This window comes from Pseudomonas sp. SA233, assembly GCF_054792385.1.
In genome coordinates this window covers 2,519,663-2,632,959 of the sequence record NZ_CP096449.1, presented here as the reverse complement: position 1 = coordinate 2,632,959, position 113,297 = coordinate 2,519,663, and the positions used below count along the sequence as shown (strand labels likewise).

106 protein-coding genes and 6 pseudogenes (1 of these 112 cut by a window edge) are annotated in these 113,297 nt (G+C 59.6%); 48 read left to right on the top strand and 64 right to left on the bottom strand.

The genetic code is table 11. From position 1 onward, the window contains the following. On the bottom strand, positions 1–814 hold the 5' portion of the coding sequence (locus tag M1D87_RS12290) for a cation:proton antiporter (RefSeq protein ID WP_023662718.1). The gene continues 380 nt to the left of window position 1, outside the view; only the first 814 of its 1,194 coding nucleotides appear in the window; the start codon lies at positions 812–814; its stop codon lies beyond the left edge, outside the window. A 271-nt stretch (positions 815–1,085) separates the two neighbouring features. On the opposite strand from M1D87_RS12290, the gene M1D87_RS12285 reads away from it, so the two are divergent. Beyond that, complete coding sequence (locus M1D87_RS12285) at positions 1,086–1,661, top strand: phosphoribosyltransferase family protein (protein ID WP_061305129.1); 576 nt, start codon at positions 1,086–1,088, stop codon at positions 1,659–1,661. A 1-nt stretch (position 1,662) separates the two neighbouring features. On the opposite strand, the gene M1D87_RS12280 is transcribed toward M1D87_RS12285, so the two are convergent. Then, positions 1,663–2,553: a universal stress protein gene (locus M1D87_RS12280; protein ID WP_123084318.1), complete on the bottom strand. Its 891-nt coding sequence runs from the start codon at positions 2,551–2,553 to the stop codon at positions 1,663–1,665. Positions 2,554–2,622: 69 nt separating this feature from the next. Here M1D87_RS12280 and M1D87_RS12275 point away from each other — a divergent pair, with 69 nt between their 5' ends. After that, entirely contained in the window at positions 2,623–3,612 is a 990-nt protein-coding gene (locus M1D87_RS12275) for a universal stress protein (protein WP_123084423.1), read from the top strand. 218 nt (positions 3,613–3,830) lie between these two features. Then, complete coding sequence (locus M1D87_RS12270; protein ID WP_123084319.1) at positions 3,831–4,790, top strand: ribose-phosphate diphosphokinase; 960 nt, start codon at positions 3,831–3,833, stop codon at positions 4,788–4,790. 15 nt (positions 4,791–4,805) lie between these two features. Here the strand turns inward: M1D87_RS12270 and M1D87_RS12265 are convergent, their stop codons facing one another. The 3 genes from M1D87_RS12265 to M1D87_RS12255 form a co-directional block, all read right to left on the bottom strand. Continuing rightward, positions 4,806–5,696: a universal stress protein gene (locus M1D87_RS12265; protein ID WP_061305639.1), complete on the bottom strand. Its 891-nt coding sequence runs from the start codon at positions 5,694–5,696 to the stop codon at positions 4,806–4,808. A gap of 128 nt (positions 5,697–5,824) precedes the next feature. Further along, complete coding sequence (locus M1D87_RS12260) at positions 5,825–8,101, bottom strand: heavy metal translocating P-type ATPase (protein ID WP_123084424.1); 2,277 nt, start codon at positions 8,099–8,101, stop codon at positions 5,825–5,827. A gap of 5 nt (positions 8,102–8,106) precedes the next feature. Further along, positions 8,107–8,361, bottom strand: coding sequence for a hypothetical protein (locus tag M1D87_RS12255; protein WP_123084425.1), 255 nt, complete (start codon positions 8,359–8,361; stop codon positions 8,107–8,109). Positions 8,362–8,718: 357 nt separating this feature from the next. Here M1D87_RS12255 and ftsH point away from each other — a divergent pair, with 357 nt between their 5' ends. Both ftsH and M1D87_RS12245 read left to right on the top strand, forming a co-directional pair. Further along, the gene (gene ftsH / locus M1D87_RS12250) at positions 8,719–10,560 is read left to right on the top strand and encodes an ATP-dependent zinc metalloprotease FtsH (RefSeq protein ID WP_061552133.1); all 1,842 of its coding nucleotides are present in this window, start codon (positions 8,719–8,721) and stop codon (positions 10,558–10,560) included. Positions 10,561–10,587: 27 nt separating this feature from the next. Beyond that, positions 10,588–11,013, top strand: coding sequence for a potassium channel family protein (locus M1D87_RS12245; protein WP_003256841.1), 426 nt, complete (start codon positions 10,588–10,590; stop codon positions 11,011–11,013). Positions 11,014–11,153: 140 nt separating this feature from the next. Here M1D87_RS12245 and M1D87_RS12240 read toward each other — a convergent pair whose 3' ends face one another. After that, a complete protein-coding gene (locus M1D87_RS12240; RefSeq protein WP_061552132.1) occupies positions 11,154–11,708 on the bottom strand; it encodes an Hsp20/alpha crystallin family protein in 555 nt (184 codons plus the stop codon). A gap of 194 nt (positions 11,709–11,902) precedes the next feature. Between M1D87_RS12240 and M1D87_RS12235 the strand changes: the two genes are divergently transcribed. Further along, on the top strand, positions 11,903–12,628 hold the full coding sequence (locus tag M1D87_RS12235; RefSeq protein ID WP_123084321.1) for a ferredoxin reductase domain-containing protein: 726 nt from the start codon (positions 11,903–11,905) through the stop codon (positions 12,626–12,628). Here M1D87_RS12235 and M1D87_RS12230 read toward each other — a convergent pair. Further along, positions 12,603–13,334, bottom strand: coding sequence for a helix-turn-helix domain-containing protein (locus M1D87_RS12230; RefSeq protein WP_123084426.1), 732 nt, complete (start codon positions 13,332–13,334; stop codon positions 12,603–12,605). The two genes, M1D87_RS12235 and M1D87_RS12230, sit on opposite strands and share 26 nt — an antisense overlap. 234 nt (positions 13,335–13,568) lie before the next feature. Here M1D87_RS12230 and M1D87_RS12225 point away from each other — a divergent pair, with 234 nt between their 5' ends. The 3 genes from M1D87_RS12225 to M1D87_RS12215 all read left to right on the top strand — a co-directional run bounded on the left by M1D87_RS12225 (position 13,569) and on the right by M1D87_RS12215 (position 16,117). Further along, entirely contained in the window at positions 13,569–14,027 is a 459-nt protein-coding gene (locus M1D87_RS12225) for a hemerythrin domain-containing protein (RefSeq protein ID WP_015270128.1), read from the top strand. Between the two features lie 57 nt (positions 14,028–14,084). Then, complete coding sequence (locus M1D87_RS12220) at positions 14,085–14,654, top strand: GNAT family N-acetyltransferase (protein WP_015270127.1); 570 nt, start codon at positions 14,085–14,087, stop codon at positions 14,652–14,654. Between the two features lie 95 nt (positions 14,655–14,749). After that, positions 14,750–16,117, top strand: coding sequence for an erythromycin esterase family protein (locus tag M1D87_RS12215; protein WP_123084322.1), 1,368 nt, complete (start codon positions 14,750–14,752; stop codon positions 16,115–16,117). Positions 16,118–16,162: 45 nt separating this feature from the next. Here M1D87_RS12215 and M1D87_RS12210 read toward each other — a convergent pair whose 3' ends face one another. From M1D87_RS12210 to M1D87_RS12195, 4 genes are all read right to left on the bottom strand, one after another. Next, positions 16,163–16,876, bottom strand: coding sequence for a phosphoribosyltransferase (locus tag M1D87_RS12210; RefSeq protein WP_421091543.1), 714 nt, complete (start codon positions 16,874–16,876; stop codon positions 16,163–16,165). A gap of 62 nt (positions 16,877–16,938) precedes the next feature. Next, positions 16,939–17,547, bottom strand: coding sequence for a hypothetical protein (locus M1D87_RS12205; protein WP_023661505.1), 609 nt, complete (start codon positions 17,545–17,547; stop codon positions 16,939–16,941). Between the two features lie 55 nt (positions 17,548–17,602). After that, entirely contained in the window at positions 17,603–18,970 is a 1,368-nt protein-coding gene (locus M1D87_RS12200; RefSeq protein WP_123084323.1) for an MBL fold metallo-hydrolase RNA specificity domain-containing protein, read from the bottom strand. 2 nt (positions 18,971–18,972) lie between these two features. Beyond that, complete coding sequence (locus tag M1D87_RS12195) at positions 18,973–19,887, bottom strand: universal stress protein (RefSeq protein ID WP_123084324.1); 915 nt, start codon at positions 19,885–19,887, stop codon at positions 18,973–18,975. Between the two features lie 186 nt (positions 19,888–20,073). Between M1D87_RS12195 and M1D87_RS12190 the strand changes: the two genes are divergently transcribed. Continuing rightward, a complete protein-coding gene (locus tag M1D87_RS12190) occupies positions 20,074–20,622 on the top strand; it encodes a GNAT family N-acetyltransferase (RefSeq protein WP_023661503.1) in 549 nt (182 codons plus the stop codon). 27 nt (positions 20,623–20,649) lie between these two features. Here the strand turns inward: M1D87_RS12190 and M1D87_RS12185 are convergent, their stop codons facing one another. Further along, positions 20,650–21,576, bottom strand: coding sequence for a universal stress protein (locus M1D87_RS12185; protein ID WP_047932520.1), 927 nt, complete (start codon positions 21,574–21,576; stop codon positions 20,650–20,652). Positions 21,577–21,948: 372 nt separating this feature from the next. On the opposite strand from M1D87_RS12185, the gene M1D87_RS12180 reads away from it, so the two are divergent. From M1D87_RS12180 to M1D87_RS12170, 3 genes are read left to right on the top strand one after another with little or no spacing between them, the layout of a single operon-like run. Then, entirely contained in the window at positions 21,949–22,197 is a 249-nt protein-coding gene (locus M1D87_RS12180) for a hypothetical protein (protein WP_232880870.1), read from the top strand. Positions 22,198–22,199: 2 nt separating this feature from the next. After that, positions 22,200–23,021, top strand: coding sequence for a helix-turn-helix domain-containing protein (locus M1D87_RS12175; RefSeq protein ID WP_023661500.1), 822 nt, complete (start codon positions 22,200–22,202; stop codon positions 23,019–23,021). Next, entirely contained in the window at positions 23,006–24,244 is a 1,239-nt protein-coding gene (locus M1D87_RS12170; RefSeq protein ID WP_039612894.1) for an MgtC/SapB family protein, read from the top strand. Before M1D87_RS12175 ends, M1D87_RS12170 begins: the two co-directional genes overlap by 16 nt. A 125-nt stretch (positions 24,245–24,369) precedes the next feature. On the opposite strand, the pseudogene M1D87_RS12165 reads toward M1D87_RS12170, so the two are convergent. Together M1D87_RS12165 and M1D87_RS12160 are read right to left on the bottom strand one after the other, a co-directional pair. After that, positions 24,370–24,597: pseudogene (locus M1D87_RS12165) on the bottom strand (hypothetical protein); the annotation flags it as partial. Next, entirely contained in the window at positions 24,570–24,716 is a 147-nt protein-coding gene (locus M1D87_RS12160) for a hypothetical protein (protein ID WP_183596597.1), read from the bottom strand. The pseudogene M1D87_RS12165 and the gene M1D87_RS12160, both read right to left, overlap by 28 nt. Here M1D87_RS12160 and M1D87_RS12155 point away from each other — a divergent pair. Then, a pseudogene (locus tag M1D87_RS12155) lies at positions 24,663–24,845 on the top strand (hypothetical protein); the annotation flags it as partial. The gene M1D87_RS12160 and the pseudogene M1D87_RS12155 sit on opposite strands and share 54 nt — an antisense overlap. Here the strand turns inward: M1D87_RS12155 and M1D87_RS12150 are convergent. The 6 genes from M1D87_RS12150 to gcvA all read right to left on the bottom strand — a co-directional run bounded on the left by M1D87_RS12150 (position 24,817) and on the right by gcvA (position 34,870). Continuing rightward, complete coding sequence (locus tag M1D87_RS12150; protein ID WP_123084326.1) at positions 24,817–26,019, bottom strand: MFS transporter; 1,203 nt, start codon at positions 26,017–26,019, stop codon at positions 24,817–24,819. The pseudogene M1D87_RS12155 and the gene M1D87_RS12150 overlap by 29 nt on opposite strands. Before the next feature lie 436 nt (positions 26,020–26,455). After that, complete coding sequence (locus M1D87_RS12145; protein ID WP_123084327.1) at positions 26,456–28,093, bottom strand: BCCT family transporter; 1,638 nt, start codon at positions 28,091–28,093, stop codon at positions 26,456–26,458. A gap of 317 nt (positions 28,094–28,410) precedes the next feature. Further along, entirely contained in the window at positions 28,411–29,907 is a 1,497-nt protein-coding gene (locus M1D87_RS12140) for a CoA-acylating methylmalonate-semialdehyde dehydrogenase (protein ID WP_039612890.1), read from the bottom strand. Positions 29,908–29,952: 45 nt separating this feature from the next. Beyond that, positions 29,953–31,110, bottom strand: coding sequence for an iron-containing alcohol dehydrogenase (locus M1D87_RS12135; RefSeq protein ID WP_039612889.1), 1,158 nt, complete (start codon positions 31,108–31,110; stop codon positions 29,953–29,955). A gap of 124 nt (positions 31,111–31,234) precedes the next feature. Continuing rightward, the gene (locus M1D87_RS12130; protein WP_123084329.1) at positions 31,235–33,733 is read right to left on the bottom strand and encodes a CoA transferase; all 2,499 of its coding nucleotides are present in this window, start codon (positions 33,731–33,733) and stop codon (positions 31,235–31,237) included. Between the two features lie 213 nt (positions 33,734–33,946). Next, positions 33,947–34,870 carry a transcriptional regulator GcvA gene (gene gcvA / locus M1D87_RS12125; protein WP_061305262.1) on the bottom strand — a complete coding sequence of 308 codons (924 nt, stop codon included), beginning with the start codon at positions 34,868–34,870 and terminating at the stop codon, positions 33,947–33,949. An 80-nt stretch (positions 34,871–34,950) separates the two neighbouring features. Here gcvA and acuR point away from each other — a divergent pair, with 80 nt between their 5' ends. From acuR to M1D87_RS12105, 4 genes and pseudogenes are all read left to right on the top strand, one after another. Continuing rightward, on the top strand, positions 34,951–35,583 hold the full coding sequence (acuR, locus tag M1D87_RS12120; RefSeq protein WP_183596583.1) for an acrylate utilization transcriptional regulator AcuR: 633 nt from the start codon (positions 34,951–34,953) through the stop codon (positions 35,581–35,583). Between the two features lie 47 nt (positions 35,584–35,630). Next, positions 35,631–36,614, top strand: coding sequence for an acrylyl-CoA reductase (NADPH) (gene acuI / locus M1D87_RS12115; protein ID WP_061305267.1), 984 nt, complete (start codon positions 35,631–35,633; stop codon positions 36,612–36,614). Positions 36,615–37,195: 581 nt separating this feature from the next. Further along, a complete protein-coding gene (locus tag M1D87_RS12110; RefSeq protein ID WP_232880864.1) occupies positions 37,196–38,521 on the top strand; it encodes an SDR family oxidoreductase in 1,326 nt (441 codons plus the stop codon). Positions 38,522–38,745: 224 nt separating this feature from the next. Next, a pseudogene (locus M1D87_RS12105) lies at positions 38,746–38,940 on the top strand (con-10 family general stress protein); the annotation flags it as partial. A 196-nt stretch (positions 38,941–39,136) separates the two neighbouring features. On the opposite strand, the pseudogene M1D87_RS12100 reads toward M1D87_RS12105, so the two are convergent. After that, a pseudogene (locus M1D87_RS12100) lies at positions 39,137–39,403 on the bottom strand (cation:proton antiporter); the annotation flags it as partial. A gap of 197 nt (positions 39,404–39,600) precedes the next feature. Here M1D87_RS12100 and M1D87_RS12095 point away from each other — a divergent pair. After that, on the top strand, positions 39,601–40,458 hold the full coding sequence (locus tag M1D87_RS12095; RefSeq protein WP_061305549.1) for an SDR family oxidoreductase: 858 nt from the start codon (positions 39,601–39,603) through the stop codon (positions 40,456–40,458). A gap of 87 nt (positions 40,459–40,545) precedes the next feature. Here the strand turns inward: M1D87_RS12095 and hutH are convergent, their stop codons facing one another. From hutH to M1D87_RS12075, 4 genes are all read right to left on the bottom strand, one after another. Next, the gene (gene hutH / locus M1D87_RS12090; RefSeq protein WP_123084331.1) at positions 40,546–42,069 is read right to left on the bottom strand and encodes a histidine ammonia-lyase; all 1,524 of its coding nucleotides are present in this window, start codon (positions 42,067–42,069) and stop codon (positions 40,546–40,548) included. A 12-nt stretch (positions 42,070–42,081) separates the two neighbouring features. After that, complete coding sequence (locus M1D87_RS12085) at positions 42,082–42,915, bottom strand: quaternary amine ABC transporter ATP-binding protein (RefSeq protein ID WP_123084332.1); 834 nt, start codon at positions 42,913–42,915, stop codon at positions 42,082–42,084. Continuing rightward, a complete protein-coding gene (locus tag M1D87_RS12080) occupies positions 42,912–43,763 on the bottom strand; it encodes an ABC transporter permease (RefSeq protein WP_015270115.1) in 852 nt (283 codons plus the stop codon). Before M1D87_RS12080 ends, M1D87_RS12085 begins: the two co-directional genes overlap by 4 nt. 75 nt (positions 43,764–43,838) lie before the next feature. Continuing rightward, positions 43,839–44,807, bottom strand: coding sequence for an ABC transporter substrate-binding protein (locus tag M1D87_RS12075; RefSeq protein WP_015270114.1), 969 nt, complete (start codon positions 44,805–44,807; stop codon positions 43,839–43,841). A 199-nt stretch (positions 44,808–45,006) separates the two neighbouring features. Between M1D87_RS12075 and M1D87_RS12070 the strand changes: the two genes are divergently transcribed. Further along, a complete protein-coding gene (locus M1D87_RS12070; RefSeq protein ID WP_123084334.1) occupies positions 45,007–45,921 on the top strand; it encodes a LysR family transcriptional regulator in 915 nt (304 codons plus the stop codon). 22 nt (positions 45,922–45,943) lie between these two features. On the opposite strand, the gene M1D87_RS12065 is transcribed toward M1D87_RS12070, so the two are convergent. The 5 genes from M1D87_RS12065 to M1D87_RS12045 form a co-directional block, all read right to left on the bottom strand. Beyond that, a complete protein-coding gene (locus M1D87_RS12065) occupies positions 45,944–48,487 on the bottom strand; it encodes a bifunctional diguanylate cyclase/phosphodiesterase (RefSeq protein ID WP_123084335.1) in 2,544 nt (847 codons plus the stop codon). Between the two features lie 284 nt (positions 48,488–48,771). After that, the gene (locus M1D87_RS12060; protein WP_039612879.1) at positions 48,772–49,131 is read right to left on the bottom strand and encodes a cupin domain-containing protein; all 360 of its coding nucleotides are present in this window, start codon (positions 49,129–49,131) and stop codon (positions 48,772–48,774) included. Beyond that, positions 49,128–49,721 carry a GNAT family N-acetyltransferase gene (locus M1D87_RS12055; RefSeq protein WP_061305271.1) on the bottom strand — a complete coding sequence of 198 codons (594 nt, stop codon included), beginning with the start codon at positions 49,719–49,721 and terminating at the stop codon, positions 49,128–49,130. Before M1D87_RS12055 ends, M1D87_RS12060 begins: the two co-directional genes overlap by 4 nt. Before the next feature lie 566 nt (positions 49,722–50,287). Beyond that, the gene (locus tag M1D87_RS12050) at positions 50,288–50,668 is read right to left on the bottom strand and encodes a Rid family detoxifying hydrolase (RefSeq protein WP_123084336.1); all 381 of its coding nucleotides are present in this window, start codon (positions 50,666–50,668) and stop codon (positions 50,288–50,290) included. A gap of 25 nt (positions 50,669–50,693) precedes the next feature. Further along, positions 50,694–51,305 carry a trimeric intracellular cation channel family protein gene (locus M1D87_RS12045; protein ID WP_061305835.1) on the bottom strand — a complete coding sequence of 204 codons (612 nt, stop codon included), beginning with the start codon at positions 51,303–51,305 and terminating at the stop codon, positions 50,694–50,696. A gap of 162 nt (positions 51,306–51,467) precedes the next feature. Here M1D87_RS12045 and M1D87_RS12040 point away from each other — a divergent pair, with 162 nt between their 5' ends. Both M1D87_RS12040 and M1D87_RS12035 read left to right on the top strand, forming a co-directional pair. Beyond that, positions 51,468–52,586 carry a trans-sulfuration enzyme family protein gene (locus tag M1D87_RS12040; protein WP_123084337.1) on the top strand — a complete coding sequence of 373 codons (1,119 nt, stop codon included), beginning with the start codon at positions 51,468–51,470 and terminating at the stop codon, positions 52,584–52,586. A gap of 57 nt (positions 52,587–52,643) precedes the next feature. Next, entirely contained in the window at positions 52,644–53,945 is a 1,302-nt protein-coding gene (locus M1D87_RS12035) for an SLC5/6 family protein (protein WP_061552117.1), read from the top strand. Positions 53,946–53,973: 28 nt separating this feature from the next. Here M1D87_RS12035 and M1D87_RS12030 read toward each other — a convergent pair whose 3' ends face one another. Continuing rightward, positions 53,974–54,906 carry a LysR family transcriptional regulator gene (locus M1D87_RS12030; RefSeq protein WP_023662742.1) on the bottom strand — a complete coding sequence of 311 codons (933 nt, stop codon included), beginning with the start codon at positions 54,904–54,906 and terminating at the stop codon, positions 53,974–53,976. 443 nt (positions 54,907–55,349) lie between these two features. Here M1D87_RS12030 and pdxR point away from each other — a divergent pair, with 443 nt between their 5' ends. The 8 genes from pdxR (at position 55,350) to M1D87_RS11990 (ending at position 64,442) form a co-directional block, all read left to right on the top strand. Continuing rightward, positions 55,350–56,855, top strand: a complete 1,506-nt coding sequence (pdxR, locus tag M1D87_RS12025) for a MocR-like pyridoxine biosynthesis transcription factor PdxR (RefSeq protein WP_421091544.1) — start codon at positions 55,350–55,352, stop codon at positions 56,853–56,855. A 111-nt stretch (positions 56,856–56,966) separates the two neighbouring features. After that, positions 56,967–58,037, top strand: a complete 1,071-nt coding sequence (locus M1D87_RS12020; RefSeq protein WP_123084338.1) for a sugar phosphate isomerase/epimerase family protein — start codon at positions 56,967–56,969, stop codon at positions 58,035–58,037. A 33-nt stretch (positions 58,038–58,070) separates the two neighbouring features. Continuing rightward, complete coding sequence (locus M1D87_RS12015; protein WP_023660577.1) at positions 58,071–59,336, top strand: MFS transporter; 1,266 nt, start codon at positions 58,071–58,073, stop codon at positions 59,334–59,336. 271 nt (positions 59,337–59,607) lie between these two features. After that, positions 59,608–60,063 (top strand): GNAT family N-acetyltransferase, encoded by a 456-nt coding sequence (locus M1D87_RS12010; protein ID WP_232880962.1) that lies wholly within the window; start codon positions 59,608–59,610, stop codon positions 60,061–60,063. Between the two features lie 478 nt (positions 60,064–60,541). After that, complete coding sequence (locus tag M1D87_RS12005; RefSeq protein ID WP_015270106.1) at positions 60,542–61,951, top strand: circularly permuted type 2 ATP-grasp protein; 1,410 nt, start codon at positions 60,542–60,544, stop codon at positions 61,949–61,951. A gap of 3 nt (positions 61,952–61,954) precedes the next feature. After that, positions 61,955–62,905, top strand: a complete 951-nt coding sequence (locus M1D87_RS12000; RefSeq protein WP_015270105.1) for an alpha-E domain-containing protein — start codon at positions 61,955–61,957, stop codon at positions 62,903–62,905. Beyond that, a complete protein-coding gene (locus tag M1D87_RS11995; protein WP_023660575.1) occupies positions 62,902–63,681 on the top strand; it encodes a transglutaminase family protein in 780 nt (259 codons plus the stop codon). The genes M1D87_RS12000 and M1D87_RS11995 overlap by 4 nt, the downstream gene beginning before the upstream one ends. 41 nt (positions 63,682–63,722) lie before the next feature. Next, the gene (locus M1D87_RS11990) at positions 63,723–64,442 is read left to right on the top strand and encodes a proteasome-type protease (protein WP_015270103.1); all 720 of its coding nucleotides are present in this window, start codon (positions 63,723–63,725) and stop codon (positions 64,440–64,442) included. Positions 64,443–64,495: 53 nt separating this feature from the next. Here the strand turns inward: M1D87_RS11990 and aroE are convergent, their stop codons facing one another. Genes aroE through M1D87_RS11965 form a run of 5 tightly spaced genes read right to left on the bottom strand, consistent with a single transcriptional unit; the run spans position 64,496 to position 68,334 of the window. After that, on the bottom strand, positions 64,496–65,314 hold the full coding sequence (gene aroE / locus M1D87_RS11985) for a shikimate dehydrogenase (protein WP_054573807.1): 819 nt from the start codon (positions 65,312–65,314) through the stop codon (positions 64,496–64,498). Next, positions 65,311–66,543, bottom strand: coding sequence for a CaiB/BaiF CoA transferase family protein (locus M1D87_RS11980; protein WP_123084347.1), 1,233 nt, complete (start codon positions 66,541–66,543; stop codon positions 65,311–65,313). Before M1D87_RS11980 ends, aroE begins: the two co-directional genes overlap by 4 nt. After that, on the bottom strand, positions 66,540–66,995 hold the full coding sequence (locus M1D87_RS11975) for a MaoC family dehydratase (RefSeq protein WP_003256790.1): 456 nt from the start codon (positions 66,993–66,995) through the stop codon (positions 66,540–66,542). Before M1D87_RS11975 ends, M1D87_RS11980 begins: the two co-directional genes overlap by 4 nt. Beyond that, positions 66,992–67,390 (bottom strand): VOC family protein, encoded by a 399-nt coding sequence (locus M1D87_RS11970; protein WP_015270100.1) that lies wholly within the window; start codon positions 67,388–67,390, stop codon positions 66,992–66,994. The genes M1D87_RS11975 and M1D87_RS11970 overlap by 4 nt, the downstream gene beginning before the upstream one ends. Beyond that, the gene (locus tag M1D87_RS11965) at positions 67,387–68,334 is read right to left on the bottom strand and encodes a ketopantoate reductase family protein (protein ID WP_123084348.1); all 948 of its coding nucleotides are present in this window, start codon (positions 68,332–68,334) and stop codon (positions 67,387–67,389) included. Before M1D87_RS11965 ends, M1D87_RS11970 begins: the two co-directional genes overlap by 4 nt. Positions 68,335–68,427: 93 nt before the next feature. Here M1D87_RS11965 and M1D87_RS11960 point away from each other — a divergent pair, with 93 nt between their 5' ends. After that, positions 68,428–69,339, top strand: coding sequence for a LysR family transcriptional regulator (locus tag M1D87_RS11960; RefSeq protein ID WP_015270098.1), 912 nt, complete (start codon positions 68,428–68,430; stop codon positions 69,337–69,339). Between the two features lie 59 nt (positions 69,340–69,398). Here M1D87_RS11960 and M1D87_RS11955 read toward each other — a convergent pair. The 4 genes and pseudogenes from M1D87_RS11955 to M1D87_RS11940 all read right to left on the bottom strand — a co-directional run. Next, positions 69,399–69,653: pseudogene (locus M1D87_RS11955) on the bottom strand (aldehyde dehydrogenase); the annotation flags it as partial. A gap of 356 nt (positions 69,654–70,009) precedes the next feature. Next, positions 70,010–70,267 (bottom strand): DUF2790 domain-containing protein, encoded by a 258-nt coding sequence (locus M1D87_RS11950; protein WP_039612858.1) that lies wholly within the window; start codon positions 70,265–70,267, stop codon positions 70,010–70,012. Positions 70,268–70,377: 110 nt separating this feature from the next. Beyond that, positions 70,378–70,848 carry a cyanase gene (gene cynS, locus M1D87_RS11945; RefSeq protein ID WP_003256785.1) on the bottom strand — a complete coding sequence of 157 codons (471 nt, stop codon included), beginning with the start codon at positions 70,846–70,848 and terminating at the stop codon, positions 70,378–70,380. A 39-nt stretch (positions 70,849–70,887) separates the two neighbouring features. After that, the gene (locus M1D87_RS11940) at positions 70,888–71,547 is read right to left on the bottom strand and encodes a carbonic anhydrase (RefSeq protein WP_023660570.1); all 660 of its coding nucleotides are present in this window, start codon (positions 71,545–71,547) and stop codon (positions 70,888–70,890) included. Between the two features lie 110 nt (positions 71,548–71,657). Between M1D87_RS11940 and cynR the strand changes: the two genes are divergently transcribed. Then, entirely contained in the window at positions 71,658–72,545 is an 888-nt protein-coding gene (cynR, locus tag M1D87_RS11935; protein ID WP_031324220.1) for a transcriptional regulator CynR, read from the top strand. Between the two features lie 239 nt (positions 72,546–72,784). Here the strand turns inward: cynR and M1D87_RS11930 are convergent, their stop codons facing one another. The 3 genes from M1D87_RS11930 to M1D87_RS11920 form a co-directional block, all read right to left on the bottom strand. Then, positions 72,785–73,261, bottom strand: a complete 477-nt coding sequence (locus M1D87_RS11930; protein WP_039612856.1) for a nuclear transport factor 2 family protein — start codon at positions 73,259–73,261, stop codon at positions 72,785–72,787. A gap of 348 nt (positions 73,262–73,609) precedes the next feature. Then, a complete protein-coding gene (locus M1D87_RS11925) occupies positions 73,610–74,086 on the bottom strand; it encodes a nuclear transport factor 2 family protein (RefSeq protein WP_023660567.1) in 477 nt (158 codons plus the stop codon). A 60-nt stretch (positions 74,087–74,146) separates the two neighbouring features. After that, positions 74,147–74,716, bottom strand: coding sequence for a TetR/AcrR family transcriptional regulator (locus tag M1D87_RS11920; protein ID WP_061302403.1), 570 nt, complete (start codon positions 74,714–74,716; stop codon positions 74,147–74,149). Between the two features lie 309 nt (positions 74,717–75,025). Between M1D87_RS11920 and M1D87_RS11915 the strand changes: the two genes are divergently transcribed. Together M1D87_RS11915 and M1D87_RS11910 are read left to right on the top strand one after the other, a co-directional pair. Then, positions 75,026–75,271, top strand: coding sequence for a DUF2790 domain-containing protein (locus M1D87_RS11915; protein WP_061302404.1), 246 nt, complete (start codon positions 75,026–75,028; stop codon positions 75,269–75,271). A gap of 29 nt (positions 75,272–75,300) precedes the next feature. After that, positions 75,301–76,317, top strand: a complete 1,017-nt coding sequence (locus tag M1D87_RS11910; protein WP_139657660.1) for an alpha/beta hydrolase — start codon at positions 75,301–75,303, stop codon at positions 76,315–76,317. Between the two features lie 160 nt (positions 76,318–76,477). Here M1D87_RS11910 and M1D87_RS11905 read toward each other — a convergent pair whose 3' ends face one another. Then, positions 76,478–76,912: a rhodanese-like domain-containing protein gene (locus tag M1D87_RS11905; RefSeq protein WP_123084351.1), complete on the bottom strand. Its 435-nt coding sequence runs from the start codon at positions 76,910–76,912 to the stop codon at positions 76,478–76,480. Positions 76,913–77,007: 95 nt separating this feature from the next. Between M1D87_RS11905 and ftrA the strand changes: the two genes are divergently transcribed. Further along, positions 77,008–77,967 carry a transcriptional regulator FtrA gene (gene ftrA, locus M1D87_RS11900; protein ID WP_123084352.1) on the top strand — a complete coding sequence of 320 codons (960 nt, stop codon included), beginning with the start codon at positions 77,008–77,010 and terminating at the stop codon, positions 77,965–77,967. A 125-nt stretch (positions 77,968–78,092) separates the two neighbouring features. On the opposite strand, the gene M1D87_RS11895 is transcribed toward ftrA, so the two are convergent. From M1D87_RS11895 to M1D87_RS11865, 7 genes are all read right to left on the bottom strand, one after another. Beyond that, a complete protein-coding gene (locus tag M1D87_RS11895; RefSeq protein WP_123084353.1) occupies positions 78,093–78,809 on the bottom strand; it encodes an SDR family NAD(P)-dependent oxidoreductase in 717 nt (238 codons plus the stop codon). 298 nt (positions 78,810–79,107) lie between these two features. After that, positions 79,108–80,805 carry a 2-isopropylmalate synthase gene (leuA, locus tag M1D87_RS11890; protein ID WP_123084354.1) on the bottom strand — a complete coding sequence of 566 codons (1,698 nt, stop codon included), beginning with the start codon at positions 80,803–80,805 and terminating at the stop codon, positions 79,108–79,110. A gap of 240 nt (positions 80,806–81,045) precedes the next feature. Beyond that, the gene (locus M1D87_RS11885; RefSeq protein WP_123084355.1) at positions 81,046–81,555 is read right to left on the bottom strand and encodes a GNAT family N-acetyltransferase; all 510 of its coding nucleotides are present in this window, start codon (positions 81,553–81,555) and stop codon (positions 81,046–81,048) included. A gap of 91 nt (positions 81,556–81,646) precedes the next feature. Next, a complete protein-coding gene (locus M1D87_RS11880; RefSeq protein WP_123084356.1) occupies positions 81,647–84,085 on the bottom strand; it encodes a TonB-dependent receptor in 2,439 nt (812 codons plus the stop codon). Positions 84,086–84,162: 77 nt separating this feature from the next. Beyond that, entirely contained in the window at positions 84,163–84,999 is an 837-nt protein-coding gene (locus M1D87_RS11875; protein WP_123084357.1) for a FecR family protein, read from the bottom strand. Continuing rightward, positions 84,996–85,520, bottom strand: coding sequence for an RNA polymerase sigma factor (locus tag M1D87_RS11870; protein ID WP_054573815.1), 525 nt, complete (start codon positions 85,518–85,520; stop codon positions 84,996–84,998). Before M1D87_RS11870 ends, M1D87_RS11875 begins: the two co-directional genes overlap by 4 nt. Positions 85,521–85,610: 90 nt before the next feature. Then, the gene (locus M1D87_RS11865) at positions 85,611–85,997 is read right to left on the bottom strand and encodes a MerR family transcriptional regulator (RefSeq protein WP_023660557.1); all 387 of its coding nucleotides are present in this window, start codon (positions 85,995–85,997) and stop codon (positions 85,611–85,613) included. A 73-nt stretch (positions 85,998–86,070) separates the two neighbouring features. Between M1D87_RS11865 and M1D87_RS11860 the strand changes: the two genes are divergently transcribed. The 3 genes from M1D87_RS11860 to M1D87_RS11850 all read left to right on the top strand — a co-directional run bounded on the left by M1D87_RS11860 (position 86,071) and on the right by M1D87_RS11850 (position 89,767). After that, a complete protein-coding gene (locus M1D87_RS11860; RefSeq protein WP_123084358.1) occupies positions 86,071–87,171 on the top strand; it encodes an SDR family oxidoreductase in 1,101 nt (366 codons plus the stop codon). Positions 87,172–87,331: 160 nt separating this feature from the next. Then, positions 87,332–88,843, top strand: coding sequence for a sensor domain-containing diguanylate cyclase (locus M1D87_RS11855; RefSeq protein WP_080604863.1), 1,512 nt, complete (start codon positions 87,332–87,334; stop codon positions 88,841–88,843). 24 nt (positions 88,844–88,867) lie between these two features. After that, complete coding sequence (locus M1D87_RS11850; RefSeq protein ID WP_013972235.1) at positions 88,868–89,767, top strand: DMT family transporter; 900 nt, start codon at positions 88,868–88,870, stop codon at positions 89,765–89,767. Between the two features lie 48 nt (positions 89,768–89,815). Here the strand turns inward: M1D87_RS11850 and M1D87_RS11845 are convergent, their stop codons facing one another. The 4 genes from M1D87_RS11845 to M1D87_RS11830 all read right to left on the bottom strand — a co-directional run bounded on the left by M1D87_RS11845 (position 89,816) and on the right by M1D87_RS11830 (position 95,022). After that, positions 89,816–91,069 (bottom strand): OprD family porin, encoded by a 1,254-nt coding sequence (locus M1D87_RS11845; RefSeq protein ID WP_123084360.1) that lies wholly within the window; start codon positions 91,067–91,069, stop codon positions 89,816–89,818. 58 nt (positions 91,070–91,127) lie between these two features. After that, positions 91,128–92,432, bottom strand: a complete 1,305-nt coding sequence (locus M1D87_RS11840; protein WP_013972233.1) for a CitMHS family transporter — start codon at positions 92,430–92,432, stop codon at positions 91,128–91,130. 123 nt (positions 92,433–92,555) lie between these two features. Then, the gene (gene dctA, locus M1D87_RS11835) at positions 92,556–93,869 is read right to left on the bottom strand and encodes a C4-dicarboxylate transporter DctA (RefSeq protein WP_003256769.1); all 1,314 of its coding nucleotides are present in this window, start codon (positions 93,867–93,869) and stop codon (positions 92,556–92,558) included. A 73-nt stretch (positions 93,870–93,942) separates the two neighbouring features. Beyond that, on the bottom strand, positions 93,943–95,022 hold the full coding sequence (locus M1D87_RS11830) for a 4-oxalomesaconate tautomerase (RefSeq protein WP_015270082.1): 1,080 nt from the start codon (positions 95,020–95,022) through the stop codon (positions 93,943–93,945). 147 nt (positions 95,023–95,169) lie between these two features. Between M1D87_RS11830 and M1D87_RS11825 the strand changes: the two genes are divergently transcribed. Next, on the top strand, positions 95,170–96,063 hold the full coding sequence (locus M1D87_RS11825) for a LysR family transcriptional regulator (RefSeq protein ID WP_013972231.1): 894 nt from the start codon (positions 95,170–95,172) through the stop codon (positions 96,061–96,063). A gap of 60 nt (positions 96,064–96,123) precedes the next feature. Here the strand turns inward: M1D87_RS11825 and tcuB are convergent, their stop codons facing one another. The 3 genes from tcuB to M1D87_RS11810 all read right to left on the bottom strand — a co-directional run bounded on the left by tcuB (position 96,124) and on the right by M1D87_RS11810 (position 99,809). Next, the gene (tcuB, locus tag M1D87_RS11820) at positions 96,124–97,305 is read right to left on the bottom strand and encodes a tricarballylate utilization 4Fe-4S protein TcuB (RefSeq protein ID WP_123084362.1); all 1,182 of its coding nucleotides are present in this window, start codon (positions 97,303–97,305) and stop codon (positions 96,124–96,126) included. Next, positions 97,286–98,740 carry an FAD-dependent tricarballylate dehydrogenase TcuA gene (gene tcuA, locus M1D87_RS11815; RefSeq protein ID WP_015270080.1) on the bottom strand — a complete coding sequence of 485 codons (1,455 nt, stop codon included), beginning with the start codon at positions 98,738–98,740 and terminating at the stop codon, positions 97,286–97,288. The genes tcuB and tcuA overlap by 20 nt, the downstream gene beginning before the upstream one ends. Positions 98,741–98,888: 148 nt before the next feature. Next, entirely contained in the window at positions 98,889–99,809 is a 921-nt protein-coding gene (locus M1D87_RS11810) for a LysR family transcriptional regulator (RefSeq protein WP_054573823.1), read from the bottom strand. A 384-nt stretch (positions 99,810–100,193) separates the two neighbouring features. Here M1D87_RS11810 and M1D87_RS11805 point away from each other — a divergent pair, with 384 nt between their 5' ends. From M1D87_RS11805 to arsJ, 4 genes and pseudogenes are all read left to right on the top strand, one after another. Beyond that, on the top strand, positions 100,194–100,550 hold the full coding sequence (locus M1D87_RS11805) for a metalloregulator ArsR/SmtB family transcription factor (protein ID WP_085706107.1): 357 nt from the start codon (positions 100,194–100,196) through the stop codon (positions 100,548–100,550). 11 nt (positions 100,551–100,561) lie between these two features. Then, positions 100,562–100,657 (top strand): annotated as a pseudogene (locus M1D87_RS11800) (arsenical resistance protein ArsH); the annotation flags it as partial. A gap of 23 nt (positions 100,658–100,680) precedes the next feature. Beyond that, the gene (locus M1D87_RS11795; protein ID WP_123084363.1) at positions 100,681–101,685 is read left to right on the top strand and encodes an ArsJ-associated glyceraldehyde-3-phosphate dehydrogenase; all 1,005 of its coding nucleotides are present in this window, start codon (positions 100,681–100,683) and stop codon (positions 101,683–101,685) included. 9 nt (positions 101,686–101,694) lie between these two features. Continuing rightward, positions 101,695–102,918, top strand: coding sequence for an organoarsenical effux MFS transporter ArsJ (gene arsJ / locus M1D87_RS11790; RefSeq protein ID WP_123084364.1), 1,224 nt, complete (start codon positions 101,695–101,697; stop codon positions 102,916–102,918). Between the two features lie 123 nt (positions 102,919–103,041). Here arsJ and M1D87_RS11785 read toward each other — a convergent pair whose 3' ends face one another. Continuing rightward, positions 103,042–104,043 carry a zinc-dependent alcohol dehydrogenase family protein gene (locus tag M1D87_RS11785; protein ID WP_232880848.1) on the bottom strand — a complete coding sequence of 334 codons (1,002 nt, stop codon included), beginning with the start codon at positions 104,041–104,043 and terminating at the stop codon, positions 103,042–103,044. Positions 104,044–104,149: 106 nt separating this feature from the next. On the opposite strand from M1D87_RS11785, the gene M1D87_RS11780 reads away from it, so the two are divergent. Further along, positions 104,150–105,049 carry a LysR family transcriptional regulator gene (locus M1D87_RS11780; protein WP_123084366.1) on the top strand — a complete coding sequence of 300 codons (900 nt, stop codon included), beginning with the start codon at positions 104,150–104,152 and terminating at the stop codon, positions 105,047–105,049. A 100-nt stretch (positions 105,050–105,149) separates the two neighbouring features. Here M1D87_RS11780 and M1D87_RS11775 read toward each other — a convergent pair whose 3' ends face one another. Continuing rightward, positions 105,150–106,001 (bottom strand): LysR family transcriptional regulator, encoded by an 852-nt coding sequence (locus M1D87_RS11775; RefSeq protein ID WP_123084367.1) that lies wholly within the window; start codon positions 105,999–106,001, stop codon positions 105,150–105,152. A 110-nt stretch (positions 106,002–106,111) separates the two neighbouring features. On the opposite strand from M1D87_RS11775, the gene M1D87_RS11770 reads away from it, so the two are divergent. Then, positions 106,112–106,492, top strand: a complete 381-nt coding sequence (locus M1D87_RS11770) for a cupin domain-containing protein (protein WP_061302417.1) — start codon at positions 106,112–106,114, stop codon at positions 106,490–106,492. Positions 106,493–106,584: 92 nt separating this feature from the next. Here M1D87_RS11770 and M1D87_RS11765 read toward each other — a convergent pair whose 3' ends face one another. Together M1D87_RS11765 and M1D87_RS11760 are read right to left on the bottom strand one after the other, a co-directional pair. Next, positions 106,585–107,796, bottom strand: a complete 1,212-nt coding sequence (locus tag M1D87_RS11765) for a M24 family metallopeptidase (protein ID WP_013972218.1) — start codon at positions 107,794–107,796, stop codon at positions 106,585–106,587. Between the two features lie 199 nt (positions 107,797–107,995). Further along, positions 107,996–108,559, bottom strand: a complete 564-nt coding sequence (locus M1D87_RS11760) for a type 1 glutamine amidotransferase family protein (protein WP_123084368.1) — start codon at positions 108,557–108,559, stop codon at positions 107,996–107,998. A 331-nt stretch (positions 108,560–108,890) separates the two neighbouring features. Between M1D87_RS11760 and M1D87_RS11755 the strand changes: the two genes are divergently transcribed. From M1D87_RS11755 to M1D87_RS11745, 3 genes are all read left to right on the top strand, one after another. Next, positions 108,891–109,664 carry a creatininase gene (locus tag M1D87_RS11755; protein ID WP_013972216.1) on the top strand — a complete coding sequence of 258 codons (774 nt, stop codon included), beginning with the start codon at positions 108,891–108,893 and terminating at the stop codon, positions 109,662–109,664. An 83-nt stretch (positions 109,665–109,747) separates the two neighbouring features. Further along, a complete protein-coding gene (gene gabP / locus M1D87_RS11750) occupies positions 109,748–111,133 on the top strand; it encodes a GABA permease (protein WP_039612831.1) in 1,386 nt (461 codons plus the stop codon). 223 nt (positions 111,134–111,356) lie between these two features. Next, positions 111,357–112,373 (top strand): GlxA family transcriptional regulator, encoded by a 1,017-nt coding sequence (locus tag M1D87_RS11745; RefSeq protein ID WP_085719761.1) that lies wholly within the window; start codon positions 111,357–111,359, stop codon positions 112,371–112,373. Positions 112,374–112,493: 120 nt separating this feature from the next. Here the strand turns inward: M1D87_RS11745 and grxC are convergent, their stop codons facing one another. Together grxC and M1D87_RS11735 are read right to left on the bottom strand one after the other, a co-directional pair. Beyond that, the gene (gene grxC, locus M1D87_RS11740; protein ID WP_123084369.1) at positions 112,494–112,748 is read right to left on the bottom strand and encodes a glutaredoxin 3; all 255 of its coding nucleotides are present in this window, start codon (positions 112,746–112,748) and stop codon (positions 112,494–112,496) included. A gap of 13 nt (positions 112,749–112,761) precedes the next feature. Continuing rightward, positions 112,762–113,280, bottom strand: a complete 519-nt coding sequence (locus M1D87_RS11735; protein ID WP_003256746.1) for a carboxymuconolactone decarboxylase family protein — start codon at positions 113,278–113,280, stop codon at positions 112,762–112,764. Between the last annotated feature and the right edge of the window lie 17 nt (positions 113,281–113,297).

Genomic DNA, 113,297 nt, shown 5'->3' with positions numbered 1-113,297 from the left:
TCTTGAGCAGCAGTTGCGTTTCCCGATTGAACAGGTACCCCGTAAGCAATCCTGCGCAGAATGCCGCGATGAAACCGCTTCCGCCCATTGCCTGGGCACTGGCGAAACTCAGCAACGCCAGGGCGGGCATTACCAGTTGTTGCCAAGACTCCACCTGCAGGCAGCGGCGCTGCGAAAGACGCAACAACCCTCCCACCATCAGCGCCAGCACAGCCCCCGTCAGTGCGCCGATACCCAACTCCTCAAACAAGAAGTATCCCCCCAGGGCAAAGGGCATCGTCGAGCGGCTCTCCATCAACAATGCCAGCAACAAGAGCAGCACCGGCACGCAAATGCCATCGTTCAACCCGCTTTCGACATTCAGGCTTTCACGCACGCTGGCTGGCACGAGGGGGTTGGTCACCACTGCCTTGCCAAGGGCGGCATCGGTGGGGGCCAGGATTGTCGACAACAGGGCCATTTCCAGCCAGGGCATGCGTGGAAACATCAGCCACGCAGCTAACCAACCGGCGACCAGGGTCAGCGGCAAGCCGATCGCCAGCAGGCGCAGCGGCAGGCTCCGGTTGCGGCGTAACTGAGCCAGATCAGCATGGGCAGCATCGCTGAACAACACGATCGCCAGGGTAAGCTCGGCCAGTAGCCGAAGATCATGGCGGTCCAGGGAAAGGTTCAGTAACCCGAGCCCGGCCGGGCCGGCCACCAGGCCCGCCAGCAGGAACAAAAGGGGCCCGTTGACGGGCCTGGATTCGAGCGCGCCGGCCAGGTTGGCGTAAAGCACCAGCAAGGCAGCCAGGACAGCCAGATTCTGATACATGACAACCCACCGTGATCGACACGACTGTATAAAAACGCTACCACTGCGTCCGTGGCGCGGCGATCCCAAAGGCGGCAGAAGTTATCTTAGGTCAACAGTTGAAGTAATTGACCTGCAAGACCGCTGCGCATCGAGCGGTGCCAGCCCCAATGCCCTCGACATCGACCGCGAGCATTGTCATGGAACTGACCTGTGCTTGGCTTTTATCAAGTCCAATTGGCGGTGGCAGCGTAATTTGCCAATGACCATTGGCCGGCTACGGACAAGAATCATGAACCGCCCCGCTCCCTCACGCGTTCGCCTGTATGACGAACAAGATCTCGATAGCGTGCTGCGTACAATGGCGTATCAGGCCCTGGCGCTGATGCCGGCGCAGCCCCTGGTACTGGTGGGAATTCAACGCCGAGGTGAGCCTTTGGCGCGGCGCCTGCAACTGCACTTGCAGCAACTGACCGGAAGTGCCGCGCCACTGCCGCTCTACCCGATAAAGGTCAAGCGCTACGCCGACGACCTCAGCCTCCTGCATGCCCATACGCAGCTCACCGAGAACCCTGAGCTGGCCAACCTGAATCTGGCCGAAACCACCTTGCTGGTGGTCGATGACGTGCTGTACGAAGGGCACTCCCTGCTGCGCACCTGCGCTTACCTGGCTGAGATTGGGGCGCGACGGGTACTCAGCGCGGTGCTCGTTGACCGTCACGCCTGCCGCCAACCCGTGCATGCACACATCGTGGGCATACACCTGCAAGTCGCCGAGCAGGACATCGTCGAATGTCATGTGCCGCCTTTCGAAGCGGATTTCAGCGTGGAAGTGATTCGCCACGGCCGAGCCGGCGATACCGCCTGAATCAATCGGCTGACGGGGGCCTGACTGCCAGAACGCTGCACGGGGCATGATTGAGGAGCCGTTCGGTAGTATCGCCGATCAGCTTGGCCCAACGTCTGGGCTGCACCACGCCGACCACCACCACATCGATCTTCAGCGTGGGGACGAGAGACTGAATGACGCGCAGCGGCGCACCTTCGATAAAGTAGCGCTGCGCATAGGGAATGCCATGGATATCGGCCAGTTCATCGAATGGTAGCTGGAGTGACTCGCGCACTTGCTCCGCCCATGGCGCTGCCAGGTCGGGATTGGCCAGCATGGCCAACGGCAGATCGTAGACCGACAGCAGATGGACCTGGCCGTTGCATGGGCTCGCCAGTTGCCGGCCTGCCTCCACCAGCGCATGGTTCAGCGCTTGCTGCGCAAGGTCCGCCTTGGCCACATCCACGGCCACCAGTATGTTCGCGGGCATGGCGCTGGCCTCGGCAGGCACGAACAGCAATGGCACCTTACTGGTATGCAGCAACACATGGTCAACCGAAGATTTGTCGTTCAGGCCAGGTACCGGACTGGCGGGTAGCCCCTTGATCACCAAGTCAGGCGCAAAGCGTGCAATACATGCCGTTACGAGGTCACGCGCCATGGAGCTTTCCAGCGCTTCGAAAGTGGTGTGCAACCCTGCGGGCGCCTGCTCGTCGAGCAATGCCTTGAGCCCGGCACTGAAATGCGCGAACGCGCCTGAAGGTTGTGAAGCTTGCTGCCCTGGCTCGGGCAGGCCAGGCTCAGTGGTGGTGTGGATGCCCAGTACGTGCAACAAGGCACCTGACGCTCGAGCCAATGCCATGGCCCGATGCATCGCGGCATGGGCCTGGACCTTGGTCATGACCAGAAGAATCCGGCGGTACGGGCTCATCAGCCACCTCCTGGCGCGAATATGGGGTGCCGCACCGCTGTCATTATCGAAGCTGCCGCTCAGCCAATCTTGATAAATATCAAGGCCATCAAGCCCCAGTGCGTCACCCTTGGCCTGTACCGGTGGGCCTTCATCGAGGCTGCCATCGCCGTGGAGGCCATCATGAACGCTTACTCGCGACTGCTACTGATCTGCCATCCAGACCTGCACCCCTCGCCTGCCCTGACGCGTGCTCAGGCGCTGGCCAGTACGACAGGCGCCACCTTGCACCTGGTGGTGCTCAGTCAACTGCCCTCACGCCTGGCCACCCTGGACCAGGTGCTGCGCAGTACTGCCCGCAAGCAGGACGCCGAGCACCGCAAGGCTTGGCTCGCCGACCAGGTGAAGGCGCTGGGCGAACTGGGCATTACCGCCTACGCCGAGACACTGGACGATGAAGACCCGCTCAAGGACTTGATCCGGCTGGCCCAACTGCACCGGGTGGAGATGGTGATCAAGGACATCAGGCACGAAACCGCCTTGAGCCGTGCCCTGCTCACCCCCTTGGACTGGCAACTGCTGCGCCGTTGCCCGATCCCGATGCACCTGGTGGCCCAGGCTGAAACCAAGCTGCCAGCGCGCATCCTTGTCGCCGTGGATCTTGTCGAGCACGACCCGGTGATCGACAGGCTCAACGACCACATCCTGCAACGGGCACAGGCACTGGCACAGCGATGCAAGGCGCAACTGCACCTGCTGCAGGCCTATGAACCCAGCACCAGCTTCGTTGCCTATGCCGCCGCACCCGTGGCCTGGACTGACAAGCTGGTAGAGGAAATATCTGGTCGCGCGCGCGAGCGCATGGCGACGTTCGGCGGCCGCTACGGCATCAAGCCAGATCATCTGCACCTGGTGCGAGGCGCTGCCCGTAACGTGGTCAGCGACTACGCGAACAAGCATGGCTTCGATGTGGTGGTGATGGGTACGCTCTACCACGAGGGGGTAAGCAAGGTCGTTGGCAGTACTACAGAGCAAACCCTGTACAAGGTTCACTCCAGCATTCTGGCGATCCACGGTTGAACGATCACCTGCCTGGTTTCACAACCTCCAGTTTGTCACTGTGGCTTTTCTGGTATTTGTCCATTGGCGTACTCTCCGTGCAGGGTATAGGTGCGCAGGCCTTGGCATGCTCTGACCTGCCCAGTGTCCGCCTGCTGGCTATGCTCGACTTGATAAACGTCAAACCCCACAGTCCAACTCAGCTTATGTTGCTATGTACGACCAATGGAGCGCAGGGCATGAATGACACACCGCCGTTACTGTTCGCCCTGCGAGGCAGCCAGGCCTATGGGAATGCCGTGGCGCAACGCCTGGGCTGGACACTGTCAGCACATGAAGAGCGTGACTACGAGGACGGAGAACACAAATGCTGGCCTGGCGAATCGGTCGACGGTCGATCGGTCATCGTCTTTCACTCGCTCTATGGCGACGCGCACCACAGCGCACACGACAAGCTGTGCCGGTTGCTGTTCTTCTGTGGTGCGCTCAAGGACGCCGGTGCCAGCCAGGTGACAGCAGTCACGCCTTACCTGTGTTATGGCCGCAAGGACCGCAAGGTGGAGTTTCAGGATGCGACCATCACCCGCCATGTGGCTTGCCTGATGGAAAGCATCGGTGTCGACCGCGTGGTGGCGCTGGACGTACACAACCCCAGCGCCTTCGACAACGCCTACCGAATCCCGAGCTGGAACCTGCAATGCACCGAGCTGTTCGCCCAACACCTGGCCCCGCTGCTCGGTGAGCAGACAGTCACGGTCGTGTCGCCGGATATTGGCGGCATCAAACGCGCCGAGCAGTTTCGCCAGGTTCTGGCGGACCTGCTCGGGCGCCCGGTATCTGTGGCCATGATGGAAAAGCACCGCCAGCAGGCGGGCCTGAGCGGCGAACACCTGGTGGGTGACGTGGCAGGTAGCACTGTCATCGTGTTCGACGACCTGATCAGTACGGGGCAGACGCTGCTGCGCGCAGCCCAGGCCTGCCGACAGGCCGGAGCCAGCCGCATGCTGGCCGCTGCCACCCATGGCCTGTTCACCACTGGTGGCGAGCTATTCGACAGCGGGGTATTCGAACGGGTACTGGTGGCCGACAGCATCGCGCCCTTTCGCCTGCCCGTGCGATGCCTGCAGCAGCTGGATATCGTCGATACCAGCGCCCTGATCGCCGAGTTGCTTGCCAACCGCCATGCCTGGGGCGCATGAACCCCAGGCATGGCCCTACACCGCCAGGATATTGCAGGGTATCTGGTACAACACATGCTCCGTGGTGCTGCCGAACAGTCGGTCCAGCCCACGGGCAAGCGGCCTGCCCATGACGATCACGTCCACCGGGTGGGTCTCGACATATTCACTCAGCACCGCGACCGGGCGGCCCAGCAGGAAGTGCCTGCGTTCGGCCGGCGCACCGTAGCGGTCGGCCAGCGCCTTGAAATCGTCCTCCAGGGCGTGGCGCAAGGACTCGCCGACGTCGCCAATGGCCCAGGCGCCATATCCCATGTCGCCCATGTAGGCCATGGTCAGGTCACAGGCGAACAGCAGGTCCAGTTGCGCGCCGGTCTGCAAGGCCAGCGCATTGGCCTGCTGGACGATGCTGTTATTGCGCGCCTGGCCCTCGGGCGATTGATCGGCCACGTCCACCGCCGCGACGATCTGGCGAGGCAAGGCCGGTCTGGCGGCGCCCAACAGGTAGACCGGGATCGGGCAATGGCGCAGCAACTGCCAGTCCAACGGGGTAAAGAAGGCCCGCTTGAGCACCGGCTCGTGCTCGACCTGCTTGAGCAGTACATCCGGCTGCATCTCCAGGGCATGTTCGAGAATATCCGCCTGCAGATCGCTGCTCCAGGCGACTTCCGTCGTCACTTGCACACCCGAGGCTCGTAGCACCTTGGCCTGGGCCTCGAGCTGGTCTTGCTGGGATTGCAGGTAAGCCTGCCGCTCGCTCCGAGGGTCACCTGTCTCCAGGAACCTGAGCTTGTCCAGCGACTCCAGCAAACCCACTATGTGCAGGCTTGCCGAACTTGACCTGGCCAGGGCGGCAGCCTGTTCCAAGGCACAGCACTGGCACAATGCCGGGCGCAGGATCAGCAACAGGCGTTGATAGTGGCTCATGGTAGCCTCCAATGATCGGGATCGGGGGTTGCATCAAAGGTGCTGGCTTTTCCGGGATATCGGTCATGGTTGCCTCGGGGGGAGTTGAACGCTTGATTTTTATCAACCCTGTCAGGCGCTGAATGCTCTCAGCGGTGATCCAAATACCGGTAAAGGGCTTCTTCCTGGTCGAAATGCAACTTGGCCAAGGTGTCCAGGCGTATCAGCTGGTGCTGGATGTCATCAGGGCTCGCTGCCGCCCGGTTGAAATCCTGGCTCATGCGGGAAAGAAGATGGATGAGGCGGAAGATTTCCCGGTGGGTATGGCTCATCGCCGAGAGCGGATCTTCGCCCTGCATGAAGCGGCTCAGCAGCGGATACAAACGACGCTCGTCATCGCGCTCGTGGCGTTCCAGAAGGTCATGCAGGCCGGTGACCAGTTTGCCCAGGTCGTCCCGCGCCTGCTCGATGGGGCGTTTGGCGAAATCGCAGGCCATCTGGCTCAGCTCCGTCAGCAACCCGTCGAGTTGCCGATGCTCATCCTGCAACCGATCCAGGTCCTCGACGGCAAGCCCGCTGCGTCGCCCGGGCGTCAAGGGGCCCAGCGCACGCAAGGCGTTGACGATGATCAACAGGTCGATACCTTCCTGCAACACCGCCCCCAGCAGCGCGGGCAGGTAGCCGGCGGCGGCAACCAGCATGGCCAGCAACGACAGGCTCATGCCCACCCATACCCCCTGACGGGCGATGTACACGGCGTACCGGGCGATATCCAAGGCATCGACCAATCGATCGAGACGATCGACCAGCAACACCACACCGGCCGCCTGGGCAGAGGCCGTGACGCCAGAAGCGCCCATGGCAACCCCGACATCGGCCGCCGCCAATGCTGGCGCATCGTTGATGCCATCGCCGACCATCAGCGAGGGCGCGATGCGGCAGCCCTCCTGCACCAGGCGAATCTTGTCGACTGGCGAGAGCCCCGAGCGAAGCTCATCGATACCCGCCGCCAGCGCAACCATTTCCGCCGTTTCCGGGCGGTCACCGGTGAGCATGACGACCTTTTCGATCCCGCGCGCCCGCAGGCGGCGCAGTGTCTGGGGGGTTTCCCGGCGCAAGTCATCGGCCAGCCGCAGTACCGCTTTCAACTCACCGTCAACCGCCACGAAACTGCCGCTGTTGGCCAGGTAGTCCAGTTGCTGCAAACGTGCCTGTGCCCACTGGCCATCGTCCTTCTCGCTCTGCACATAGGCCAGGGCGCCCAAGCGTACAGCCTTGCCTTGAACGATCCCGGCAAGCCCCTGGCCGGGGCTTTCCTGCACCTGCTCGGGCGCGGTCAGCGTCAGGTTGCGCAGGCGGGCAGCATGAACGATGGCCTGGGCAATCGGATGGGTCGATGACTGGGCCAACGAAGCGGCCAACTGCAGCATCTGCAACGGCGCGCCTTGCCCCTTCAGTTCGATCGACTGCAACTGGGCATGACCACTGGTCAAGGTACCGGTCTTGTCGAGGAACACCTGGCGGATGCCGGCCAGGGCTTCAAGCACCTCGCCGTCACGCACGAGTATGTTGCGCCGTGCAGCCCTCGAAATACCCGAGATGATGGCAATTGGCACCGCCAGTATCAGCGGGCAAGGCGTGGCGACCACCAGCACGGCAAGCACTCGCTGCACATCGCCACTGGCCCACCACGCCAGCGCAGCAATGAGCAATGTCAGCGGGATCAACGCCAGCGCATAGCGGTCGGCCAGGCGCATGAAAGGTGCCCGTGACTGACGTGCCGCTTCGGCCAGTTTCACGATGCCAGCGTAGGTGCTTTGCGCCGCGGTATGCGTGGCCAGCAACAGCAGCGGCGCACCGGAGTTGGTCACCCCACTGGCCACCGGCTCACCGGCATGGCGGGTAACCGGTAACGATTCGCCAGTCAGCGCAGCTTCGTCCAGGGTCGCCTGCTCGGATTGCAACCACCCATCCACCGGCACGATCTCACCCAGGCGCACCAGTACACTCTGCCCAGCGCGGACTTCGTCCACCGGTACCTCACGCAAACCATCCTGCTCTTGAATCCAGGCCCGCTGAGGGGCCCGGTCGATCAGTGCCCGCAACTCGCGCTCGGCGTGACGCAAGCTGAGAGTCTCCAATGTACGGCCCGAGGCAAGCATCAGCGCAACCACGGCGCCTACCAGCATCTGCTCAAGGGCCAGGGCCGCGCCAATCGACATCAGCGCGATCAGGTCAATGCCCGCCTCACGCCTGGCCAGGCGCCGGGCCATTTCCACCGCCAGCACCGCTGCCATGATCGCGCTGCCGGCGGCCCAGATCAGCGCAGCCCAGGTCAGCTGTTGCGCCGCATAGGCCAGCCCTCCGAGCAGCAAGGCCAGGACGCAGACCAGCAACAGGCTTGGGTCCAGCCATCGACGTGACACGGCGGTCACTTGCGCTTGGCCTGCTGCAGCAACTGTTGGACCTGTTCCTGGGCCTGGGTCGCTCTGCGCAGTGCCTCGTTGGCGGTCTGCTCGACCAGGTCGATGCGGTAGCACACCTGGTCGGCCCGCAAACGGGCGGTAGCCGCGTTGTTCTCGGCCGACTCCAGGCGCGCGTCGTATTCTTCAGCGTGCCAAGGGGTACAGCCCGAAGCCCATGCCAACAGCAGACTGGACAATCCGGCAAGCAGATAGCGTTGCATGTTGGTGCCCTCGCGCATGCCCAAGACACCCTCAGTATCGGCATCGCCACTCAGCGCAGCCTGACATTTATCAATCTCGCCCAGCGTGCGATAGCGCGCCGGTTTTGACCTTTGTCAATCACGTAATACCGCTGGGGGGTAGAAACATGGGCTGAGGGCATCTCAGCACACCTTTACAACGGATAGCGAAGACCACCCGAACTACCTTGATTTGCGCGACACCGTCAACGGTGGGCTGGAAGCCAAGGTGAATTTGCTTCGCGAACGGAAATTGGTCGAGCGCGCTGCCTGGACGTGAGCAAGGTCGAAGACTACTTGTTGATCGCCTGACCCGGCTGCCCACCACGAGATATGGTCATGAACAAAGATCAGCCCTGGAAGCTGTACTTGCTGGCGATCGGGCTTTCCGTGCTCGCCGCCATTCAGTTCGGCCTATTCGACCGTGCGGCCGTGCAGACCATCTCCTATAGCCAGTTCATGCAATTGCTGGAGCAGCAAAAGGTCAGCGACCTTCGGGTCGAACACGACCGTATCCTGGGCAAGCTGCAGGAACCCATCGCAGGCCGCTCGATGTTCTCCACGGTGCGGATCGACCCGCAACTGAGCGAGCAACTGGGCCGCACGGGCGTGACCTTCACCGGAGTAGCCGAGGACAGCAACCTGGCTGCCATGGTGGGTTGGCTCATGCCGCTGATAATGATGCTGGCGCTGTGGTTTTTCCTGTTTCGTGGGGTAACCGATAAACAAGGCCTGGGCGGTCTGATGGGTGTGGGGAAGTCGCGCGCCCGGGTCTACGTCGAGCGTGACATCAAGGTCACCTTCGCCGATGTGGCGGGCATAGACGACGTCAAGGGCGAACTCACCGAAGTGGTGTCCTTCCTCAAGAACCAGGCGTTCTATGCCCGTCTGGGGGCGCATGTGCCCAAGGGCACATTGCTGGTCGGCCCCCCGGGCACCGGCAAGACCCTGGTGGCCAAGGCGATCGCCGGCGAAGCGGCGGTACCCTTTTTCTCGATCTCCGGGTCCGAGTTCGTCGAGATGTTCGTTGGCGTGGGCGCGGCGCGGGTGCGCGACCTGTTCGACCAGGCCCGACGCGCCGCGCCCTGCATCATTTTCATCGACGAACTGGACGCCCTGGGCAAGATGCGTGGCATCGGCAGCCTGGGTGGCAATGACGAGAAGGAACAGACGCTCAATCAACTGCTGGCCGAACTGGATGGCTTCGACCCACGCGAAGGCGTCGTGCTGCTGGCGGCGACCAACCGCCCTGAGATACTGGACCCCGCGCTGCTGCGAGCCGGACGGTTCGACCGGCAGATCCTGATCGACCGGCCTGACCGCAAGGGTCGCCTGGCGATCCTCAAGGTGCACCTGCACAAGATCGTCTACAAGAACGACCTGGACTGCGAACGCATCGCCGACATCACCCCCGGCCTGACCGGCGCCGACCTGGCCAACCTGGTGAACGAGGCCGCCATCGTCGCCACCCGACGTGCCAGCCAATGGGTCGAGCTGCAGGACTTCACCGCTGCCGTCGAGCGCCTGGTGGCAGGCGTGGAGCGCAAGGGCAACGTGCTGCGCGACGATGAACGCCAGGTCGTGGCGTACCATGAGATGGGCCACGCGCTGGCCGCAAGCAGCCTGCCGGCGATGGACCCGGTGCACAAGGTGTCGATCATCCCCAGGGCCGCTGGCTCGCTGGGGTTCACCCTGCAACGGCCGACCGATGACCGCTACCTGATCAGCGCGCAGATGCTCCGCGACCGGATCGTCGTGCTGATGGCCGGGCGAGCCGCCGAAAGCCTGGTATTCGGCCAGGTGTCCACCGGGGCTGCCGACGACCTGGGACGCGCCACCGACATCGCCCGCCAGTTGATCACCCGATTCGGCATGAGCACGGAACTGGGCCAGGCAGTGCTGGAGCGCCAACAGGCCAGTTACCTGGGCGAATCGTTGTTGCGCCAGGAGCGCAAGGACTACTCAGAGCAGACCGCGCGCGAAATCGACCTGGGTATTCGGGGCCTGCTGGAAGACGCTTACGCCCGTGCCCGGACCTTGCTCGAGCAACGACGCGCCGACCTGGACACTGGGGCACGCCTGTTGTTGGCCAGGGAAACCATCACCCCGGAAGAATTCCCGGCGCTGCTGCCGGTGGCCAAGGACCCTGCCACCTATAATCTGGTCGATGCGGCCAAATGACACTCCGATCCAGTCCGAGTACCGACCATGCTCACCGTCACATTGATCAACATGCTGGTGGTGATCCTGGTGGTGATCATCCACTACGAATGCCTGCTGCGCCTGAACGACTGGCTACCGCGGCTGAAACTGTGGAGCCGATTCCGGATCGTCGCAGGCGTATTCGGCGCGCTGCTGGCTCATGCGCTGGAGGTCTGGTGTTTCGCCCTGGTGTATTACCTGATGATTCACGCCGAAGGCTGGGGCACGCTCAGTGGCAACTTCGACGGCAGCTTCCTGGATTGCGTGTACTTTTCCTTCACCACCTACACCACGATAGGCTTTGGCGACATCGCGCCTAACGGCCATCTGAAGTACCTCACCGGCCTGCAAGCGTTGACAGGCCTGGTGCTGATCACCTGGACCGCGTCGTTCCTGTTCCTCGAAATGCAGAAATACTGGAAAGCCAAATAGCGCCTGTTCAGGCGTCTGGGTGTGGCGTCCAGTGCTACAAGTGGACGGCTTGCGAAGGTCACCTGGGGCAGTTGGTTGGAGCACCGTTGCGCTGTAACACGAGAAGGGAGCGTCCATGCTCCTGAACGCGGCCGGGTCGCTCATTTGGTGATGGGTATCACTTTCTCAGGGTGAATCGCTTCTGCACGCTTGGGCAGATGCACCAGCAGCACGCCCTTGGCGAACTGTGCATTGATCTTTTCCGCATCTACTTCACGGGGTAGCTGGAAAACCCGCTCGAAGCTGCCGTAGTGCCGCTCTGACAAGTGGTACTCCTTGCGTTTTTCGTCAACCTCTTCCTGCTTCTCGCCGCGGATCACAACGTTGCCATTGACCAGCTTGATCTCGATGTCCTTGTCGTCCACACCAGGCAGTTCGGCGCTGATGCGAAACTCATCGGCCAGTTCGCTGATATCCATCGCCGGCATGCCATGGCTGAACAGTTCACGGCGCCAGAATGGCTCGACATCGAACGGGGTATGGCTGAACGGCATGCGCAATGGCCGGCGACCGAAATCGTCGAACAGGCTGTCGATCTGACGCCGCAACTGCTGGAATGGGCGCCACAGGTCCGATGGCTCGGTACTTGGCGGCGTAGCCTTGGCAGGTTGGGTGGTTGCGGAAGTGACAGGTACTTTCTTCGCTGTTTCGGACATGGCGACCTCCTCTGATGAGTAATGCCTCCCTGGGAGACGCCTCGATATTGCGCTGGCAGGCAAGCCCCCGTTTGACCTTTATCAATCAGGATGCGGCCACCATCCTCTGTCGGTTTGATCCTGATCAAAGTGTTGCCATCGCAGGGGCTTAGCTTATATGGAACGTGGCCCGCCCAAACCTGTTCGAGGCGCATATGGACCAGGATGACAGTGAGTGTGTCCGTTTGCTGGAAACATTGCCGGGGCCCGGCATACAGTACCTTCGCCTGATGCTGTGCAACCCGCAACGCAGCGAGGCGATGCCAGGCCAGTATTGCCAACTGACGAATCAAACCCAGCGCTGGACCTGCAACTACATCAGCATGCCTGGCGCAGCAGGCCGGTTCATGGTCGCCACCCGCAGCGTCCTGGCATTGAAGGTCGGAGATCTGCTCGAGTACTCAGGCCCTCTGGGCAGCGCCTGGCCGGTGCCCTTGCAGAGTGTGCGACTGCTGGCTATCACTCACGGCGAGGGGGTTTTGGCGCTACTTTGCATACTGGATGAGGTTCGCTGTTGGCTACCTTGGGTAGAGGTGAGGCTGTTGCACGGAAGTTTTGAGCAGGAGCACCTGCCCGCTGAATGTAAGCCATGGATCTCAGCGTTTACCTCGGTGCCGCGCAACAGCAGAAGCGTTTGGAGTCAACTGACTGAACAGCTGGAGGATTTCAAGCCGGACACTGTCTACTGCTGCGCGCCATCCTTGGTGGCAAGGCATGCCGCGCGCATCTGTTGGCAAAAAGGTGTCCCGATACAGCGTATCTGGTTGCGGGCAGACCATGTGTCGCGTCCATCCTGGAATTGTCAATTTCCTCTGAATGGGCCTGTGCAACGTTATGACAGGATTCTCGAGGCCCTCAATTCGCCTCCTCCATCCGACTGAGCTTGAGCAGGCCCTGTTGATCGATGAGTCGGACTTCCCGGCCAACGCATTGCAGGAGCCCAGCCTGATTGAACCGGCTGAACAGCCGGGAGACAGTTTCCAGGGTAAGGTCCAGGTAGTTTGCGATATCTCCTCGCGACATGGGCAGATTAAGGACGTCTGCACGCAAACCTCTTTCTTGATAACGCGCCGCCATGCCCAACAGGAAAAGCGAAAGGCGCTGCTCGGCTCGCCCGTGGCAGCAGCGCAGGTGTTCGTCCTTGCCTTGAATACCCAGGCTGAGCATGTGCAACAGTTGATAGCGCAATCCGGGTATCTGCCCCGACAGATCAACCAACTGGTCCAGCCGGATCGAGCAGACCAGCGAAACGTCCAGCGCCAACGCATAGCTCCGATAATGACTTGCCCCGATAGCGTCCAGCCCCAAGATTTCGCCCGGCAGAACGAAGCCGGTGACCCGCTCGTTGCCCTCGGAATCAATCAGAAAATTCTTGATGACCCCTGAGCGCAGGGCAAACACATGCCCCATGGGCTCATCGGCCTTGAACAGATACTCGCCCTTCTTCAAAGGGCGGTTACGGCGAATGATACGCTCCAGCTTTTCCACTTCATCGACGCTTAGGCTGGCGGGCAGGCAAAGTCGGCTCAAAGAGCACGCAAGGCACTTTACCTGGGGCTTTATACCCATATCTTCAGGGCCTGACATGACGATGTCTCCGCTTTTTCTTGCGGGCTCTATAAACGCTAGCCGCTTCGCCCGAGGTTTCTGAGGCAACTGACCAAGGGTCATGGTGGTGCCCCACTAAAGCTTGATCAAGATCAAGTCAGGCCAATGCGCTGCCCTCATGCTCGACTTGGACAGCCTTCAACCCGTGTTCCTGTCTGAAGGCCCCTGGGCCTTATAAATCTGCATTGTCTGGTAACGTGAAGAGGATGTGTCATGAATACCTTACTGAACGAACTTCACGCCTATCATCATGACATGGCCAATAAGATAAGCCAGATCAGGAAGTTGCTGAAAAAGCTAAAGCATGAACCCGATGCCACTGATGACTGTAAGCTTTTGTTCGAAATGTTGGAGGCCTTGCACAGCAATGCAGAGCGGCACCACCATGAGAATGAAGAAATCATTCGGCGAGCCTTGCTGGCCACGGAGGCGCCGATCCACCCGCGGATCCTGGATATCGAGCGAGATCACCAGGCATTTGCGCGCATTGCTGGGCAATTGAAAACATTAGCGGCTACGACAAAAGACACGAAAGTAATCGCTGACACTGTCGATGACTATATCGAAAAATATTACGACCACATGGAGTCGGAGGAAAACATATTCTTTCCAGCTGCAGACAAATGGCTTTCAAACAGTCAATGGCTGGAAATAAAACATCAATGGCATTAACCGGAGTGCAAATTCAAGCGCCCAACCGCCCCATCTCAATCACACGAGGATACTGCCATGGCTTCTGCTGATACTTCCCGTCAACATACCGCGCCCTCGTTTCCCAAGCCTGCGGGCGAACATTGGATCGAAGCCCTCGACAATGGCACCCATGTACTGATCAGGCCGCTGCAAGCCAAGGACCGGGAGCGCGAGAGGGCCTTCATCGAACGGCTGTCACCGCAGTCGCGGCATTTTCGCTTCCTGTGCCAGATCAAAGAGCCCGGTGAGGCGATGCTCGACCAGTTGATGGCGGTCGACCAGGACCGACAAGCGGCTTATGTCGCCCTCGCCCATGTGGACGGCGAGCTGCAGGAGGTGGGCATATCGCGTTATGCCGCCATTGCCGGCAAGGATGAATGCGAATGCGCCGTGACAGTACTCGACAGCTGGCAGCACCATGGCCTGGGCCGCCTGTTGCTCAAGCACCTGACCGATCATGCCCGGGCAAAGGGCCTGCGGCAGATGTACTCGATCGACTCAGCCGCCAACCTGGCGATGCGCGACCTGGCCAAGGCGGCAGGATTCACCACCACTACCGATCCGGATGATCCGGCCCAGGTCATCCATCGCCTCAACCTGACCTGAAGCGCCGCTGCGCCAGCGCCTGGGGCAGCCACCGTGCTGCCCCGCCCGCTGCAAGCCCCACGACCTCCGGCCCTATCCGCACGAGGAGGGTATCCATGAACGGTAATTCGCGGAAACTGATGGAAAAGCTCTACGGCAAGCAATACCAGGTCGACAGCGCTGAGATCGCCCCCCTGCTGCATCAATTCGCCGAACCCTTGCCTGACCTGGACTCCCCCGCTTTCGCTGCGCTGTTCGACCGCTACGCCGACGCCCGTGTGGTGATGCTGGGCGAGGCAAGCCATGGCACCCGCGAGTTCTATCGCGCCCGCGCGGCAATTACCCGCCGGTTGATCGAACAGCACGGCTTCAACATCGTGGCCGTCGAAGCCGACTGGCCGGATGCCGGGCACGTCGACCAGTACGTGCGGGGCTTGGCCCATTCGGCATGGAAGCGCCATATTTTCAGCCGTTTCCCAACCTGGATGTGGCGCAACAGCGAGGTCAAGGCATTCGCCCACTGGCTGCATGGACACAATCGCCTGCTGGCCGTCGAGCGCCGCGTGGAGTTCAGAGGCCTGGACGTCTACAGCCTGCGCAACTCCATTCATGAAGTGCTGGCCTTTCTGGACCGGGCAGATCCGCACCTGGCCCGCGAAGCGCGCCACCGTTATGGTTGCCTGACGCCCTGGCAGGATGACCCGGCCCTGTACGGCCACTTCGTCGAGCGCGGTGGCGTCATGCCGTGCGAGCAGCCTGTGGTAGAACAACTGAATGTGATGCTGGCCGAACAGCTGTCGGGCCTGATCCGCAATGACGAAGCGTTCTTCAATGCCACCCAGAACGCACGGGTGATCATCGCTGCGGAGCAATATTACCGCGCGATCTACCGAGGCTCGACCGCCTCCTGGAATCTGCGCGACCGGCATATGTTCGATACCCTGCGCGCACTGCTGGAACATCGCGGGCCACACGCCAAAGCCGTGGTCTGGGCACACAATTCCCACATCGGCAGCGCAGATGCCACGGAAATGGGTTGGAAAGGCCAGTTCAACATCGGCCAACTGTGCCGTAAATCCTTTGGCCAGGAGGCTGTGCTGATCGGCATGACCACTGACCGCGGTCAAGTGGCCGCCGCCAGTGACTGGGATGGCGACATGCTGATCAAGGACGTCCGCCCTTCGCGGTCGGACAGCTGGGAGCACCAGTTCCGCCTGGCAGGCGTACCGGCTTCTTTGACCGACTGGCGAGACCCACAGCGCAAGGAGTTGCGTCGCATCTTGTCCATGCCACTGCTCGAGCGCGCGATCGGCGTCATCTACCGACCGGAAAGCGAACGGCTGAGCCATTACTTCGAAGCAGTGCTGGCCGAGCAATTCGATGCCATGCTCTGGATCGAACAGACCCAGCCGGTCAACGCCCTGCCACTACCGAAACAACAGCACCTCGAACCGGAAGACGAAACCTATCCGTTCGGTGTCTGAATATCCGGCCTGCAAGCCTCAAGAGAAGAGGCTTGGGGGCCGCGACTAGCGAGCATGGTCATCTTCAGCCTCCCCGGCACGCGCTCTGGAGGACTCCGCGAGCCCGGCCTTGTCCATCAGCGCGATGACTTCTTCGTCCGACGTCTGGGGAAAGTCCTGGTACCAGTAGCCGACCGAAACCATCCGCTCAGGCACCAGCGGGCAGACCACCTCGTCTACTTCGCCCCACATGGCCTCCAGCGTTTCCGGTGGCGCGACTGGCACCGCGACTACGATACGCCAAGGGGACAACGCTCGTGTCGCCTGAATGGCCGCCATCATCGAGGCCCCGGTTGCCAGGCCATCATCAACCAGGATTACGGTCTGGTCCTTGAGCCGAAGCGGTGGTCGGGTACCTCGATAAGCGCGCTCGCGACGTATCAGTTCCTGGGTTTCCCTGGCAACCACGCTTTCCAGCAAGGTGCGATCGACCGGGTAAGCCCGCAGTGCATCGTCGTTGAGAATCTTCACCCCGCCCCCGGCGATCGCACCCATGGCATATTCAGGGTGCGACGGTATTCCAAGCTTGCGCACTACCAGCAGGTCAAGGCGAACCTTGAGGGCGGTAGCGACCTCGTAAGCCACCGGCACGCCGCCTCGTGGCAAGGCGAGCACGATCACATCAGCCCGTCCGGCATATCGGCTCAACGACGCCACCAGGCAGCGACCGGCTTCAGCACGGTCGGGGTACAGGGTGCGACGAGCAAGATCATGCGACATGGAAACCTCCCGCGCCGCGACGGGCGCCTGTCGTTTCAGCTACTGGCAAGCACTACCGCCATTCAAGGCAGCGTCGCCCGGGCCTCTTCAGGCAGCAGGTCGAACTGCTCGAGGCAGCGCTGTTCATCGTCTGCCGTCAACGCCTTGTATGCGCTCACTTCCCGCATCGGCGTATCGAACAAGGCCAGGCGTATCACCCCATTACGGTCCAGAAACGTTTGCGCCAGGCAGGTACACACCGGCTTGCCGACCAATGCCGTGAGCTTTTCATCCTCAGGGGTGTTCACCCGGGCCTGCAGGCTGTCTGTGCAATTCTCCACGATTCGGTCCACCGAGCGCCCCGCCAGCCAAACCGTGCCGCCAGCGAGCAACGCCAGGAACAGCAACATGCCCAAGAGCACGTTCGACTCCTGGGTGACCGAGCGCAGGAAGGCAAGCCGAGCCTGCCAGCCCGTGGCCTGGCCGTTGAATATGGTCTTGCCTACCGTGCGTTTCACGCCACGCTGCACCACCCACCCCAACGCCACGCACAGGGCGAGCAAGGCCAGCAGCATAAGTGGATGTTGCATCGGCAGGCGCCAGTTCGGGTTCAACGACCGGTAGGCAGCGATCACGACGAGCAGTGCGAAGATTGCCACGATAAACCCCAGGCTACCCCGTGGCCGATGCATCCAGGCCCGGAGTTTCGCCCTTGCTTGTGTATCCATGACAGCCTCCCGGCCCAGGCTAGCGCACTGGGTCAATAGCAACCGTTTCGTGGTACTCGGGTACGTACACCTGCCAACCGAGCTCGATGCTGATCCGCCGCCGCAGCGTGTCGGCGGCGTGCGGCTCACCGTGGATGACATAGGTCTGGCGTGGCGGGCGGGCGAAACCGCGCAACCACTCCATGATCTCGTCGGCATCGGCGTGCGCAGAGAGATTATCCATCGCATGCACCTGGGCCCGGATAGGCACGTCTTCACCGTGCAGGCGGACACTGCGCGCACCGGTGACGATGTCGGCACCGCGCGTACCACCGGCCTGGAAACCAGAGAACAGAATGCTGTTGCGCGGGTTGGGTGCCAGTGCCTTGAGATGGTGCAAGACTCGTCCACCGGTCGCCATGCCACTGGCGGCGATAATGACCGCGGGCTCACGCAGCTGATCCAGATGCCGGGATTCATCGACGGTACGGATGATATGCGTGCCCCTGCACATTTCGGCGCATTCCGCCAACGTCAGGCGATGCTCGCTCCGGAACTGCTGGTAAAGGGTGGTTGCGTCTGTGGCCATCGGGCTGTTGAGGTAGACCGGAATGTCGGGTATCAGGCCATCGCGCTTGAGCTTGTACAGGTAATACATCAGCAACTGGGCCCGGCCAACCGCGAATGAGGGCACCAAGGTGATGCCGTGGCGCAGGAGAGTCTGGTTGATGACCTGGGCCAGAAACTGCTCGGTCGATTCGCTTGGATGCTGGCGATCGCCATAGGTGGACTCCACCAGCAGCACGTCTGCCGTCCTGATCAGTTCCGGCGCGCGCATGATCGGGTCTTGTGGCCGGCCCAGGTCGCCAGAGAAGACCAAGGTCTGGCCGTCGACCTTGATCTGTACCGTCGCCGCGCCGAGTATGTGCCCAGCCGTGCGCAACAGCAGCTCCATCCCCGGCGCAATCATGGTCGGGTGATGCAACTCCACAGGGCGCAACAATGCCAAGGCACGCTTTGCATCCTGTTCGGTGTAAAGCGGGCGTGCCGGCGAATGCTTCGAGTAGCCGTGCCGGTTGGCATGCTCTGCCTGCTCTTCTTGCAGCCGGGCACTGTCGAGCAACAGGATTTCGGCCAAGGCACAGGTGGCCGGTGTTGCGTAGATCGGCCCGGTATAGCCTTCCTTCGCGAGCACCGGAAGATAACCGCTGTGGTCGAGGTGGGCGTGGGTCAGCACCACGGCATCGAGCGCGCGCAGCGCCGCCGATAACGGTTCCCAGTTGCGCAGGCGCAGTTGCTTGTAGCCTTGGAACAGCCCGCAGTCGATCAGCACGCGGCTGCTGTCGCGGGTCAACAGGAACTTGCTGCCCGTCACGGTCCCGGTACCACCGAGGAATGTCAGTTGCATGGCTAGGGCTCCAAGGTTTCGACCGCTTGAGGGTGAACCGCAAGGACGCTGCACGGCGGGCGGCTGACGATGCGTTCAGTGGTGTCGCCGAGCAGTTTGTCCAGGCCCTTTGGCTGCACCACGCCCATGACCACCGCGTCGATATCCAGCACAGCGACTTGCTCGCGAATCACCTGAACCGGGCCACCTTCCAGGAAGTGGCGGCAATCGGCCGGGACCCCCTCGGCATCCGCCAAGGTGTCGAACGGCTCCTTCAAGGCATTGCGCATCTCATCGATCCACGCCTGGGTAACGTTCATGTCCGAGGCGAACACGCCCGCCAGGTTGTAGGCCGAGAGCAGGTGCAGCTGTGCATCGCATTGCAGTGCCAGCGCCTGCGCGGCACGAATCAGCCTGCGGTTGAAGGACGCCTGGTCCTCGGGGGTTTCGCTGAAGGAGGTGTCCACGGCGACCAGCACGCGCCGGGGCAGCGACACCGCCGCCTCCGGTACGAAGTGCGTGATGCCCTTCAAGCCCCGCATCAACGCGCAATCCAGAGGCGTGCTGAACAGGCGCACCATGGTTGGCGTCACTTCGCTGTCCTTGATGACCATATCGGGGTGCAGTTCGCTGATGTAGTCGATGGCCTGGCTGCGGATGTCATCTGCCTGCAAGGTGTCGACCGTCAAAGCGATGCCGCTGCCACGGTGACGCTCGACCAACCCCGCCAGCCGCAAACCGTAGTGGTCGAACTGACGCCGGATATCGGCCTCGTTCAATCGCTCTTCGCGCAGCAGGTGCTCCTGCGTTGGTTCGAACAAGCCCAGTACATGCACACTGGCACCACTGACATGCGCCAGGGCCAGGGCCCGGCGCAGCGCGGCCGAATGCGGATCGAGCTCGGTGAGCAGCACCAGCAGTTGTCGATATTGACCCATGGCGAACCTCCGGGCTTGCGCGGCTGGCGTGATGATGTAGGCGATTGTCCGAAAGCAGGCCTGTTCGCGCTTGATGCAGATCAGAAAACCACCATCCGAGCCAGAACTTGACGATTGTCAGAACCGGCGCCGCCCAGCACGGTACAACAGCTCTGGCAAGCATCGACCAGGTGTCCGGGAGGCGACATGAACAGGCAGCAGACTGAAAAGCCAGACGCGTGCGAGCATTGGATCGAAAAGCTTTCTGATGGCTCTGCCGTACTGATCCGCCCCCTGCGCGAGGAAGACCGCGAAAGGGACCGCCGCTTTCTCAGCACGATCGCCTACGAGGCCCGGCGTTTCCGCTTCATTGCCGGGCTCTGTGGCGGTGTGCCGAGCCTGGATGCGCAGCATATGCCGGTGGATCATCACCAGTGCGAAGCCTACGTTGCGCTGGTCCATGCAGATGGCCAGTTGCGCCAGATCGGGGTCAGCCGGTATGCCAGTGTTCCCGGCAGCCTCCAGTGCGAATGCGCGGTAGCCGTAAATGAAGAATGGCAACGCAAGGGGCTGGGCCGGCTGCTGATGCAGCACCTGATCGCGGCCGCGAAGCGCAATGGCTTCCACTGCATGATCTCCAGGGACCTGGCGAACAACTACGCCATGCACCGGCTGACCAAGACCCTGGGGTTCACCTCCCGCTACCTGGGTGGCGATGTCAGCGAAATCCTTCACGAACTCGATCTTCACGCCTGAAAGCAAGGCCCTTTCGGGCCTTGTCTCTCAGCCTTGGGAATGCTCTGGTGATATCACCAGCACGCTGCTGGACAACCGATGCAATACCCGCTCCGCAGTGCTACCGATGAACCAGCCAATGCCGCGATGGTGGTAACTGCCCATGACCAGCACATCGATATCATTGTTCTCCATGAACAGCGCCAGCACCTTGGCCGGGTCTCCCAGCCGCAGGTGGCGGTGTTCGGCGGCGATACCGTTGCGTTCGGCCAGTGCCTGGAATGCCTCGCTTTGCGCCTCATGCAGCGTCTGGGCGAGGTTGGAGTCGAACAGAAACGAATGCTCGCGGCTGCCGCCTGAGTCCAGGTACATGGACCCCAGGTCGTAGGCATATAGCAGTTCGATCTGGGCGTTGCACTGTAATGCCAGTTTCAGCGCTTCACTGATGATCTGGTCGTTGAACCCCTCGAACTGGTCCTCGGGGCGGGACAGGTCCACGGCAGCCAGAATCTTGCGCGGCAGCGCGTGGCTGGCCTGATGCACCAGGTGCAGGGGGATGCGGGTTTCCCGCAGCAACTGAATGTCGAGCGAGGTGAACATCGCCCGCGCCCACCAGGGCTCATGCTCGAAAGCTTTGATCAGCATGGCGAACGGCTGCTCGCGCAGGTGGACGAGGATCTCGTCCAGCGGATGCTGCACCCATACCACTTCGGTGGTGACCGTGACCCCGTTACGGCGCATCGAAAGCGCTTGGGTTTCAAGCCATCCACGGTGTTGCTGTACATAACCTTCACGCATCACAGCCAGTGCCTGGTCGTTGACCAGGCCCGCCGTGGCAAGGCCCTCGAGATAGTCGAAAGCAACGATATGCAGGGCCATGCCCTTGGCCTTGGCCAGCGCAGCCGCACGGTCGTAGACCGGGGTGCGCCGCATCAGCGGCGAGGCGATCAGCAGGAGTCTTTGCGGGTTGTCCATGGCGCACCTCAGCGGTTGGGAAGTGTTCCTGGATCATCCATCACCCGCACCTGGCGGATTTGATGTTTATCAACTGAACCACTGGGCGGACAAACGGCAACGCCCGCTGGGCGAAAATTTGATGCTGGTCAAAGCTCCTGGCCCTTAACGGCGCAATCTGACCCTACACCAACAACAATCATCGAATGCCCCGGAGGCGTGCCATGGCGCTCATGAAAACCATCGAATGTCGCCTATGGTCGTTCGCCAACCGGCGCGATAGTGCGATGAAAATGGCCATCACGCCCTGAACACCCCTGTTGCCGGCAGGGATGCCTTCGTTTTCGCATGGATTTGCAGTTGGTTTGCTCATGCATGCTTTTGGAGGCTTCCATGAACATCTACGTCGAAAATAGCCCTCAGCAGAACCGCTGGTGGGTCCGCATGGACGACTGCCGGGTGAGCTTCGTTACGTCCGCCGAAGCGCAAGCCTTTGTCGACCGGTTGAATGCGCGCCTCAACGCGCCCCACTCGCGGGACATGCTCGCCGACTGGTCACCACGCCCAGGTATGGGCAGCGTTGGCAAACCCAATGCAGGGATGGCAGCCCAGGCAGGTCTCCGATGCGCGAAGGAGGCCTGAAAATGACTGGCCTACTGAAAGTGACCTTGCTCGACCAACCTGCAGCGTCGAGCCCGGCAACACCGATTCACCTGAAACCGCTGACGACCCTGTGCACAGAGTGCCGTGTCAGCGGGCTGTGCCTGCCCACCGGTCTACCCGTGCATGACAACAGTTGCCTGGGCGCACTGATCGGCCCGCGCATGCGTATTCGCAAAGGCGCCGCGCTGTTCAACGCCAACGATCCGCTGACGACGCTTTATGCCGTGCGCTGTGGCAGCTTCAAGACCAGCCTGAACAGCGCCGAAGGCCAGGGAGTGGTGATCAATTTCTGGATGCCGGGCGATGTACTTGGGCTCGACGCCATCGCCACCGAACATCACGTATGCGATGCCATTGCCCTGGAAGACAGCGAGGTGTGCCCTGTCCCCTATCGCCGGCTGCAGGCATTGGCGCGTGACTTTCCCGTCCTGCAGCAAAGCCTGAACCGTTTGATGAGCCGAGAAATCGTGCGTGAGCATGAGCGGGTGCTGATGCTGTGCAACCTCACCGCCGAACAGCGCCTGGCAAGCTTCCTGGTTGGGTTGTCACAGCGCTTCGTCAGCCGCGGTTACTCTGCCCACGGCTTCATGCTGCGCATGTCCCGGGAAGACATGGCTTCGTACCTGGGCCTGCGCCTGGAAACCGTGTGTCGCTCGGTCGCCCGCTTGCGCGCGCTGGGCATCGTCAGCATGCGTGGCAGGCTTGTCGAGATACTCGATTTGCCAGCCTTGATAGCCCTCGAGCAAGGCAGCGCGGAAGTCACCCCCAAGGACACCCCGAAGGCGCCATGCTCGACGCGGTGAATGTCAGCCACGGTGCCGTCGCGCTGGGCATCGGCATGCTGGTGGGGCTTGAGCGCGAGCGCAAGAAAGGCCGCAATGAAGATCATGCCGCTGCTGGCCTCAGGACCTTCGCCATCACCGCCCTGCTGGGCTACGTCAGCATGTTGCTGGCCGGGCCGGTGCTGGTCGGGGTCGCCAGCCTGGGCCTGGTTCTGATGCTGTGCATGCATTACCGCAAACACGCCGACAAAGACCCTGAAGTCACCAGCGAAATCGCCCTGCTACTGGTGCTGACGCTGGGTGCACTGAGCCTTGACGAGCCAGAACTTGCCACGGCGGTCGGCGTGGTGCTGACCGTGCTGCTGGCACTGCGCCGCGAGCTGCACCATTTCGTGCTCCAGCAGCTGAGCGAGGAAGAGCTGCGCGATGGTTTGATGCTGCTGACGGTAGCGCTGGTGGTGCTACCGTTGACACCGGACAGGTTCATGGGGCCGTATGGCGCACTCAACCCTCGCACCATCTGTACGCTGGTCGTCCTGCTGATGACCGTCGGTGCACTGGGGCATATCGCCTTGCGTCTGGTGGGCCCACGCTACGGCTTGCCCCTGAGCGCGATCGCCTCAGGTTTCGCCTCCGGCACGGCAACCATTGCGCTGCTTGCCCATGAGGCACGTCGGCAAGTCACAGCCGTGAGGCCCTTGGCCGCCGCTGCCGTACTGTCGAACCTCGCCAGCATCGCGCAATTCGCCCTGGTGCTAGGCATCGTCGACCGACACCTGTTGAAGCCTTTCGTGGCCTCGATCGGGCTCGGTACCGTGGGTACGGTGGTTTACGGCACTTTGTTGCTTGCGCCCTGGCGCAGCGACCAAGGCACGTCAACAGCGCATCAGGGCGATGGTGCCTTCGATCTCTTCACAGCCCTGATCATCACCGTCGCGCTGACCGGAATCGCCTTGTTCTGTGCATTTCTACTTCACCATCTGGGCCACAACGGGGTCAGTATCGCGGCCTTCATCAGCGGATTGGCCGATGCTCACGTAGCGACAGCGTCGGTCGCCTCACTGGTCGTTGCCGGTAGACTCGGTGTAGATGGCCTGGTAGTACCCGGTTTACTGGCATTGACCGGCAACACCTTGACCAAATGCATTCTGTCCCTCGGTAGCGGCGGCTTCAGCTTCGGGAGATACCTTGTTCCCGGCCAACTGGTCATCCTCGGTGCAATGTGGCTGGGGCTTTTGATATGAGGTTGTATCAGCAACCTGAAGAGGCGTGCCCGCAACGAAGCCGGCCAGGAAGGCAACGGCCTGGCCAACGCGGGTTCGGGAGCACCGTCGGCAGCATGGCGACCCCGTGATCGCCGGTTATGACGCTATTCCCCCTGCTGGCCAACATCAGGTTTCCGCGCAGGTGCCGTGAACCAGCGCTCGTGCGGCACCCACTTTTCCTGCGCGGGGTCGCCCAGGTAATGCGGCGACATGATCTGCACCCCGTACTCGTTGAACACATCCTGAATGGTGGCGCGGGCGGTGCCGAGTGAGCCACGGCCACGGGCAGAACTGAGCGCAGCGTTTACTGCCCAGGGCCGAGGAACCAGCGGAAATACGGGTTGCTGCCGTCACTGCGCGCCAGCTCGCGGGCCGCCCGTGCCCAGGCCTGGCGATTGCCGTTATAGGCGCACAAACCGAGGTTGGCTCTACGAACAAGATCATTGAGCAATCAGGCAGCAATACACCCGTGATCGGGTTCACCGTTTGCTACGCGATTTCCAACGTCCTGCTCGCTGTCTTCGGACCGATAATAATTTCTTTGACATCAATCAAATGGCACTCGTGCTCAATTGACTGATCGGCGCCTCTCTCACGGCCCAGTTGACTGCAGCAGCAATCAGGCTTAGAACAACCGCGGTCTTCCAGACCAACTCATAGCTCCCCGTCATATCGTAAGCCGCCCCCCCGACCCAACCGCCCAAGAAGGCGCCAACCTGATGGAAGAGGTAGACAAGTCCGCCAAGCATCGAGAGATTGCGAACACCAAATACCGAAGCCACCACCCCATTTGTCAATGGAACGGTTGAAAGCCAAAGAAAGCCCATAGCCATCCCAAACAGGTAAGCCGTGACATTACTCACCGGGATAGCGACAAAGGCGACGATGACCGCTGCTCGCATCAGGTAGAGCGCCGTTAGCAGCTTCGGTTTGGACATTCGCCCGCCGAGCCAGCCGGCTGTGTAGGTTCCCAGAATATTGAAAAGCCCAATGAGTGCAAGAACCGTGGTGCCCGTTTGGGCAGTAAGCCCCTTGTCCATCAGGTACGCAGGCAAATGGACGCCAATGAAAACGACCTGAAAACCACAAACGAAAAATCCAAATGTAAGAAGCCAGAAGTCAGGATGCGAACTCGCCGCCCGAAGCGCTTGCACGATACTCTGGTCACCGGGCTTTCGCTCAGTCGGGGCATCTTTCAACATAGCGACCAGGGGGATGATGAGCGAGGCGAACAGGGCGAGAACCAAAAGTGCTTTCTCCCAGCCAATTCCTTGGATGAGCCCCAGAGAGCCGGGGAGCATCGCGAACTGGCCAAAGGATCCCGCTGCGCTCGCAAGCCCCATTCCCGTACTTCGTTTTTCAGCTGGTAGTGCCCGTGCCACCACCCCCAGGAGCACTGAGAAGGATGTGCCGGAAAGGCCAATGCCGATGAGCACGCCCGCACTCATCATCAAAGTCGACGCCGAGTCGGAGAAACTCATGCAGACCAAGCCCAAGACGTAGAACACGCCCCCTACTCCAACGACTTTACCCGCACCATATCGATCGGCCAGAGCCCCAGCGAATGGCTGTGCGAACCCCCACACCAGGTTTTGTATTGCGATCGCAAACGAAAAGACCTCCCGTCCCCATCCAAATTGAGCACTCATTGGCGACAGAAAAAGCCCGAAGCCGTGCCGAATCCCTAGCGACAATGACAATATCACTGCACTACCCAACAACACCCACCGGCTATCTCGCAAGACATGCGCCATGAAAAATTCCTGTCTATTTTTATCCAGTCAGATGCATTACCAAAACCAAACCAACTCTCGCACACGGCTTATCAAAAACCCTGAAAGCCTAATGGCTGACAACGCAAAGTGAAGGTTCGCGAAACATAACGCACGACTCAGATAGACAGTTGATCAGTCGCGACATATCGGAGAGATTCGCGACGCAAATGGCACACCAGCCACCGAGCAAAACCTGCAACACTATTCAATAAATCCCTGAGCATCAAACAATAAAAAACACCTCTGAGGGTGCGTTTTCCTTATGGCTCTACGGCGCGCGCCAATAACAGGACATAAAACAATCATCGAATATCAGCCAATCCAACAGACACGCTCGACGATACCCTACCGAATAAAAAGCAAAAAAACCTAGGAAAACCTAGGTTTTTTGCAAGTAGTACCCTGGATGGCGGCTTTAACGCCTAGGCTCAGGATACGTCGCGCAGAAATCAACCTCCCCAGCCGGGCGCTCATCAATCTCAGGCGTATTGCCAAGCGCGACCGTATCTTCCAAAACAATTTCCCTGGATCCTAGTTCATGTTTAAGGTCTGCACGAATCATGCGAAGCAACGACCAGGTCAGCACACCGAGCACAGGTATCAAAGGCAGCGCGACGACAATGGTAGAAGTCTGAACAGCTTTCAGCCCGCCGACCTTGAGAAGCCCGATGCCAATGACCGCCAGTGACAGCGCCCACACAATCCGCAGCCAGCGCTGAGGTTCTTCATAACCGCTCAGCTCATTGGATGTAACTGACGCAAGCACATAAGCTGCCGAATCAAGCGTCGTTGCCAGGAATACAAAGCAAAGAAGAACGAAAGCGCCAATAACGAGACTTGAAAACGGCATGGTTTTCAAGATGGCGAGTACTGCCGCCGGAATACCCTGTGCTGACAGAATAGCACTGACATCCAGCTCGCCTGTCAGCTGCAGATTAAGCGAGTAGCCGCCCCAGACAGCGAAGAACACCCAGCAACCCAGGCTACCCCACACAAGCTCCGCCAAGATGAGTTCCTTGATTGTCCGACCTCGAGAAATACGAGCAACAAACAATCCCATCATGGGTGCATAGGCAATCCACCAGGCCCAATAGAAAATTGTCCAGTCCTGAGGGAACGTACCTTTTGCAACTGGGTCCGTCCACAGACTCATGTGGATGAAATTATTGACCATCAGGCCCAGGCTGTTGGCCCAACCATTGATGAGCAACAAGGTGGGGCCAACAACCGCAGCGAACAAAAGAAGCGCAAACGCCAAATAGACATTGATATCACTGAGTATCTTTATCCCCTTGCTCAGCCCAAACCAGACACTCATGCCGAACATCAATGTCCAGAGTGCCAAAACGCACATGTCAAACAAAAAGGACTGCTGTATTCCAAAGATGTCACTGGCCAAGGTCGAGACCAGGGGCACAGCCAAACCAAGGGACGTGCCCACGCCGCCGACAATACCGAAAACCACCACGGTATCAAGCGTAATACCCATCCAACCGTTCGACTTGTCGCCCAAAACACCACGCGCGGCCACCGACAATCTCACACCGGGCTGTCGACGAACATACATCGAGTAGGCAATTGGCAAGGCCGGCAAGCAGTAGAATGCCCACGGGGTCAGCCCCCAGTGGAACTGACCATAGGTCAACGCCCACTCTGCCGCCTCACGACTGTGAGCAGCCACATTCAAAGGGGGGGCATTAAAATAATAAATTGGCTCTACCCAGGCCCAGTTAACAATGGCTATGCCGATACCGCCGCAAAAAATCATGGCGACCCAGCTGAAATAGGAAAACTCCGGAACGTCACTCTTTCGTCCAAGGCGAATATTGCCGTAACGCCCGAACGCCATCCACAGCAGGAACACGACAGTCATCAAACCGGAAACCAGGTAGAGCCAACCAAACTTCCCGGTCGCAAACGCAAACATCTGATTTATCACCGCATTCCCCGCCTCGGGAAACACAATAAGCGGAATCGTGACGCCAAGTATCACTGCAATCGATGGCCAAAATACACGACCATCCAACGAGGCACCATCTTTTAACTTACTCATTTGGCATATCTCCTCAGAACGTTCGATTCAACACCAGGCATCTGTTGAATACAAATATGTCAAGCACGATTACAGCCCCTGCTCAAACAGATCTAGTCCCTTGGAGAGATGAAAGTCCGCTAGCCTTTCCCGAACATATATTGTGCTTATTATTCATATTCGCCTCTAATTGTATTTAATTATTATTTCAGCGGCACAACCCAATAAACCTCAACCCGCAACTGACACCACCGGTATTCGGCACGACTGCGAGCGGCATTCATTGCCACAAAAAGATGGGTGCCTGGCGGCAGTCAGGCACTCACCTTGTCCAATCCTTACTTCATCGTCGGCATGGAGAACTCAACCCCCTCCCGGACACCTGACGATGGCCAGCGCTGGGTGACTGTCTTGCGTCGGGTGTAGAACCTCACGCCATCCGGCCCGTATGCATGCAAATCACCGAACAGCGAGCGCTTCCAGCCGCCGAAGCTGTGGTAGGCGACGGGCACTGGCAACGGAACGTTGATGCCAACCATGCCCACCTTGATGTTGTCGGAGAAATAGCGTGCTGCTTCGCCGTCCCGGGTGAAGATGCACGTACCATTGCCGTACTCGTGTTTGTCGATCAGCGCCATTGCTTCCTGCATGCTGTTGACACGTACGACCTGCAGAACCGGCCCGAAGATCTCTTCCTTGTAGCTCTGCATGTCTGGGGTAACGTGGTCGATCAGCGTGCCACCGACGAAGAAACCTTCCTCGTAGCCAGCAACGTCTGGCTCACGCCCGTCGACAACCACGGTTGCACCCTGCTGTTCAGCACTGTTGATGTAGCCAACCACTTTTTGCTGATGCTGCCGGGTGATCACCGGGCCGAAGTCGTTCTTGCTGTCGGTGTAAGCGCCCACCTTCAGGTTTTTCATGGCTTCTTTCATCTTGCCGATCAATGCATCGGCTGCCGCGTCACCCACCGCAACGGCGACCGACAGCGCCATGCAGCGCTCACCGGACGAGCCGAATGCAGCTCCCAGCAGCTGGTTGACCGCATTGTCGATATCGGCGTCTGGCATGACGATGGCGTGATTCTTGGCCCCACCCAGTGCCTGGCAGCGTTTGCCGTGGGCGGTGGCGGTGGCGTAGATGTACTCGGCAACCGGCGTCGAACCCACGAAGCTGACCGCCTGAATGCGCGAGTCGCGCAGCAGGATGTCGACCGCCTCCTTGTCCCCGTTCACCACGTTCAGCACGCCCTTGGGCAGACCGGCTTCGTGCAGCAGTTGCGCAATGAACAGCGTGGAGCTTGGGTCGCGTTCGGAAGGCTTGAGAATGAAGCAGTTCCCCGCTGCAATGGCCACAGGGATCATCCACAGCGGTACCATCACAGGGAAGTTGAATGGCGTGATGCCTGCAACCACGCCCAACGGCTGGAATTCGCTCCAGGCATCGATGTTCGGGCCGACATTCTTGCTGTGTTCGCCTTTGAGTAGCTCGGCGATCCCGCAGGCGTACTCGACGTTCTCGATGCCACGCTGCAGTTCGCCTGCAGCATCATGGGAAATTTTCCCGTGTTCTTCACCAATGAGTTTGCAGATCGCATCTGCGTTCTGCTCCAGCAGCTCTTTGAAACGGAACATGATGCGGGCCCGCTTGATGGGCGGCGTATCACGCCAGGCCGGGAAAGCAGCTTCAGCAGTCGCGATGGCGTGCTCTAGCGTTTGGCTCGATGCCAAGGCGACCTGGCGTGCCACCTGGCCGGTGGCGGGATTGAAAACATCCTGGGTGCGCTTGGATTCGACAACGACTTCGCCGTTGATCAGATGACCGACAGTATTCATGTGAAACTCCACTTTTTGTTATTCAGATAATGCGTTGGTGCCGGGTTACCAAAGGCTGCGGTAAAGCTCGACCATCTCTGCCTCGGTCGGCACACGCGGGTTGTTGCCAGGTGAGCCGGAAGCCAGCGCCTGGGCGGCCATGGTTGGCATCAGCTCGAAGAATTTCTCGCGGTCGATTCCGAATTGCGCAGGGGTGGGCACATTCAGTTCTTCGTTGATAGCCACCAACTCTTCCAGCAGTTTTTCCACGGCGGATTGGTCCGTGTCGCTTTGAGTGGCGACGCCCATTGCACGCGCGCAATCGGCATACCGGTCACGGGCAGCGGGAATCGAAAATGCCGTCACTTCGGGGAGCAGCATGGCGTTCGACAGGCCATGAGGCACATGGAATGCGGCGCCAATTGGGCGACTCATGCCATGCACCAGGGCAACAGAGGCCGCCGAGAATGCCAGGCCCGCCAGGGTCGATCCCAGCATCACGGCCTCCCGTGCGGCACGGTCGGCCCCGTTGTGGTAGACCTTGCGAAGGTTTGGCCCGATAAGGCGCATGGCGGCCAGTGCCTGGGCATCACTGAACAGATTCGCTTTTTTGCTGACGTAAGCCTCGATGGCATGCGTCAGCGCGTCGATACCGGTGTCCGCCGTCACGCGGGGCGGCAACGAGAGAGTGAGCTCATAGTCGACCAGTGCCGCAACAGGCATGAAGCCTGCGCCGACGCACAGCATTTTTTCGTCAGTCGACTCATCGGTGATAATGGTGAAACGGGTGACTTCGGAGCCAGTGCCGGCAGTCGTTGGAATGGCAATGATCGGCAAGCCCATCTCGGTGACATTGCGCGGGAACTTGTAGTCGCGCATCACTCCGCCGAACCTGGCCAGGATGCCGATCGCTTTGGCGCTGTCGATCGGGCTTCCGCCGCCCAGTGCGATGATGCTGTCATAGCCCCCTTCCCTGGCGGTCGCGACGCCGGCCTGGATCGAAGCGACGGTAGGCTCGGGGACGGTGTCGGAGAATACGTCGACCTCTATTGCGTGTTCTGCCAGAACTGCGCTGATACGACCGGCATAACCCAACTCAACCATCATTCGGTCAGTGATGATGAGTGGTTTATGGCAGCCGAGGCTGGCCAGTACCTGATGGATCTGCTGGCTGGCACCGGCACCGGTTTGCAGGATACGTGGGAGGATGCTGTTGTAAGTCATGGCTCTATCTCATTTCCTGGGCATGAACGCGCCCGCGAGCAGCCTTGGGCTCGTGTTCGCTTGATCGGTCAATCGGCAAGCAAGGGGCGTTTCAAAGGCCTGCCCCTTGACCTGCCTTCAGCAGTCAGCTCGGCAGATATTCCTCACTCCAGGATTCGCCGATTGCGCCGGCGTCCAGGAGTGACTGAATCTGAGCCTCGGTATAGCCGTAGCGGCCCAACACCTTGCGAGTCGAAGTGCCAAACTTCTCGGCGGGTGGCAGCGCTCGAATACGCGCTACCCGTGGGCGAATGGCGTAGGGGTCCAGCTGCGTGACCCGATGACCGCTCGGATGGTCGCTGTAGACGCTGAAGGAGTAGCTGCCATTCTCGGTACCTGGCAGGCCATCAGCGGCACGGCTGTACTGGCTGCGCAGGTGATCGATGTTGTCCGGCACCGCGGCAGCGATGTTGGCCGCCTGCAGACGCTCCTGAAGGAAAGCGCTGCTCATGCGGGCAATGACCGCTTGCAGATAGGCAGCGCGATCACTGGCGGACGCCAAGCCGCTGAACTCTTTGATGTCGGCGAATTTGTGCAGTTCTGGCTCGGACGCATCCAGGTAGATCCAGCCATCCGCCGTCTTGTAGAAGCGCGAAAGATCGCTGTAGCCAACCACGTCGCGCCCGGACGGTTCATTGAATGGCGCTCGACCTGCGTAGTCATAGCAGAACGGGATCTGCACCAGATTCCCCAGTGAAGCCAGAGAGGTGCGCGCCCGGTAGACTTCGCCGGAGTGGTGTTTGCGATAAAGCGCCGTTGCGACGCCCAGCGCGGCAGCAAACCCACACATCACGTCGATGGTACCGACGTGGGCATGTTCTTCCGGGGTTTCCATGCCACCACCAAAACGCAGCATGATCCCGGTCGTGGCCTGGATGAGATCGTCATACCCCAGATAATCGGTGCGAGGGCCACGGCGGGGGCCACCGAAACAATCGAGCTGGCAGAAGATCACTCCAGGATTCACCGCCTGAAGGCTGGCCTCATCCAGGCCCAGCGGTGCCAATTGGCGATCGGGCGCGTTCATGACGATGACATCGACCTCCCGCACAAGACGATTGAACACCTCTCGCCCTTCGCCAGAGTTCAAGTCAACCAGTACACTTTCCTTGCCCCGTGCCGAAGACATACCGAAGACCACGGTATTCCAGGGATCATAATTAGGAACGACAGGGTCGAGCTTGATGACGTCTGCCCCGAAGCGGCCCAGGAACGACGTCGAGTGGGGCCCCGCGATGACGTTGGTCAGGTCTAGAATCTTGACGCCTTCAAGCCAGCCGGCAGGTTTGTCGAGCTTGGCAGGCGGCAAGGCAGGAGCCGAACGCTCGGACAGTGTTGCCAACGCTTGCTCATAGCTCACCTCGCGACGCGAAAGAGGTTTCAGCATCGGCTCTGAGCACCCTTCCAACCAGGCAATGGGGCCAGGCTGTTTCATGACGCCAAACTCGCGATCATTGACCTCAACGATCAGCCCGGCAGTATTCGAATGCTCGTCATGGAGCCACTCCTGGGTCGACCTGTGCGGAGCCCCAGGGAAACGCCCCTCACCGAAGATGACTTCCCACTCCGCCGCTGTCTTGGTCAGGAATACTTCTTTCATCCGCGCGGAAATGCGTGCGGCCCAATCAGCAGGCAGCGGGTAGACACCCAACGATGCATTACCTTCCCACTGGTCAATGGGCAGGTAGGGGTCATCAACCTTGGGCAAACCGGCGGCAACCATTTCCTCGTAGATGCCCATAGCCTGCAGACAGCGCTTGGCATGCTCACGATGCGATGGGCAAACGGCGTAGAATTTACGACCATCCGCACATTCATAGGTACGGTAGAACGGGTCGAGGAACTCCTGCAGATCCTGATAGCTCAAGTTCATCGGCAGGTTCTCGGCGCGACGACGCTCACTCTCCTTCTCTCGCAGGGTCTTGTAGCGCAGCGGGTAACCATCGATCTTGATCGAGTTGTACGACAGACCTTCCATCACCGCTGATGCCAAGGGAACTTCGATCTGATCGCCAACGCCATTCTTTTCACGCGCCTGCAGAGCAAGCACTACAGAAGATACAGCAAGCATGGTGCCGTACGCAGACGCCAAGGGAAGCGGCGAGAAACTAGGGTTGATACCCATCAGTACGCGGTTTTGACCCATGTCGGTGAACACACCGGAGGCCGAAGCGATCACCGCCTCGGTAGCACGCCATTGCGCACGCAGTTCGTCATCACTGGCAAACCCTGGAATCGACAACGTGATCAACTCAGGACGAGCACGCCGCAGCTCTGCGAAATCGAGGCCCAGCCTGGGCATGACACCAGGCCGGAAATTTTCAATCACGATATCGGCACGGGAGATGAGTTCGCGAGCCTGATGCAGCCCCTCTGGCGTTTTCAGATCCAGCCGCATGCACAGTTTGTTGCGATTAAGCGTGGCATTTGCCGGGCTATCCCAGAGAGGCCCTCCCTGCGGGTCGATATGTACGACAGTCGCTCCCAGATCAGCGAGGATCATCGCTACTGCGGGGCCTGCGATGTATTGTCCGAAATCGATGACATTGACGCCTTGCAAAGGCAATTGGTTGGAGTGTTCCATGACGATAACCCTAGGTAGCCCCGTGCCAACGAGATTCGTCGGCGCGGTTATTGTTGTTATTGAGACCTCGTACTAACCGGTCACCTGGACGACTGCACCATCCAAGGGCTTGCGATGTGATTGCTACTTTCAGAAATTCGAAGGCATCGCGAAAGCAATAAAAAATGGCCCTAAGAGGCCATTTTTTTTATTGCTCGGGTACTTTGCTTATCGCTAAGGGTGCTCGTCCTCGTACGCGCCGGGCTCGACCTTGAAAGCCTGCGCCTCCTCGCACAGCCACTGGGCAAACGCTGCCGCATCGGGATTGACCATGCTGTGTGCTGAATAAACCAGGTAGAACGCCTCCTTGGTCGGTACATGGCGCCCAAGGGGGGCGACGAGCCGGCCTTCGTCCAGAAGATGCCTGACCAATGAAGACCGCGCCAACGCAACGCCCTGGCCCAGTTCAGCCATCGTCAATGCCGAAATAAGGGTGTCGAACTGCATCCCCTGAGAAGAGTCGACGCTCTCTGCGTTGCTCCTCTTGAGCCAATAACCCCAACCTTCTTCATAGCCCAGCACGTGCAGCAACGGGTGCTTTGCAAGGTCCTGTGGACGCTGCAACGGACGTTGCGCAGTGATCAATGCCGGTGAACACACCGGCACCAGCGTGTCCCACGTCAGGCGCTCGGCCTTCATGCCAGGCCAGCGCCCTTGTCCATACCTGATTTCGAGGTCGGCATCGAATTCTGTTTCATCTACCCAGATGTTACTCGCGACTCGGATGCTCACATCCGGGTGCAATGCTTTGAATCGGGGTAACCGGGGGGCGATCCAATGAGTGAAGAACACCAGGCTACTGCGGATGCTGAGCGCGCTTCGATGCCCTTGCCCAAAGATCTCATCCGTCGATGCAGCGAGGCGTTCAACCGACTCTCTCACGACAGGAAAGTAGGATTTTCCCGCCTCCGTAAGCTCAAGCCCGCGCGGGAGACGCTTGAAAAGCGCCTGGCCTAACTGCGATTCCAAAGCCTTGACCTGCTGGCTGATCGCTGCCTGCGTGAGATTGAGTTCTTCGGCGGCATGGGTGAAATTCAGGAGCCGAGCAGAAGCCTCAAAAGCTCGAAGCCAGTTCAGGGGAGGTAAACGCTTTTTCATGACGCATCCAACGCTAGGTTAATCGGGAATCGTGTCGGTCTATGGTTGACATTAGAGACGGACAGTCTAAATTACAACGCATGAATAGCGCCAAACCTGTCCCTCGAAGAGGTCGACCACCCAAAGTTGCACGTGAGCATGGCGAGACGCTTGAGCTTTTGCTGCGTTGTGGCATGGAAATCCTCACAGAGCAGGGCTTTGCTGCCACCGGCATCGATACTGTGCTCAAACGCGTGCAGGTGCCCAAAGGCTCGTTCTATCACTACTTCGACAGCAAAGAGGCATTCGGCCAAGCGGTACTGCAGCGCTATGCCGACTACTTCGCTCGAAAGCTCGATCGCTGCTTCAGCGACCTGAGCGTGTCGCCGCTGCTGAGGCTTTCCAACTTCGTTGAAGAGGCGAAGGTCGGGATGGCCAAGTACCAGTTCCGAAGAGGCTGCCTGGTGGGCAACCTTGGCCAGGAGGTATTGGTGCTACCCGACAGCTTCCGTGATCAATTGGAACTGACCCTGCAGGACTGGGAGCAGCGCTTGTCTGCCTGCCTGGAGGAAGCGGTCGAGCTGGGCGAGGTGTCTCGCGAGCATGACTGCAAAGCCCTCGCGGCCTACTTCTGGGTTGGCTGGGAGGGTGCCGTTCTTCGTGCACGGCTGACACAGCATGTCCGCCCCCTGGACATTTTTTTCCAAGGCTTTCTGACTGGGATCACTCGGTGATTCCTTTCGGATAATTTAAAGACAACCGGTCTAAATGAGGACAAGCAATGTTCAAGGCCATTCTGATCGATAAGCTGGAAGACAAGTACTCGGCCCGACTCACCGAGCTTGAGGACGACCAACTGCCCACCGGGAACGTGACGGTGAAGGTGGCCTATAGCACCTTGAACTACAAGGATGCGCTGGCTATCACCGGCAAAGGGCCGGTTGTTCGCCAGTTTCCGATGGTGCCGGGCATCGATCTCGCGGGCACTGTCGAAGCCAGTGACGATCCTCGATACCAGCCAGGCGACCGCGTACTGCTCAACGGTTGGGGGGTGGGTGAAAGCCATTGGGGTGGGCTTGCACAAAAGGCGAGATTGAACGGCGACTGGCTGATCCCTCACCCTGAGCACCTGGACGAACGCCAAACCATGGCCATCGGCACCGCTGGATACACCGCCATGCTGAGCCTGATGGCCTTGGAGCGCCATGGATTGAAACCCTCCGATGGGCCGGTGTTGGTCACAGGCGCCACGGGCGGCGTCGGTAGTTTCGCCATCAGCCTTCTGGCCGGTGCCGGGTATACCGTCACTGCCGCAACCGGAAAAGCTAGCGAAGCCGCCTACCTGGAAAGCCTTGGGGCAACGGCCATCATCGATCGGGCCGAGCTTTCAGCCCCGGGGCGTCCATTGGCAAAAGAAAGATGGGCAGCCGTTATCGACTCGGTCGGCAGCCATACGCTGGCCAATGCGTGCGCGAGCACAATGTCCGAAGGCCTGGTGGCTGCGTGCGGACTGGCTCAGGGGATGGACTTTCCGGCAACCGTTGCACCTTTCATTCTGCGAGGGGTAAGCCTGCTCGGCATCAATAGCGTCACTCAGCCATACGAGCGACGCGTCGAGGCGTGGGAAAGGCTGTCCGATCAACTGAAAATCGACGCACTACCGGCGATGACCAAGGAAATTTGCCTTCAGGGCGCGCTTGCAGCCGCCTCTGAACTGATGGAAGGGAAGATCCGTGGCCGATTGATTGTGGACGTGAACGGCTAGGATGGTCGCCTGATACGAGGCACATCTTGATGTAGACACCCGTCTCGTTGACATCCGCCGCGCCATTCACCGGCACAACCACTCGTTGGGCTCTGTACGAAAAGTCTTGAGACGCAGGGCATGCAAGGCGAAAACAGCCGAGGAAGCGGAGTGTACTGGAGTACATGAGCATTCCGAGGCTGTTTTCAACGCAGCATGGACAAGTATCAAGGCTTTTCGTACAGAGCCTAAGAGCCCTTCGAGAAACACATCTCCACCGCGCCTCTGGCAGTCAGACGCCCACCACGGCATTGAGGACGGCATGTAACTCCGGGCGCGGCGGTTCAGGACATCATCCAGTGACACACGGATGCAGCGAAGCACCGTTTGGTACCACCGGACTTGTTGGTCTGAACTTTGCCGTCCGCCCTGGCTTCCCCTGCATATCCAACACGCAAAGATGCGCCTGCCGGGCAGGTGCCAACGAGCGCTTTGGTATCCGGAGCGTGGCTGGCCCGCGCGGCGTCAAGCGCACCGGGCCTGCTTCTGACTAGCACAGCAAAGGCTGGCATTTCCGAGGTCCAACTACAGGGGTTCGCAAAATGATCGATCAAGCGACAGGTATGAAACCAGGTGAACGCTATCGCGTGGAAAACGTGGAGCGGGCTCATCAATTCCCTGGCTTCTTTCAAGACGGGAAGTATTATCTCGGCCCTGAGCTTTTGACCGCCGTGGGGTGGATCGAAGGCACGCGTTTCATCTACGACAGCGTGGATGCCGAGGGTGAACCCGTGTTTCCGAACCGTGAGGCTGGCACGATTGAAGGGCTGAGGTTGACCCTGGTCGATGGCACCGCTCTTGAGCTTTCTCGGATCGAGGCCAGCGAAACGATCGCGCCACTTGACGACCACAAGAAATCTGGCACAGAACAGGAAGCGCTCCGCGGGGGCGTTCAGAGCAGAGGGCCACTGCGCGGCAAAGTCGTGGTGATCACTGGTGCTTCCAGCGGTATCGGCCGGGCCGCCGCGCACGCATTTGCCTGCAAGGGTGCTCGCCTGGTGCTCGCTGCGCGCGATGAAGAGGCGTTGTTCGAGGTACTGGATGAATGCACCGACTGCGGTACCGATGCCATCGCGATCACGACCGACGTCACCCGCAACGACCAGGTGCAAGCGCTGGCCGCACAGGCAGCAGAGTTCGGCCACGGGCGAATCGATATCTGGATCAACAACGCCGGCGTTGGGGCGGTCGGCAATTTCGAGGAAACACCGCTGGAGGCCCACGAGCAGGTCATTCAGACCGACCTGATGGGTTACCTGCGCGGTGCGTTCGTAGCCCTCCCCCTCTTCAAAGCCCAGGGCAGCGGCATCCTGATCAATACGCTGTCACTGGGCAGCTGGGTGGCCCAACCCTATGCAGCCGCATACTCGGCGAGCAAGTTCGGCTTGCGTGGCCTGACCGAGGCGCTGCGGGGGGAATTGACGGAGTTTCCTGATATCCATGTTTGCGATATCTATCCGGCCGTCATGGACACACCGGGCTTCCGAGACGGCGGCAACTACACAGGCCATGCGCTGACGCCTCCGGGCCCTGTATATGATCCCGAACTTGTGGCGAAGGCCATGGTGGCCTGCGCAATCTCACCACGCGCTCACACCACGGTCGGTGCCACGGCCCGACTGGCGCATCTGGCCAGTTACCTGGTACCAGGCCTGCCTCTGTTATCGGGGTGGCTGACGCGTCGGGGGATAAACCGCAGTCCCAAAGCCGAAACATCATCTGGCAACCTCTTTGAGCCGCCGAGTGGCAGGAGAAGTATCGACGGGGGTTGGAGGAAGTCAAAAGACAAGACGCCACTACTGATCGGCGCAGCGGCGCTTGGAATGATCGTAGGTTTTGCAATCACCCATTCACGACGCAGGAGCTGAACGACCGTGCCGTCAAAGTCGATGCAAGCCGGATCCTTCCCAAAGGTTGGCGAACAAAGCTCTGCTGCACCACAGGCGCCCGCACGGGTTCTTTCGCGCAACCCGTCGGGCCGAGCAAAATGCAGTAGAGCAAACGCCCCTCTGCCTGACGTCAGAGTTGAACACAGACTTTCCTGTGTGACGACATGAGGTGAAAGATCATGGCTGACAACCAAAGCAATCGTGGCCGCCAAGGTGGTACCGCCCAGAACAATCCAGGCAATTTCGCCAATGACCGTGAGAAGGCGTCGGAGGCAGGTCGCAAAGGCGGACAGAGCTCTGGGGGCAATTTTGCCAACGACAGTGAACGCGCCTCCGAGGCAGGACGCAAAGGCGGACAGAACAGCCACGGCGGCGGTCGTGGTAGCGAAAATCGCTAACTTGAAATGAGCTCGGCCAGGGTGCACGGCGCCCTGGCTTTTTTTTCAAATTGAACGCAGCGGCCACCAGACGTGCCGCGTCGGTTTCAAGCTACAACGAAGCAGTGAGCCGCCCCTTCCACGCTTCGTATCTGGCAAGCAGCGGTTGAACGCTCAATCCGTGCAGCAGAATGCTCAGCGCCACCACCGATAGCCACCATCTGCGGTCATGCAAGGGCAGGCGTAACTTCAAGCCACTGAAGAACAGCGAAAACAGTACAGCGACTTCGGTGAGGTGTTCCATCCAGCCGCTCGCCTTGCTCAGGTCCAGCTGAAGAATACCCATCCCCGATGTGCCCAGGCCGATACCCAGGGCAAGGCACACCACGGACGAAGTCACAGGGATCCATCGCAGGTAGGAGGATGAAAGCGCCAGTAGCAGCAAGACGGCGCCCAGCATGGCGAACCAGACGATGAAGGTCATCTGCGCACAAGCCTTGAAAGAGTTTTCGACTACTTTTTGACTTTCTGGCGAAACAGGTCGTTCCGCTGCGTTGCACGTAACTCATTGGGCTATTTACCCCGCACCGCTCATCGTACCGAATGCAGATTGAAACCAACAAAACCAGGGCCAATCGTTTCAAACCGGTATCAACGTTCTCAACTGCAGGAGCGACTACCGTGCGAGACTTCCCTACTCCGCCCTTCCCGTCCCAGCCTCAAGACGTCCCCGGTTCTCAGCGGAAGATGGAGCCGTATCCAGACTGCGGAGAGCAGTCGTATACCGGTCAGAACCGATTGGAAGGAAAAATTGCACTTATCACAGGAGCGGACAGCGGTATCGGCCGGGCGGTAGCCATTGCCTACGCCCGCGAAGGAGCCGACGTTGCCATCGCCTACCTCAATGAGCATGAAGACGCGCAAGAAACCGCGCGCTGGGTTAAGGCAGCGGGCCGACAATGCCTGCTGTTGCCAGGGGACTTGGCGCAGAAACAGCACTGCTACGACATCGTCGAAAAGACAGTCGAACAGTTCGGGCGTATCGACATTCTGGTCAATAACGCGGCGTTCCAGATGTCCCACGAAACCCTCGAAGAAATCGACGATGATGAATGGGTAAAAACCTTCGATACCAACATCACCGCCATCTTTCGAATCTGCCAGGCGGCAATCGCTTCCATGCCAAAGGGGAGCTCGATCATCAATACGAGCTCGGTCAACTCCGACGACCCCTCTCCAAGCTTGCTGGCCTATGCAACGACCAAAGGTGCGATTGCCAACTTCACTGCTGGCTTGGCTCAACTACTCGGAAAAAAGGGAATCCGAGTGAACAGCGTGGCACCGGGGCCTATCTGGACGCCTCTGATTCCCTCCACCATGCCAGACGAAGCGGTCAGGAACTTCGGCTCGAAAACACCGTTGGGCCGTCCAGGGCAACCGGTGGAAGTCGCCCCGATCTATGTATTGCTGGGCTCCGACGAGGCCAGTTACATCAGTGGTTCACGTTACGGAGTTACTGGCGGCAAACCGATCCTCTAGAAAAACGCTGGGGAAAACATGCCGTACGGACGCATCCCGTACGGCACTCGGCAGCCATAACGCCTACACAGCGCGCGGATGCATCGGTCATAGCAGCTCGGGGAATGCAGCGCCAAGCAGGCCCGGATCCTTCAGGATCGATGCGCTGCTGGCGATATCCGGGGCCAGCCAACGGTCCTGGGCATAGGCTGGAACCCGTTCGCGCAACAACCGCCAGGCAACGTTGGTACCCGCGCCAAAGCGCTGCTCCTTGAGGAACTCGAATGCCTGGGCCGCCAACAGGTATTCGATGGCGAGGATCTGCGTGCAGTTCTCCAGGGCGCGGTGCAGCTTCAACCCGGCATTGGTGCCCATGCTCAGATGGTCCTCCTGCAGGCCGGAGGTGACGTAGTTGTCGACGACTGCCGGTTGTGCCAGCTGACGGTTTTCCGCACACAGTGAAGCGGCCACGTACTGGACAATCATCATGCCCGAATTCACCCCCGGCTGGCTGACCAGGAAGGCCGGCAAGCCGCTGACCAACGGGTTGATCAGGCGATCGAGACGACGCTCGGCAATCGCCCCGATCTCGGCCACCGCGATGGCCAGCAAGTCGGCCGCCATGGCCACCGACTGGCCGTGCGGATTCGCCTGGGAAACCACCCGATACGACTCGGGTGTACCCAGCAGCATCGGGTTGTCGGTGGTGGAGTTGAGTTCGGTTTCGATCTGCCGCGCAGCGTGTTCCAGCTGATCGCGCGCGGCGCCATGAACCTGCGGAATCGAGCGAATGCTCAAGGCGTCCTGGGTGCGAATGCCTTGGCTGCTGGCAATGATTTCGCTGCCGTCGAGCAGGCGCCGCAGGTTACTGCCCACGCGCTGCATGCCGGGGTGCGGTTTCATCGCGATGATTTCAGGGTCGAAGGCATCGAGTTGGCCGCGCAGGGCCTCGAAGCTCATGGCGCTGATAACGTCCGCCCATTGGCTCAACCGAGTGGCGTCGTCCAGGGACAGGCAGCTCAGGCCGGTCATGCAAGGGGTACCGTTGACCAGGCACAGGCCATCCTTGGCACCCAGTTTGACCGGCGCCAGGCCGACCTCGGCCAAGGCCTGCTGCGCCGGAATGATCTGGCCGCGATAGCTGACCTGGCCGACGCCCAGCAAGCTGATGCTGATATGCGCCATGTGGGTCAGGTACCCCACCGACCCCTGCTTCGGCACCTGCGGGGTGATGTGCTGGTTGAGCAGGGTCAGCAGCGCCTCGACCACCTTGCGCTGCAGGCCGGAACGGCCCTGGCAGAAATTGATGATCGCCGCGCACATGATCGCCCGGGTCTGTTCGTCCGACAGCGCCGTACCCACGCCACAGGCATGGCTGAGCAGGGTGTTGTGCGACAGCTGGCTGAGTTGTTCGTCCTGCAACGAGACATTGCACAAGGCGCCAAGCCCGGTGTTGACGCCATAGGCGCGGTCACCGCTGGAAACGATGCGCTGGACAATCGCCTGGGCGTTCTCGATCCGTGCCCAGGCCGATGGGGCCAGCTCAAGCTTCGCGCCATGCCGGGCCACTGCCACCACGTCCTGCCAACGCACTGGCGCGTCGGCAATGATGATTCTTTCGGCAAACGACATACACCCGGTTCCTTAAAGCGAAGCTACGCGACGCTGCACGAAACGATCTACATATTCGTCCGCAGGCTGGTAGAGGATTTCTTTCGGCGTGCCGACCTGCACCAGGCGACCGTCCTTGAGAATGGCAATCCGGTTGCCGATGCGCACCGCCTCGTCCAGGTCGTGGGTGATGAAGACGATGGTCTTGTGCAGTGTCTTCTGCAGCTCCAGCAACTGGTCCTGCATTTCGGCGCGAATCAGTGGGTCGAGCGCACTGAAGGCTTCGTCCATCAGGATGATGTCGGTGTCGGCAGCCAGGGCGCGGGCCAGGCCGACGCGCTGGCGCATGCCGCCCGACAACTGGTGCGGGTACGACTTTTCGTAACCCTTGAGGCCCACGGTGTTGATCCAGTGCAGGGCACGCTCTGCGCACCTGGCCTTGCTCTCGCCACGGACTTTCAGGCCGTAGGCGACGTTGTCCAGCACGGTGCGGTGCGGCAACAGGCCGAAGCTCTGGAATACCATGCTGATCTTGTGCCGGCGGAATTCGCGCAGGGCGTCCATGTCGTACTGCAGAATGTCTTCGCCATCGACCAGGATCTGGCCGCTGGTCGGGTCGATCAGGCGGTTGAAGTGGCGCACCAGGGTCGACTTGCCCGAGCCCGACAGCCCCATGATCACGAAGATCTCGCCGCTGCCGATGGACAACGAGAGATCGTTGACCCCGACCACGCAGCCGGTTTCGGCCAGGACCTGATCCTTGGCTTTTTGCTGGCGGATCAGTTTCAGGGCATCTTCGGCGCGAGCACCGAATATCTTGAACACATTCTTGACTTCGATCTTGTTCATTGTCTGTTTGGCGTTCATTTGCCCACCCCATGCCGTGGTCGGCCATAGGCCTGGGTAATACGGTCGATCACGACCGCCAGAATCACGATGGCCAGGCCCGCTTCGAGGCCGCGGCCCACATTCAGGGTCTGGATGCCGACCAGGACGTCTTCACCCAGGCCACGGGCACCGATCATCGAGGCAATGACCACCATCGACAGTGCCATCATGGTGGTCTGGTTGATGCCGGCCATGATGCTCGGCAACGCCAGTGGCAGCTGCACGCCGAACAGTTGTTGCATGCGATTGGCACCGAAAGCGTTGATCGCCTCCATGACCTCGCCATCCACCTGGCGAATGCCCAGGTCGGTCAGGCGAATCAACGGCGGCGCGGCATAGATGACGGTGGCGAAGATCGCCGGCACCTTGCCCAGGCCGAACAGCATCAGTACCGGGATCAGGTACACGAAGCTGGGCATGGTCTGCATGATGTCGAGCAGCGGCATCAACACCGCCCGAAGACGATCGTTGCGCGCCGACAGCACACCCAGCGGAATGCCGACCAGGACCGATATCAGCGTTGCGACCAGCATCAGCGCCAGGGTCTGCATCAGCTTGTCCCAGAGGCCGACCGCGCCGACCAGGAACAGCAAGCCGACGATCACGGCAGTGGTCACGACTTTACGGGTGGCGTGCCAGGCGATACCGGCGACGATGGCCAGCATCAGCCACCAGGGTACTGCGCGCAGCAGGCCTTCGAGGTTGACGATGGCCCACAGCAGGGTGTCGGAGATGTGCCGGAACACGTCACCGTAGTTGGTTACAAGCGCATCGACCCAGCCATTGACCCAGTCGGCAATGGAAAACGTGAAGTTCTTGGGAAACATGGAATTCTCTCGAGCAAGTGCATGAAACGGACTGTCGCGTGCCTTGTCCGGCAGGAGCCGGACGAGCCCACACGCTCAGAGTGCCGCGTCCACCTTTTTGGCTGCGTCTTCGCTGACCCAGCTGTGCCAGACCTCGGGGTGCTCCTTGAGGAACAACTTGGCCAGTTCCGGCGACTCGATGCGATCTTTGCTCATGCGCGCCAGGTTCTGGTTCAGCAGGTCGATCGGCAGATTGACCTTTTCCAGCACCGCCACCAGTTCCGGCGCCTGCTCGTGGAAGGCCTTCGACAGGCCCACTTTGATGGTCAGGGATTTATCCACGCCTGGCTTCTCGTCCAGCTTGACCAGGTCGACCAGGCCCATCAGCGGCGTCGGCGACCAGTAGTAGAACAGGATCGGCTCGCCACGCTTGTAGCTCGACAGCACGGCGGCATCCAGTGCCGGGCCGGTGCCCGGGCGGAAGTTGGTGTAGCTGCTTTCCAGGCCGTAGTGCTTGAGCATCTCGCTGTTGTCCAGCTCGCAGGTCCAGCCGGCCGGGCAATTGTAGAAGCGCCCCTTGTCCGGTTCTTCCGGGTCCTTGAATACCTGGGCGTATTGCCCAAGATCGGCGATGGTCTTGAGGTTCGGTGCCTTGGCTTCGAGTTTGCGCTTGGGGTCGCCTTCGATCACGTAACGCGGCACATACCAGCCTTCGACTGCGCCAACGACCGGCGCGCCGACGCCAACGACCTTGCCGGCGGCCGCAGCCTTGTTCCAGACCTCGCTGCGCCCTACCCACTCTTCGGCAAACACCTGAATGTCGTTGCTGCTCAGGGCGTTTTCCATGGAGATGGAGTTACCCGGCAGGCTGTCGGTTTCACAGCCATAACCATTTTTCAGCACGAACTGCATCACGTCGGTGAGCAGCATCCCGCTTTCCCAGTTCAATCCGGCGAATTTCACCGGTTTGCCAGACTCGCACCAGCCGGCCGCCTGGCTGGCACCAGCGGCCGCCAGCAGCCCGAAAGATAGTGTGGTGGTCAGCAGAGCCTTTGTAATTTTCATTGTGACGCTCCCAAACAAGAACATGGATTGCAGTAGTCGAGGGCATCCGGCCCAAAGAGGGTCGCCAAACTGGCTGATCAGCCTTGCAATCGGCATCGGCGTGGCACCTGTGATCGGTTGCCACTGCACAGAGGAAATATTTCACAACCTCAAAAAAGGATAAAATAATATGTCCTGATGTATCACAACGGAAAAACCTATGAAGTTCACACTGCGACAACTGCGCTACGCGCTCGCAGCGGCCAAGCACGGGAACTTCACGACTGCCGCCATGGAGCTTCATGTTTCGCAGCCCTCCATTTCGGCGGCCATCAGCGAACTGGAAGAGGTGCTGGGCCAATCTATTTTCGTGCGCCAACGTGGCCTCGGCATATCGCTGACCCCGTTCGGGCGTACCGTCATGGTCCAGGCCCGCCGCGTTCTGAGCGAGGCTCGGACCTTTGCCGAGATCAATGCCAATGCAGGAGAGTGTGTCGGAGAGTTGGTGGTCGGATGTTTTGAAGACCTGGCGCCCTATTGCCTGCCACAGATCGTGCGACGGATGCAGGAGTCCTGCCCGAGGGTCACGGTCGATATGCGCGAAGGCAGCTTCGATTATGTTGGCAAGCGGCTGAGTGAGGGTGCGATAGAGCTGGCGATCACCTACGATCTGGGTCTGCCGCCGAACACTCAATGCACCCAGCTGTGTCAGCTGACCGCTCAGGTACTGCTGGCTGCCGATCACCCTTTGGCCAGGGAGTCGCGCGTCAGCCTCAAGGCGCTATCCGAATACACCCTGGTAGTCACCGATCAGGTCCACAGCTGGCAGCATGTGCTGGACCTGTTCAGCTTCTACGATCTTTCGCCCGCCGCTGTACACCGTGTGCGCACCTTCGAGATGCAGCGTAGCCTGGTCGCCAACGGGTTTGGCGTGGCGCTGATCTACACCCGGCCATTTGGTGACCGCAGTTATGATGGTCAAGCGCTGGTATGTCGGCCGACCGAGGAGAAATTGCCAACGCACAGCATCGTGCTGGCGCATGATCAGCGCTATCCGCTGACGCCTTCGGCTGAGGCATTCAAGGAGCTGGCGGTGGCATGGTTCGCGGAACGGCCGTCGTTTGCATCCGAATGAAACTGCCCTCCTCTGCGAGGCGTCATTGCGCTAACGACACCTGGTCTTTCATCATCCCCATCAGTGCCTCGTTTTCCAGCGGTTTGCTGAGCAGGAAGCCTTGTACTTCATGGCATTGGTCATCGCTGAGCAAGGCCAATTGCTCGGCGGTCTCGACACCTTCGGCAGTCACCGTCATGCCCATTGCATTGCCAAGGTTGATGATGGCCTGGACCACGCTACGGTCGCTGCCGCTCTTGCCCAGGTGCTGCACGAAGCGCTTGTCGATCTTGATGCTGTCGAACGGGTAGGTACGCAGATAGCCCAGCGAGGAGTAACCGGTCCCGAAGTCGTCCATGTTCAGGCGCACGCCCAGCTCCTTCAGTGCAAGCATGGTGTGCAGTGCGCCTTCGACATCGTTGAGCATGACGTTTTCGGTAATTTCCAGCTCCAGGCGGTGGGCTGGCAGCCCGGTGGCGCGCAACGCGTTACCGACGTCGCGGACCACATCGCTGCGGCTGAACTGGGCCGGCGACATGTTGACCGAGACCATCACCGCCTGCGGCCAGCCCCGCGCCTTGATGCAGGCGTCATGCAGCACCCAGTTGCCAAGCAGCACGATAAGGTCGGACTCTTCGGCAAGTGGAATGAAACGGTCCGGGCGCAGCAGGCCCAAGCGAGGGTGTTGCCAGCGCACCAGGGCCTCGGCCGATGCGATCGAGACCCCATCGACCTTGAAGCGCGGCTGAAAATGCAGCACCAGCTCGCCACGCGGTATGCCCTCGCGCAGCTCGCTTTCCAGCACACGTTTCTCCATCAATGCTGCGTTCATCTGTGCCGAAAAGAAGCGCCAGGTGTTCTTGCCCGCCTGCTTGGCGCTGTAAAGGGCCACGTCGGCGTGCCGGATCAGGTCGCTCGGTGTACCGGGGTATTCGGCCGACAGCACTACACCCAGGCTCACCCCCACTTGCACGACATGCCCTTCGACCTGAATGGGGCGCTTGATCGCCTCGATCACGCGCATGCAGAACCGGTCCATGTCTTCGTGATCGCCCGGCCGGGTAAGTACGACGATGAATTCATCACCTCCCAGACGGGCGACCAGATCACTGTCACGGGTAGTTTGACCGAGGCGGCTCGCAACCTCGAGCAGCACCGCGTCGCCGGCTGGATGCCCAAGGCTGTCGTTGATGGGCTTGAAGTTGTCCAGGTCCAGCATCAACAGCGCCAGCTGGGCGCCAGGCGTTGATTGTTCGAGAAAACGGAACAGCTTGTTGCGATTCGGCAGGCCGGTCAGGGCGTCGTGCAAAGACAGGTGCTGAATCTGGGCATGGGCGGCCACTTCGTCGGTGATGTCGCTGCACGTGCCACGAAAGCCGGTACAGACGCCCTCGGCCACGATCGCACGAGATGCGATCCTGCAGATACGCTGTTGACCGAGATGGTCCTGGTACTGGCAACGCAGCGTGCCGGAAGAGCCTGTCGCGGCCAGGCTGTGCAGCGAGGTCCGCAGGTTACTGGTGTCACACGACAGCAACTCGGTAATCGGGCGCTGTCGCCACGCCTCGACCGGGTGCCCGGTGAGTGCGGTGAACCGGTCCGACAGGTAGGTCAGGCGAAGGAGTACATCAGTTTCCCAGATCCAGTCCGACGCGGCTTCGGCCACTGCCTTGAAGCGCTCTTCACTCGATTGCAGGGCAACCCGGGAAGTCATAAGAGCACGGTGGCTACGATCGATCCTGGTGCTGGCCCGAATCGCATAGCGTGCAAACAATGCCATGCTCAACGCGATGAATAGAACGGCGATAGCCAAGGGCGCGATTACCGTGTGGATCAATTCGGTGCCAGGCTGCGGTATATCCCATGTCAAGGCGTGGCCGCTGCCTTCGAGTGGCAGGGCACCGCGCCCTTGACGCTGATCGGCCGAATCGTCCACGGCCAGGCCGGACAACCCCGCCGCCTGGCCCAGCGGCAAGAGCACCTGTGGCGATAGAACCCGAATGAACACCAACACCGCAGTTGGTCCCGGCGGGCGGGCCGGCTGGGTCTGCGGGCGGATCAGTGCAGCGACGTACACCGCCGGCTGGCCACGAAAGACCAGGTAGCCTGAAGACGCCTGATCGTGCTGAGCTGCTTGCCGAGCCTCCTGCAGGATCTTGCCAGCACTGACAGTATGATGCTCCAGGCCCTGCTGGCTGAGCCTACCGTCCAGTATTGCGTACCGAGTGCCGTCGTCATCGAGCACATATACGCCTTCGTACCCATCGGAGGTATAGAGCGTGGCGCCAACGTTGTCCTCGTCGTATGCCCAATGTGCATCAACCTGCCCGCCCAAGTGATCATAGGCGGCCTGCCAGTTGGCATGGGTCAGCAGGAACGTCTTGTCGTTTTTCTGCAACTGGGCCATGGCGGATTCAGCATAGAAGCGGCTTTGCTGCACTTGCCGGGCATCCAGCGCCTCGGCGAGGCGGTAGAGGGAGAACAGCCCCAATAACAAGGCCAGCAGCAGAATCAAGGAAAACACCACGATCAGTTGCCCGACCACATGACTACGGGTCGACATTTCATTGTCAGCAAGGACGTCCATTGGTTCACCATCGCGGCCTAGGGTCTCCCGGTTGACCGGGCAGCAGGACTGGAGGTCGATGGAGCTGACGATCGGTGGTTGGCAGTTTGACGCGTACTCAAGATCCTGAGGCCGTGCTGAGCCCCTTTTGCGACACAAGGCCGTCCCCACAAAGGCTCAGTTCAATGCGCGACAGCGCAGACATGAGGTTTAGAGGACTGTTGTTGCCTGCCAAAGAACATTCGAGCGCCGCAGCAGGCAAGCATGCTAACTGACCCTGCGCTGCGCTCGATGAAACGCGAGCCTTAGTTCGCGGGCAAAAGGATCACGAAGTTCTTTTTCATATCTTCCAGCACGGTCCATTTGCCCTTGGCGCCCGGTTCGATAATGAACGTGTCGCCAGCGGCCAGTGTAATGGGAGCGCATCCCTCAAGCTCGATGACGCAGCGTCCACTCAGGACATGGCAGAACTCCCAAACTTTGTAATCGATGCGCCACGCTCCGGTGCTGGCTTCCCATTCTCCGGAAATGCGACCTTGCTGTTCGTCGTGATAGTACTTGGACGTCAGCGTATGAGGGGTGCCTTCAAGGACCTCTTCAAAAAAAGGAAGGTCACGTACCGGCTGAATATCCAGTTCGCGGAACACGGTCAGTTTCTTGTTCATGGTTTTTTCTCGAGCACGTTGTGGTTAGGGCGGTACATCAAATAGGCTTCACCGGTCACGCCCAGCATCGGGTGCGGGACGATCTGGCAGGTTTTTACAATTTGAAAACCGTGACGTTCGTAGAAGCGGCGTGCACCGTGGTTTTCTGCATAATCGATCAGGCATAGCCCATTCAGGCCAGACTCCTCGGCGCGCTGCTGGGCGTGGCGAAGAAACTGGACGCCCAGCCCCTGGCTGCGCCAGGCTTCGTCCAGGGCCAGGCTGGATATGTACAAGGTATCGGGTATTTCCATGTCGGAATAAGGCGCCAGGACCGGGTCTGTCTCGACAGGCCTGTCAGGGGTCTCGTGCAAGGCATAGCTATGCATCATGCCGATGACGCGCCCTTCGAAAGTGGCCATCAGGCAGTTCTTATAGGAAAAGTCACCCTGCTCCCTGGCATAGCGAGACGCGCCGACACTCAGCAATGCTTCTCCAGGTGCGGCAAGCTTGCTCCATATGTAATCGGCCATACCTTCCGATGTCAGTTGAAAAAAGCGCGCAATATCGTGCGCGTCCGAGGCTTGAGCGGGTCTGAAGTCGACAGACATTTACAGTGCTCCCATGGGATCGGGTGGTTAGTTTTCAAGGATTACGCCTTTGACAGGGTGGCAGGGTAAGCAGGTTTAGCGGTTCCCATCATGCTCTGGGCGAACACCGTCAGCACGGCGTGCGACGCCGTCCCATGCTTGGAGGCACGTGGCCGAACAAAGGCGCATGCCTGGGGAATCGATCGTGCAGTTGCAGGAGTTGCTGAGGCGAAAAGCGGGGCGACCTGTGCTTCCATGACGGGATTGCCGGAATCAGAACAGGTTTGTCTCGGTATGGAGCTGTATGTCACGTAAGGCAGCTACCGACCCGAAACTGCCTTTCGCTTAGGGCAGCAAAGGGAAAAATATGACACAGCGAAACTTCATTCCTAACGGCATTCTATGCAGACTTTGTTGAAGCCATGCAGGGAGTGAAGGCCAATGCTCATCTGTGCTTCCGTTATGCGGCCTGTATCGAACAGCGCCAGGCTCTAAAATTTGAGATTAGTTACCGATGCGCATATAGCATGGCATAAAGGCGTAGATTCGTGGCTACGCCTAATGCATGGTTTAACTAGGGCACAATGTTAGCTCCTGACCAGCGCGATCATTTCGATTTCTACTTCAGCCCCCAGGGGCAGAGCTGCGACACCTATTGCAGCACGAGCGGGATACGGCGCGGCGAAAAACTCAGCCATGACCGAGTTTACCAGCGCAAAACATGAAAGATCAGTTAAAAAAACGTTTACTTTAACCACGTCTTTCATCTCGGCGCCGGACTCTAAAATAAGCGTCTCGGCATTCTTGAAAGCTTGCCGGATCTGCGCTTCGATGCCCGAAACCAGCTGCATGGTGCTGGCATCCAAAGGCAACTGACCAGAGAGGTACAGCATGTCACCGGCCTTGACGGCATGAGAATATGCGCCGACGGCTCCAGGTGCGTTTTCTGACACTAAATGCTTTAGCATAAAACCCTCAGATTGGACATGTTTACTATCTTTCATCGCTATATTGAAACTTTGGCATTTCCCAGTGGAAGTGAATAGCCAAAAGCCGGAGAGCAAAACCTCCTAGGAAGGTGAGGAGAATCGCTTGATTATGTGAAAACCCTAAGTAGCCACAGGCGAAGTAGAACCAGGAAGCAACGAATGCAACACCTGCATAGAGCTCACGCCTGAACACCAGTGGAATATCATTGCAAAAGATATCGCGAAGTACGCCACCAAAAACACCTGTCACAACGCCGCTCAAGGAAGCAATCAATAAACCGTGCCCCATATCGAGAGCGGTCTGGCATCCGATCAAAGTAAAGGCAATAAGGCCAACCGCATCCAGAACCAGAAATAGAGATCTCAAGCGTCTCATTAATGGTGCGATCATGACCGTGAAAAGTGCTGCAATACTGGTGAGAATCAGATACTCGGGGTGTTTCACCCAAGTAAGCGGATAATGACCGAGTAAAATGTCTCGTACCGACCCACCGCCTAGCGCTGTTACACAAGCCACCAGTATTACGCCAAACCAATCCATGCCTCTCCGCCCTGCAGACAACGCCCCTGTCATCGCTTCTGCGGTGATCGCCATTAGATATATGTAAAGAAGCATAGGTAGTACCTGAGTGTTCAGGTGGATAACTCTACCTTCTGACTTCATTCAAAAACATCGACATTCAATAAGCCACGCTTATCACTCTATAAGCACAGAATATTGATTCGTTCTAGGACGGGGAATAGCCTCTGCCCACCCCTTCGAAACGAATGAAAAAAAATGAAAACCCAACCGTTCAAAAGCCTCGTGCCAGCCATTCACCGGGCGTCCACAGTCGTCTTTGACAACTTCGCCGACTTTGCAAACCGTCGCGAGCGTCAGCCTGATGGCTTCAGCTACGGCCTGACCGGAACCCCGACGAACCGTGAGCTGGAGCAGGCAATCTCTATGCTGCACGGTGCAGCACATACCGTGGCTTTGCCTTCTGGGCAGGCCGCCCTGGTACTTGTCCTGCTGAGCTTCCTGAAGGCTGGCGATCACGTGATCGCACCAGACAACTGCTATGGGCCCACTCGCGAGTTCCTCGCCAACAACATTCGCTCGTTCGGTATCGACGTCACTTTCCTCCCAGATGGATCGCCACAGGCCATCGAGGACTTTGTCAAGCCCAACACCAAGCTGATCCTCGTGGAATCTCCTGGGTCGATCACCATGGAGATGCAGGACGTTCACAGCATCGTGCGGACTGCGAAGAAGCATTCCATCCTCACGCTGATCGATAACTCCTGGGCGAGCCCCCTGAACTTCCAGCCCATTGCGCATGGGGTCGACCTGGTTGTCGAGGCGCTTTCGAAGGTAATCAGCGGGCACTCCGACCTCCTGATGGGAAGCGTCACGACCAACGACACAGAGCTCTACAAACGCATGCGTCTGCAGCAAGACCTACTGGGTATGTACGTGAGTCCGGATGATTGCTATCTGACCCTACGGGGCCTGGAGACTTATCCACTGAGGCTCGAGCACCAGGGCAAGAGCACACTCGCTATCGCCAACTGGCTGGAATCCCACCCGCTGGTTGAAAAGGTGTACTACCCAGCATTGGAAAGTGCTGAAGATCACCAGTTGTACAAAACCCTCTTCAACGGCCCAGGATCGCTGTTTTCCTTCTCGCTCAAATCAGACGAGCGTATTGGCAACTTCTTTGATGCCCTTCGCACCTTTGCAATTGGTGCAAGTTGGGGCGGTACACATAGCCTCGCTGCATATTACCCACAGCAAGTTATGGCTGGTCGGCAACACAATAAAATCAACAGTTCATTGATTCGGCTATCTATCGGCCTGGAGCCAGTAGATGTGCTCTTGGAGGATTTGGAAAAGGCACTCAATCAAGCTCAGTAAGCTTTACCAAAAAAGCTTTGATCATATGACCACAAAAAGAACAAGAGACGACATAAAATGACCGAAATTACGATGCAGGCGGTAAAACCTGAAATCCGTAAGAAAAGCTTCACGAAAGATGATTTCCTTTGGGTTCTCGGCATCTATGGCTGCGCCGTCGGGGGAGGTTCGTTGTTCTGGCCTATCAGCCTTGGGCTGTCGGGCTTTTGGGCAATGCTTATTCTGACGCTAATCGCATTCCCGATTACCTACTACAGCTATCGAGTGCTTTGCCAGTATATTTCAAGTGGTACCGTAACAGCCGAATCCACCAGTAATATCGTCGACACTACAAGGGAATTGCTCGGGGATCGCGCCGTTAGAGTGCTGAGTATTGCGTACTTCATGATGATTTTCCCATCACTTGTCGTCTACGCAATCACCATGTCGAACACCTTCATCGACTTCTTCAATACTCAGCTCGGTATCCCTGGGTTGAACCGCCCGCTGGTCGTAATCGGAGTTACGTTAACGGCGCTTCTGATCGCTCAAGGCAAAACAACCTTCGTTGTTAAAGCCATCGGGCTCATCGTATTCCCGTTCATTTTCTCCCTCATCTTCTTTGGCCTGATGGGTATTCCACACTGGAACACATCGTTCATGGTCACGGCGCATGACTATGGTGGAGTGAGCGGCATCATGGGCTCGGTGTGGTCGTCGTTGCCGATGGTGATCTACGCATTCAGCTTCACGCCAATCGTTTCGAGCTTCGTTGCGCACTACAAGAAGCATTATGGCTCTGAAGCTCAGCAGCGAATCGGACGTACCTTGCTGATCGCAATCGTTGTGGTCGTGGTGACTGTGGTGTTCTTTGCATGGAGCTGCATTTTCGCCCTCTCGCCACAGGAGCTTCAGGCAGCTCGCGGCGAGAACCTGACAGCCTTGTCCTACATGGCGAGAAAATTTGACAATCCGTGGCTGGCAATCAGCTCCCAGATCATCATCTTCTTCGCAGCCTTGAAGGCGTACCTGGCTCAGTACCTGGCTACCCGAGAAAGCCTGAAGGGCATTGCGAAAAACTACTTCGGCAGCAGCACCGAGTTTGTCGACGGTGGGATGATGAAGGCCATTATCCTGACGCTGGTCTTCGCGATTACCGTGATCCCCGCCATTCCAAACCTCGACATCATCATGTTGATCAAATACTTCATGGTGCCGGTCAGCGTATTTGTGGTGTACTTCCTGCCACAGTATGCGTTTTACAAGTCGCCGAAACTCCAACACCTGCGAGGCGGATTGGTTAACTACTTCGTACTGACCATCGGCCTGCTTTGTCTGTTCAACGGCGTACAGAACATCATCAAATACCTCCTGCACTAAACCCGGCAAAAGGAAACGGACTTCCTTTTCAATCCAACACGCTGAATCCAAGTAGATTATCCAAGCGCTTGATATCGCCTTCCAATTGGATCCTCAGTAGGCGTATCAGCTCCTTTGCTTCCAAAGACAGCCTTGAGTCTTTCCGAAAAATCAACTTTGACGTAAAACGCACTTCTTTATCAAGCAACCTTGCTTCTAGTTTGTCAGGCAGGTAGCTAGACGCCACAATAGGATGCGCCAAGCCGACGCCAACGCCTTGAGCCACCAGCTCACAAACCGTCAGGGCATAGGGGGTTTGTACGGCAATATCAAGTTGCTTTGCCGCAGCGCCCATATGTGCTTCAAGCTCTAGGCGCGTGTGATCCTCAGCGTTCATGGCCACGAATGGGTACTTTAGCAAATCAGATGTCGTTAGCTCCTTAACGTGTCCACCTATAAGGCCAGGTGGTGAAACAATTAATCCTCTAGCACTGCAGAAGTTGTACTGCTCACAATCTTTCGTTTCGATTTCGTTTGCTATAATGCCGAAGTCAATCTCACCAGAGTGTACCCGTTGGTAAGCGCTGGCTGAGCTGCATACCTCAAAGAACACCGGCACATCAAACTTCTGACGAAAGCGTGCAATGGCCATTGGAGCCAAGAAATTTCCATACGCGGGATGCACAGCAAGACGCAGACTCGACTTTACACTGCTTTTCAGCGACCGAAGTTTGTGATCAATCATCGCCAAGCCGTTGAAGAAAGTCTCAACCTCCTCCATTAAGGCATGTGCTTCGCGGGTAGGAACCAAACGCCCGCGATTACGCTCAAACAACACAACATCGTACTTGCTTTCAAGCTTCTTTATTTGCTGACTTACAGCCGGCTGGGTAATCTCCAGCATTTTCGAGGCCATGCTTGTACTTCCGGCAAGCATTACGGCACGAAAAACCTCAAGCTCCCGATACATGTTGATTTTCATCGCTTATTCCTTTAAGAGGCGATTACATTAAACGCTGAATGCATGACAGTGCTGGCGACTCTATAATGGAAAAACATATTAAACTCAAGCAGCTATCAATTTTTCAGCGGCATGGCTAATTTTAGGTGAAAAGCAGTTACTGGGGTTAGTGAAATATTTTCGTGCTGATCAATTTTCGGTTCCCTAAGCACATAAAAACTTAGTTCGATTGCTAATCAAACGTGGTGGAGTACCTCAAGTGAACGGTGGATATTGATCAGGCGTCGGGCATACGGAAGGTTACACACCCAGTTGACGTGAATCGGTCCTTTTCATTATCCAGCCCCGGAGTGTGCCGGACATCAACACCGGACAGATGACTTATCGGGTATCGCTCGCTACCCTGAAATCCCGTCGCCTGACGGTTCCCGGGTCAAATCCCGTTTCACCCAGACGAGCATGTCATGAAATCCCCCACAGGTTTGCTGCTGTCGGCTATCGAACTGGACCGTGCCAGTGCCATACCTCTGTACCGTCAGCTGTATCTGCAGATTCGCAAACAGATACTCAACGGCAGAATTCAGGGGGGCGTGCGCCTGCCGTCGACCCGGACCTTGAGCATCGAGTTGGGGCTGTCGCGGATCACCATCCTCAATGCTTTCGATCAGTTGATTGCCGAAGGTTTCCTGGCCTCGCGCACGGGTGCAGGTACGTATGTCGGTACTGAGTGGGAAAACCGGAGTATCGAGGACGAAGCACCGCGCCAGCCACCGCGCCTGTCCGAACTGAGCCAGTCGATGCTGTCGCTGCGCAGCGATCATTTTCGCGGGGTGTCCTATGCCGACTGGGATCCGGCGACGCCGACCTCCTTCCTGCCCAGTCACAGCACCTATGAAGGATTTCCACAAGCAATCTGGCGGCGCCTGATGAACCGTCATTTGCTAAAGCCAACCAAGGCGATCCTGGGTTATGGCGAGTTGCAAGGCTTGCAGGCGTTTCGCACAGCGATTGCCGAGTATGTCTTCGATGCGCGAGGTATCGACTGCAATGCCGGGCAGGTAGTGATCGTTTCCGGCGCGCAGCAAGCATTCAACCTGCTGGGCATGCTGCTGCTCAATCCGCAGGACAGTGTCTGGATGGAAGACCCTGGGCACATCGCCGCGCGAATTGCGTTGCAAGCCCAGGGGGCCCGGATCATTCCGTTGCGTATTGATGAACAGGGGATCGATGTCCAGCAAGGCCTTGCCGAGTGCCCTGATGCGCGCCTGGTATTCTGTACGCCTTCGCGTCAGCATCCTTTGGGTGTCACCCTGAGTTATGTGCGGCGCCAGGCACTCATCGACTGGGCTGCGAAGCATCAGAGCTGGATCATCGAGGACGATTGCGACAGCGAGTTTCGCTACAGTGGTCGACTTCTTCCGGCACTGTATGCCATGGACCAGATGGCCAGAGTGATCTACGTCGGCACGTTCAGCAAAGTGCTCTTCCCGTCACTGAGATTAGGCTACGTGATTCTGCCGCAGGCGCTGGTCGAGCCCTTCTGCACCCTGCGCGCGGTCATGGATCGCAGCCCGCCCACACTGCTTCAGGCCACAACGGCCGACTTCATGAGCGAAGGCCACTTCCTGGGGCACATCCGCCGCATGCGTGCACTGTACAAGGCGCGCCAGCAGGCGTTGATCGAACAACTTGAAAAGCAGATCGGCAGCTTTTTCAGGATCACTCCGACGGATGCTGGCATGCACCTGATCGCCTGGCTGCCCCCCGAACTCAGTGACACTGAAATCGCCCGGCAACTGGCCCGACAAAACATCCACACCTACGCCTTGAGCGACTACCGCATCAAGCGTGACCTGCCGCCTGCCCTGTTGATCGGTTTTGCCGGCACGCCTGAAAAGCAGGCCCGGGAGCGTGTCGAGGAGCTGGCCCAGGCTTTGCGCACGCTGGGTTATCTTCCGCCGACCACTTGATGCGTGGAAAGTGGCCTTATCAATTTATTGATAATGGATCTATCGAGAGTTCCTGGCTGGCGCGATAAAGGCTGCGCCGGTAGACCGGTGCCTGAACCAGGAACAACTCTAATGAACAACAAGATCCAGGAACGATTCAACGCCTTGCTGAGCCACAAGGTGGTGGAACACGTGGCTGCTCCAGTGCTGACAGAGGCACTGGCCCAGCGGCTGCTTGAGCGTCTCGGGCAATTGCGCCTGTTTGCCCACGCCTACCCGCTACTGACCAACCTCACCCACGGTCGTGTCACACCCGCGGACATGCTGGACTTCGCCTATCGCCACGAGCTGCAAGGCCTGAGCCTGCATTTGCTCGACGGCGAGGAAAACAGCCTGAGCCAGATGTCGCCAGAGCAGCTCCAGGCGTTTGCCAGCAAGGCCAAGGCGCTGGGGCTGGATGTGCACCTGGAAATCAGCAGCACGCTGAAAAAGGATGTCGACCAGGTGATCGCCATCGCCAAGCAACTGGGGGTGCGCAACATCCGTGTCTACTCACGTTACGAGGGTCCGCTGTCGCGGGTCATGGACGTGATCGAGACCGACCTGCACTACCTCGCACAACAGGCCGATGCCAACGATCTGTACTTTGACTTCGAGCAGCATGAAGAACTCAAGAGCAGCGAAATCGCGCAGCTGATCAACCGTGTCAACCACCCTCGCCTGCATGCCCTGTTCGACTTCGGCAACATGATCAATGCCTGCGAACAGCCCCTGCAGGCCCTGCACAACCTGGCGCCGCACATCCGCCAGGCTCACCTCAAGGGCGTACGCATCGTCCCCGAACAAAACGGCTTCGGCCATTACGGCGTGTTGCAAGGCAGCGACGAAGACGATCTGCCCAGCGCCCGCATGCTGTTCGAACTGTTGATGCTGGGCGAAGCAACCCCGCAAGTGATCGCGTTCATTCTCGAGCAGGAAAATCACTACGTGGCCCCGGCCTTCCGCCAGAGCCTCGAAGCAGCCGATCCATTCATTGCTTACCGGGAGATGAGCGAAACGCCGCTCCCGAAAGGCTACTCGCTCGAGCGCATGCTGGCCGACGAACACCGCTGGGCGAACAATCAGGTGGCCTATGTCCGAGGTTTGCTGGGCGAACTGCGCACCTTGGCTGAACTGACCCTGGCCGCTCCTTCCAACGCCTGAACCTGACGACCCGATTACGCCCGGAGAACAATAATGACAACTCAAAACAAGGCCAAATGGCTCAGATTCCTGATTCTCATCCTTGGTGGCGGCACCATTTACAAGCTGGCGAATCTCAAGGACGCCTTCTATGTCCCCATGCAGGAATTCATGGGCCTGAGCCACACTGAAATCGGCATGCTGTTGAGTGCCAACGCGATCATCGCGACTGCACTGTTCGTGGTTGGTGGCCTGCTCGCCGATCGCTACGACACGCGCAAACTGATCCCCCTCGGCCTGATCGGGACCGGGAGCCTGGGGTTGTACCTGGCGACCTTTCCGCCCTTCAGCAGTTTGCTGATCGTGTTCAGTCTGTTGGCCGTCTGTGCCGACTGCCTGTTCTGGCCATCGCTGCTCAAGGCCATCCGCAATCTGGGTGACGATCAGGAGCAAGGCCGGTTGTTCGGCCTGCTGGAAGGCGGGCGCGGCGTGGTTGATACGCTGGTGGCCTTTTCCGCACTGGGCGTGTTCGTCGCCATGGGCTCGGGGGAAGCCGGCCTGAAATCGGCGATCCTGTTCTACTCGGTCATCGACATTCTGGCTGGCACCCTGACCTGGGTCCTGCTCAAGGGCGGTAATGCGCAATCGGCCACCAAGCCGAAAAACGGTCTGGCAAACCTGATGGAGGCTATCAAGGTACCCGGTATCTGGTTGGTCAGCCTCAATGTGTTCATGGTCTACATCGTCTACTGCGGCCTGACCTATTTCATCCCCTACCTCAAGGAAATGTACGGGTTGCCAGTAGCATTGGTAGGCGCCTACGGCATCATCAATCAATACTTCCTGAAAATCCTCGGCGGGCCTGCCGGCGGTTTCATTGCCGACAAGCAGTTCAAGAGCACCAGCCGTTATCTGAAGTGGGCATTTCTGGCGCTATTGCCGCTGATGGCCGTGATCATGCTGATTCCTAAAAGCCCGGGCTTCATCTATGCGGGGATGGCGGCCACCCTATCCTTCGCCCTGATTGTTTTCTCGATGCGCGGCGTGTTCTGGGCACCCATGGGCGAAGTCGGCATTCCCCAGCACATCACCGGCTCGGCCTTCGGCATCGGTTGCCTGATCGGCTATGCCCCCGGCATGTTTGCCTACGTCATCTATGGCGCGATCCTCGACCACTTCCCTGGTCAACAGGGCTACAACTATGTGTTCATTCTGATGAGCGTGCTGGCCATTGCAGGCTTCATGGTGTCCAGCCTTCTCTATCAAGCGGTACGCAAAAAATCCGTGCTCTCTGGCGGGGCCGACGCGGTACAAGCCTGATCGTCGCCAGGGTTCGTCCATCATGCCGAGCCCTCCTCCGCCCACAACGCCGGTGTTCGCGGCTAAAACCCCACAGGTACAGCGTTGCTCTCGAGGTTGTCGCTGTACCTGTAGGAGCGGCCTTGTGTCGCGAAAGGGCCGCATCGCGGCCCCAGGACTGATGCGCAACAGTTGAAATTGCCGGGGCCGCTGCGCGCCCCATCGCGACACAAGGCCGCTCCTACATAGGCCCTGCTGATTCAATGAGTAAGGATGTGGAGCGTCTTCAGGCCTGAAGTGTCGGCCAGTCGGGCCCGCTGACGCAGCAATGATATGCTCGCATCGCCAGGAGATGTTTCTTGAGGCAGGTGGCGACCCTGAAAAACTGCAAGTCATGACTCAACACTTTCGCCCATGGCTGGAAGAGCGGCTCGGTGACGGTCGGTATTACGGTTTCAAGCTCCTGGATGGCGACCAACCGGTTGCAGCCATTGGCCTGATGAGCATTGACTGGCCTCCCCATCCATCGCACCCAACCCTGGACAAACGTGGGTACGTGCTGAATGTGTTCGTCCAGCCGGCCTACCGCCGCCGCGGCCTGGCTTCGGCCTTGATGCAGGCTGCTGACGCCGAGTTCGCTCGCCGAGGCATCACCTTCGCTGTCCTGCATGCCACCGAGACGGGTAAACCGGTCTATGAGCAGACCGGCTGGACTGGAACGTCGGAAATGGCCAAATCCATTGATTGATAGTGACCGCTTTCGATCTGCAAGCGACGTCCAGAGTATTCTGCGTCGGTGACTGCGTCATAACCTGACACTCGGAACGAAACGCACTACTCCTTGCTTGCGCGGCCGGAGTGTCGCCTCGCCATGGACTCGCTCCAATTCGGAGCAAAAGCTGCAGCTCGGTGCATAGCGCGCCTTTTTTTGAGGCGTGCCTGCCCCCCCCTCCCGACGTTCCCGCACGGCTGCATGCGGCGCAGTCATCGAATTCAGCAATAAAACCCAAGAGTTTCAAGGCGTTACCGCCAGCCTGTTGCCACTCCAGAGCTGTGCCTGGCTTTCGGCACCTTCATTGCAATGGCCTCTTGCGTGCACAACGCACAGCAATTGATCGGATTCGAGGCTCACCGCAGACAAAACACCCACCGACCCGCAAGGCCGCACCCTGAAACACGTAGATGAACCGCAATGAAGCTGCCGGCAACGGTGGCAAGGAGTGGGTATGTCCCGGGCATTTTTCAATGAAATGTATGATACGAACGGAAGTTGCCGCCCGCATTACCAGGAGTTCGCCCGCTGGTTGGCAAACACCCCGCTGGAGTTGCTGGAGCAACGCCGACGCGAAGCTGACCTGCTGTTTCACCGCGCCGGTATCACCTTCACCTTGTACGGTGACAAAGAGGATACCGAGCGCCTGATCCCCTTTGACATCATCCCGCGCAGCATTCGCGCCAGCGAATGGCGCATGGTCGAGCGCGGCTGTATCCAGCGGGTTCAGGCGTTGAACCTGTTCCTGCAGGACATCTACCACGACCAGCGCATCCTCAAGGCCGGCATCATCCCGCCGGAACAAGTGCTGGCCAACGAAGGCTACCAGATCGCCATGCAGGGCCTGGGCCTGCACCGCGGGCTCTATGCCCATATCGCTGGCGTCGACCTGGTCCGTGACGGGGATGGCAGCTACTTCGTGCTGGAGGACAACCTGCGCACCCCCAGCGGGGTCAGCTACATGCTCGAAGACCGCAAGATGATGATGCGGCTGTTCCCCGAGCTGTTCGCCGCACAGCGTATCGCTCCCATCGACCACTACCCCAACCTGCTGCTGGACACGCTCAAGAGCGCAAGCCCACTGGACAACCCCACTGCCGTGTTGCTCACCCCTGGCCGCTTCAACAGTGCCTATTTCGAGCACGCCTTCCTGGCCCGGGAAATGGGCATCGAACTGGTCGAGGGTGCGGACCTGTTCATCCGTGACGAGCACGTCTACATGCGTACTACCGCTGGTCCAAAACAGGTGGATGTGATCTATCGCCGCCTGGACGACGACTACCTCGACCCGCTGTCGTTCAACCCTGACTCGATGCTGGGCGTGCCGGGGCTGATTTCGGTGTACCGCGCTGGCAACGTGGTGCTGGCCAATGCGGTAGGCACCGGGGTGGCAGACGACAAGTCGATCTACCCCTATGTCGACGACATGATCCGCTTCTATCTGAGCGAAGAGCCGGTCCTGAACAACGTCCCGACCTGGCAGTGCCGCAGGCCTGCAGAGCTTTCCCATGTCCTGGCCCACCTGCCCGAGCTGGTGGTCAAGGAAACCCAGGGCTCCGGTGGCTACGGCATGTTGGTCGGGCCTGCGGCGACCAGCGCACAGATCGAGGACTTCCGCGCCCGCATCAAGGCCCGCCCGCACGCCTACATCGCTCAACCTACCCTGTGCCTTTCCACATGCCCGACCTTCGTCGACAGCGGCATCGCGCCGCGCCACATCGACCTGCGCCCGTTCGTGCTGTCCGGCAGTGAAACCCGACTGGTGCCAGGCGGCCTTACCCGCGTGGCCCTTCAGGAAGGTTCGCTGGTGGTCAACTCGTCGCAAGGCGGCGGTACCAAGGACACCTGGGTGGTGGAGGACTGAACCATGCTTTCGAGAACTGCTTCCGACCTTTACTGGATGTCGCGCTACCTGGAGCGTGCAGAGAACCTTGCGCGCATGCTCGAGGTCAGTTATTCGCTGTCGCTGATGCCCCAGGCTGGCCGCAGCGACGGCCATGCCGAGCTGGCCATGTCACTGCTGGCATCCGGAACGCTGGACGACTACCGCCGCCGGCACACCGAGCTGGACACCGAGCGCATGCTGCACTTCTTCGCCCTGGATGCGACCAACCCCGGCAGCATCTATTGCTGCCTGCAGGCGGCCAGGACCAATGCCCACGCAGTGCGTGGCCGCATCACTGCCGACATGTGGGAGAACATCAACGCTACCTGGATCGAGATGCGCAACATTGCCAGCAATGGCCTCGGCCGTTATGGCATCAGCCAGTTCTGCGACTGGGTCAAGGAACGCTCGCACCTGTTCCGCGGTGCTACTTCAGGCACCATCATGCGCAACGACGCTTACAGCTTCATCCGCCTGGGGACCTTCCTGGAGCGGGCTGACAACACCCTGCGCCTGCTCGATGCACGCTATGAAATGTTCGGGGAGGCCTCCGAGGAAGTCAGCGATGATTCTGCCCGCGGCTATTACCAATGGAGCGCCTTGCTGCGCGCGCTGACCTCCTACGAAGCCTTCAACGAACTGTATCGTGCCGCACCCAGTGCACGACCGGTGTCCGAGCTGCTATTGCTGCGGGTCGATGTGCCCCGCTCGCTGCATGCCTGCATCGAGGAGCTGGACCAGATCCTTGCCAGCCTGCCGGGCAGCACCGGGCGCGCCGCCCAGCGCATGGCCGCCGAACTCAATGCTCGCCTGCGCTATACCGCGATCGACGAAATACTCGAAGCAGGGTTGCACCCGTGGTTGAGCGACTTCATCGGGCGCATCAATCAACTGGGCCAGGCGGTCCACCACTCCTATCTGGAGGTCGTATGAAACTGTCCATTCGCCACGACACTACCTACAGCTATGCAAGCGATGTGTGCAACAGCATCCAGTTCCTGCGCCTGACGCCACGCAGCAGCGAGCGCCAGCGCATCACTGAATGGCAACTCGACCTGCCCTGCAAGGTCAACGGCCAGATCGACCCGTATGGCAACATCCTGCATGTATTGACCCTGGACAAACCCCATGGCCACCTGGCACTGACCGCCAGCGGCCAGGTAGAAATCGACCCGGATCGCGAGCAAGAGGCCGGCGAACATTCACCCCTGCCCTTCCTGCGCGGCAGCCACCTGACCCAGGCCGATGACACACTCAAGGCCTTCGCCAGCCGACATTGTGGCAAGCACCGTGACCGGGCAGCGCTGATCGGGCTGATGCAAGGCCTGGCCGAGCACATGCCATACAGCCCCGGTGCCACATCGGTGGGCACTACTGCCATCGAAGCGTTCAGCGGCGCTGCCGGGGTGTGCCAGGACCATACCCATGCGTTTCTCGCCTGCGCGCGCAGCCTGGGTATTCCGGCACGCTATGTGTCCGGTTACCTATGTACCGAAGACGAGCAGCACCTGGCCAGCCATGCCTGGGCGGAAGCCTGGGTCGATGACGCCTGGTACAGCTTCGACATCACCAACCGCCTGACCCGGCCAGAACGCCACCTGAAGCTGGCAGTGGGCCTGGACTACCTCGATGCCTGCCCGGTCAGGGGCGTGCGCCGCGGGGGCGGCGCCGAATCGATGCAGGCCAGCGTACACGTGCACCGCCAATGACAGGTGCGGCATCCGTTCATGAAAAAAACAAGGGAAACAGCATGACCTATTGTGTCGCCATGCACCTGGCGGACGGGCTTGTCTTCATCAGCGACTCACGCACCAATGCGGGCATCGACCAGATCGCCAGCTTTGCCAAGCTGTTCGTGTTCGGCGTGCCGGGGGAGCGCCTGATCGTCCTGCAGACCGCTGGCAACCTGGCGACCTCGCAATCGGTGGTGAACCTGCTCCAGCAACGTACGAAGGGCCCCGGCCCCCACCTGTTGAACGTTGCGACGCTCTACGATGCAACGGTACTGGTCGCCGACACCTTGCGCGAGGTGGTCAGCCGTGATCGCAGCAAGCTGTCGGCCGGAATCGACCTGAGCAGTTCGTTCATCGTCGGCGGCCAGATTGCCGGCGGCCCCATGGGCATATACAACGTCTATGCGCAGGGCAATTTCTTCCAGGCCACGCCGGACACCCCGTTCCTGCAACTGGGCGAAAGCAAGTACGGGCGGCCGATTCTCGACCGCAACCTCGGCTACCATATGCCACTCGATGAAGCGTTGCGCTGCGGCCTGATTTCGTTCGACTCGACCATTCGCAGCAACTTGTCGGTGGGCATGCCGTTGGACCTGCTGGTGTATCAGAAGGACAGCCTGGAAACACCGAAACGCCAGCGTATCGCCAGCGACGATGTGTACTACGAGCAGATACGCAGGCAGTGGAGCGACGGGCTCAAAAGACTGTTGGCCGAACTGCCAGCGCCGCCGTACTGATAGGCAGGGCCACTGTGGAAGCGGGCATGCCCGTTCCCACAGTGGCCTTGGCCCTACTCCAGCGGAATAGTCAGGCGATCGATGACGGCGCGGGTTTCTGGCCGTACCCCGCGCCACCAGGCGAAAGCCTCCGCCGCCTGCTCGACCAACATGCCGACACCGTCGGCCAGGCGCACCACCCCCTGCGCCTGGGCCATGCGCAGGAACGGCGTAAGGCCTTTGCCATACGCCAGCTCGTAAGCCAGCTGCGTCGCGCCCAGCACGCCTTCAGGCAGTGGCGGCAGCTCGCCGGTGAGGCTGGCAGAGGTGGCGTTGACCACGATGTCGAAGGACTGTCCCTCCAGCTCCTCATAACGGCTGATGCGCAGCCTTGGATGATCCAGTTCGTTGCGCAGGGCGAGCGCCTTGGCCATGTCACGGTTGGCAAGCACCAGCTCGCTCGGCCCCGCCTGCAGGAACGGCAGCAATGCACCGCGTACCGCGCCACCGGCGCCGAGCAACAGTACCCGTCGATTGGCCAGCGGCTCACCGAGGTTTTCCTCGATATCCCGCAGCAAGCCGATGCCGTCGAAGTTTTCGGCAAAGATACGGCCATCCTCGAACTTCAACGCATTGGCCGCCCGCGCCAACTGTGCGCGCTCGCTGCGCTGGTCGGCCAGCTCGAAGGCTCGCAGCTTGAACGGCGCGGTGATGTTCATGCCCAACCCGCCATCACTGCGAAACTGCAGTACCTGAGCCTCGAAGCCCTCGAGCTCGCCCTCCAGCGCGCCATACTCCAGGCACTGGCCGGCAACCTGGGCGAACAGGCCATGAATCAACGGGGACTTGGTGTGGTTGATCGGCCGGCCGATCACTGCATAGCGGTCGCTCATCGTGCATCTCCGTGGGTGAACAGCACACCGTCTGCCTGCATGGCGGTGATTTCTTCAGGGGTGAAACCTAGGCCGGCGGCCACTTCGGCATTGTGCTGACCGAGGTCCGGGGCCACCTGGTGGATCGTGGTGTCGCAGTCGGAAAAGCGGAACGGCAGGTTGGGCAGGCGCAAGGTACCGTAGCGCGGGTGCTGCTGCTCGATGACCATGTTGCGCGCCTTAATCTGCGGGTCGGCCACCACCTCGTCGATGCGCTGCACCTTGGCGCTGGGGATGTCGATGTCATCGAGCAACTGCAGGATATCCGCCACCTGGCGCGCGCCGACCCAGTCGCGAACCACGGCCAGAATCGCCTGGCGATGGGCGTTGCGGCCATTGAGGCTGTGGTAGCGGCTGTCGCTGCCGAACCCGGCCGGGCCACCGTTGGCTTCCAGCATTGCGGCAAAGCGCTGCCAGGCATCGTCGACCTGGGCGGCGATTACCAGGTCGCCATCGGCCGCGCGAAACACGCCGTACAGGGTGGAGGTGGGCATGTCATGGCCGGTCTGCTCGGGCAGGACGGTGCCATCGGACAAGGTGTAGCACTGCACCGCATATTCATGCATCGACACCAGCGTGTCGTACAGGGCCATGTCGATGTGCTGGCCGCGACCACTGTTCACCCGGCCCAGCAATGCCGCATTGATCGCCGCCACGGCATGAATGCCGGTGTACATGTCGCCAAGGGAAATGCGCAGCAACGGCGGCGCTTCGCCCGGCACGCCGACCATCTGCATGATCCCGCTCTTGGCCTCGGCGATCAGCCCGAAACCGGCGCGGTGGGCATCCGGCCCGGTATGGCCATAGGCGGAGATGGAGCAGTACACCAGACGCGGGTTGCGCGCCGACAGCTCGGCATAGCCCAGGCCCAGTTTGTCCAGGGCGCCGGGGCGATAGTTTTCGATGAACACATCGGCCGAGTCGGTCAGGCGCTGCATGAACGCTTTGCCACGCGGGTCCTTCATGTTCACGCTGACGCCCTGCTTGCCCATGTTCAGCTGCAGGAAGTAACCGCTCTGCTGCTCATCAAGGGTAAATGCATGCTGGCGCCCGGCATCGCCGCTGCCCGGCCGTTCGACCTTGATCACCTCGGCGCCGAGTGCTGCCAGGCAGCGGCCCACATAGGGCCCGGCGAGGAAGTGGCTGTAGTCGATGACGCGGATACCTGCCAATGGCAATGCCTGGCTCATGCCTGCACCCTCCGGGGCACCATCAGCCGGTGCTCGCCACGCTGCACGACTTCGCCGTGCTGGTTGATCAGCTCCGACGGCAAGACCACGATACCCCAGCCCGGTCGGCTGTTGCTCGGGCGCATCGCCCCCACGCGCATGCGCACGTGCAGCACATCGTCGACCTTGATTGGCAGCACGAAGTCCCAGGTCCAGCCCAGCGACATGCCCGGCACAAAGCGGTATTCGCACTGGGTCTTCAGGCCGTCGGCGATCGACAGGCCGAACAGGCCGTGGGCAACCAGGCAACCGAAATGACTGGCGTTGGCGTAGGCCTCGTCGACATGCACCGGGGTGTGGTCGCCGGTGAGGTCTGCGTAGGCCAGGATACGTTCGCGGGTCACCGTGTAGGTGGGGCTGATGCATTCATCGCCTTCGCGGGCATCGTCCCAGTATCTTTCCACTACGCTCATGCCACCACCTCTGCACGTGGGTCGATGGCCAGTGCCTGGGCTACGCATTTCGCCGGCGATGCCTGAATGAACTCGACCGCAAGGCCGTCAGGCAGGCGCAGCCAGTTGCGGCCCTGGGGCATTTCGCTGACGCCGAAACGCTGTGCGGCGGCCAGGGTAGCTTCGAGGTCCTCGCACATGATGCCCAGGTGCGCCATGCGCCCTTCCGGGCCGGCAAAGTCCGGTTGGTGGATGAACTGCAGGCCACCAAGGGTCCAGTACTGTGCAGGCTGCTCGACGTCACCCTGTATTTCACGCATGGTCATACCACACACCTCGCTGAAAAAGCGGATGTGCCACTGGATGTCGCGCACCCAGAACGCAACGTGTTCAAGGTACGCTTTCGGCTGGCTCATGGATTACTCCCCTTCTGCTGATCGGCCATGGCGCGTTCGATGCCCTTGATGCAGGCCACCAGGGTCGCGTTGACCGGCGTGGCCACGCCATGGCGCTGGCCCCAGCGCACGACGGAGCCATTGATGAAATCGATCTCGGTGACCGAACCCTTTTCCAGGCTCTGCAGCATCGAGGTACGGAAGCTTGCCGGCAGGCCTTCGGCGGCCAGCCGCCATGCAGAATCCGGGCTGGTGAGGCTCAGGCGGATGCCTGCTCGTTCAGCGACGGCAATGGCTTCAGCCACCGCTGCCTTGGCGGTGCTTTCCAGCAGCGGCTCGCTGTACAACTGGCCATAACCGAGCCTGGTGATGCCGCTGAGCGCGCCTGTCGCGACGTTGACCAGCAGCTTGTCCCACATGGTGCCGAGTATGTTGTCACTGACCGTGGTGGCGAGCCCGGCGCCATTGAAGACCTCGGCGATGGCCTGCACACGCAGCGTCCTCTGGCCGTCGAGCTCGCCGATGAAAGTCTGCTTGCCCGCAACACCGGCACGGATCGAACCCGGCGCCAGCAGCACGCCACCGACGTAGGTCTTGCCAGCCAGCACCCGCTCACGGCCCACGGCCTCGGCCAGGATGTCTTCATGGCCAAGACCGTTCTGCAGTGACAGCACCAGCGTCTGCGGCCCGATCAACGCCTTGGCCCCCGCAATCGCATCGCCGGTGTGGAATGACTTGACCAGCACCACCACCAGGTCGGCCACGCCCACGGTTGCCGCGTCGCAGGCTGCCTTAACCCGGACCTGCCGCTCGCCGCGGTCGTCCTGCACCCGCAGCCCGTGCAGGTTCATCGCCTCGACATGTGCATGGCCACGGTTCAACAGCCAGGTTTCGTGCCCCGCTTCGCTCAAGGCCGCACCAATGGCACAACCCAAGGCGCCGGCGCCCAGAATGCAGATTTTCAAATCGCTGACCTCCTGTGGTTTGCGACTACCTTATGCAGCGAGCCTTATTTCGGCTATACAATGGACTCAATACACTTATTGGATTTCGCAATAATGAGTGCGCTCGACGCTTTGCCCGACCCCAAGCTGCTGCAACTGTTCGATGTGCTGTACCAATGCCGCAGCGTCACCCGCAGTGCTGAACAGCTCGGCCAGAGCCAACCTACCGTGAGCATCTGGTTGGGGCGCTTGCGTGAAGAGTTGAACGACCCACTGTTCGTGCGTACGCCAGGCGGCATGGCGCCAACCCCGCGGGCAGACCAGCTGATCGGGCCATGCCGCGAGGTGCTGGAATCGCTGCGGCGCCTGACTACCTGGGAGCCGCAGTTCGTTCCGGCCACGGCGCAGCGGCGCTTTCGCCTGTGCGTCAGTGATGCCAGCCATATCACCCTGCTGCCCAGCATCCTCAACCACCTGCGCACCCACGCGCCGGGTATTCGCCTGGAAGCTGCACGCATCGATGGCAATACCGAGAGCGCGCTGGAGTCGGGCGAGGCGGACCTGGCCATCGGCTTCGTGCCCTGGCTGGGTGCGGGGATGTATCAGCAAGTGTTGTTCGAGCAGGACTGGGTCTGCCTGAGCAACCCGCTACACCCGCGTTTGAGCAACGGCATGAGCGTGGCGGGTTACCAGGCCGAGGGGCATGTACAAATCAGTGCCGGGACCGGGCAGAAGTTGCTGGAGGCTGGCCTGGCGCGGGCCGGCATCGAACGCAGGATCATGCTGGAGCTGCCGGCGTTTCTGGGGTTGGGGATGATTGTCGGGTCGACAGACCTGGTGGCTACGTTGCCACGGCATATCGGCCAGACACTCGCCGACATGCATGGTTTGCACGTGCACGATTGCCCGTTTGCAGTGGAAGGTTTCACGGTCAAGCAGCACTGGCACGCACGGTACCAGCAAGACAGCGGGAATCGCTGGATCAGGGAGGTGGTGCGGGGCTTGTTTCAAACAGGGGCCGGTTAACACACACGGCGAAACCTTCGCTCGCCGAGCTTCCTTCCCTGGAAGCATCGGTGTACGGATCAAGCAGCAGGCTTGAGCACCACCTTCGTCCAGCCATCATCCCGCGCATCAAAATGCTTGTAGGCGTCGGGGGCTTCAGCAAGGGTCAAGCGATGGGAAATTATCTGGGAAGGCTTGGCACGCCCGTGATGAATGAGCTGCGCCAGGCGGCGATTGCAGGCCTTCACGTTTGCCTGGCCTGTGCGGATGAATTGGCCTTTGAACCAGAACGCTCCGAAATCGAAGGCCATCTTGCCCTGCTTCGCCAGGTCGTTCGCAGTTCAACGGGCATAGCGTGCCGCCTATCTGCCGGGTCGAAGGCGATGGGGCGCGAAGCGGCACTTAGGTGCTTCTAAAGCCTGGGGCTTGACGTATCGATCAGCATGGACGCCGAGCGAGGATGCCGCGTAGCAGTTTGCAAGGCCAGTGCTCCCCATGAGCAATGTCGCGTACGCGAAGCTTGGTCAGATTGCAGGCTCGTAGCTTGCTTGGGCGGATCTCCATCTGTCGAAAGCCAGAGAGCCCACAGCGATCTTCGGAGCGGGCTCCCTTCCATGCAGAATATTAAGCTTCGATCGCAGCGCCCCTAATGCCCAGAAGCTCACTGTCAGGCGGGGGTATGGACGGCGCATCAGTTGTCAGAACACCCATTCCCCACAATACGGTACTCCATGATATGCCGTTCGCCTTTGGAGTCGTCGTAAGTCAGTTGCATCGGCACAACATCGCACACATTGGGCACCGGCGTAACAGCCACAACGTGCGCGATATCCAGGTTCTGGGAGTAGCGATAGGGTTCAACCGTAATTTGTGCAGTTTGATTACCTTGGTCATCGGCCATAGCAACAGAACCAAGGCAGCCTAGGAACAAAACGAGTAACAGTTTCATGGTAATCACCTGTACTGAGGGCGTAAGAAGGCCTGAGCATCCAATCGGCGCTCGGTCGTCATAAACGATTGGGTGTGGCCCGGCGCAGTCAGGCGCCGGGCTGAGCTACATCAGAAGGGCTTGGTAGGCAGGTACTTGCCGTCCAGAGTGATCACAGCGCGATGGCCACCGTCCGGATCTTCGACCTTCTTGATGTCCAGCTTGAAATTGATGGCACTGATGATGCCGTCGCCGAACTTCTCGTGGACCAGAGCTTTGAGGGTGGTTCCATACACCGAGATCATTTCGTAAAAGCGGTAGATGGTAGGGTCGCTCGGCACTCCGTCGAAGAAGCTGCCGCGGATCGGCATCGATTGCAGCAGTGCAACTTGATCAGCATCGAGGTCGAGCTTATCGCCTACGACCTTCGCGGCGCTTTCAGGCAGCGGATGTTGGCCAAGCAAGGCAGCGGTGACAAAGGCCTCGGACAGGCCGGTACCGTCAACGATCTGCGCAAAGGACAGGTCCTTGCGAGCCTTGGCCAGAATGATAACTTCGGTCAGTTCCTGGCGGGCGGTGCGGGTGGCTTGAGTCTGGATCATGGTGAATCTCCTGGGTAAGTAAAGGTGCAGGTACAGGTTTCAGGCGACGTGCCTGGCTTGCTGGGAAACGGCGTGGACTTCCGGGTTTTCCGCGAGAGACACGAAGGTGCCGGTACTGCCATCAAAGGCGTCGATACGTCCGGTCTCGATGTCATAGATCCAGCCATGCAGGGTCACGCGGCCTTCTTCGAGAGCCAGGCGAACGGATGGGTGGGTCTGTATGTTGGCCAGTTGCGCGATCACGTTCTCGCGCACCATGGAGGCGACTTTGCTGCGCTTATCCACGTGATGACGGGCCTCATTAACTACCTTGGCCGAGTCGGCGTACCGCAACCAGCCGGCCACAGCGGGCATGTGATCCAGACATTTGCAGGTGGCGATGGCGGTCATCGCGCCGCAGTCGGAGTGGCCGCAGATCACGATGTCTGCAACGTTGAGTCCGGCGACCGCGTATTCGACCGAAGCCGAAACGCCACCCGGCTCTGGCCCATACGACGGCACGATATTGCCGGCGTTGCGGATTACAAACAGATCGCCTGGCTCGCGTTGGGTGACCAATTCAGGCACCAGCCGGCTATCAGAGCAGGAGATGAAGAGAGCCTTCGGCGCCTGCTGATTGGCAAGGTCCTTGAACAGTTTGACCCGCTCAGGAAAAGCGTTTTTTTGAAACTTCAGAAATCCGTCAATGATCGCTTTCATGGTTGCTGTCTCAATGTCGCTGGGTGTGAGACAAAGATTAAGCAGTGCATGACATAAGGTAAAAGTCTCATTTATTATGAGTAGGATTCGATTATCTTATGGGCTTAGACATGCTCGCTCGACATATCCAGTACTTTCTAGCCGTTGCGGAGCACCTCAGTTTCACGAAAGCTGCAGCGGCGCTGCATGTCTCTCAGCCGGCCCTTTCGCAGCAAGTAAGGCACTTGGAAGAGAGCCTGGGAGCCCAGTTGTTTGACCGATCAGGCCGCACGACGCGTTTGACTGACGCGGGGGATGTCTATCTTCTCTATGCGCGCCGTGCGCATCAGGAATTGCAGGAAGCCAAAAGGGCTATACATGATGTCAGCGACCTCAGCCGTGGCTCATTGCGTGTTGCCGTAACGCCGACGTTTACGAGCTATCTGGTGGGGCCACTCATCGAGGCATTTCACCTCAGATACCCCAAGATCACCGTCAACCTGAAAGAGATCTCCCAGGAACGGATCGAGGAGCTGCTGTTGGCGGGAGAGTTGGACGTAGGGATCGCATTCGATGAAATACATTCATCGGACATCGAAGCCATCCCCTTGCTGAACGAAACGCTCGCTTTGGTTATGAACCGCAGACACCGCCTGGCCGAGGAACGCTCCATTACCTCGCACGGCCTGAGTGCTGAGTCTTTAGTCTTGCTCAGCACAGAGTTTGCCACTCGCGAGCAAATCGACCGCTACTGCCGCAAATATGAGATTAACCCTAAGGTGCAGATGGAGGCCAATGCCCTAGGCGCAGTGATCGAGATCGTTCGCCGAACGAATCTTTCGACCTTATTGCCTGCCAGAATTGCGTTGGCCCATGACGACCTGGTGGCCATCACGTTGGAGCCGGAGCGCTTGGAGCGACGAGCCGTTCTAATGCGACGCAAAGACGCCTTTCTGAGCGCGGCGGTGCGCGTCTTCCTCGAGCTGGCTAAAGAAGTATCCAGCGATCTTGATCAGTGAGGTTTTGCGTGACCGCAGGATGCGCGTGTGCAACAGGGCCCAAGGTAGAGGAAAAGTGCAACGATGACGCTTTGCCTGACCGACGAAGCGGAGACTGGAAGGATAGGAAAGCCCTCTATTGGCTTTCTAGCCGCCGACGGCGCACTGATGTGTATCACAAACCGCAATAGGGATGACGAATCGCTTCTGAACGAAAAAAACCTGATCCTTTAAGACAAAAGGATCAGGTTGACGGTGACTTACAGGCCGAGCTCGGTCAGACCTGGGTGGTCATCCGGACGGCGACCCAGTGGCCAGTGAAACTTACGCTCGCTTTCCTTGATAGGCATGTCGTTTATGCAGGCGAAGCGACGATGCATCAGGCCATCAGCTTCAAATTCCCAGTTCTCGTTGCCGTAGGAGCGGAACCAGTTACCGGAATCATCATGCCATTCGTATGCGTAACGAACGGCGATACGGTTATCGGTAAAGGCCCAGAGCTCTTTGATCAGGCGATAATCCAGCTCTTTTTTCCACTTGCGGGTAAGGAACCCTTTAGCTTCTTCGCGGTTGGTAGCAAACTCAGCGCGGTTACGCCATTTGGTATCCAGCGTATAGGCGAGCGAAACTTTCTCCGCGTCGCGGCTGTTCCAACCATCTTCTGCCAGTCGGACTTTTTCAATCGCCGTTTCGCGAGTGAAAGGAGGAAGTGGTGGGCGAGTGTGGATATTGGACATGGTGGTGCCTCCAGATTAATTGGATAATTGAGTAAACCAGTGCCAGTGGATCGCGGGCCTATAGCAAGGCCGCTTGAATTATCAATTTGTGAAAGTTGAATCGCGTTGCTAACGACAGCATTAAATTAAACTCTATTGCCGCGCCTTGATGGAGGCGATTGCAATTAATAGAGATGCTATAGGTGCAGGCGCACGCATCCTCGAAACTATGTTTCCGTGGAATATCATAAGAACTATGCTTATGCTAAAAGCGTTCGTACTCTACCTGCAGTGTAGGCAATCGAATTTAAATTTCGTTCTGCCTAGCCGAGCACCCTGAGTTTGAAAGAATTTACAGTGGTGCCGGAGTTACAGCCCCAACTCAGTCAGCCCGGGATGATCATCTGGGCGGCGGCCCAGCGGCCAGTGGAATTTGCGCTCGCTTTCCTTGATAGGCATGTCGTTTATGCAGGCGAAGCGACGGTGCATCAGACCATCAGCTTCAAATTCCCAGTTCTCGTTACCGTAGGAGCGGAACCAGTTACCGGAATCATCATGCCACTCGTAAGCGTAACGGACAGCGATGCGATTATCGGTGAACGCCCAGAGCTCTTTGATCAGGCGATAATCCAGCTCTTTTTTCCACTTGCGGGTAAGGAACCCTTTAGCTTCTTCGCGGTTGGTAGCAAACTCAGCGCGGTTACGCCATTTGGTATCCAGCGTGTAGGCAAGTGAGACTTTTTCCGCGTCGCGGCTGTTCCAGCCATCTTCAGCAAGTCGAACTTTTTCAATCGCTGTTTCGCGAGTGAAAGGAGGAAGTGGCGGGCGAGTTTGGGCATTGGACATGGTAGTGACTCCAGCCTAGTTGGATAGATAAGTGTGAGTAGCGTCTCTGACGCTCAAGCTTTAGGATACAAGCTCTTTCAGCAACATCTGCGCAACTTCCTTTGCATTATCAGCAGCGTGATAATCACCCATAACACGAGCCGTGGTGATTGCGCCTTCCATCAAAATAAATAACTGCCTGGCTAAGACCAACGGTTGCTCGGTGTTCAATTGTTCAGTCAGTTCAAGCGTATAGTCCAAGAGCTTTTGCTTGTGCAGTTTTGCGATCTGGCGGATGGGGTCATCGGGATCCCCTACCTCGCCTGCCGTGTTAATGAACGCACAGCCGCGGAAACCATCCGTCTCGAACCAGCCCTTCAAAACAGTAAACATGCTCAGTATTCGATCGTGCGGTGTAGCCGCTTTGTCGCATTCGGTCCTGAACCATTGCATCCAGCGTACGTCGCGAGCGCTCAAGGCCGCAGCTGCGACATCATCTTTGGTAGCGAAATGGTTGTAGATACCCTTCCTTGACACGCCAGAGGTCTTCACCAGTAGGTCCATGCCCGTGGCATGAATCCCGTTTTCGTAGATGAGTTTCTCGGCGGTGGCCAGGATTTGGGCTCTGTGATCTATCGTTGGTCTGCTCATGGATTCAATGTAGAACGATCGTTCTCTCCGGTCAAGCACCGTCAGGTGAATTCTTCGATTAAAGGCGCGCGCCCCAGTGGTACCTGGAATGAGCGCGACCAGGCGGACAGCGAGAGCTCTCTGATGGCGCTACCAGGACAAAGCACGGCGCCCATCATTGGCTGTCGGAGCCTGCGGTTATCCGACGCTGATGCACTGACTCAATCGTGACCATAGCGGAAATATACTTTGCGCACTAACTATTATCGCGCAAAGTTAACCCCAAGTACGAAGCAACCGCTCACACCTACGAGACACCGGAGAACGATCATGACCATTACCAAAGCATTCGCCATCGTCACCCTTACGCTCGGCGCCAATGTTGGTGCTTTTGCGCAGACCGCAACTCCGTATCACTACGGAATGGATCTGGATATCGACAAAATCATCTCTGTGGAGGCCACACCCAGCAACGGCGGCCCAAACAGCATTGCGACTCTGACCTACCGTGACAGCCACGGCGAGGAGCAGAAGGTGAGCTACATCCGTCCGGACTTTGCAGCCAACCAGAACTGAACACCTGCCCACACCCTAGGAGCACAATCATGAAACTGCCCCGTACCCTCACCGCCGGCCTGCTGGCTCTGGCTGTCAACAGTGCCTTCGCCGCTGGTAGCCCTGGCGTGGAACACACCACCCAAGGCTTCCTTCAGGCTCTGGCTGCAGGCGGCGGCAAGCCGCTTGAGACCTTGTCGCCGAAAGACGCCCGGTCAGTGCTGACAGGCGCCCAGGCAAGCGTGAAGGTCGACTTGTCCGGTATTCAGGTCGAGCGCCGTACCATCCAGGCCGATGGCCAGCCGCTGGAAATCCGGGTAGTGCGGCCGGAGGGCGCTAAGGGTGACCTGCCGGTGTTCATGTTCTTCCATGGTGGTGGATGGGTGTTGGGCGATTATCCGACCCACGAGCGACTGATCCACGACCTGGTAGTGGGCTCTCGTGCGGCAGCGGTCTACGTCGATTACACGCCATCGCCCGAGGCCAAGTTCCCCACAGCGATCAACCAGGCTTACGCCGCCACCCGCTGGGTCGCCGAGCATGGCAAGGAGATTGGTGTCGACGGCAGCCGCCTCGCTGTGGCTGGCAACAGCGTCGGCGGCAACATGGCTGCAGTAGTAGCCATCAAGGCGAAGGAAGCCGGAACTCCGAAGCTGCGCTTCCAGGCACTGCTGTGGCCCGTGACTGATGCCAACTTCAACAACAGTTCCTACAACCAATTCGCCGAAGGGCACTTCCTGACACGCAACATGATGCAGTGGTTCTGGGACAACTACACCACTGATTCGAAGCAGCGCGACGACATTCACGCGTCGCCGCTACGTGCCAGCCTGGATCAGCTGAAAGGTTTACCGCCGGCACTGGTACAAACTGCTGAAATGGACGTGCTGCGTGATGAAGGTGAAGCCTATGCTCGCAAGTTGAATGCCGCCGGTGTTCCGGTAACCGCCGTGCGCTACAACGGGATGATTCACGACTTCGGCCTACTAAATGTCCTCGGCGAAATCCCTGGCACCCGAAGTGCGATGGACCAGGCTGCGCAGGCGATCAGGCAACACCTCCAGTAACAGCTGCAATCAGGACCGGGGCGTTGTCGCCCTGGTCCTGCTCGGATAAGACCCTCATGGTGGATGGAAATCTTGGCGATGCGGCTGCATTCGGGCCGCCTTTTCTCGATCAGGCTGGGTACGTCCTCGGGCGATGCCGCTCGAACTGTACCCTCTCGACTCAACATGCACAGGAAACGCCGTTACCCTGTGCAGCAACGTCCGCCCCCACCAACGAAAACCCTTCGTCAAGCCAGCCGGTAACCCCGCCAATCATTTCTTTCACCGGAAAACCCAGCTCAGCCAAACGAACCGCCGCCCGATGTACGCCATTGCAATGCGGCCCCGCGCAATAAACAACGAAAAGCGTCTGGCGCGCATAGTCAGCCATGCGTTCTGCGCTGATGGTGCGGCCAGGAATATTGATCGCGCCCGGCACATGGCCCTGCGCAAACGCCTCGCTGCTCCTTACATCTACCAGCACATAGTCGACATCACCCGACCGCTGGCTACGTTCAACATCCGAACAATCCGTCTCGAACGCCAGATGGCGGCTGAAATGAAGCAGGGCATCGGATGGGCTTGCGGCAGGATATTCGCTGACCAGGCTTGGCATGGATTTCACTCCTCGGTTGAAAGTGCGCCCATTGTAGGAAGCCCGCCTGTATCGCTACAGTGGCGCACTCGACAGTCACCGGTAGTTTTCCGCCAATGCTCACGAACCCTGGTTTGGTCGCCGTGCTGGCCTATGACGGGCTGTGCACCTTCGAGTTCGGCATTGCCGTGGAGATCTTCGGGCTGCCACGCCCGGAGTTCGAATTCGCCTGGTACACGCATCGCATCGTCGCCGTCGATCCCGCACCAATGCACGCGGCAGGTGGCATGCAGGTCATTGCCGAGTTCGGCTTGGAGTCGCTCGTTGATGCCCATACCATTATCATTCCGGGCTGGCGTAGCCGCGATGAGCGCCCGCCGCAGGTGCTGCTGGACGCCTTGCGCGCCGCGTATCAACGCGGGGCGCGGCTGCTTTCCATCTGTTCGGGGGTGTTCGTGCTCGCGGCTGCGGGCCTTCTGGACGGCAAGCGTGCCACCACCCATTGGCGCTATACGGACGAACTCGCGGCACGCTATCCACTCATTGAAGTTGACCCTGGCGTGCTTTACGTAGACTGCGGCCAGCTGATTACCTCGGCAGGCAGCGCTGCCGGTATAGATGCCTGCCTGCACCTGGTGAGTCGAGACTTTGGTACCCAGGTTGCCAACACCGTTGCCCGTCGCCTGGTTATGGCACCCCAGCGTTCCGGAGGGCAAACACAGTTCTTCCCCGCACCCGTTGCCCAGAAGCCTCGCGATGATCTGGCCGCGGTGCTGGAGTGGGCGACCTTGCATGTGGGCAGGCCGCTTACGGTCAAGCAGCTGGCAGCGAAGGCACTGATGAGCGAACGTACCTTCCTGCGACGCTTCATCGAAGCGACAGGCATCACGCCGAAAACCTGGCTGCTTGAGGTGCGCATGAACGTGGCGCGTGAGTTGCTGGAAAGCAGCCCATTGAGCAATGAGCAAATCGCCGAACGCTGCGGGTTCGCCTCGGCGGAAAGTTTCCGGGCAGCATTTCGCAAGACCGTGGGGTTGGCGCCCATGAGGTATCGTGCGCAGTTTGGCAACCACTGACCGTTCAGCGGTACCTTTGATACACCGTTTCTGCCAAGGAAGCAGAAACACGTGCATGTCGATTCTGTCGCGCCCTGGTACGCGTCAGCTGCTATCCGGACTCAGGGCGACTGACCGTTGTGGCGTCAGAAGCGCTCATCCCCGATCGCGGGCAAGATCAACTCCCGTACGAATGAAGCCCCTGACAGGCGCAACAACGCATCGACCATGGTGACCACATCATGTACCGGTACCCAAAGCCGCTCACCTCGCGCAGCAGCCTGCACCAAAGGCGTGGACAGGGCGTCATCGGTATTCAGGTAACCCAGCTGAAGCACGGTCACCGCCAGGTTGTCATCCCTGAAGCCTTCGCGTAGCGCATCAGCCATGCCGTTGAGGGCGAACTTGGAGGCACCGAACGCTACCTCCGGGCGCCCGCTCTGGCGAAGAGCCGAAGTCGAACCAGTGAGGATCAACTGCGGCCGGGGAGCACCGAGCAATCTGGGTATCAGGCGTTTGAGAAGGAGCAGCGTGGCGGTGACGTTCACCTCGACCAGCCGGGTGATCGATTCGTCGCTGTCTTCGGAGAATGCATAGTGCTCGCTGAAGGCATGCTCTTCCCAGATGCCGACGTTGTATATCAGTACGTCCAGATCGGCAGGTGTTCGGTCCGCGATCCGTGCTACAGCCGCCACTGGCTCGGAAAGGTCGGCATCGATCCAGTACAGGTCGATGCCCGGCGCAAGGGCCAGATCTTTCGGCTGTTTGCGTGATACGCCAATCAGCGTGTCCCCGGGCTTGCCGAGGCCTTCGAGCAAAGCCCGCCCCAGCCCTCTGCTGGCGCCTACGATCATCGTCTTCACATGCTGTTCCTCTTTCCCTGATCTGCTCCAGGCCTCACTGGATCGGTCATCGCCTTCGACAGGCCCAAGGCGATGAAGCCGATAAACTGGAAAACCAGCAGTGAAGTCGGAGTGTCCATTTCTGGTGCTTGCGAGTTCGTTTGCGCAAGCAGCGAGTGTGCCGCCACGCCACTCTAAAACCTTGAGTCAACTCGAGGTCAATAGCGGTTCAGGGTTACAAAGCTGGCATTTCACCTTTTTCGCCGTGGCCGCAGCAGCATTGGTCACCACACCGCCGAGCAGCGCCAGCCAGTATCCCTCAAACCGTGGCGACCGTGCTTTTCACTGTATCGAGCAGCCCCAGGCGCGTGGCCCGGCAGACAGCACTCACCACAGCCTTGAGTGATGCCTGGAGTGTGCTGCCGTCCCTGCCCACGCCAAACAGCAACTGGTTCTTGACACGTATTTCGATGTAGGCAATGGCTTCGGCCTCAGCACCATCACGCACGGCGTGCTCGTGGTAATCGGCAATATCGAAGACCAGCCCCTGCTGGGCGAACGCATGGACCAGTGCGGCCACTGGGCCATTACCCTTGCCAGCGAACGCCAGGCGTTCACCCTCGACCAGCAGTTGAGCGTCAAGGTAAGTGCAGGCTTCGTCAGTGGTGACCATGGGGTGCAGCAAGGCGTAGGGATTACCCTGCTCCAGGTAGTTTCTGGTGAAGCACGACAAGATCATTTCGCTGGTGATCTCCCTCCCTTCACTATCGGCGACCTGCTGCACCAGGCCGCTGAACTCCATCTGTAACCGGCGCGGCAGGACGATACCCTGCTGCTCCAGGAGATAGGCCACACCACCCTTGCCCGACTGGCTGTTGACCCGGATGACTGCCTCGTAGCTGCGCCCCATGTCGGCCGGGTCGATCGGCAGGTACGGCACCTCCCAGAAACCGTCGGGGTTTTTCCGCCGTTGGGCGAAGCCCTTCTTGATTGCGTCCTGGTGAGAGCCGGAAAATGCCGTGAACACCAGCTCTCCCGCATAGGGATGGCGAGGATGGGTCGGCAACTGGTTGCAGAACTCGACCTCACGCTGGACATGGATGATGTCAGAGAAATCCAGCTCCGGGCTGATGCCACTGGTGTAGAGGTTCATGGCCAAGGTCAGGATATCGACATTACCGGTGCGCTCACCATTGCCGAACAAGGTGCCCTCGACCCGCTCGGCGCCTGCCAGGCAGGCCTGCTCGGCGGTAGACACACCTGTGCCACGGTCATTGTGCGGGTGGATACTGATGATCACGCTGTCGCGCTTGCGTACGTGGCGGCAGAACCATTCGATCTGGTCGGCGAACACGTTGGCGGTCGAAACTTCCACGGTGGTAGGCAGGTTCAGGATCATCTTGTTGGTGGGAGACGGTTCGAATACGTCGATCACCGCTTCGCAAATTTCCAGGCCAAAATCGAGCTCGGTGAAGCAGAAGGTTTCTGGTGAATACTGGTAAGTCCACTGCGTCTGCGGATTGGCCTGCATCAGCGCCTTGATCTCCCGGGTAGCCTGCGTGGCGATGCCGATGCAACCTGCGCGATCCACGCCGAACACCACATCACGAAATACGGGAGCCGTTGCGTTGTACACATGAACGATGGCCCGTGGCGCCCCCTTGAGCGCTTCGAAGGTACGCTCGATCAAGTGTGTACGGGCCTGTGTCATGACCTGGATAGTCACATCTTCGGGGATCCGACCGCTCTCGATCAATTCACGCACATAGTCGAAATCGGTTTGCGATGCTGCCGGGAAGCCAACCTCGATCTGCTTGAAACCGACCTTCACCAAAAGGTCGAAGAATCGACGCTTGCGTTCGGCGTTCATCGGCTCGATCAGTGCCTGGTTACCGTCCCGCATGTCGACGCTGCACCAGGTGGGAGCGACCTTCTGGACCTGACTGGGCCACTGGCGGTCTGGCAGGTCGACTGTGGCGAAGTGGCGATATTTGATTGATGGATCCTTAAGCATCATGGCGGCTTTCTCCTGGGCCTGTGTAACACCTTGTACTTGCCCGTGATGGACAAGCCAAAATATTGGATCCAATTTACACAGAACCTGGCTTACTCGATTGCGTTATTGAGCATCAATTCGGCAAATGGCGAACATTTATTGCTATAAATAATGAAAAAATGGAATTTTATATCGAAAAATGAAAATAGTAAGCCACATCCAAAATCTGGCAAAGACGAATGCGGCTCCAGGACAAAGGGCTTATTGGCTTGCCTCCACCACCTCCTCCTGCTTGAAAATACGGAACCCTCGCGCCTGATAATTTAGAAGCGCGGCAGGATGGTCGAAGGTGCAGGTATGTACCCACACCCGCTCTGTACCGCTCCACTCCCACGCTGCTCGAACAGCGTGACTCAGGAGCGCTCCGCCGAAGCCACACCCCAGGAATTGAGGTGCCAGCCCGAAGTAGCGTATCTCTGCGTTACTGCCATCGGGGCGATAGAGCTCGTAATAGCCGGCTATCGCACCACGGTAATAGGCAACCCAGGTACGGTGGCAATCCTGTTCGATGAGTGCCTGCCAGTCAGAAATCCCCCAGGTGTCAAGATCGCCCCACTCCCAAGGTGTGCCTACCAGCTTGTACAGAAACCGATTGAATTCCGCCTGAGGCACTTCACATTCAATGATCCGGAGTTCGTGAGGCTGTGTTTTTTCCTTCAGCTCGGATGCCGAGACCATTTCCAGATAATAAGTGGTGCAAGACCGTTCCATCGTAGACTCCCTACCCTGCAGGCCAGCTATTGGTGTGAAACATGACAATGACCACCGGGGCCGACATCGAGCCCGGTGGTTTTTCACTACCTTACCAATTGTGCGTGTAACTGGCAGTCAATACCGTGCCGGGGGCCGGCAAGTGGCTGGTGTTGTTGTTATTGCGCAGCAACTGGCTGTAGAGCGGGTAGTAGTCGCGGTTGAACAGGTTCTGGATGCCGACGCTCACCTTGTCGTCTGCGGAGATCTGGTACTGGCTGACCAGGTCGACTGTCGTATAACTGCTAACCTGATGTCGACCAAAGCTGTCCACCCCATCGAGCCTGTAGTCCTTGGCATCGAAGAACGTGGCTTGCAAGCGGTTGCTCCAATCCAGGGTCGGCTTGTATTGCACGTAGGCGGTCAGCTTCAGCGGCGGAACGCGATAGCCTGTCATGTCTTGCCAGTCTTTACCGTCCGGTTTTTCTCGTCCGCGCATCCAGGTCGCACTCCCCCCTGCGCCCCACACAGCATCGTCCGACAGCCAATCGGCACTGGCTTCAGCACCGTAGATACGCTCCTTGGTGCGGGTCAGAATCAGGCCGTTGTTGAAACTTTGTACATCCCCCAGTTTGGAGGTGGTGTAGAACAGCGCCAGGGTGCCGAGTGTGTTGCTGCCCAGGTCTCCTCGCCAGCCAAGCTCATAGTTGTTGGTCTTGACCGGCTCCAGGTTCGATGCGCCGATATCGAAGCCACGGCGCGCATTGCGCAGCTGGATGCCCACGTCGGGCAACTGGAAGCCCTGGCTGAAGGAGGCGTAGATTTCCTGGCCGAGTACCGGCGAGTAGACGATGCCCAGGTTCGACAGCACCGCATCGTAATGAATGTCGCCACCCTTCACCGCCACCGGGGAGGCAGACGTGGACTCGGACAACGGAACGAAGTCATCGAATTCGGCGGTGGAGTATTCGTAGCGCAGGCCGCCGTCGACCGACCAATGCTCATCGAAGCGATGCTGCAGCTGGGCGAAGGCACCGGCGCTCCGCGTCCTCAGCGGGGGCATGTACGTGAGCTTGCCAGTCTTGTCGAAAACCAGGCCGCCACTGGCGTCATAAGCCGCCGGGTCGAAGACATCGAGCGGCATGTCGCTGCGCTCCTGGTTATAGTCACCACCCCACACCAGTTCGGTACTGCCGCTGTCGCCAATCGGCGTGCGCAGGGTCAGGCGGCTTCCGAAGACTTCGCTGTTTTGCATGATCTGGTCAACATTGCCGCCGCGGGTAGCAACGGCACGGGCATCGAACGGGGTGAAGCGTGTGAAGTAGTCCCGGTAGTACATCTGGGCAGAAAGCCGGCTCCCGAGGATGTCGAGATTTTCATACTCCAGGTTCACCAGCGTGTTGCGAATGCGGTTCTGCTCGTCAAGATCCAGGCCCTTGATCGTATTGGCCGGCACAGAGCCAGCAGGGAGTTTCGCGACGCTTGGGTCGGTAGCGTAATCGGTGTCCTGGCGGGCATCGTAGTGGCTGACTGCAAGCTGCACTCGCTGGTTCTCGTCAATGTGCAGCCCCAGCTTGCCGCCAATGTTGTAGATGTTCGAATCGAACAGGTCGCCTTGGCTTGGCTCCGGGGCGATCCGGTCACCGTGCGCATCATACGAGGCACCGATATGGCGGGTACCGAAGTCGAACGAGTAGTCCACCGCACCCTGAGAGCCCGCGAAATATTGCTGGAACTGCCCCCCCAGGCCATCGCTGCCAAGGCGGGTCAGCGGCGAGGTCGCGCTCAGGCTGGTTTCGGCGCGGTTTTCACCACCCGCGGGCCGTGTGGTAATGGAGATGATGCCCCCCGTGGCGCCGCTGCCGTAGATGGCGCTGCTGCCACGAATGACTTCGACCCGTTCGATCAGTGCCGGGTCGATGTTGGCCAGGTTGCGCGAGGAGTCGCGGTTGGTATTGAGCGGCACCCCATCGACCATGACCAGCATGCTGCGCCCGCGCAGGGTCTGGCCATACTCGGTGAGGGTGCGGCTGGAGTCGGACATGCCGGGAACCGCCTTGGCCAGTACCGTAGCCAGGCTCTCTGACCCCTGGCGCAGCTCCTGCAGTTGTTCATGCTCGAGAATGGTGGATTGCCGCGTCGCGGAAACCAGGCTGCTGCTGGTGCGCGAGGCGGTGATTTCCATCTGGGCCATTTCCACGGGTCCGCTCTGGATTCCAGCACTTGATGCAGGGGTACCCTGCGCGACGATGACGAACGTGCGCTCATCCTTGGCCTGTACCTGCAAGCCACTGTCCTTTAGCAGTGTTTGAAGTGCTTCCTCGGGTGTGAACCGCCCCTTCACCGCAGGCGCGTTTCGGCCTGCACCAAGGTCGCTGGCGAAGATGATCTGTACCGAAGACTGCTGTGCAAGCGCGTTGATGGCATCGCCCAGCGGTGCGGCGGGGAGATCCACGTTCACCTTTTCCCGGCCCTGGGCCGACATTGCGATGAGCAGGCTACTGGCAAGCAATGACAGGCGTAGCTGGCGACTGCGGAGGGGAAAATGCACTTCTCGAGTTCCTTTTTGTGGTTGGGCTTTTTCAGTAGCCGCCATGGGGATCGAGAAACCCTACCTGCGCCTGAGAATTATTTTCTTGTCGGTGTGCGTTGAATCCGGACGCTTCCGTCCCCTACCTGCAGCACGGCGACAGGCAGGATGCTGGGCAGCAGATCCAGTAGCAGGTCGACATTGCGCGCTTCGAACACCCCCGTCACCTTGAGTGCGGCCAGGCTTGGGTCGCTCAGCTCGATGGGGGCCTTGCGATAGTGGCGCAACAACGACACCGCTTCATCCAGCGGCGTCTGCTCGAACACGATGCGATCATCTTTCCATGCCATCGCCTTGGAGGCGTCAGCCTTTGCAACCGGCATCAGTTGCCCGCCAATCGAGTCGACCTGTTGCCCTGGCCTCAGGGTGACAGGCGCCTGTGCTGGAGCAGCAGCGGTGACGTCCACGCGCCCACGGGCCAGGGTCACACGCACCGCGTCGTTATCCAGCCGGCGGACATTGAACAGCGTACCGAGCACCTCGACTTTCGCCATGCCAGCGGACACTACGAAGGGGCGGTACACGGCCGAGGACACATCGAAAAGCGCCTGCCCTGCGCGCAGGTCGACTTCGCGGCTGAGCAGACGCCAACTGATATCGACATGCGTGCCACTGTCGAGCAGCAGCTTGCTTCCATCGCTCAGCAGCACAGCGCGCCGCTCACCAATGGCGGTAGCGAAACGCTCGCTCTTGTAGGCTGGGTTCAGCCACGCCAGGGCCGCAAAGGCGATCGCAACCGCTAGTGTGATACCGGCCGACTTCACCGCTTTGGAGGGCGCTGGCCTGGACGGCGGCATGGGGAACAGCTGCTTGAGCTCTTCACGATGTCGCCCCAGTGCCTCGTCCAATGGCGCCTGTTCGGGCTGCTTGGTCATGGATGCACCTCATCGCGCCCAAGCCGTTGCCTGCACGCCGCCAACCCCAGGCGCAGATGCTTTTCCACAGTCTTGAGGGAAATACCGAGGCGCGCAGCGACTTCTGCCTGGGGGATTTCGTGAATCTTGTGCATGACGAAAACAGCCTGGCAGCGTGGTGGGAGGTCTGCGATAGCGTCGACGAGCAGTTGAAACTCGCGCGCGCTGTCATACCTGGTCACCGGGGTGGCTGCCGGGCAGGCCACCTCTGGCAGCTCGGAAATTGCCTCTACCCAGGCGCCTCGGCGGCGATCGCTACGATAGCGGCTCACGGCGGTGTCGTGGGAAATTTTTCGTAGCAGGGCCAGTGGGGTTCTGACGTCTTCTTTCTCACCGCGCTCAAGCAACTGCACACACACGTCATGCACTACATCGCGCGCCACGCTTCTGTCGCCGAAGCGCCGGCGAATGTGGTCTACCAGCTCGTCATAGTGACGGACCAATGTAGACAGCAGCGACGGTTTGGCGGGATCGAACGACACGATGCATCCTGGATAAGAGGTAGGCCTCGAAAACAAGACACAATAAATGAGAAATAATTGCGAATAAACAAGCTACAGCATCGAGCCATGCTAAACCGAGAGAGGGCGAGGAATGGTCAGACCGTTGGCAATGGCACTGGCTTCCAGCTTTGCACGCTCCGCATCCAGAAAGACATAGGCGGCTTGCAGCGTGTTGATCTTCGCTTGAATTTCGGCCATCTTGCCGGCTACCAACATCGCGCCTTGGGCGCAATCGATCGTGTTACCGCGCTTGGCCGCAAGGATGTCGCCAATCTCGGCGAGCGAAAAACCGCCGCTCTGGGCACTTTGAATAAAGGCCAGGTCAACAACGGTCTGGTCGCTGTAGCTGCGGTAATTGTTGGCTTGGCGATGGGCCACGATAAGCCCGAGTTGCTCGTAATAACGCAATGTATGGCGGCCCACCCCACTCCGGCGCTCCAACTCTCCGACATTCACGATAAAAATTCCTTGACTGTAGAGTAGGCTCTACACCTTAGCCTGCGCCGATCATCCAGACAAGGATTCAGATATGAGCGTGGAATGCTTCGTCACTGGCGGCAGTGGGTTTGTGGGTCAACATCTGCTGGCCCATCTTACCGCGACAGGGCACAAGACCTGGGTGCTCATGCGCAACCCTGCAAACATCGAACGCCTCAAAAAGCAGGTAGGCCAACTGGGAGGTAATCCCGCGTATTTAAGCGCAGTTGAAGGAGACATCAGCAGGGATGGGCTTGGACTCAGCGAAGCAGACAGGCAATGCGTAACTTCGGCCGCCGTGGTCTTTCACCTCGCGGCGCAGTTTACCTGGGGCCTTACAATGGAACAGGCCCGCGCAGTCAACGTACAAGGGGCGCTGAGGGTCGCCAGGCTTGCGGCGAGCCAGCGTATCCGCTTTCTGATGGCTGGCGGTTATATGCTGCAGAACCTTACCCATCTTGCAAGTATCGGGGTTGATAACGCGCACCCTGAAAACACCAATTGGCCTGCAGTATACGGCCGTGTCGGGGGCTACGAAGGCAGCAAGCTGGAGTCCCATTTCGCAGTCATCCGTTACATGCAGGAGGTAGGCGCAGATTACTCGATCGTTCATCCTGCTACGGTATGTGGTCACAGCGAGAGTGGGCATATCCCTGAAGGTCAACCTCTGGTGGACCTCATCAGAAACCTGGCACTGGGCCGGTTCAAGGCTGTCCCCGGTTCCGCCAGGCACTGGTTGCCGCTGGTCAGCGTGGATTACCTGGTAAAGATGATGACCTGCGTGGCGTTCGACCCATCAATGGTCAACCGGCAGGTCCTGGCGCTGTATGAGCACACGCCGAACCTGCAGGGTATGCTTGAGCAAATGGCACAAACGCTGGATATAGAGCCCCCCCGCCGCCATGTACCCATAGGGTTGCTGAAGTGGCTGTTGGCGATTCCAGGACTGGCCACCCGATTATCGATCAGCGCGGAGTCACTGAACTTCATCCAGACGCAGCGGTTCGACATGAGTGACAGCCAGCAACTGGAACGAAAGTATCAGTTGGCCCATCCCGACATGACGCGAACTTTGGAAAAGACGGTGCGCTACGTTGAGGGTTACTTGCCCAATCGTCATGTTCATACTTCTGCATACCCTGCCGGAAGATAACAAACGGGTTCTGATAGAACGCGTGATTCTGTCGAACATTCCAGCAACTTCGGTGTTATATTGTTGCACATGAACCGATTGGTTACTTCCTGACCGTCTGGTTAGTTAAAGCGTGTCGACGCTCAACTTGGTCTTTAGGGAAAAAGGCGTGTGAATTGACGTGAAGCGTGACATCCACCTCGTTGTGCTACTGCTATCGGTCATCGGTTGCTCTCTCGCCTCGCTAACGCTGTGGAAGGTCATGGCTTCTCGCGAGCGTGCCCTGGAAGACGTCAATGTCCATGGCCTTAACCTGACCCAGGCATTGTCCACCTATTCGGAAGGTATTGTCCGTCAGAGCTCAATGCTACTGCTCGGGCTGGTCGAGCGCCTGGAAACCGAGGGCTCCGGACCTGCGCAAATCGAGCGGCTGGATCAACTGGTCAAGCGCCAGCAACCATTGATGCCGCCAATGAGCGGCATCATGATCTACGCCAGGGACGGACGCTGGCTGATGTCGTCCAACCAGCCGACCCCCGTCGGTGCCAACAGCAGCGACCGCGCCTTTTTCATACACCATCGTGACGACCCGTCCCGCGACCCTTTCATCGGCCTGCCAATCCGTAGCCGCGTCAACCAGGAATGGGTGATCACCATCAGCCGACGGTTCAACGATGACCATGGCGAATTCGCCGGCGTTGTCGCCATGACGCTTGGCGTGGAGAACTTCCTGCAGCTATTCGGCAAACTCGATGTCGGCCATGAGGGTGCCATCGGGCTGGCCTATACCGACGGTTCCATGCTGGTGCGCTACCCGTTTCGGGAACAGGACATGGGTCGCAACTTTTCGAAGTCGCCCATCTTTACCAAGTATCTCGTCGACCAGTCAGCAGGCACTGCATCGTTCACCTCCAGCCTGGACGGCGTGGAGCGCCTCTATGCGTTTCGCAAGAGCGACAAGCTACCTTTGGTGACAACGGTCGCGCTGGGCAAGCAGGAGGCACTCTCGGCCTGGCGGCTCGAGGCGCTGCTGTCAACGCTGGTGGTCGCTGTGCTGCTGGCACTGACCGGGGCCATTGGCTGGCTGTTGATTCGCGCCATGAGCCGGCGAAATGCGATCGAAAGCGAGCTTCGACTGACCCAGCAACGGCTACTCGACAGCAACCAGCAGCTCGAGAGCCTGGCGATGCACGATGCGCTCACGGGGCTTGCCAACCGGCGCTGCTTTGACGAAGCGCTGACTCAGGAAATCCGCACGGCCCATCGCAATGGCACCACGCTGGCTTTGCTGATGATCGACATCGATCATTTCAAACCCTACAACGACACCTACGGGCATCCGGCGGGCGATGCCTGCCTGCAGCAGATAGCCTCCCTGCTCTCCTCCTGCATTCGCCGCCCTCGCGACCTGCTGGCACGCTACGGGGGTGAGGAAATGGCGGTAATCCTGCCCGATACCGACAACGATGGAGCGGCCGTCGTCGCCAGGCTGATGCTCGAGCGCCTGGCCTTGCAAGCCATCCCTCACAAAGGCAGCCCATTCGGACACATAACCGCCAGTATCGGTATCGCCTGCTCCGATGGTACGGCCCTGGACAGCGCGCCATCACTGATTGAGCGCGCCGACCGGGCGCTCTATATCGCCAAGCAGGCCGGCCGCAATCGCCTGCATGTCGACCGGGCGAAGACATAAAGCCAAATAACAAGGAATGTATAAATGCAATCTCATTTCAGCAAAGGCTTGCTCTTTGCACTCTGCGCCGCTGCACTGAATGCAACGATCGGTGTACTCAGCAAGGTATTGATGAACAGTGGATTCAGCTCCAGCAGCATCGCCCTGATAAAAACAGTCCTCGGCTGCCTGTTGCTGTCAGCACTGCTACTGTTCCTCAAGCGGCCACTGCATACAGCCAAATGGTTCCATGCCGCCGTTTGCGCCTTTCTCGGCATTTTTGTGCTGTTCCACTTTGAGACTTCGGCCTATAGCCATTACGCCGCGGCAGGCGTCGTGGTGATCCTGATGGCAAGCGCCTCCATTTCTTCGATATTACTGGGACGGATAGTCCTCAAGGATCCAATCACCGCCAATGCGACAGTAGGCGCCGGTTTGACCATAGCTGGTATTGCCGTGATTTTTGGAGCCGACCTGGAACAAGGCTTCACGCTGCAAGGCGCAATGCTCGCTGCGACTGGGGGCTGCGGCTACGGTGCATTTTCAGTTGCCATGAAGCGCATGGGCGTTTCCGGGGGGCTGCATTTCACTCGGCAACTCTTGTTTTTCGGCAGTCTCTACCTGCTGATGCCAGCTGCAACCGATGGGTTCATCATTGGTGAACTGTCGCCGGGAGCGGTCCTGGCATTGCTGGCGCTGGCTGCGTTGCCGACTATCCTCGGCTTCTTCTGTACCACCAAGGCCATCGAGTACCTGAAACCCTCGCAAGTCCAGGCGCTGGAGCTGACCGAGCCGCTGTTTGCCGCACTGCTGGCGTTCGTGGTGCTCAATGAAGTACCGCGGGACACGTTGTACCTGGGGGCCGGGCTGATTCTCTTCGGCCTGTGCTTCTCCAATGAGCTGATCCGACTGGGCAAGAAAGCGCCACAGCCGTCCAAAGCATGAAACGCGTGCGAGCAAGCACCTCGAGGCATGCATGCTCGCACGGCCGCATTACCAGATCGCAATATCGTAGGTGAGATAAATCCGGTTGCTGTCACGACCTCGGGCAAAGTCAGAGCGGTAGACATAGTTGCGAAGTTTCACGCCCAGCCCTTTGACTGGCCCGGACTGCACCACGTAGGCAAGCTCCACATCACGCTCCCACTCGCTGAGCCCGGCATCACCGGAACGACCGTTGTCCCCGCTCAGGTAACGCGCCATGAAGGTCAGCCCGGGCACACCGGCCGCTGCAAAGTTGTAGGCGTAGCTCGCCATCCAGGTTTTCTCTTCCTCCTCGATGAACTTGCCTATGCCAACGTTACTGAACGAGTAAACCGTCGCGCCGCTGATGTACGGCAGCCCTGCCTCGCCGTCGAGCACCTGGTAACCGGCACCGACAGTGTGCCCGGAGTGGGTATAGGACAACTGCCCACTGAACATGTCATTGTCTATCTGACCACCATGAGCGGCCCCGCTGTCGCGGCTCTTGAAATAGCGCAAGTCGGTGGTGAACACCCCTCCACCCAACGGCAGATCGTGTACCAGGCCGGCATAGTCCTGGCGATAGAAGTGTTCGAGCTGGCCGTGGAAATAGCTCAAGCGCAGCTGCTTGCTGACGGCATAGTCGGCACCGGCAAAGTTGAAATCGCCAGACTCTCCGCCACCATAACCATCCAGGAACAGACCGGTGCTGTCCGAGGAGTCCCGCTGCTTGAAGCGGTTCAGGTGGCCGGCGGTCAGGGTCAGGCCATCGACATCGGTACTGGTCAGCTGCGTACCTTGGTAAGTCTGAGGCAACAATCGTGCATCGTTGTACACCAGCACCGGAGTCTTGGGCAGCAAGGTGCCATGCTTGACGATGGTCTGCCCCAGTCGCGCCTTGGCGGTTACCCCGGCACTGGCGAACTCGTCCGCGGCACGGCCATCGTCATGCACCGGCAGCAAGCCCGTACCGCTGCGGCCGCGGCCCGAATCGAGCCGTACGCCTACAAGCCCCAAGGCATCGAGCCCCAGGCCCAGCGGGCCTTGGGTGAACCCTGATTGGTAGTCGAGCAGAAAACCCTGCGCCCATTCCACCCGCTCGCTCTTTGCAGTTGCAGCAGCGCGGGCGCTCATGCCTTGTTCGTCGCGGAAGTTTTCGTTGAAGTAAACGTTGCGCAGCTGCAGCTTGAGCTTGCCGTCGTCGATGAATCCGGCAGCGCCGGCCACAGGCAGCCAGCCGCAGAGCAGGCCACAGGTGGCCCCACGGAAAACAGTTCGGGACATTTTCGATACTCTGTTGTTGTTCTTGGATGAGGTGGGCGCCAGCAGCGCCCGAGGCAGATCAGACGAAGAAGGACAAGGCACCCGTGACCAAAGCCAGTGCGGTGATGACCAGTGATGTCAGCACCGCCCATTTCACGGTGGCCTTCTGGAAGTCGCCGATGTCGCGATCGACCATGCCCACCAGCAGCAAGGTCGAGGCCACCAGCGGGCTCATCAGGTGCACTGGCTGCCCCAGCACCGAGGCGCGGGCGATTTCAACCGGGTCGATGCCGTAGGCGGCCGCAGCGTTGGCAAGGATCGGCACCACGCCAAAGTAGTAAGCGTCGTTGGACAGTACGAAGGTCAGCGGCATGCTGGTCAGCGCCACCACCAGCGGGAACCAGTGGCTCCACGCCTCGGGAATCCAGTCGACCAGGGTCTGAGCCAGCGCATCGACCATCTTGGTACCCGAGAAGATCCCCGCGAAGATGCCTGCGGCGAATACCAGCAGTACCACTGTCATGGCATTGCCAGAATGGGCGAGGATGCGCTCTTTCTGCAGATCCAGCTGCGGGTAGTTGATCATCAGCGCCGCGACGAAACCGATCATGAACAACAGTGCGGAATGCATTACGCCCATCACCAGCGCTGCCATGACGGCAATCACCAGCACCAGGTTCACATACGCCAGGCGTGGGCGCTTATGTGGGCTCTCGCCGAGGATTTCCTTGATGTAGCAGTTGCCGCCACCCGACTCCAGGGCGATGTTGCCGATGCGTCGGCGCTCGGCGCGGCCCAGCAGGAACGCGGTGAACACCACCCAGGCCGCACCGCCGATCACGGTGGGCAGCATCGGGATGAAATACTCGGTCGCATCCAGCCCGAGCGCGGCAATGGCCCGGGTGGCCGGCCCACCCCAAGGGCTCATGCCACTCATGATGCTCAGCGACAGCATGGATACCGTGGCCAGGATCATCGGGTTCATGCCGATGCGCTTGTACAGCGGCAGCATGGCCGCACAGGTAATCATGTAGGTGGTGGTGCCATCACCGTCGAGCGCCACCAGCAGCGAGAGCAGCGCGGTACCGATGGCGATCTTGACCGGGTCGCCATTGACGCGCTTGAGGATCTTGCGGATCAGCGGGTCGAACAGGCCGGCATCGATCATCAGGCCGAAGAACAGGATGGCGAACAACAACAGGGCCGCCGAGGGCGCCACCATTTTCAAGCCATCGAGCATCATCTTGCCCAGCTCGGGGGCGAAGCCGCCGATCACTGCAAAGACAATGGGTACCACGGTGAGCGCAACGATTGGCGACAGGCGTTTGCTCATGATCAGGTAGGTGAAGGTCACCACCATGATCAGGCCCAGGAGTGCGAGCATGGTCTTTTCTCTTGTTTTTATTCTATTGCGGCCATCGGCAAGGCAGACGGCCCCCTACCCCACTCGGCATCGCAGGGATGCTGAGTGGGATTCTAAGTCAACTATGGAAGGTGAAGAGGCTTTTCAGCCGTGATGCCGAGGCTCGGCAGACCAGTCGGCCTGCGCAATATCCGCCTCGTCCGGTGCAGCCGGAATGCCGTTCAGGCGGCGCAGCAAGGTTTCCCGCTCACAGGCATTCTCCGACAGCGAGATGACCACCGTGGCCACGGCGTTGCTGGCCAGGCTGGTCAGGGCACGCGCCTCGGACATGAAGCGATCGATGCCGATCAGCAAGGCAAGCCCTGCCAACGGGATGTCGTGAATGACGGTCAAGGTCGAAGCCAGCGCAACGAAGCCACTGCCGGTCACACCCGCTGCGCCTTTTGACGACAACAGCATGATCGCCAGCATCGTTACCGTCTGGCCGAGGCTCAGGTCGATGTTGCAGGCTTGAGCGATGAAGACCGCCGCCAACGACAGGTAGATGGCAGTGCCGTCGAGGTTGAAGGAATAGCCGGTTGGCAGCACCAGCCCGACCACACCTTTCTTGCAGCCCAGCTTCTCCAGTTTCTCCAGCATGCGCGGCAGCACGGGCTCGGTGGACGAGGTGCCGAGCACCACCAGAAACTCCTCGCGGAAATAGCGCAGCAGCTTCCACAAGCTGAAGCCATGGGCACGGCAGATGCCGCCAAGCACCACCAGCACGAAAAACGCACAGGCGATGTACAGCGTACCTACCAGCTTGGCCAGTGCACCCAGGGACGTCACGCCATACTGCCCGACGGTAAAGGCCAGGGCACCGAAGGCGCCGACCGGTGCGAAACGCATCAGGTAGCCAAAGATGCGAAACACCATGGTCGAGGCAGACTCCAGCACATCGAGTACCGGCTTGCCCTTTTCGCCCATCGAAGACAAGGCGAAGCCGCTGAGCACCGCGATGAACAGCACCGGCAACACTTCACCCTTGTTGAACGCCCCGATGAACGTATCGGGAATGATATGCATGAAGAAGTCGACCACGCTGAGCTTCGCCGCAGATGCGGCGTACTGGCCGAGTCCCGCAGTGCTTAGCGTGGCAGGGTCGATGTTCATGCCGACACCAGGGCGGAACAGGTATACCGCTGCCAGGCCGATCATCAGGCTGATGACAGTCAATACCAGGAACAGCAGCAAGGTCTTGCTCATCAAACGCCCGAGGGAGCGCTTGTCGGTCATCCCGGCGATACCGGTGACGATGGTGCAGAAGACCACCGGCGCGATCATCATCTTGATCAGCTTGATGAACGCATCACCCAGGGGCTTGAGCGCAACGGCCTGTTGCGCCCAGAAGTGACCGACCACCACGCCCAGCAGGACGGCGCAGAGGATCTGGAAGTACAGCGATTTGGCGAGTCTCATGAGGCATCACCCATTGTTGAAATTGTGCGGATGCGCTTGTTGCGAATGTACAGGTCTGGACTACCGCCTGGGCCTACCCCGCCAACCTGCGGAATGTAGGCGCGTAAACGAAGCCTGAGAACAACCGCCGGGCAGTTCGCACCACAGAGGCCTGAATCGTCTTGCCATCTGCGCCACTGCGCGACAGCGCGACATCGATACCGCCGCTTGGATGTTCCAGACGCACTTCGGTCAACTGCACGGCGCCCTCGCCCAGCAGATCGCCGATCACCGTACCTGGGCTGACGCAGGCAGTCGCCAGCCCTATCGCTCCGGTGATGGCCAAGGCGCGGTGGCAGTTGTGCGGCATGAAGTAGCGAACCTGCAACGTGCCGTCATAACGGGGCTTGGACACCAGCACAGGCTTGGGGATGACCATGCCGCTGACATCACCCAGGCCCATGGCCTTGCCGGCCTTCAGGCGCAACGCCTCGAGGCGCTCGAGCAGTTCGCCGTTGGCGTCGAGTTCGGCCGGGGATTCCGAGCCGGTGACGCCCAGCTGGCTGGCCTCCACCACCATCATCGGCATGGCCATGTCGATGCAGGTGACCGCAACGCCGTCGATCACATCCTTGGCCTTGCCAGTCGGGAACAGTTTGCCGGTCTTGCTGCCGACCGCATCGAGGAAGGTCAGGTGTACCGGGGCGGCAGTGCCCGGTACGCCATCGATCGCCGTGCGGCCTTCATAGCGCACGATGCCGCCGGGGGTTTCCACCAGCGAATTGACGAAAGTGCCGGTGTTCAGGTTGCGAATACGCACCAGCGTCTTGCCGTCCTGGCCTTTGACAAGACCTTGCTCGATGGCGAACGGGCCAACGGCGCACAGCATGTTGCCGCAGTTGGGCGCGGTATCGACCCGGCGCTGGGCGACCATGACCTGCACGAACAGGTAGTCGACGTCGGCGTCGGCATGCAGCGAGGGGCTGACAATCGCTACCTTGCTGGTCTGCGGGCTACCGCCACCGATGCCGTCGATTTCCAGTTCATGCCCGGAACCCATCAGGTTGATCAGCAATTCGTCGCGTTCGACCACATTGGCAGGAAGGTCCCATGCATGGAAAAAGGGGCCCTTGGAGGTGCCACCGCGCATGAGTACGCAAGGAATTCGTTGCATGATTTCGCACTCTTGTTGATCAATGGACATCATTGATGCTGTGGACAAAAGATTGACAGGGATGGATAAATCAATCCAATGCAAATATCGTAGTTATTGTTCCGATTTGAGCATCAATACCGAACCCAATGCCAAGAGCGATCCGAGATGGAATATGAGCTGCAAGACATACGATCTTTCGTGAAAATCGCCGAACTCGGCAGCTTCCACGAAGCCGCAGAAGCGCTGCACCTGTCCCAGCCCGCCTTGAGCCGACGGATCAAGAAGCTCGAGGAAGGCTTGGGCACTTCGTTGCTGGAACGCACTACTCGTCGGGTCAGCCTGACCAGCGTCGGGCGTGACTTCCTGCCCAAGGCCAGGCGCCTGCTGGATGACTTCGAAGACTCGATCCTGAGCATTCGCGAACTCGCAGAACGACAGACCGGCCAGGTAACCCTCGCCTGTATTCCGACCGCAGCGTTCTATTTCCTGCCATCGGTGATCCGCGACTACAACGAGCAATACCCCAAGATTCGCATTCGTCTGCTGGACCTCAGTGCCAACGACGGGCTCGAAGCCGTGCTGCGGGGTGAAGCCGATTTCGGCATCAACATGATGAGTGGCCAGCACCCGGACATCGAGTTCGTCTCCCTGGTCCAGGAGCACTTCGTGCTGGCCTGCCGCAGGGACCACAAGCTGGCGAACCGTGAGGCCGTCACCTGGACAGAACTGGCCGACTACCGCCTGATCGGCGTAGGCCGGCTTAGCGGTAACCGGATGCTGCTGGACCATGCCCTGTCCGGGCTCAACCTGCGGCCCAAGTGGTTCTACGAGGTTCAGCACCTGTCCACTTCGCTGGGCATGGTCGAGGCCGGGCTGGGCGTGTCGGCCATGCCCAGCCTGGCCATGCCCAGCGCCGACCACCCGACGCTGGTCAGCGTGCCGCTGATCGAGCCCCAGGTAACCCGCACCCTGGGGTTGGTCTACCGCAGAGGGGCGTCGCTGTCGCCGGCAGCGGAGAAGTTCGTGTCGATCCTGCTGGACAAGTGGCCCAACCGTTGAACGAAATGCCTTGCTTCCGGCTCGGCACGGCGCAGGGGAAATACGGGCTGAGTTCATGGTTCACTCCCCGCCCAGGCCCAGCTTGTTGGGCCGGCGCTTCTCGATTGCAAACTTGAGCAGTGCCGCGCTGCGGAACAGGCCATGGGCAAACTTGCCATAGGGCAGCGTGATGAACAGCGCCATCACCGTCCCCAGGTGAAGCGCCAGCACGATCGCCATCGCGGCGGTATCACGCAGGCCCAGCAAGGCAAGGCCTGTGGCGCTGACCAACAGCAGAAGCAGAATGAAGGCCCGGTCCATGGGGCGCTGGGCCACATCGCCCTGCTCCGGCGCCCTGCGCAGGTTCAGCGCCAGCAACCCGGCCGGCCCGACAATCAAGCCAATTCCGCCCAGGGTTCCGAGCAACACCGGTGCACTCAGCAGCGGGTACGGCGCCTGCTGGCCCAGCAGGTAGTGATAACCGGTGGCGACCACCGTGGCGGCAAAGCACAGCATGAAGCCGTAGAAGGTGAAGTGATGGAAGCGACGGCGCCAGAGCGTGTAGCGATCATCGGCATTGTTGCAACCTTGGCCGTGCCCACCGTCGAGGTATTTCAGGGTCAACACCGCGCTTGATGCCTCGAACACCGCCCCTTTGGCCGGTTGCGCCAGCGCCTCGGCAGGCGAGACCGAGCGCCAGAAGCGACGTACCGCCACCGCCAGGGCCAGCGCTGCAGCGGCAAAGACGCTACCGAACATCAGTGCCAGGGTGTTGTGCGGGAAGACCGCATAGAAATTCCCAGCCAACCGCCCGGGCAGCAGCGTGCCGTTGACGAACAAGGTCAGCAGCAGGAACAGCGACAAGGCTACGGCCAATGCACTGGCGACATAGGTGCCGTTGTGCCTGTACAGCCGCCCGAAGAGGGCCGGCCAGGCGTACTCGGCGTATGTCTGCCCGCGCACCTTGGCCATCGCCTGGGGCACGTTCACCGCGAAGTCGTGGGGCTGCGCGTACTGGCAGGCATGCAGGCAGGCGCCGCAGTTGTGGCACAGGTTGGCCAGGTAATGGATATCGGCCTTGCCGAACTCCAGCCTGCGGGTCATCGCCGGGAAAACGGCGCAAAAGCCCTCGCAGTAACGGCAGGCATTGCAGATCCGCATTTGCCGGTCCACTTCCTGCTCCTCGACGTTCAACACCGGGATCAGTTCGAGGGCCGGCCCGGCGGTGTCAGGCTGGCGTGGCTCAGGCAGTTGCGCAGTCATGGCTCTTCTCTTTTTCTGGATGTTCGTAACCCGCCGCCGCAGCAGCGCTGGTCCCGGCGATACGGCCGAAGGCGGTGCCAATGGACATGCCGACGCCTGCGGTGTAGCCCTTGCCCAGTACATTGCCCGCCATCATTTCGCCGGCAACGAACAGGTTCGGGCTGGGACGCCCGTCGAAATGGACGGCGGCGGTTTCATCGGTGCGCAGCCCCAGGTAGGTGAAAGTCACGCCAGGGCGCAGCGGGTAGCCGTAGTAAGGCGGCGTATCGATCGGGCGCGCCCAGTGGCTCTTCGCCGGTTCCAGGCCTGCGGTGTGGCAGTCGTCCAGCCGGGTGTGGTCGAAAGTACCCACCTGGCAGGCTCGGTTGTAGGCATGCACGGTTTCGAGGAAGGCCTGCACAGGCAAACCGAGCAGGCCGGCCAACGCCTCCAGGCTATCGGCAGTGGCGCCTGGAAAAACCGGTGGCATGAAGCGCCCGAGGGCTTTCTGGTCGATGATAGAGAACCCCACCTGCCCAGGCTGATGCGCCACCAGGCGCCCCCAGATGGCATAGCGCTTGGGCCAGAAATCCTCGCCTTCATCGTAGAAGCGCTGGCCATCGCGGTTGACCACCACGCCCAGCGACACACAATCGATGCGCGTGCAGATGCCGCCGTCGTACAACGGCGCACGAGCATCGATCGCCACCATGTGCGCCTGGGTCGGGTCGCCAATCGTGTCGGCGCCCTGTTCGATCATGCGGCGCAACAGCACCCCGTCATTGAAGCGCGTGCCACGGATCAGGAAATTGTCCGAAGGCCACTCCCCTCGCTCGTTCTGCCCCCACGCCTCGCGCAACCACTCACGGTTGGACTCGAAGCCGCCGGCGGCAAGCACACAGGTACGCGCCTCGATGCGCTCGGCAGGCAGGTGTCGCCCCTGAACCTCACGCGCCGGCACATGGGCCGCGACGAAGCGTCCGCCCTGCAATTCGATGTCGGCTACTGGCGTGTCGTAGCGTATCTGTACGCCAAGGTTTTCGGCGCTGCGAAAGTAGGCGTTGACCAGTGCCTTGCCGCCGCCCATGAAGAAGGCGTTGGTCCTTGCTGTGTGCAGCGCACCCGACAACGAGGGCTGAAAATGCACGCCATGGCGGCGCATCCACCCGCGACAACTGGAGGACGCGCGAATCACCAGCCGCGCAAGCTTTTCGTCGGTCTGGCCACCGGTGACCTTCAGCAGGTCCTGCCAGAATTCTTCTTCCGGGTACGCCTCGACCAGCACATCCTGCGGGCCATCATGCATGCACCTCAAGTTGCGCGTGTGTTGTGAGTTCCCACCACGCCAGGCGCGGGGTGCGGCCTCGAGCAGCAGCACGCTGGCTCCGGCCTCTCGCGCCATCAGCGCGGCACAGAGGGCGGCATTGCCCCCTCCGATGACTAGCACATCGATCATTTCGCCTCCAGATCACGAAGAGCCGAATGTTCGGCTGCTCCTCGTGACCGGGGACTTTAATGAGCGCCCGCAGACCGCGAAACGCGATGGTCGGGGGGAGGCATTCAGTTTTTCTAAAGGGTCGGAACAAGCGCCCCCGGCGCCTGGGTCAAAGCAGCCGTGCGCCTGGCCATCGGCCCTGCTCCACCAGCTCCCGGGCAACGTCCTGCAGTACGATCCGCGTAGCCAGCGCCGCCGGTGAGAGCTCGTCATCAGTCAGGCTGACAATCACATTGCGACGCTGCGCCAGGGCTTCGTCGACAGCAAACACGCGCAGGCCCGCCTGATGCGCCCGGGCCACTGTCGCGCCAGGTTGGATGGTGGCGGCATGGCCCGCACACACGCAATCCATCAACAGCGACAGGCCATCGACTTCCATGACGATGCTGGCCTCCAGCCCTGCCCGCTCGAAAATCGAGCGCAACGTCGTGCGCAATCCATGCTGGTTGCTGGGCATCACCAACGGCAACGTCGCGATCTGTTGCAACGTGAGCGACTCGCCCCAGCCGTCCTTGACCAGCGGTGCGGGAACCAGCACGAACAGCCGCTCCGTCAGCAGCCCCCGCACCTCCAGGCGCGGCCCCGTCTCTGCCTGGAACAGCACCGCCAGGTCAAGGTGCCTGGCATTGAGCTGGTTCATCAGATAACCAGACAGCATCTCCACCAGGTGCAGACGGATATCGGGATAGCGCTCTCGCATCCTGTCGATCAAGGCAAGGCCAAGAATCGAAGCCGTGGTCGGAGCCAGCCCCACGCTGGCATAGCCGCTCATGCGGCCACTTTGAGCTGCCAGCACAGCATGTTCCGCCTGACGAAGCGCAAGACGCGCATGGTATTCGAAGGCCAGCCCGGCCGCGGTCGGTGCTACGCCGGTGCTCGAACGCGTCAAAAGCCGGGTACTCACCTCGCTCTCCAGCTTCGACAACTGCTGGCTCAAAGCCGAGGCGCCAACCCCTAGCTCGAGCGCAGCCCTGCCAAGGCTGCCGTACTCCAGGACACTCAGGAAATAGCGAAGCTGACGTAACTCCATACAACTCTCTTTCAACGATGAGGGCGGGCCTGGAGCATGTTAAACGTATTTGCACAGCCTGGATCGACAGAACGCCACTGTGCCTCATCAAGTTGACAGGGACCTTGTAGGAGCGGCCTTGTGTCGCGAAAGGGCTGCATAGCAGCCCCAGCAATTTCAACTGTTGCACATCAAACCTGGGGCCGCTTTGCGGCCCTTTCGCGACACAAGGCCGCTCCCACAGGGATCGCGCCAGCTTTGGGAATTGAGCAAAGCCGTTGCTTTCACATGGTGCGCAGAACAGATCCGGCGGCCTTGCAATACATTCGAAAATCCGTATATTCGAAAAAACATATACATTGAATACCCCGCCATAGGCACCAGCTGCCCGCCCCGAGAACGCCCATGACTGACTCGCTGACCCCGACCCAGGTCTTCAAATGCCTCGCCGACGAGAACCGCATTCGGATGATGCTGCTGATCGCTCGCGAGGAAGAGCTGTGCGTCTGTGAACTGATCTGTGCCCTGGAAGAAAGCCAACCCAAGGTTTCCCGCCACCTCGCACAACTGCGCACCTGCGGCCTGCTTGAAGACCGCAGGCAGGGCCAATGGGTTTACTACCGCCTGCATCCAGAGCTTCCCGCCTGGGTACGCGATGTTCTGGTAACCACACTGGAAGCCAATCGCGAATGGTTGAGCACCAGCGCCAAACGACTGGACACCATGGGTGACCGCCCACAGCGCGTCGCGACCTGCTGCTGATCATTGCCAAGTTACGCGACCGCGCCGACTACCTCGTCGACCGCTACTCCGAGCGCAAGGAGTCGGCCGAGGAATTGTCCAGGCGCGTCGATCAACGATCCATCTGAAGACACAACTCGAGAACAAGACCATGGCAATCAAAGTAGGCATCAATGGGTTTGGCCGTATCGGTCGCCTGGCGCTGCGCGCGTCCTGGGGCTGGCCGGAATTCGAATTCGTCCAGATCAATGACCCGGCCGGCGACGCCGAGACCCACGCCCACCTGATCAATTTCGATTCGGTCCACGGGCGCTGGGATCGTGAAGCCGGGGCAGATGGCGACTCGGTGGTGATCGAGGGCAAGCGCATCAAGGTCACCGCGAACAAGAACATTGCGGACACCGACTGGTCGGGCTGCGACCTGGTCATCGAAGCCAGCGGCAAGATGAAGTCGGTAGCCGTGCTCCAGGCCTACCTGGACCAGGGCGTCAAACGCGTGGTGGTCTGCGCGCCAGTGAAGGAGAAAGGCGCGCTGAACGTGGTGATGGGCGTCAACCAGCACCTGTTCGACCCGGCGCAGCACCGTATCGTCACCGCCGCTTCCTGCACCACCAACTGCCTGGCCCCGGTGGTCAAGGTGGTTCACGAGAACCTGGGCATCCGCCACGGCTCGATCACCACCATCCACGACCTGACCAATACCCAGAGCATCCTCGATACACCGCACAAGGACCTGCGTCGCGCCCGCGCCTCGGGCATGAGCCTGATCCCGACCACCACGGGCTCGGCTACCGCAATCGCCGAGATCTTTCCTGAACTGCGCGGCAAACTGAATGGGCACGCCGTACGTGTACCGCTGGCCAACGCCTCGCTGACCGACTGCGTGTTCGAAGTGGCACGCGAGACCACGGCCGAAGAGGTAAATGCGTTGTTGAAGGCGGCTGCCGAAGGCCCGTTGAAGGGTATCCTGGGCTACGAACAGCGACCGCTGGTGTCCATCGACTACCGCACCGACCCACGGTCCTCCATCATCGATGCGCTATCGACCCTGGTGGTCAATGGTACCCAGGTGAAGATCTACGCCTGGTATGACAACGAGTGGGGCTACGCCAACCGCGCAGCGGAACTGGCCCGAATGGTCGGCACGGCGGAGTAACCGGCAATCATGAAGGCGTTGTCAGCCCTGCCTGCACACGTGCGTCAGTACCTGCTGGTTACCGGCAACTACTGGGCCTTCACCCTCACCGACGGTGCGTTGCGCATGTTGGTGGTACTGCATTTCCATACGCTGGGCTACACGCCGCTGCAGATCGCGGCGCTGTTCCTGTTCTATGAAGTGTTCGGCGTGATCACCAACCTGGTGGGCGGCTACCTCGGCGCCCGCCTGGGGCTCAACCGCACCATGAACATCGGCCTGGGCATGCAGGTGCTGGCCTTGCTGATGCTCACGGTGCCAGCAGCCTGGCTGACAGTGCCGTGGGTGATGACGGCCCAGGCGTTGTCCGGCATCGCCAAGGACCTGAACAAGATGAGTGCCAAGAGCTCCATCAAGCTGCTGGTGCCGGATAGCCAGCAAGGCACCCTCTACAAGTGGGTAGCCATCCTCACGGGCTCGAAAAATGCACTCAAGGGTGTGGGCTTCCTCCTCGGCGGAGCGCTGCTCGCACTGCTCGGGTTTACCTTGGCGGTGCTGGCCATGGCGACGGTACTGGCATTGATCTGGGTCGGCAGCCTGATCCTGCTGAAGAAGGACCTGGGCAAGGCCAAGGCCAAGCCGAAGTTCCGCGACATGCTGTCCAAGAGCCGGGCCATCAACATTCTTTCGGCCGCACGGCTGTTTCTCTTTGGCGCCCGTGACGTCTGGTTCGTCGTGGCATTGCCGGTGTACCTGACCACGGCTTTTGGCTGGGACTTCTGGCTGGTCGGCGGCTTCCTGGCTGCATGGATAATCGGCTACGGCATCGTCCAGTCGCTTGCCCCCCACATCACTGGCAAGAAACGCGGCCAGGTGCCCGACGGTCGCGCGGCTTTCATCTGGGCCATCGCCCTTGCCGGGCTGCCGGCGCTCATCGCCATGGGCCTGTCGGCAGGCTGGTCGGCCCAGGTGATGGTGCTTGGCGGGCTGATGCTGTTCGGCGTGCTGTTCGCCGTGAATTCGTCACTGCATAGCTACCTGATCGTCAGCTATGCCAAGGAAGACGGGGTATCGCTGGATGTGGGCTTCTACTACATGTCCAACGCGCTAGGGCGGCTGGTCGGTACGCTGCTTTCCGGCTGGGTATTCCAGGCTTACGGGTTGGAGGCCTGCCTGTGGATCTCCACAGTATTTGTTCTGCTGGCAGCACTGATATCGAGTGCATTGCCAAGGCATGCCAGCGATTGCAATTGACCCACTCAGCGTGTGCCATAGAATCGCGCCCCCAGAAACCTGCTCTCCAGCACGACAAAGTCAGGGGGCCGCTCGGTAAAGCGGCCCCATCGGCGGATACCTTGGCGTTCAACGTTCTCGGTTCTATTCGCTCAACAACTGGATGATTGTCTTGCCCTTGGCGCGGCCTTCTGCGACCTGGCGGAAGGCATCGTTTACCTCGTCCAGTGCGAACCGTTGCCGATCCACCCGGATCGTCAGTTGCCCCGCATCTGCCAACTCGGCCGCCTCGCGCAGGATTGCGCCATGGTGTTCGCGGCCCTGGCCCGTGAGCAACGGGGCCAGGGTGAACACCCCCGAATAAGTGGCGCTTCTGAACGAGAGCGGCGCAAGACCGTGCTCGCCCCAACCAAGGCAGCTCACCACGTGACCGGTATAGGGCTTCACCGCCTTGAATGATGCATCCAGCGTGCTACCGCCCACAGTGTCATAAACAATGTCGAAACCTGCCCCTGCGGTATGTTGCTCGACGTAGGACTCTACGCTCTGCGCCTGGTAGTCGATCGCCGTAGCGCCCAGTGAACGTATGAAATCGAGGCTGCCGGCCGAACCGGTGGCATAGACTTTGGCCCCGCGAGCTCTCGCCAGCTGGATGGCCATCTGGCCTACCCCACCTGCACCACCGTGAACAAGCACGGTGTGGCCAGCCCGGACATTGGCTCGATCAACCAGACCTTCCCAGGCGGTGATGAACACCAAAGGCAAGGCTGCTGCCTCGTGCATGCCCAGAGTGTGCGGTTTTGCTGCGATCAGCCGGGCATCCACGGCGATGTATTCGGCCATGGTGCCCTGGGCCCCGCCGATTCCGCCGGCCATGCCGAAAACCTCCTGGCCGAGCGTGAAGCCCTCTACCGCCTCGCCCAGTTCGACGACCGTACCGGCCAGATCCAGACCAAGCACCGCTGGCAGCGCCTGACGGGCATGCGCCCCTGCACCAGAGGCAATCTTGGTATCGAGCGGGTTTACTCCAGCGGCGTGAACGCTGACAAGGACCTGGCCTCTAGCGGTAACCGGGCGAGGAATGCGGCGAACGACCAGTGGGGCTTGGGCGGACTCGGCGATGGCGGCAAGCATGGTCTGACTCATGACGGATACCTCTGTTCAGTGGATGCATACAGGTTGCGCCCCCTCACCCATTCCGATAAGAAGCTGAATTTTCATATTACTCATTCCCAGTAGAGGCCAGGTGGCAATGGATCTGTTCGACAGCATGCGCATCTTCGTACGCGTCGTGGAGCGTGGGTCTTTCTCGGCAGTGGCCCGGGAGCTGAACATGGGGCAGCCGGCAATCAGCAAGCAGGTCCGTGCGCTGGAGCAATACCTGGGCGGGCCAGTATTCGCCCGCAGCACCCGCCACCTGGCGCTGACCGACCAAGGGCAACGTTTCTACCGCCACTGCCAGGAAATTCTCGGTCAACTCGAAAGTGCCACACGCAGCTTTGCCAGTGGCCAGGAGCAGATAGCGGGCCCCCTGCGCGTCGCCGCACCGGTCAGCTACGGACGCTTGTGCATAGCGCCTCTGATCGGGACTTTTCTGCAGCGCTATCCCGATGTGCGGATTGACCTCCGGCTGAACGATCACAACGAAGACCTGCTCATGGAGAACATAGATGTGGCGATCCGGATAGGCGTAGTGAAAAACGAGGGCCTGGTGGCGGTACCGCTCGGCAACACCCTGCGGCAGGTATACGCCTCGCCTGCCTATCTGGAACGCCACGGCCTGCCACTGGAGCCTGGCGAACTGGCAGACCACAACTGCATCGGCTTCACGTTGCTGGAGCATTACGATCGCTGGCGCTTCACACGGGGGTCGGACGCGTTCGATATCGCCATCACAGGCAACGTCACCAGCAACAGCAGCGAGGCCATTCGGGAAATGGTGCTGTGCGGTTTGGGCATCTCCCTCTCCCCACAATGGCTTTTCAAAGCAGACGTTGAACGCGGCAGCGTGTTAAGCGTGCTTGACGATTACAAAGCCACGGCACTGCCCGTCAGCGCGGTGTTCAGCCGCGAGCGGCGACATTCGGCACGGGCGATGGCCTTCATCGACTTTCTGCGCGAGCACCTGCACGGTCTTGCGCAAGAGCCGTAGGCCTGCGTCAGTCGGGTACACAGGCGTGGAGCAACGTCAACAAACAATCTGGCCCTGCTCATTTTGGACCGGCTTCGCAGTGATGAGAAACGCAGCCGTCTCAGCGCTTGAAATGTTCCCGGATAATGTCCGCGAGGCCAGAAACGGAACGACTGGCATCCTCGACCGTCTGCAACCGCACGGCGAACGCGGGCAGTGTCGGTAACCCACATTCGGGTGCAGCCAGGCTGATATCTTCAGGAACGAGACTTTGCAGCCATGGCGTAACCGCCAGCCCGTTGCGAACCATGGTCAACGTGGTATCGACCGACGCATTTTCAAATACCACCTTTGCCACGATACCTGCTTCGCCAAGACACCGGAAAACGGTGTCGCGAAAGGCGCAATTCGCCGTCAGCAAGCACAGAGCCAATGGGCGCCGTGCCGATGCGGTCTCGTTGCCCAGCCACACCAGCTGATCAACAGCCAGGCGTTCGCCCAACTCGACATCAACCGGGCCTTGGCTGAGCACCAGATCGAGTTCGCCCGTGGCGAACACCTGGTCGAGGTCCACGGACGAAGCACTGAAGATCTTTACCTCGGCCTTGGGGAAGGCATCACCGCACGCCTTCAGCACGGGAGCAAGCGGCGCGCCAGCCATATCGAACGGGAGCCCGAGACGCACCGGGGCGTCTGATTCCCTGGCCCCGACACTGGCGCAAAATGCATCATGCATCTGCAGCAGGCGGCGAGCGTCGGGCAACAACGACCTCCCCTGCCAGGTCAGGCTACTGCCTTGAGTGTCACGCATCAGCAATGGGCAGCCGAGGAATGCCTCCAGTCGCTTGATTCGCTGGCTGACAGCCCCTTGTGTCAGGTGCAGCCCTACCGATGCAACACTCATGCTTCCGGTATCCGCCACTTCGACAAAGGCCCTGAGCAGCGCCAGATCAAGGGTGTGGTTCTTGTTCATGCCAGGCCATTAGCAGTGTTAATACCGGTATTGTAATTCGTCGCTACGCAAAAGCCACGCGCCGCTCTAGATTGCAAGCCTCAGACTGACTTGCAGAAGGGAGTACGCGCATGATCAACACGGTGGACAGCATCAACCTGCAACATGAACTGGATACGCTGACCGGATACTGGAAGCCCAAGGTCATCGGCCGCGTCAACAACCATTTCATCAAGATTGCGAAATTGAAAGGCGCGTTCGTCTGGCATGCCCATGAACATGAAGACGAAATGTTTACGGTGGTCTCTGGCACGCTTCGCATCGAGCTCGAAAGCCGCACCATTGTCCTGAACGCAGGAGAATTCTGCGTGATTCCAAAGCAAATGCGGCACCGGCCGATTGCCGAGGAAGAATGTGCGGTCATGCTGATCGAAACGGATACCACCCTCCACACCGGCGCAGAGACTTCATTACTCACGGTTTCGATAGAGGAGCAGTTATATCCGGCGTAATTCAGTCAACCGCGGTTCACGCCTTCAGGCGCACCGCGCAAATCGCCGGTGCAGGGAGAAAGCCGCACAGGGTCACTGTGCGGCGGGTTCAGTCACTTTTTGATGATGTTGTGTTCCGGACCGTACGGGAACTTGGTGATGTTTTCACTGCCGTGCTCATTGACGATCAGGATGTCGTGTTCACGGTAACCGCCAGCTCCCGGCAGGCCTTCGGGCAGCATGATCATCGGCTCGATCGACACCACCATACCCGGCTCGAGTACGGTGTCGATGTCCTCACGCAACTCCAGGCCTGCCTCGCGACCATAGTAATGGCTCAGCGTACCGAACGAGTGGCCGTAACCGAACGTACGGTATTGCAGCAGATCGTGCTCCAGGAAGATCTCGTTCAGCTGCAGTGCGATGTCGCTGCAACGCATGCCGGGCTTGACCAGTTCAAGGCCAGCCTCATGCACCTTGACGTTAACCTCCCACAGGCGCAGGTGCTCATCGGAACAGTGGTCCAGGAAAAGCGTACGCTCCAGTGCGGTGTAATAACCAGCGATCATCGGGAAGCAGTTGAGGCTGAGGATGTCGCCCTTGTTGACCTTGCGCGAGGTCACCGGGTTGTGGGCGCCGTCGGTATTGATGCCCGACTGGAACCAGGTCCAGGTATCCATCAGCTCGGAGTCCGGGTAGGTGCGGGCGATCTCACGCACCATCGCCTGGGTAGCGTGCAATGCCACTTCGTACTCAGGTACCTGGTCACGCAGGGCCTCCACCACTGCAGCGCCACCGATGTCGGCTACCCGGGCGCCCTGGCGGATGATCGCGTGTTCTTCAGCCGACTTGATCATGCGCATGCGCATGCACGGCGCGGCGATGTCCACCAGCTCGGCCTGCGGGTAACGGCTGGCCAGTTTGTCCCGGTTCATCAGGTTCAGGTGGTCGAACTCGATGCCGATGCGCCCGGCCTTGGGCAGTGCCTGCTGAATCGCGACGAAATAGTTATCACGCTGCCAGTCGGTGTAGATGATGTTGTCGGTACCGACCGTACGGCGCCATGGCTGGCCACCATCGATGTTGGCACTGATCGACACGACGGCTTCCTGAGTGACAACCAGTGCATAGGGGCGACCAAACGAGCAGTACAGGAAGTCGCTGTAGTAGTTGATATTGTGGTAGGAGGTAAAGACCGCAGCATCGATATTGTTTTGTGCCAGGTAAGTGCGCAACTTGGACTGACGGTTGGCATATTCCTGTTGCGAGAACGTCGGTTTGACTTTTTCGCCGTTCTTGATCTGAATGGTTTTTGGCATTTGCATGTTTTTTATTCCTTGTAGTTAACAGCGGAGAAACTTGTTTATCGGTGCCACTGGTGACCATTCGACCAGATAAGCCGAATGCTTTTTTGCGCGAATCCGACCCGTAAATGACCAGATCCGTCGCCCTGCAAACGAGGCCAAACACCGCAAAGGCGACGCATAATCCGAGGCGCCAGCGCAATCAACCGATAGTGAGGATTCAGTGGGGTCGGTGCGCGAACAAGCGCTCGAGAAGCTGCCGCGAAACGCCGATCAGCGTTGCCAGTTCGCTGACTCCAAGCAGGTGGGATGTAGACGGCGGGAACAAAGCCAGGGTCTTCTTGACCTGTTCCGAAACACTGGCCGGTGCATGCACACATTTGATCTGGCCGACAGGCAGGTCTGCGTGATCGTCAACGGTGGGCAACCACCACGTCATCTGTTTTGCCGCACACCGCACCTTCGGCCCCGATACACGGTGGCGCAGATGCTGGGTGCCTGTGTGTGAACGCATTTCATCACCCGGGCAGACAATGAGTATATCCAGCGGTTTTGCCTGGCTCAGTTCCACGGTGGCCGTGGAAATGCCGTTGCTGGCCTTCAACGGCCGGCCGCCAAGGCTGATGATCTGCCACTGGCATACTTCGCACCGGGCAACTTCATTGGCGATGCGCAACGGCTCCAATGCGGCGGCTAATGCATAGAAATCAAACCCTTCACTCAACAGGAAACCAATGCGCACTGTGCTTGCCAATGGCTGGCCCACTTCGGTCAATTGCTGCATGTACTACCTCCAACTTTACCCACGCAGCGTCTACTGCGAACAGTAATATTGTCCCGGTAGTTGCTTGGCCAGATATGTCAGATTTCGACCCCTAATTGCCAGGCAGAATGGGCAAGCAAATCACTTCGTCCGACATGAACGTTTCCGCCGCCCCTGAACTCGTGAATCAACGCATGCCGTGACCTACGGGATAGAGCCACGGCAGCTTTTGTCAATTCCAGGTCGGAAACTGACAATTCCAGCCGATGGCGATCTGATCAAATTGGGACATCTGCTACTGCTGCAAACCGGACGAGCTTTTGCAATTACAAGAACATAGAGAGACCACCCGATGAACGATAGCGTTGTAATTGGCGAACTCACCTGGCCCGAGTACGCCCGGCGTGTTGCATCCGGCAGCCCGATATTCTTGCCTGTAGGCGCCCTGGAGCAACACGGCCACCACATGTGCATGGAAGTGGATGTACTGCTACCGACCGCGCTGTGCAAGGCCGTAGCGCGCAATGTCGACGGCCTGGTGCTCCCCGCATTGGCCTACGGCTACAAGTCGCAGCAAAAATCGGGCGGCGGAAACCACTTTCCCGGCACCACCAGCCTGGATGGCGCAACACTGACACATACCATCCAGGACATCATCAGGGAGCTGGCCCGGCACGGCGCGCGTCAGCTGGTGATGATGAACGGGCACTACGAGAACTCCATGTTCATCGTGGAAGGCATCGACCTGGCGCTGCGCGAACTCCGTTATGCCGGCATCACCGATTTCAAGGTCGTGGTCCTGTCCTACTGGGACTTCGTCAACGCGCCTGAGGTCATCCAGGAACTCTACCCTGACGGATTCCTCGGCTGGGACATTGAACACGGTGGCGTCTTCGAGACTTCGTTGATGCTGGCCCTGCACCCCGAGAAAGTCGACCTGACCCGTGCCGTCGATCATCCGCCAGCCACCTTCCCCCCCTACGATGTGTTCCCGATCATTGCCGAGCGCACGCCGGCGTGTGGAACCTTGTCATCGCCAAAAGGCGCCAGCCGCGAGAAAGGCGAACTGATTCTGCGTGTCTGCACCGAAGGCATCAGCAACGCTGTCCGCGAGGCATTCAGTTAAGCGCCGCAACACCGCATTGATCTACCAGAGCACGATTCGCATTAGCTGTTAACCCGCCATCTATAACAACAAGGGTAATGATAATGTCCAGCCATTCAACTCTGGCCCCCGGCCTCAAGCAGCGCCACGTCACCATGCTCTCGATAGCCGGCGCTATCGGTGCCGGCCTTTTCATCGGATCGGGGCATGCAATTGCAGCGGCCGGCCCAGCGGCCATCCTGGCCTACATCATGTCCGGCACACTGGTTGTGCTGGTCATGCGCATGCTCGGTGAAATGGCAGTTGCTTCCCCTGATACCGGTTCGTTTTCCACCTATGCCGAACGCGCAATGGGTCGTTCGGCCGGTTTTACCATTGGATGGTTGTACTGGTGGTTCTGGGTGCTGGTCATTCCCATCGAGGCAATTGCCGCAGCGGCAATCCTGCATGCCTGGTTCCCCGCGATCGAAACCTGGGAATTCGCACTGGCCGTTACTGCCCTGCTGACCTTGACCAACTTGTTCAGCGTTGCGCGCTACGGGGAGTTCGAGTTCTGGTTCGCCATGCTCAAGGTCATCGCCGTACTGGCCTTCATCGCCCTGGGTGCGCTGGCCCTGACCGGCGTGGTGCCAAACCTCAGCGTCAGTGGCGTGGCCAAGCTGAGCAACGACTTCGGCGGTTTCATGCCCAACGGCATGGCAGCGGTGATTGGCGCCATGCTGACCACGGTGTTCAGTTTCATGGGCACCGAAATCGTCACCATCGCCGCCGCAGAATCCAAGAACCCCTCCAGACAGATCACCCGCGCTACCAACTCGGTCGTGTGGCGCATGGGCATCTTCTACATCGTCTCGGTGTTCCTGATCGTCTCGATCGTGCCCTGGAACGACCCCATGCTGGTGCAGGTCGGCTCCTATCAGAGGGCCCTTGAGCTGATGAACATCCCTCACGCCAAGATGATCGTGGATGTCGTCGTGCTGATTGCCGTGGCCAGCTGCCTCAACTCGGCAATCTACACCGCATCGCGCATGGTCTACTCGCTGAGCAGACGTGGCGACGGCCCTGCCGTTCTCCAGCGCACCTCATCGGCCGGTGTGCCATTCGTCGCGGTCATGGCCAGCACCGCTGTAGGCTTCCTTACCACCGCGTTGAACTACTTTGCGCCGGACGAGGTGTTCTCCTTCCTGCTGGCGAGTTCCGGTGCCGTGGCACTGCTGGTCTACCTGGCCATCGCGGTATCGCAACTGATCCTGCGCAAGCAGATGGCTCGTCGAGGTGAGGTCATGGCCTTCAAGATGTGGTTGTTCCCCTGGCTGAGCTACTTGGTCGTCGCCTCCATCATCGGGATTCTGGCAATGATGCTGATCATGCCCGGCCACCGCATGGAAGTAATGACAACCGGCGCGCTGGCAATTGCCATCGTGTGCATGAGTTCGATCTTCTCGCCCAGGAAGCGCCCACTGCCCCGTGTCGCAACCAAATCGGCCTGAGGCTGGCTCAGCCGCTTCGCCCTGCGAAGGCTATGCGTTCGCAGGGTGTCGCCTTTTTGCGTCAAACCGAAAACAGGGGGCGAATATCGGCCAGTGCGCACCCTGTAGCCTGATTGCTGCGTGTAGTATGCCGCCGCAGGCTTGGAGCCCTTTTACACAAAAAATTGCCTGTATCGGGAGACAGGCGCTGAACACGTCATCTTGCATTGTAGGAGTCGTATTGATGGCTACGCCGAGATCCTCCCCGCTGGCCACGGGTTACCCTGTCGATGCCCCCACACCCAAGATCGTCGGGTTTCTGGTGATCCCCAATTTCACCACCATCGGGTTCGCCTCTGCGGTGGAGACCTTGCGCATGGCTAACCTGGCTGCGCGCAGGGCCATGTTCCAGACACTCATCATCGCCGCCGACATGGAGCCGGTGAGCGCCAGCAACGGCATGCGCATCCTGCCTGAATACACCATCAAGGATGCGCCCAAGCTGGACATGCTGTTTGTGGTAGGGCCAAACCCCATCGTCTCCGACCACAATACCCGCGCCATCCTGAACTGGCTGCGCAAGCTCGCCCATGACCAAGTGGCATTGGGTGGCATTTGCACGGGTAGCCATTTGTTGGCGCGTGCCAATCTGCTCACGGGTTACCGTTGCACCATCCACTGGGAAGATATCGAAGCGCTGAAAGAGCGCTTTCCCGGGATCATCATTTCCAGCCAGTTGTTTGAACTTGACCGTGACCGGTACACCAGCTCGGGTGGAGTGGCATCAATGGACATGTTCCTGCAACTGATCGCACGCGAACCCGGCGGGCGAGAGATTGCCGAACATGCGGCCGAATTGCTGTTGTGCGACCGCGTTCGCAGTTCGCAAGAGCGCCAGCGCGTGCCCCTGCGACAGCGGCTAGGGACGTCCCAACCCAAGCTCAGCCAGGTAGTCAGCATCATGGAGGCCAATCTCGAAGACCCTGTGACCCTGGAAGAACTGGCGCAGTTGAACGACATCTCAGTTCGGCAGTTGGAGCGCCTGTTCCACAAGCACCTGCAAAGTACCCCTAGCCAGTACTACCTTGAATTACGCCTGTCGCGCGCCCGGCAACTGTTACTGCACAGCGAATCGCAAGTACGGGATATCGCCCTTGCCTGTGGTTTCGTTTCGCCGGCGCATTTCTCCAAATGCTACAGCCGTTTCTTCGGCGTCTCTCCCATGGGTGAACGCAAGCAGGTTGCCGCGGCTCAGTGCTGATCATCGACGAATGCAACGAAGCGTCGGTGAAACAGGGATCGCAAGTGACCGCTTTGAACCGTTAGCTGCCCTTGCCAAGGGCGGCTAACGGCCAAAGGCAGATATCGCTGAATCAGCCCTTCAGGCACTGAGCAGTGCTTCGAGCTCGCCCTTTTGATCGAGGCGTTTCAGATCATCAAAACCGCCCACATGGATACTCCCCACAAAGACCTGCGGCACGGTCCTGCGCCTGGATCGCAGCAGCATCTCGGCCAGATGGTTCGGCGAAGCCTCGATATCGATTTCCACGGCACTGACCCCCTTGTGCGCCAGCAGTCGCTTGGCGCTCACGCAGTAAGGGCAGTGTTGGGTGGTATAGATTGTCACTTGGCTCATGTCGGTTGCCCTCCTAGTGTGCCGACGGCGGGAAGTCGATATCGGTGGTGGCGATGTTGTTCAGGTAGTTGGTCAGGGTCAACAGCGTGACCTGTGCCACCACCTCCACGATCTTGCCATCGCTCAGACCGGCCTCGCGTGCTGCGGCGACCTGATCGTCATTCAATTGGCCACGGCTTTCGGTGATCTGATGCGCCAGCGCGGCGACCGCGCTGAGCGTGCCACTACGCGCCTGGCTAATGGCCTCATCGCTCAAGCCGGCTTTGGCACCAAAAAAGCTGTGTGCGGCCAGGCAATAGTCGCAACCATTGATTTCCGAGGTGGCAAGCGCAACCACTTCACGCTCCGCGGCGCTCAGTGAGCTCTTGCCCAGAGCCTGGGCGAGGCCCAGGTATCCATTGAGAGCGGCTGGGGAGTGAGCCAGGGTCTTGAAGGCGTTGGGTATGAAACCAAGGCCTTTCTGAATGCCTTCCAGCGCAGTGCGCGAGCCAGCAGGGGCCTGGTCCAGCGAGAGAGCAGCGATACGAGTCATGGTAGTTTCTCCAGTAG

What these genes read in the sequence shown, in the direction of transcription:
- M1D87_RS11990 (WP_015270103.1), top strand. Translation starts at nt 63,723, where the DNA reads ATGACCTATTGTGTCGCCATGCACCTGGCGGACGGGCTTGTCTTCATC.
- dctA (WP_003256769.1), bottom strand. Translation starts at nt 93,869, where the DNA reads ATGAGACTCGCCAAATCGCTGTACTTCCAGATCCTCTGCGCCGTCCTG.
- M1D87_RS12130 (WP_123084329.1), bottom strand. Translation starts at nt 33,733, where the DNA reads ATGGAACACTCCAACCAATTGCCTTTGCAAGGCGTCAATGTCATCGAT.
- grxC (WP_123084369.1), bottom strand. Translation starts at nt 112,748, where the DNA reads ATGAGCCAAGTGACAATCTATACCACCCAACACTGCCCTTACTGCGTG.
- M1D87_RS11920 (WP_061302403.1), bottom strand. Translation starts at nt 74,716, where the DNA reads ATGAGCAGACCAACGATAGATCACAGAGCCCAAATCCTGGCCACCGCC.
- ftrA (WP_123084352.1), top strand. Translation starts at nt 77,008, where the DNA reads ATGCTCACGAACCCTGGTTTGGTCGCCGTGCTGGCCTATGACGGGCTG.
- cynS (WP_003256785.1), bottom strand. Translation starts at nt 70,848, where the DNA reads ATGATCCAGACTCAAGCCACCCGCACCGCCCGCCAGGAACTGACCGAA.
- gcvA (WP_061305262.1), bottom strand. Translation starts at nt 34,870, where the DNA reads ATGAAAAAGCGTTTACCTCCCCTGAACTGGCTTCGAGCTTTTGAGGCT.
- M1D87_RS12045 (WP_061305835.1), bottom strand. Translation starts at nt 51,305, where the DNA reads ATGCTTCTTTACATATATCTAATGGCGATCACCGCAGAAGCGATGACA.
- M1D87_RS11925 (WP_023660567.1), bottom strand. Translation starts at nt 74,086, where the DNA reads ATGTCCAATGCCCAAACTCGCCCGCCACTTCCTCCTTTCACTCGCGAA.
- M1D87_RS11810 (WP_054573823.1), bottom strand. Translation starts at nt 99,809, where the DNA reads ATGGAGTTACGTCAGCTTCGCTATTTCCTGAGTGTCCTGGAGTACGGC.
- M1D87_RS12205 (WP_023661505.1), bottom strand. Translation starts at nt 17,547, where the DNA reads ATGCATCGGCCACGGGGTAGCCTGGGGTTTATCGTGGCAATCTTCGCA.
- M1D87_RS12085 (WP_123084332.1), bottom strand. Translation starts at nt 42,915, where the DNA reads ATGAACGCCAAACAGACAATGAACAAGATCGAAGTCAAGAATGTGTTC.
- M1D87_RS12235 (WP_123084321.1), top strand. Translation starts at nt 11,903, where the DNA reads ATGGACCAGGATGACAGTGAGTGTGTCCGTTTGCTGGAAACATTGCCG.
- M1D87_RS11850 (WP_013972235.1), top strand. Translation starts at nt 88,868, where the DNA reads ATGCAATCTCATTTCAGCAAAGGCTTGCTCTTTGCACTCTGCGCCGCT.
- M1D87_RS12255 (WP_123084425.1), bottom strand. Translation starts at nt 8,361, where the DNA reads ATGCAACGCTATCTGCTTGCCGGATTGTCCAGTCTGCTGTTGGCATGG.
- M1D87_RS12000 (WP_015270105.1), top strand. Translation starts at nt 61,955, where the DNA reads ATGCTTTCGAGAACTGCTTCCGACCTTTACTGGATGTCGCGCTACCTG.
- M1D87_RS12145 (WP_123084327.1), bottom strand. Translation starts at nt 28,093, where the DNA reads ATGAGTAAGTTAAAAGATGGTGCCTCGTTGGATGGTCGTGTATTTTGG.
- M1D87_RS11905 (WP_123084351.1), bottom strand. Translation starts at nt 76,912, where the DNA reads ATGCCAAGCCTGGTCAGCGAATATCCTGCCGCAAGCCCATCCGATGCC.
- M1D87_RS11805 (WP_085706107.1), top strand. Translation starts at nt 100,194, where the DNA reads ATGACTGACTCGCTGACCCCGACCCAGGTCTTCAAATGCCTCGCCGAC.
- hutH (WP_123084331.1), bottom strand. Translation starts at nt 42,069, where the DNA reads ATGTCGTTTGCCGAAAGAATCATCATTGCCGACGCGCCAGTGCGTTGG.
- M1D87_RS12075 (WP_015270114.1), bottom strand. Translation starts at nt 44,807, where the DNA reads ATGAAAATTACAAAGGCTCTGCTGACCACCACACTATCTTTCGGGCTG.
- cynR (WP_031324220.1), top strand. Translation starts at nt 71,658, where the DNA reads ATGCTCGCTCGACATATCCAGTACTTTCTAGCCGTTGCGGAGCACCTC.
- M1D87_RS11930 (WP_039612856.1), bottom strand. Translation starts at nt 73,261, where the DNA reads ATGTCCAATATCCACACTCGCCCACCACTTCCTCCTTTCACTCGCGAA.
- M1D87_RS11875 (WP_123084357.1), bottom strand. Translation starts at nt 84,999, where the DNA reads ATGACCAAGCAGCCCGAACAGGCGCCATTGGACGAGGCACTGGGGCGA.
- M1D87_RS12150 (WP_123084326.1), bottom strand. Translation starts at nt 26,019, where the DNA reads ATGGCGCATGTCTTGCGAGATAGCCGGTGGGTGTTGTTGGGTAGTGCA.
- M1D87_RS11950 (WP_039612858.1), bottom strand. Translation starts at nt 70,267, where the DNA reads ATGAAACTGTTACTCGTTTTGTTCCTAGGCTGCCTTGGTTCTGTTGCT.
- arsJ (WP_123084364.1), top strand. Translation starts at nt 101,695, where the DNA reads ATGAAGGCGTTGTCAGCCCTGCCTGCACACGTGCGTCAGTACCTGCTG.
- M1D87_RS12070 (WP_123084334.1), top strand. Translation starts at nt 45,007, where the DNA reads ATGAAGTTCACACTGCGACAACTGCGCTACGCGCTCGCAGCGGCCAAG.
- M1D87_RS12060 (WP_039612879.1), bottom strand. Translation starts at nt 49,131, where the DNA reads ATGAACAAGAAACTGACCGTGTTCCGCGAACTGGATATTCAGCCGGTA.
- M1D87_RS12065 (WP_123084335.1), bottom strand. Translation starts at nt 48,487, where the DNA reads ATGGACGTCCTTGCTGACAATGAAATGTCGACCCGTAGTCATGTGGTC.
- M1D87_RS11825 (WP_013972231.1), top strand. Translation starts at nt 95,170, where the DNA reads ATGGAATATGAGCTGCAAGACATACGATCTTTCGTGAAAATCGCCGAA.
- M1D87_RS11785 (WP_232880848.1), bottom strand. Translation starts at nt 104,043, where the DNA reads ATGAGTCAGACCATGCTTGCCGCCATCGCCGAGTCCGCCCAAGCCCCA.
- M1D87_RS12230 (WP_123084426.1), bottom strand. Translation starts at nt 13,334, where the DNA reads ATGTCAGGCCCTGAAGATATGGGTATAAAGCCCCAGGTAAAGTGCCTT.
- M1D87_RS12245 (WP_003256841.1), top strand. Translation starts at nt 10,588, where the DNA reads ATGCTCACCGTCACATTGATCAACATGCTGGTGGTGATCCTGGTGGTG.
- M1D87_RS12240 (WP_061552132.1), bottom strand. Translation starts at nt 11,708, where the DNA reads ATGTCCGAAACAGCGAAGAAAGTACCTGTCACTTCCGCAACCACCCAA.
- M1D87_RS11745 (WP_085719761.1), top strand. Translation starts at nt 111,357, where the DNA reads ATGGCTACGCCGAGATCCTCCCCGCTGGCCACGGGTTACCCTGTCGAT.
- M1D87_RS11975 (WP_003256790.1), bottom strand. Translation starts at nt 66,995, where the DNA reads ATGAGCGTAGTGGAAAGATACTGGGACGATGCCCGCGAAGGCGATGAA.
- pdxR (WP_421091544.1), top strand. Translation starts at nt 55,350, where the DNA reads ATGAAATCCCCCACAGGTTTGCTGCTGTCGGCTATCGAACTGGACCGT.
- M1D87_RS11970 (WP_015270100.1), bottom strand. Translation starts at nt 67,390, where the DNA reads ATGAGCCAGCCGAAAGCGTACCTTGAACACGTTGCGTTCTGGGTGCGC.
- M1D87_RS11840 (WP_013972233.1), bottom strand. Translation starts at nt 92,432, where the DNA reads ATGCTCGCACTCCTGGGCCTGATCATGGTGGTGACCTTCACCTACCTG.
- M1D87_RS12200 (WP_123084323.1), bottom strand. Translation starts at nt 18,970, where the DNA reads ATGCAACTGACATTCCTCGGTGGTACCGGGACCGTGACGGGCAGCAAG.
- M1D87_RS12220 (WP_015270127.1), top strand. Translation starts at nt 14,085, where the DNA reads ATGGCTTCTGCTGATACTTCCCGTCAACATACCGCGCCCTCGTTTCCC.
- M1D87_RS12285 (WP_061305129.1), top strand. Translation starts at nt 1,086, where the DNA reads ATGAACCGCCCCGCTCCCTCACGCGTTCGCCTGTATGACGAACAAGAT.
- M1D87_RS12265 (WP_061305639.1), bottom strand. Translation starts at nt 5,696, where the DNA reads ATGAGCCACTATCAACGCCTGTTGCTGATCCTGCGCCCGGCATTGTGC.
- M1D87_RS12190 (WP_023661503.1), top strand. Translation starts at nt 20,074, where the DNA reads ATGAACAGGCAGCAGACTGAAAAGCCAGACGCGTGCGAGCATTGGATC.
- M1D87_RS11845 (WP_123084360.1), bottom strand. Translation starts at nt 91,069, where the DNA reads ATGTCCCGAACTGTTTTCCGTGGGGCCACCTGTGGCCTGCTCTGCGGC.
- M1D87_RS11910 (WP_139657660.1), top strand. Translation starts at nt 75,301, where the DNA reads ATGAAACTGCCCCGTACCCTCACCGCCGGCCTGCTGGCTCTGGCTGTC.
- M1D87_RS12020 (WP_123084338.1), top strand. Translation starts at nt 56,967, where the DNA reads ATGAACAACAAGATCCAGGAACGATTCAACGCCTTGCTGAGCCACAAG.
- M1D87_RS11980 (WP_123084347.1), bottom strand. Translation starts at nt 66,543, where the DNA reads ATGAGCCAGGCATTGCCATTGGCAGGTATCCGCGTCATCGACTACAGC.
- ftsH (WP_061552133.1), top strand. Translation starts at nt 8,719, where the DNA reads ATGAACAAAGATCAGCCCTGGAAGCTGTACTTGCTGGCGATCGGGCTT.
- M1D87_RS11760 (WP_123084368.1), bottom strand. Translation starts at nt 108,559, where the DNA reads ATGCAGCAATTGACCGAAGTGGGCCAGCCATTGGCAAGCACAGTGCGC.
- M1D87_RS12170 (WP_039612894.1), top strand. Translation starts at nt 23,006, where the DNA reads ATGCTCGACGCGGTGAATGTCAGCCACGGTGCCGTCGCGCTGGGCATC.
- M1D87_RS11765 (WP_013972218.1), bottom strand. Translation starts at nt 107,796, where the DNA reads ATGCAAATGCCAAAAACCATTCAGATCAAGAACGGCGAAAAAGTCAAA.
- M1D87_RS12110 (WP_232880864.1), top strand. Translation starts at nt 37,196, where the DNA reads ATGATCGATCAAGCGACAGGTATGAAACCAGGTGAACGCTATCGCGTG.
- M1D87_RS11940 (WP_023660570.1), bottom strand. Translation starts at nt 71,547, where the DNA reads ATGAAAGCGATCATTGACGGATTTCTGAAGTTTCAAAAAAACGCTTTT.
- M1D87_RS11775 (WP_123084367.1), bottom strand. Translation starts at nt 106,001, where the DNA reads ATGAACAAGAACCACACCCTTGATCTGGCGCTGCTCAGGGCCTTTGTC.
- M1D87_RS11795 (WP_123084363.1), top strand. Translation starts at nt 100,681, where the DNA reads ATGGCAATCAAAGTAGGCATCAATGGGTTTGGCCGTATCGGTCGCCTG.
- M1D87_RS12210 (WP_421091543.1), bottom strand. Translation starts at nt 16,876, where the DNA reads ATGTCGCATGATCTTGCTCGTCGCACCCTGTACCCCGACCGTGCTGAA.
- M1D87_RS12270 (WP_123084319.1), top strand. Translation starts at nt 3,831, where the DNA reads ATGAATGACACACCGCCGTTACTGTTCGCCCTGCGAGGCAGCCAGGCC.
- M1D87_RS11755 (WP_013972216.1), top strand. Translation starts at nt 108,891, where the DNA reads ATGAACGATAGCGTTGTAATTGGCGAACTCACCTGGCCCGAGTACGCC.
- M1D87_RS12175 (WP_023661500.1), top strand. Translation starts at nt 22,200, where the DNA reads ATGACTGGCCTACTGAAAGTGACCTTGCTCGACCAACCTGCAGCGTCG.
- M1D87_RS12040 (WP_123084337.1), top strand. Translation starts at nt 51,468, where the DNA reads ATGAAAACCCAACCGTTCAAAAGCCTCGTGCCAGCCATTCACCGGGCG.
- M1D87_RS12005 (WP_015270106.1), top strand. Translation starts at nt 60,542, where the DNA reads ATGTCCCGGGCATTTTTCAATGAAATGTATGATACGAACGGAAGTTGC.
- M1D87_RS12050 (WP_123084336.1), bottom strand. Translation starts at nt 50,668, where the DNA reads ATGCTAAAGCATTTAGTGTCAGAAAACGCACCTGGAGCCGTCGGCGCA.
- M1D87_RS12280 (WP_123084318.1), bottom strand. Translation starts at nt 2,553, where the DNA reads ATGAGCCCGTACCGCCGGATTCTTCTGGTCATGACCAAGGTCCAGGCC.
- M1D87_RS12055 (WP_061305271.1), bottom strand. Translation starts at nt 49,721, where the DNA reads ATGTCTGTCGACTTCAGACCCGCTCAAGCCTCGGACGCGCACGATATT.
- M1D87_RS12030 (WP_023662742.1), bottom strand. Translation starts at nt 54,906, where the DNA reads ATGAAAATCAACATGTATCGGGAGCTTGAGGTTTTTCGTGCCGTAATG.
- M1D87_RS11960 (WP_015270098.1), top strand. Translation starts at nt 68,428, where the DNA reads ATGAGTGCGCTCGACGCTTTGCCCGACCCCAAGCTGCTGCAACTGTTC.
- M1D87_RS12180 (WP_232880870.1), top strand. Translation starts at nt 21,949, where the DNA reads ATGAACATCTACGTCGAAAATAGCCCTCAGCAGAACCGCTGGTGGGTC.
- aroE (WP_054573807.1), bottom strand. Translation starts at nt 65,314, where the DNA reads ATGAGCGACCGCTATGCAGTGATCGGCCGGCCGATCAACCACACCAAG.
- M1D87_RS11915 (WP_061302404.1), top strand. Translation starts at nt 75,026, where the DNA reads ATGACCATTACCAAAGCATTCGCCATCGTCACCCTTACGCTCGGCGCC.
- M1D87_RS12140 (WP_039612890.1), bottom strand. Translation starts at nt 29,907, where the DNA reads ATGAATACTGTCGGTCATCTGATCAACGGCGAAGTCGTTGTCGAATCC.
- M1D87_RS12225 (WP_015270128.1), top strand. Translation starts at nt 13,569, where the DNA reads ATGAATACCTTACTGAACGAACTTCACGCCTATCATCATGACATGGCC.
- M1D87_RS11780 (WP_123084366.1), top strand. Translation starts at nt 104,150, where the DNA reads ATGGATCTGTTCGACAGCATGCGCATCTTCGTACGCGTCGTGGAGCGT.
- M1D87_RS11885 (WP_123084355.1), bottom strand. Translation starts at nt 81,555, where the DNA reads ATGGAACGGTCTTGCACCACTTATTATCTGGAAATGGTCTCGGCATCC.
- M1D87_RS11860 (WP_123084358.1), top strand. Translation starts at nt 86,071, where the DNA reads ATGAGCGTGGAATGCTTCGTCACTGGCGGCAGTGGGTTTGTGGGTCAA.
- M1D87_RS11735 (WP_003256746.1), bottom strand. Translation starts at nt 113,280, where the DNA reads ATGACTCGTATCGCTGCTCTCTCGCTGGACCAGGCCCCTGCTGGCTCG.
- M1D87_RS11770 (WP_061302417.1), top strand. Translation starts at nt 106,112, where the DNA reads ATGATCAACACGGTGGACAGCATCAACCTGCAACATGAACTGGATACG.
- M1D87_RS11995 (WP_023660575.1), top strand. Translation starts at nt 62,902, where the DNA reads ATGAAACTGTCCATTCGCCACGACACTACCTACAGCTATGCAAGCGAT.
- M1D87_RS11830 (WP_015270082.1), bottom strand. Translation starts at nt 95,022, where the DNA reads ATGCAACGAATTCCTTGCGTACTCATGCGCGGTGGCACCTCCAAGGGC.
- M1D87_RS12015 (WP_023660577.1), top strand. Translation starts at nt 58,071, where the DNA reads ATGACAACTCAAAACAAGGCCAAATGGCTCAGATTCCTGATTCTCATC.
- acuR (WP_183596583.1), top strand. Translation starts at nt 34,951, where the DNA reads ATGAATAGCGCCAAACCTGTCCCTCGAAGAGGTCGACCACCCAAAGTT.
- leuA (WP_123084354.1), bottom strand. Translation starts at nt 80,805, where the DNA reads ATGATGCTTAAGGATCCATCAATCAAATATCGCCACTTCGCCACAGTC.
- tcuB (WP_123084362.1), bottom strand. Translation starts at nt 97,305, where the DNA reads ATGACTGCGCAACTGCCTGAGCCACGCCAGCCTGACACCGCCGGGCCG.
- M1D87_RS12135 (WP_039612889.1), bottom strand. Translation starts at nt 31,110, where the DNA reads ATGACTTACAACAGCATCCTCCCACGTATCCTGCAAACCGGTGCCGGT.
- gabP (WP_039612831.1), top strand. Translation starts at nt 109,748, where the DNA reads ATGTCCAGCCATTCAACTCTGGCCCCCGGCCTCAAGCAGCGCCACGTC.
- M1D87_RS12035 (WP_061552117.1), top strand. Translation starts at nt 52,644, where the DNA reads ATGACCGAAATTACGATGCAGGCGGTAAAACCTGAAATCCGTAAGAAA.
- tcuA (WP_015270080.1), bottom strand. Translation starts at nt 98,740, where the DNA reads ATGATCGATGTGCTAGTCATCGGAGGGGGCAATGCCGCCCTCTGTGCC.
- M1D87_RS12080 (WP_015270115.1), bottom strand. Translation starts at nt 43,763, where the DNA reads ATGTTTCCCAAGAACTTCACGTTTTCCATTGCCGACTGGGTCAATGGC.
- acuI (WP_061305267.1), top strand. Translation starts at nt 35,631, where the DNA reads ATGTTCAAGGCCATTCTGATCGATAAGCTGGAAGACAAGTACTCGGCC.
- M1D87_RS12195 (WP_123084324.1), bottom strand. Translation starts at nt 19,887, where the DNA reads ATGGGTCAATATCGACAACTGCTGGTGCTGCTCACCGAGCTCGATCCG.
- M1D87_RS12185 (WP_047932520.1), bottom strand. Translation starts at nt 21,576, where the DNA reads ATGGACAACCCGCAAAGACTCCTGCTGATCGCCTCGCCGCTGATGCGG.
- M1D87_RS12215 (WP_123084322.1), top strand. Translation starts at nt 14,750, where the DNA reads ATGAACGGTAATTCGCGGAAACTGATGGAAAAGCTCTACGGCAAGCAA.